The 115,343-nt window shown below is 32.5% G+C and carries 114 protein-coding genes, 9 pseudogenes, 2 riboswitches and 1 other annotated feature (2 of these 126 running past the window's edge); of the genes and pseudogenes, 39 read left to right on the plus strand and 84 right to left on the minus strand.

What is annotated here, in order from left to right; translation table 11 throughout:
- The 3 genes from AC1Q8N_RS02890 to AC1Q8N_RS02900 all read left to right on the plus strand — a co-directional run.
- Positions 1 to 497: the 3' portion of an arylamine N-acetyltransferase family protein gene (locus tag AC1Q8N_RS02890; protein WP_098642424.1), read on the plus strand. Its footprint begins 271 nt before the window's first position; only the last 497 of its 768 coding nucleotides appear in the window; its start codon lies beyond the left edge, outside the window; the stop codon is at positions 495 to 497.
- 152 nt (positions 498 to 649) lie between these two features.
- The gene (locus AC1Q8N_RS02895; RefSeq protein ID WP_098077432.1) at positions 650 to 1,303 is read left to right on the plus strand and encodes a YdeI/OmpD-associated family protein; all 654 of its coding nucleotides are present in this window, start codon (positions 650 to 652) and stop codon (positions 1,301 to 1,303) included.
- 125 nt (positions 1,304 to 1,428) lie between these two features.
- Positions 1,429 to 2,544: an NAD(P)/FAD-dependent oxidoreductase gene (locus AC1Q8N_RS02900; RefSeq protein WP_098642423.1), complete on the plus strand. Its 1,116-nt coding sequence runs from the start codon at positions 1,429 to 1,431 to the stop codon at positions 2,542 to 2,544.
- A gap of 42 nt (positions 2,545 to 2,586) precedes the next feature.
- Here AC1Q8N_RS02900 and AC1Q8N_RS02905 read toward each other — a convergent pair whose 3' ends face one another.
- Together AC1Q8N_RS02905 and AC1Q8N_RS02910 are read right to left on the minus strand one after the other, a co-directional pair.
- On the minus strand, positions 2,587 to 3,036 hold the full coding sequence (locus tag AC1Q8N_RS02905; protein WP_098077425.1) for an NUDIX hydrolase: 450 nt from the start codon (positions 3,034 to 3,036) through the stop codon (positions 2,587 to 2,589).
- A gap of 48 nt (positions 3,037 to 3,084) precedes the next feature.
- Positions 3,085 to 3,342, minus strand: coding sequence for a hypothetical protein (locus AC1Q8N_RS02910; RefSeq protein WP_087984460.1), 258 nt, complete (start codon positions 3,340 to 3,342; stop codon positions 3,085 to 3,087).
- A 201-nt stretch (positions 3,343 to 3,543) separates the two neighbouring features.
- Here AC1Q8N_RS02910 and AC1Q8N_RS02915 point away from each other — a divergent pair, with 201 nt between their 5' ends.
- The 4 genes from AC1Q8N_RS02915 (at position 3,544) to AC1Q8N_RS02930 (ending at position 6,682) form a co-directional block, all read left to right on the plus strand.
- Positions 3,544 to 4,974 carry a PQQ-dependent sugar dehydrogenase gene (locus AC1Q8N_RS02915; RefSeq protein WP_098077422.1) on the plus strand — a complete coding sequence of 477 codons (1,431 nt, stop codon included), beginning with the start codon at positions 3,544 to 3,546 and terminating at the stop codon, positions 4,972 to 4,974.
- A gap of 74 nt (positions 4,975 to 5,048) precedes the next feature.
- Positions 5,049 to 5,621, plus strand: coding sequence for a YybS family protein (locus AC1Q8N_RS02920; RefSeq protein WP_098077420.1), 573 nt, complete (start codon positions 5,049 to 5,051; stop codon positions 5,619 to 5,621).
- A gap of 39 nt (positions 5,622 to 5,660) precedes the next feature.
- Positions 5,661 to 6,224, plus strand: coding sequence for a GNAT family N-acetyltransferase (locus tag AC1Q8N_RS02925; protein WP_098077418.1), 564 nt, complete (start codon positions 5,661 to 5,663; stop codon positions 6,222 to 6,224).
- A gap of 77 nt (positions 6,225 to 6,301) precedes the next feature.
- Complete coding sequence (locus AC1Q8N_RS02930) at positions 6,302 to 6,682, plus strand: nucleotide excision repair endonuclease (RefSeq protein WP_001048941.1); 381 nt, start codon at positions 6,302 to 6,304, stop codon at positions 6,680 to 6,682.
- Between the two features lie 52 nt (positions 6,683 to 6,734).
- Here AC1Q8N_RS02930 and AC1Q8N_RS02935 read toward each other — a convergent pair whose 3' ends face one another.
- On the minus strand, positions 6,735 to 6,941 hold the full coding sequence (locus AC1Q8N_RS02935; RefSeq protein WP_000267713.1) for a hypothetical protein: 207 nt from the start codon (positions 6,939 to 6,941) through the stop codon (positions 6,735 to 6,737).
- 132 nt (positions 6,942 to 7,073) lie between these two features.
- On the opposite strand from AC1Q8N_RS02935, the gene AC1Q8N_RS02940 reads away from it, so the two are divergent.
- The 5 genes and pseudogenes from AC1Q8N_RS02940 to AC1Q8N_RS02960 form a co-directional block, all read left to right on the plus strand.
- Positions 7,074 to 7,853 carry an undecaprenyl-diphosphate phosphatase gene (locus AC1Q8N_RS02940; RefSeq protein ID WP_048547231.1) on the plus strand — a complete coding sequence of 260 codons (780 nt, stop codon included), beginning with the start codon at positions 7,074 to 7,076 and terminating at the stop codon, positions 7,851 to 7,853.
- Between the two features lie 82 nt (positions 7,854 to 7,935).
- Positions 7,936 to 9,258 (plus strand): FAD-dependent oxidoreductase, encoded by a 1,323-nt coding sequence (locus AC1Q8N_RS02945; RefSeq protein WP_098077415.1) that lies wholly within the window; start codon positions 7,936 to 7,938, stop codon positions 9,256 to 9,258.
- A 63-nt stretch (positions 9,259 to 9,321) separates the two neighbouring features.
- A complete protein-coding gene (locus AC1Q8N_RS02950; RefSeq protein ID WP_098642422.1) occupies positions 9,322 to 9,852 on the plus strand; it encodes a GNAT family N-acetyltransferase in 531 nt (176 codons plus the stop codon).
- A 14-nt stretch (positions 9,853 to 9,866) separates the two neighbouring features.
- A complete protein-coding gene (locus AC1Q8N_RS02955; protein WP_098077411.1) occupies positions 9,867 to 10,388 on the plus strand; it encodes a YfiT family bacillithiol transferase in 522 nt (173 codons plus the stop codon).
- A 1-nt stretch (position 10,389) separates the two neighbouring features.
- A pseudogene (locus tag AC1Q8N_RS02960) lies at positions 10,390 to 10,863 on the plus strand (GNAT family N-acetyltransferase); the annotation flags it as partial.
- 120 nt (positions 10,864 to 10,983) lie between these two features.
- On the opposite strand, the gene AC1Q8N_RS02965 reads toward AC1Q8N_RS02960, so the two are convergent.
- Entirely contained in the window at positions 10,984 to 11,361 is a 378-nt protein-coding gene (locus AC1Q8N_RS02965; protein WP_000522465.1) for a PH domain-containing protein, read from the minus strand.
- Positions 11,362 to 11,540: 179 nt separating this feature from the next.
- Here AC1Q8N_RS02965 and AC1Q8N_RS02970 point away from each other — a divergent pair, with 179 nt between their 5' ends.
- From AC1Q8N_RS02970 to AC1Q8N_RS02995, 6 genes and pseudogenes are all read left to right on the plus strand, one after another.
- Positions 11,541 to 12,392 carry a patatin-like phospholipase family protein gene (locus AC1Q8N_RS02970; protein WP_493521058.1) on the plus strand — a complete coding sequence of 284 codons (852 nt, stop codon included), beginning with the start codon at positions 11,541 to 11,543 and terminating at the stop codon, positions 12,390 to 12,392.
- A 12-nt stretch (positions 12,393 to 12,404) separates the two neighbouring features.
- Positions 12,405 to 12,776, plus strand: a complete 372-nt coding sequence (locus AC1Q8N_RS02975; RefSeq protein WP_098077408.1) for a YxiJ-like family protein — start codon at positions 12,405 to 12,407, stop codon at positions 12,774 to 12,776.
- A gap of 268 nt (positions 12,777 to 13,044) precedes the next feature.
- Positions 13,045 to 13,410, plus strand: coding sequence for a hypothetical protein (locus tag AC1Q8N_RS02980; RefSeq protein WP_493521059.1), 366 nt, complete (start codon positions 13,045 to 13,047; stop codon positions 13,408 to 13,410).
- Between the two features lie 79 nt (positions 13,411 to 13,489).
- Positions 13,490 to 14,685: pseudogene (locus AC1Q8N_RS02985) on the plus strand (alpha/beta hydrolase).
- Between the two features lie 21 nt (positions 14,686 to 14,706).
- The gene (locus AC1Q8N_RS02990; RefSeq protein ID WP_048547215.1) at positions 14,707 to 15,114 is read left to right on the plus strand and encodes a DnaJ family domain-containing protein; all 408 of its coding nucleotides are present in this window, start codon (positions 14,707 to 14,709) and stop codon (positions 15,112 to 15,114) included.
- Positions 15,115 to 15,192: 78 nt separating this feature from the next.
- Complete coding sequence (locus tag AC1Q8N_RS02995; RefSeq protein ID WP_493521060.1) at positions 15,193 to 16,008, plus strand: YwqG family protein; 816 nt, start codon at positions 15,193 to 15,195, stop codon at positions 16,006 to 16,008.
- 737 nt (positions 16,009 to 16,745) lie between these two features.
- Here AC1Q8N_RS02995 and AC1Q8N_RS03000 read toward each other — a convergent pair.
- Both AC1Q8N_RS03000 and AC1Q8N_RS03005 read right to left on the minus strand, forming a co-directional pair.
- Positions 16,746 to 17,141: a RidA family protein gene (locus AC1Q8N_RS03000; RefSeq protein ID WP_048547211.1), complete on the minus strand. Its 396-nt coding sequence runs from the start codon at positions 17,139 to 17,141 to the stop codon at positions 16,746 to 16,748.
- Between the two features lie 68 nt (positions 17,142 to 17,209).
- A pseudogene (locus tag AC1Q8N_RS03005) lies at positions 17,210 to 17,984 on the minus strand (LAGLIDADG family homing endonuclease); the annotation flags it as partial.
- 296 nt (positions 17,985 to 18,280) lie between these two features.
- Between AC1Q8N_RS03005 and AC1Q8N_RS03010 the strand changes: the two are divergent.
- Positions 18,281 to 19,243 (plus strand): MBL fold metallo-hydrolase, encoded by a 963-nt coding sequence (locus tag AC1Q8N_RS03010; RefSeq protein ID WP_098642418.1) that lies wholly within the window; start codon positions 18,281 to 18,283, stop codon positions 19,241 to 19,243.
- Between the two features lie 122 nt (positions 19,244 to 19,365).
- On the opposite strand, the gene AC1Q8N_RS03015 is transcribed toward AC1Q8N_RS03010, so the two are convergent.
- From AC1Q8N_RS03015 to AC1Q8N_RS03090, 16 genes and pseudogenes are all read right to left on the minus strand, one after another.
- Entirely contained in the window at positions 19,366 to 19,878 is a 513-nt protein-coding gene (locus AC1Q8N_RS03015; RefSeq protein ID WP_493521061.1) for an NUDIX hydrolase, read from the minus strand.
- A 22-nt stretch (positions 19,879 to 19,900) separates the two neighbouring features.
- Positions 19,901 to 21,031, minus strand: a complete 1,131-nt coding sequence (gene dnaN, locus AC1Q8N_RS03020) for a DNA polymerase III subunit beta (protein ID WP_098642417.1) — start codon at positions 21,029 to 21,031, stop codon at positions 19,901 to 19,903.
- Between the two features lie 30 nt (positions 21,032 to 21,061).
- The gene (locus AC1Q8N_RS03025; protein WP_000757634.1) at positions 21,062 to 21,505 is read right to left on the minus strand and encodes an NUDIX hydrolase; all 444 of its coding nucleotides are present in this window, start codon (positions 21,503 to 21,505) and stop codon (positions 21,062 to 21,064) included.
- A gap of 281 nt (positions 21,506 to 21,786) precedes the next feature.
- Complete coding sequence (locus AC1Q8N_RS03030; protein WP_493521062.1) at positions 21,787 to 22,302, minus strand: DinB family protein; 516 nt, start codon at positions 22,300 to 22,302, stop codon at positions 21,787 to 21,789.
- A gap of 214 nt (positions 22,303 to 22,516) precedes the next feature.
- Positions 22,517 to 22,933, minus strand: a complete 417-nt coding sequence (locus AC1Q8N_RS03035) for a GNAT family N-acetyltransferase (protein ID WP_098642415.1) — start codon at positions 22,931 to 22,933, stop codon at positions 22,517 to 22,519.
- A gap of 131 nt (positions 22,934 to 23,064) precedes the next feature.
- Positions 23,065 to 23,466 (minus strand): annotated as a pseudogene (locus AC1Q8N_RS03040) (cadmium resistance transporter); the annotation flags it as partial.
- 289 nt (positions 23,467 to 23,755) lie between these two features.
- On the minus strand, positions 23,756 to 24,964 hold the full coding sequence (locus AC1Q8N_RS03045) for an L-lactate MFS transporter (RefSeq protein ID WP_098047645.1): 1,209 nt from the start codon (positions 24,962 to 24,964) through the stop codon (positions 23,756 to 23,758).
- 283 nt (positions 24,965 to 25,247) lie between these two features.
- Positions 25,248 to 25,391, minus strand: coding sequence for a hypothetical protein (locus tag AC1Q8N_RS03050; protein ID WP_000653369.1), 144 nt, complete (start codon positions 25,389 to 25,391; stop codon positions 25,248 to 25,250).
- Between the two features lie 31 nt (positions 25,392 to 25,422).
- Positions 25,423 to 26,439 carry a serine hydrolase domain-containing protein gene (locus AC1Q8N_RS03055; protein ID WP_098642412.1) on the minus strand — a complete coding sequence of 339 codons (1,017 nt, stop codon included), beginning with the start codon at positions 26,437 to 26,439 and terminating at the stop codon, positions 25,423 to 25,425.
- Positions 26,440 to 26,540: 101 nt separating this feature from the next.
- Entirely contained in the window at positions 26,541 to 26,807 is a 267-nt protein-coding gene (locus AC1Q8N_RS03060; protein WP_048547194.1) for a heterocycloanthracin/sonorensin family bacteriocin, read from the minus strand.
- A gap of 199 nt (positions 26,808 to 27,006) precedes the next feature.
- Entirely contained in the window at positions 27,007 to 27,453 is a 447-nt protein-coding gene (locus tag AC1Q8N_RS03065; RefSeq protein WP_048547193.1) for an NUDIX domain-containing protein, read from the minus strand.
- Between the two features lie 25 nt (positions 27,454 to 27,478).
- Positions 27,479 to 27,817: a divalent cation tolerance protein CutA gene (gene cutA, locus AC1Q8N_RS03070; protein ID WP_048547191.1), complete on the minus strand. Its 339-nt coding sequence runs from the start codon at positions 27,815 to 27,817 to the stop codon at positions 27,479 to 27,481.
- 30 nt (positions 27,818 to 27,847) lie between these two features.
- Positions 27,848 to 28,306, minus strand: coding sequence for a GNAT family N-acetyltransferase (locus tag AC1Q8N_RS03075; protein ID WP_098047640.1), 459 nt, complete (start codon positions 28,304 to 28,306; stop codon positions 27,848 to 27,850).
- Positions 28,307 to 28,382: 76 nt separating this feature from the next.
- Positions 28,383 to 29,306, minus strand: a complete 924-nt coding sequence (locus AC1Q8N_RS03080) for a nucleoside hydrolase (RefSeq protein ID WP_098047639.1) — start codon at positions 29,304 to 29,306, stop codon at positions 28,383 to 28,385.
- Positions 29,307 to 29,467: 161 nt separating this feature from the next.
- Positions 29,468 to 30,829, minus strand: a complete 1,362-nt coding sequence (locus AC1Q8N_RS03085; RefSeq protein WP_098077391.1) for a family 8 glycosyl hydrolase — start codon at positions 30,827 to 30,829, stop codon at positions 29,468 to 29,470.
- Between the two features lie 122 nt (positions 30,830 to 30,951).
- Entirely contained in the window at positions 30,952 to 31,866 is a 915-nt protein-coding gene (locus tag AC1Q8N_RS03090) for a DMT family transporter (RefSeq protein ID WP_048547183.1), read from the minus strand.
- A gap of 148 nt (positions 31,867 to 32,014) precedes the next feature.
- Here AC1Q8N_RS03090 and pdxR (AC1Q8N_RS03095) point away from each other — a divergent pair, with 148 nt between their 5' ends.
- A complete protein-coding gene (gene pdxR, locus AC1Q8N_RS03095) occupies positions 32,015 to 33,448 on the plus strand; it encodes a MocR-like pyridoxine biosynthesis transcription factor PdxR (RefSeq protein ID WP_098077388.1) in 1,434 nt (477 codons plus the stop codon).
- A 45-nt stretch (positions 33,449 to 33,493) separates the two neighbouring features.
- On the opposite strand, the gene AC1Q8N_RS03100 is transcribed toward pdxR (AC1Q8N_RS03095), so the two are convergent.
- Entirely contained in the window at positions 33,494 to 34,024 is a 531-nt protein-coding gene (locus AC1Q8N_RS03100) for a DUF4269 domain-containing protein (protein WP_098077386.1), read from the minus strand.
- Positions 34,025 to 34,198: 174 nt separating this feature from the next.
- On the opposite strand from AC1Q8N_RS03100, the gene AC1Q8N_RS03105 reads away from it, so the two are divergent.
- The gene (locus tag AC1Q8N_RS03105) at positions 34,199 to 34,660 is read left to right on the plus strand and encodes a DUF2306 domain-containing protein (RefSeq protein ID WP_098077383.1); all 462 of its coding nucleotides are present in this window, start codon (positions 34,199 to 34,201) and stop codon (positions 34,658 to 34,660) included.
- A 265-nt stretch (positions 34,661 to 34,925) separates the two neighbouring features.
- Here the strand turns inward: AC1Q8N_RS03105 and AC1Q8N_RS03110 are convergent, their stop codons facing one another.
- Entirely contained in the window at positions 34,926 to 35,789 is an 864-nt protein-coding gene (locus tag AC1Q8N_RS03110) for a glycerophosphodiester phosphodiesterase (RefSeq protein WP_048547176.1), read from the minus strand.
- A gap of 45 nt (positions 35,790 to 35,834) precedes the next feature.
- Positions 35,835 to 36,635 (minus strand): GNAT family N-acetyltransferase, encoded by an 801-nt coding sequence (locus tag AC1Q8N_RS03115; protein ID WP_493521063.1) that lies wholly within the window; start codon positions 36,633 to 36,635, stop codon positions 35,835 to 35,837.
- Positions 36,636 to 37,131: 496 nt separating this feature from the next.
- On the opposite strand from AC1Q8N_RS03115, the gene AC1Q8N_RS03120 reads away from it, so the two are divergent.
- Complete coding sequence (locus AC1Q8N_RS03120; RefSeq protein WP_095205749.1) at positions 37,132 to 37,845, plus strand: hypothetical protein; 714 nt, start codon at positions 37,132 to 37,134, stop codon at positions 37,843 to 37,845.
- 52 nt (positions 37,846 to 37,897) lie between these two features.
- Here AC1Q8N_RS03120 and AC1Q8N_RS03125 read toward each other — a convergent pair.
- From AC1Q8N_RS03125 to AC1Q8N_RS03135, 3 genes and pseudogenes are all read right to left on the minus strand, one after another.
- Positions 37,898 to 38,029 (minus strand): annotated as a pseudogene (locus AC1Q8N_RS03125) (methyltransferase family protein); the annotation flags it as partial.
- Between the two features lie 81 nt (positions 38,030 to 38,110).
- Complete coding sequence (locus tag AC1Q8N_RS03130) at positions 38,111 to 39,406, minus strand: MFS transporter (RefSeq protein ID WP_098047633.1); 1,296 nt, start codon at positions 39,404 to 39,406, stop codon at positions 38,111 to 38,113.
- Between the two features lie 112 nt (positions 39,407 to 39,518).
- Entirely contained in the window at positions 39,519 to 40,742 is a 1,224-nt protein-coding gene (locus AC1Q8N_RS03135; RefSeq protein ID WP_493521064.1) for a methyltransferase domain-containing protein, read from the minus strand.
- 261 nt (positions 40,743 to 41,003) lie between these two features.
- On the opposite strand from AC1Q8N_RS03135, the gene AC1Q8N_RS03140 reads away from it, so the two are divergent.
- Positions 41,004 to 41,576: a DJ-1/PfpI family protein gene (locus AC1Q8N_RS03140; protein ID WP_098077377.1), complete on the plus strand. Its 573-nt coding sequence runs from the start codon at positions 41,004 to 41,006 to the stop codon at positions 41,574 to 41,576.
- Positions 41,577 to 41,711: 135 nt separating this feature from the next.
- On the opposite strand, the gene AC1Q8N_RS03145 is transcribed toward AC1Q8N_RS03140, so the two are convergent.
- The 13 genes from AC1Q8N_RS03145 to AC1Q8N_RS03205 all read right to left on the minus strand — a co-directional run bounded on the left by AC1Q8N_RS03145 (position 41,712) and on the right by AC1Q8N_RS03205 (position 55,347).
- Positions 41,712 to 42,518: a DegV family protein gene (locus tag AC1Q8N_RS03145; RefSeq protein ID WP_098077374.1), complete on the minus strand. Its 807-nt coding sequence runs from the start codon at positions 42,516 to 42,518 to the stop codon at positions 41,712 to 41,714.
- 198 nt (positions 42,519 to 42,716) lie between these two features.
- On the minus strand, positions 42,717 to 43,223 hold the full coding sequence (locus AC1Q8N_RS03150) for a DUF3189 family protein (RefSeq protein ID WP_098047630.1): 507 nt from the start codon (positions 43,221 to 43,223) through the stop codon (positions 42,717 to 42,719).
- 207 nt (positions 43,224 to 43,430) lie between these two features.
- Positions 43,431 to 44,084: a VanZ family protein gene (locus tag AC1Q8N_RS03155; protein WP_176519561.1), complete on the minus strand. Its 654-nt coding sequence runs from the start codon at positions 44,082 to 44,084 to the stop codon at positions 43,431 to 43,433.
- Between the two features lie 99 nt (positions 44,085 to 44,183).
- Positions 44,184 to 44,777, minus strand: a complete 594-nt coding sequence (locus AC1Q8N_RS03160) for a GNAT family N-acetyltransferase (RefSeq protein ID WP_493521065.1) — start codon at positions 44,775 to 44,777, stop codon at positions 44,184 to 44,186.
- Between the two features lie 4 nt (positions 44,778 to 44,781).
- Positions 44,782 to 45,804, minus strand: a complete 1,023-nt coding sequence (locus tag AC1Q8N_RS03165) for a serine hydrolase domain-containing protein (RefSeq protein WP_098077365.1) — start codon at positions 45,802 to 45,804, stop codon at positions 44,782 to 44,784.
- 104 nt (positions 45,805 to 45,908) lie between these two features.
- Positions 45,909 to 47,147 (minus strand): MFS transporter, encoded by a 1,239-nt coding sequence (locus AC1Q8N_RS03170; RefSeq protein ID WP_098077362.1) that lies wholly within the window; start codon positions 47,145 to 47,147, stop codon positions 45,909 to 45,911.
- Between the two features lie 65 nt (positions 47,148 to 47,212).
- Positions 47,213 to 47,471: a binding site (T-box leader), on the minus strand.
- Between the two features lie 177 nt (positions 47,472 to 47,648).
- A complete protein-coding gene (locus AC1Q8N_RS03175) occupies positions 47,649 to 49,787 on the minus strand; it encodes a penicillin-binding protein (protein WP_493521066.1) in 2,139 nt (712 codons plus the stop codon).
- A gap of 359 nt (positions 49,788 to 50,146) precedes the next feature.
- A complete protein-coding gene (locus tag AC1Q8N_RS03180; RefSeq protein WP_098077357.1) occupies positions 50,147 to 50,746 on the minus strand; it encodes an undecaprenyl-diphosphatase in 600 nt (199 codons plus the stop codon).
- Between the two features lie 249 nt (positions 50,747 to 50,995).
- Positions 50,996 to 51,982, minus strand: a complete 987-nt coding sequence (locus tag AC1Q8N_RS03185) for a zinc-binding dehydrogenase (protein WP_098077354.1) — start codon at positions 51,980 to 51,982, stop codon at positions 50,996 to 50,998.
- Positions 51,983 to 52,090: 108 nt separating this feature from the next.
- Positions 52,091 to 53,506 (minus strand): HAMP domain-containing sensor histidine kinase, encoded by a 1,416-nt coding sequence (locus AC1Q8N_RS03190; RefSeq protein WP_098077350.1) that lies wholly within the window; start codon positions 53,504 to 53,506, stop codon positions 52,091 to 52,093.
- The gene (locus AC1Q8N_RS03195) at positions 53,503 to 54,177 is read right to left on the minus strand and encodes a response regulator transcription factor (RefSeq protein WP_048547157.1); all 675 of its coding nucleotides are present in this window, start codon (positions 54,175 to 54,177) and stop codon (positions 53,503 to 53,505) included. The genes AC1Q8N_RS03190 and AC1Q8N_RS03195 overlap by 4 nt, the downstream gene beginning before the upstream one ends.
- Positions 54,178 to 54,189: 12 nt before the next feature.
- Positions 54,190 to 54,720, minus strand: coding sequence for a hypothetical protein (locus tag AC1Q8N_RS03200; RefSeq protein WP_048547155.1), 531 nt, complete (start codon positions 54,718 to 54,720; stop codon positions 54,190 to 54,192).
- 117 nt (positions 54,721 to 54,837) lie between these two features.
- Positions 54,838 to 55,347: a GrpB family protein gene (locus AC1Q8N_RS03205; protein WP_493521067.1), complete on the minus strand. Its 510-nt coding sequence runs from the start codon at positions 55,345 to 55,347 to the stop codon at positions 54,838 to 54,840.
- Between the two features lie 127 nt (positions 55,348 to 55,474).
- On the opposite strand from AC1Q8N_RS03205, the gene AC1Q8N_RS03210 reads away from it, so the two are divergent.
- Together AC1Q8N_RS03210 and AC1Q8N_RS03215 are read left to right on the plus strand one after the other, a co-directional pair.
- Positions 55,475 to 56,356 carry a protein kinase gene (locus AC1Q8N_RS03210; protein ID WP_098077346.1) on the plus strand — a complete coding sequence of 294 codons (882 nt, stop codon included), beginning with the start codon at positions 55,475 to 55,477 and terminating at the stop codon, positions 56,354 to 56,356.
- An 85-nt stretch (positions 56,357 to 56,441) separates the two neighbouring features.
- Complete coding sequence (locus AC1Q8N_RS03215) at positions 56,442 to 57,710, plus strand: sensor histidine kinase (protein ID WP_493521068.1); 1,269 nt, start codon at positions 56,442 to 56,444, stop codon at positions 57,708 to 57,710.
- Between the two features lie 92 nt (positions 57,711 to 57,802).
- Here AC1Q8N_RS03215 and AC1Q8N_RS03220 read toward each other — a convergent pair whose 3' ends face one another.
- From AC1Q8N_RS03220 to AC1Q8N_RS03235, 4 genes are all read right to left on the minus strand, one after another.
- Complete coding sequence (locus AC1Q8N_RS03220; protein ID WP_000120182.1) at positions 57,803 to 57,910, minus strand: YjcZ family sporulation protein; 108 nt, start codon at positions 57,908 to 57,910, stop codon at positions 57,803 to 57,805.
- A gap of 135 nt (positions 57,911 to 58,045) precedes the next feature.
- Complete coding sequence (locus AC1Q8N_RS03225; protein WP_098047619.1) at positions 58,046 to 58,846, minus strand: energy-coupling factor transporter transmembrane component T family protein; 801 nt, start codon at positions 58,844 to 58,846, stop codon at positions 58,046 to 58,048.
- A complete protein-coding gene (locus AC1Q8N_RS03230) occupies positions 58,839 to 60,542 on the minus strand; it encodes an ABC transporter ATP-binding protein (protein WP_098077341.1) in 1,704 nt (567 codons plus the stop codon). The genes AC1Q8N_RS03225 and AC1Q8N_RS03230 overlap by 8 nt, the downstream gene beginning before the upstream one ends.
- A 10-nt stretch (positions 60,543 to 60,552) precedes the next feature.
- A complete protein-coding gene (locus AC1Q8N_RS03235) occupies positions 60,553 to 61,101 on the minus strand; it encodes an ECF-type riboflavin transporter substrate-binding protein (RefSeq protein ID WP_001038206.1) in 549 nt (182 codons plus the stop codon).
- A gap of 138 nt (positions 61,102 to 61,239) precedes the next feature.
- Positions 61,240 to 61,355, minus strand: a riboswitch (SAM riboswitch).
- Positions 61,356 to 61,508: 153 nt separating this feature from the next.
- Here AC1Q8N_RS03235 and AC1Q8N_RS03240 point away from each other — a divergent pair.
- Positions 61,509 to 62,189: an aspartate/glutamate racemase family protein gene (locus tag AC1Q8N_RS03240; RefSeq protein WP_098077338.1), complete on the plus strand. Its 681-nt coding sequence runs from the start codon at positions 61,509 to 61,511 to the stop codon at positions 62,187 to 62,189.
- A 49-nt stretch (positions 62,190 to 62,238) separates the two neighbouring features.
- On the opposite strand, the gene AC1Q8N_RS03245 is transcribed toward AC1Q8N_RS03240, so the two are convergent.
- From AC1Q8N_RS03245 to AC1Q8N_RS03270, 6 genes are all read right to left on the minus strand, one after another.
- Complete coding sequence (locus AC1Q8N_RS03245; protein ID WP_098077335.1) at positions 62,239 to 63,417, minus strand: macrolide family glycosyltransferase; 1,179 nt, start codon at positions 63,415 to 63,417, stop codon at positions 62,239 to 62,241.
- A gap of 336 nt (positions 63,418 to 63,753) precedes the next feature.
- A complete protein-coding gene (locus tag AC1Q8N_RS03250) occupies positions 63,754 to 65,880 on the minus strand; it encodes a peptidoglycan D,D-transpeptidase FtsI family protein (protein WP_098077332.1) in 2,127 nt (708 codons plus the stop codon).
- 222 nt (positions 65,881 to 66,102) lie between these two features.
- A complete protein-coding gene (locus tag AC1Q8N_RS03255) occupies positions 66,103 to 67,890 on the minus strand; it encodes an ATP-binding protein (protein WP_098067889.1) in 1,788 nt (595 codons plus the stop codon).
- Between the two features lie 459 nt (positions 67,891 to 68,349).
- On the minus strand, positions 68,350 to 69,201 hold the full coding sequence (locus tag AC1Q8N_RS03260; protein ID WP_098077329.1) for a Cof-type HAD-IIB family hydrolase: 852 nt from the start codon (positions 69,199 to 69,201) through the stop codon (positions 68,350 to 68,352).
- A gap of 177 nt (positions 69,202 to 69,378) precedes the next feature.
- Positions 69,379 to 69,957, minus strand: a complete 579-nt coding sequence (locus AC1Q8N_RS03265; RefSeq protein ID WP_098047614.1) for a cysteine dioxygenase family protein — start codon at positions 69,955 to 69,957, stop codon at positions 69,379 to 69,381.
- A gap of 113 nt (positions 69,958 to 70,070) precedes the next feature.
- The gene (locus tag AC1Q8N_RS03270; RefSeq protein WP_493521069.1) at positions 70,071 to 71,285 is read right to left on the minus strand and encodes a cytochrome P450; all 1,215 of its coding nucleotides are present in this window, start codon (positions 71,283 to 71,285) and stop codon (positions 70,071 to 70,073) included.
- Between the two features lie 140 nt (positions 71,286 to 71,425).
- Between AC1Q8N_RS03270 and AC1Q8N_RS03275 the strand changes: the two genes are divergently transcribed.
- Positions 71,426 to 71,923 (plus strand): PadR family transcriptional regulator, encoded by a 498-nt coding sequence (locus AC1Q8N_RS03275; RefSeq protein ID WP_098077319.1) that lies wholly within the window; start codon positions 71,426 to 71,428, stop codon positions 71,921 to 71,923.
- Positions 71,924 to 72,025: 102 nt separating this feature from the next.
- On the opposite strand, the gene AC1Q8N_RS03280 is transcribed toward AC1Q8N_RS03275, so the two are convergent.
- The 6 genes from AC1Q8N_RS03280 to AC1Q8N_RS03305 all read right to left on the minus strand — a co-directional run bounded on the left by AC1Q8N_RS03280 (position 72,026) and on the right by AC1Q8N_RS03305 (position 77,373).
- Positions 72,026 to 72,181, minus strand: coding sequence for a DUF1540 domain-containing protein (locus tag AC1Q8N_RS03280; RefSeq protein ID WP_000046089.1), 156 nt, complete (start codon positions 72,179 to 72,181; stop codon positions 72,026 to 72,028).
- Between the two features lie 70 nt (positions 72,182 to 72,251).
- Complete coding sequence (locus AC1Q8N_RS03285; RefSeq protein WP_098642407.1) at positions 72,252 to 72,884, minus strand: Vat family streptogramin A O-acetyltransferase; 633 nt, start codon at positions 72,882 to 72,884, stop codon at positions 72,252 to 72,254.
- A complete protein-coding gene (locus AC1Q8N_RS03290) occupies positions 72,874 to 74,157 on the minus strand; it encodes an MFS transporter (protein ID WP_098642406.1) in 1,284 nt (427 codons plus the stop codon). The genes AC1Q8N_RS03285 and AC1Q8N_RS03290 overlap by 11 nt, the downstream gene beginning before the upstream one ends.
- Before the next feature lie 267 nt (positions 74,158 to 74,424).
- A complete protein-coding gene (cypA, locus tag AC1Q8N_RS03295) occupies positions 74,425 to 75,660 on the minus strand; it encodes a cytochrome P450 (protein ID WP_098077310.1) in 1,236 nt (411 codons plus the stop codon).
- A gap of 158 nt (positions 75,661 to 75,818) precedes the next feature.
- Entirely contained in the window at positions 75,819 to 76,223 is a 405-nt protein-coding gene (locus AC1Q8N_RS03300; RefSeq protein WP_000282702.1) for a hypothetical protein, read from the minus strand.
- A 145-nt stretch (positions 76,224 to 76,368) separates the two neighbouring features.
- Entirely contained in the window at positions 76,369 to 77,373 is a 1,005-nt protein-coding gene (locus tag AC1Q8N_RS03305; protein WP_493521070.1) for a DUF1835 domain-containing protein, read from the minus strand.
- A gap of 217 nt (positions 77,374 to 77,590) precedes the next feature.
- On the opposite strand from AC1Q8N_RS03305, the gene AC1Q8N_RS03310 reads away from it, so the two are divergent.
- Positions 77,591 to 77,803, plus strand: coding sequence for a hypothetical protein (locus tag AC1Q8N_RS03310; RefSeq protein WP_048547123.1), 213 nt, complete (start codon positions 77,591 to 77,593; stop codon positions 77,801 to 77,803).
- A 247-nt stretch (positions 77,804 to 78,050) separates the two neighbouring features.
- On the opposite strand, the gene AC1Q8N_RS03315 is transcribed toward AC1Q8N_RS03310, so the two are convergent.
- From AC1Q8N_RS03315 to AC1Q8N_RS03325, 3 genes are all read right to left on the minus strand, one after another.
- Positions 78,051 to 78,254 (minus strand): hypothetical protein, encoded by a 204-nt coding sequence (locus AC1Q8N_RS03315; protein WP_048547121.1) that lies wholly within the window; start codon positions 78,252 to 78,254, stop codon positions 78,051 to 78,053.
- A 139-nt stretch (positions 78,255 to 78,393) separates the two neighbouring features.
- Complete coding sequence (locus AC1Q8N_RS03320; protein ID WP_048547119.1) at positions 78,394 to 78,810, minus strand: DUF3995 domain-containing protein; 417 nt, start codon at positions 78,808 to 78,810, stop codon at positions 78,394 to 78,396.
- A 142-nt stretch (positions 78,811 to 78,952) separates the two neighbouring features.
- Positions 78,953 to 79,723 (minus strand): DUF3959 family protein, encoded by a 771-nt coding sequence (locus AC1Q8N_RS03325; protein ID WP_098076737.1) that lies wholly within the window; start codon positions 79,721 to 79,723, stop codon positions 78,953 to 78,955.
- A gap of 885 nt (positions 79,724 to 80,608) precedes the next feature.
- Here AC1Q8N_RS03325 and AC1Q8N_RS03330 point away from each other — a divergent pair.
- A complete protein-coding gene (locus tag AC1Q8N_RS03330; RefSeq protein WP_098077302.1) occupies positions 80,609 to 81,775 on the plus strand; it encodes an oxalate decarboxylase family bicupin in 1,167 nt (388 codons plus the stop codon).
- Between the two features lie 107 nt (positions 81,776 to 81,882).
- Positions 81,883 to 82,620, plus strand: coding sequence for an alpha/beta hydrolase (locus AC1Q8N_RS03335; RefSeq protein ID WP_098681632.1), 738 nt, complete (start codon positions 81,883 to 81,885; stop codon positions 82,618 to 82,620).
- Between the two features lie 256 nt (positions 82,621 to 82,876).
- On the opposite strand, the gene AC1Q8N_RS03340 is transcribed toward AC1Q8N_RS03335, so the two are convergent.
- From AC1Q8N_RS03340 to AC1Q8N_RS03355, 4 genes and pseudogenes are all read right to left on the minus strand, one after another.
- A complete protein-coding gene (locus AC1Q8N_RS03340) occupies positions 82,877 to 83,392 on the minus strand; it encodes a GNAT family N-acetyltransferase (protein ID WP_493521071.1) in 516 nt (171 codons plus the stop codon).
- 86 nt (positions 83,393 to 83,478) lie between these two features.
- Entirely contained in the window at positions 83,479 to 84,018 is a 540-nt protein-coding gene (locus AC1Q8N_RS03345; RefSeq protein ID WP_493521072.1) for a GNAT family N-acetyltransferase, read from the minus strand.
- A 323-nt stretch (positions 84,019 to 84,341) separates the two neighbouring features.
- A pseudogene (locus AC1Q8N_RS03350) lies at positions 84,342 to 84,794 on the minus strand (aspartate/glutamate racemase family protein); the annotation flags it as partial.
- 165 nt (positions 84,795 to 84,959) lie between these two features.
- Entirely contained in the window at positions 84,960 to 85,784 is an 825-nt protein-coding gene (locus AC1Q8N_RS03355; RefSeq protein ID WP_086390278.1) for an MBL fold metallo-hydrolase, read from the minus strand.
- A gap of 562 nt (positions 85,785 to 86,346) precedes the next feature.
- On the opposite strand from AC1Q8N_RS03355, the gene AC1Q8N_RS03360 reads away from it, so the two are divergent.
- The 5 genes and pseudogenes from AC1Q8N_RS03360 (at position 86,347) to AC1Q8N_RS03380 (ending at position 89,526) form a co-directional block, all read left to right on the plus strand.
- Positions 86,347 to 87,723 carry an alpha/beta hydrolase family protein gene (locus tag AC1Q8N_RS03360; RefSeq protein WP_098077293.1) on the plus strand — a complete coding sequence of 459 codons (1,377 nt, stop codon included), beginning with the start codon at positions 86,347 to 86,349 and terminating at the stop codon, positions 87,721 to 87,723.
- Between the two features lie 386 nt (positions 87,724 to 88,109).
- A pseudogene (locus tag AC1Q8N_RS03365) lies at positions 88,110 to 88,748 on the plus strand (CPBP family intramembrane glutamic endopeptidase); the annotation flags it as partial.
- Positions 88,730 to 88,879, plus strand: a pseudogene (locus tag AC1Q8N_RS03370) (WXG100 family type VII secretion target); the annotation flags it as partial. The pseudogenes AC1Q8N_RS03365 and AC1Q8N_RS03370, both read left to right, overlap by 19 nt.
- Positions 88,859 to 89,098: a hypothetical protein gene (locus AC1Q8N_RS03375; protein ID WP_404519211.1), complete on the plus strand. Its 240-nt coding sequence runs from the start codon at positions 88,859 to 88,861 to the stop codon at positions 89,096 to 89,098. The pseudogene AC1Q8N_RS03370 and the gene AC1Q8N_RS03375, both read left to right, overlap by 21 nt.
- Positions 89,098 to 89,526, plus strand: coding sequence for an SMI1/KNR4 family protein (locus AC1Q8N_RS03380; protein WP_098077287.1), 429 nt, complete (start codon positions 89,098 to 89,100; stop codon positions 89,524 to 89,526). Before AC1Q8N_RS03375 ends, AC1Q8N_RS03380 begins: the two co-directional genes overlap by 1 nt.
- Positions 89,527 to 89,595: 69 nt before the next feature.
- On the opposite strand, the pseudogene AC1Q8N_RS03385 reads toward AC1Q8N_RS03380, so the two are convergent.
- The 9 genes and pseudogenes from AC1Q8N_RS03385 to AC1Q8N_RS03425 form a co-directional block, all read right to left on the minus strand.
- Positions 89,596 to 90,048: pseudogene (locus tag AC1Q8N_RS03385) on the minus strand (N-acetylmuramoyl-L-alanine amidase C-terminal domain-containing protein); the annotation flags it as partial.
- A 9-nt stretch (positions 90,049 to 90,057) separates the two neighbouring features.
- Positions 90,058 to 92,445, minus strand: coding sequence for an RNaseH domain-containing protein (locus AC1Q8N_RS03390; RefSeq protein ID WP_493521073.1), 2,388 nt, complete (start codon positions 92,443 to 92,445; stop codon positions 90,058 to 90,060).
- A gap of 306 nt (positions 92,446 to 92,751) precedes the next feature.
- Complete coding sequence (locus tag AC1Q8N_RS03395) at positions 92,752 to 93,231, minus strand: homoserine dehydrogenase (protein WP_176519560.1); 480 nt, start codon at positions 93,229 to 93,231, stop codon at positions 92,752 to 92,754.
- Between the two features lie 368 nt (positions 93,232 to 93,599).
- Positions 93,600 to 93,941, minus strand: a complete 342-nt coding sequence (locus AC1Q8N_RS03400; protein WP_176519559.1) for a heterocycloanthracin/sonorensin family bacteriocin — start codon at positions 93,939 to 93,941, stop codon at positions 93,600 to 93,602.
- Between the two features lie 294 nt (positions 93,942 to 94,235).
- A complete protein-coding gene (gene tenA / locus AC1Q8N_RS03405) occupies positions 94,236 to 94,925 on the minus strand; it encodes a thiaminase II (protein WP_087985859.1) in 690 nt (229 codons plus the stop codon).
- A 122-nt stretch (positions 94,926 to 95,047) separates the two neighbouring features.
- Positions 95,048 to 95,153: riboswitch (TPP riboswitch) on the minus strand.
- 72 nt (positions 95,154 to 95,225) lie between these two features.
- On the minus strand, positions 95,226 to 96,140 hold the full coding sequence (gene ddlB, locus AC1Q8N_RS03410) for a D-alanine--D-alanine ligase (RefSeq protein ID WP_098077270.1): 915 nt from the start codon (positions 96,138 to 96,140) through the stop codon (positions 95,226 to 95,228).
- A gap of 4 nt (positions 96,141 to 96,144) precedes the next feature.
- Positions 96,145 to 97,593: a MocR-like pyridoxine biosynthesis transcription factor PdxR gene (gene pdxR / locus AC1Q8N_RS03415; RefSeq protein WP_098077267.1), complete on the minus strand. Its 1,449-nt coding sequence runs from the start codon at positions 97,591 to 97,593 to the stop codon at positions 96,145 to 96,147.
- 160 nt (positions 97,594 to 97,753) lie between these two features.
- Positions 97,754 to 98,797, minus strand: a complete 1,044-nt coding sequence (locus AC1Q8N_RS03420; RefSeq protein ID WP_217993442.1) for a homoserine dehydrogenase — start codon at positions 98,795 to 98,797, stop codon at positions 97,754 to 97,756.
- 87 nt (positions 98,798 to 98,884) lie between these two features.
- Positions 98,885 to 100,126: an esterase/lipase family protein gene (locus AC1Q8N_RS03425; RefSeq protein ID WP_098642398.1), complete on the minus strand. Its 1,242-nt coding sequence runs from the start codon at positions 100,124 to 100,126 to the stop codon at positions 98,885 to 98,887.
- A gap of 264 nt (positions 100,127 to 100,390) precedes the next feature.
- On the opposite strand from AC1Q8N_RS03425, the gene AC1Q8N_RS03430 reads away from it, so the two are divergent.
- Positions 100,391 to 100,732, plus strand: coding sequence for a DUF3914 domain-containing protein (locus tag AC1Q8N_RS03430; protein WP_048560973.1), 342 nt, complete (start codon positions 100,391 to 100,393; stop codon positions 100,730 to 100,732).
- Positions 100,733 to 100,806: 74 nt separating this feature from the next.
- Here the strand turns inward: AC1Q8N_RS03430 and AC1Q8N_RS03435 are convergent, their stop codons facing one another.
- The 6 genes from AC1Q8N_RS03435 to abc-f form a co-directional block, all read right to left on the minus strand.
- Positions 100,807 to 101,478, minus strand: coding sequence for a lipoprotein BA_5634 family protein (locus tag AC1Q8N_RS03435; RefSeq protein ID WP_142314855.1), 672 nt, complete (start codon positions 101,476 to 101,478; stop codon positions 100,807 to 100,809).
- Between the two features lie 68 nt (positions 101,479 to 101,546).
- Positions 101,547 to 103,481, minus strand: a complete 1,935-nt coding sequence (locus AC1Q8N_RS03440) for an ABC transporter permease (protein WP_098201567.1) — start codon at positions 103,479 to 103,481, stop codon at positions 101,547 to 101,549.
- Positions 103,456 to 104,226, minus strand: coding sequence for an ABC transporter ATP-binding protein (locus AC1Q8N_RS03445; protein ID WP_048547087.1), 771 nt, complete (start codon positions 104,224 to 104,226; stop codon positions 103,456 to 103,458). Before AC1Q8N_RS03445 ends, AC1Q8N_RS03440 begins: the two co-directional genes overlap by 26 nt.
- 304 nt (positions 104,227 to 104,530) lie before the next feature.
- Positions 104,531 to 105,031 carry a DUF3267 domain-containing protein gene (locus AC1Q8N_RS03450; protein ID WP_098573562.1) on the minus strand — a complete coding sequence of 167 codons (501 nt, stop codon included), beginning with the start codon at positions 105,029 to 105,031 and terminating at the stop codon, positions 104,531 to 104,533.
- A 371-nt stretch (positions 105,032 to 105,402) separates the two neighbouring features.
- Positions 105,403 to 105,996, minus strand: coding sequence for a GNAT family N-acetyltransferase (locus tag AC1Q8N_RS03455; RefSeq protein ID WP_098200127.1), 594 nt, complete (start codon positions 105,994 to 105,996; stop codon positions 105,403 to 105,405).
- Positions 105,997 to 106,015: 19 nt separating this feature from the next.
- On the minus strand, positions 106,016 to 107,644 hold the full coding sequence (gene abc-f, locus AC1Q8N_RS03460; RefSeq protein WP_098201599.1) for a ribosomal protection-like ABC-F family protein: 1,629 nt from the start codon (positions 107,642 to 107,644) through the stop codon (positions 106,016 to 106,018).
- Between the two features lie 500 nt (positions 107,645 to 108,144).
- On the opposite strand from abc-f, the gene AC1Q8N_RS03465 reads away from it, so the two are divergent.
- Complete coding sequence (locus AC1Q8N_RS03465) at positions 108,145 to 109,134, plus strand: aldo/keto reductase family protein (protein ID WP_048547080.1); 990 nt, start codon at positions 108,145 to 108,147, stop codon at positions 109,132 to 109,134.
- A gap of 72 nt (positions 109,135 to 109,206) precedes the next feature.
- On the opposite strand, the gene AC1Q8N_RS03470 is transcribed toward AC1Q8N_RS03465, so the two are convergent.
- Entirely contained in the window at positions 109,207 to 110,100 is an 894-nt protein-coding gene (locus AC1Q8N_RS03470) for a LysR family transcriptional regulator (protein WP_098200128.1), read from the minus strand.
- Positions 110,101 to 110,467: 367 nt separating this feature from the next.
- On the opposite strand from AC1Q8N_RS03470, the gene AC1Q8N_RS03475 reads away from it, so the two are divergent.
- Positions 110,468 to 111,094: a DUF6518 family protein gene (locus tag AC1Q8N_RS03475; protein ID WP_098642395.1), complete on the plus strand. Its 627-nt coding sequence runs from the start codon at positions 110,468 to 110,470 to the stop codon at positions 111,092 to 111,094.
- A gap of 403 nt (positions 111,095 to 111,497) precedes the next feature.
- Here AC1Q8N_RS03475 and AC1Q8N_RS03480 read toward each other — a convergent pair whose 3' ends face one another.
- The 3 genes from AC1Q8N_RS03480 to AC1Q8N_RS03490 form a co-directional block, all read right to left on the minus strand.
- On the minus strand, positions 111,498 to 112,481 hold the full coding sequence (locus tag AC1Q8N_RS03480) for a sensor histidine kinase (RefSeq protein ID WP_493521074.1): 984 nt from the start codon (positions 112,479 to 112,481) through the stop codon (positions 111,498 to 111,500).
- A complete protein-coding gene (locus AC1Q8N_RS03485) occupies positions 112,478 to 113,185 on the minus strand; it encodes a response regulator transcription factor (RefSeq protein ID WP_098200130.1) in 708 nt (235 codons plus the stop codon). The genes AC1Q8N_RS03480 and AC1Q8N_RS03485 overlap by 4 nt, the downstream gene beginning before the upstream one ends.
- 126 nt (positions 113,186 to 113,311) lie before the next feature.
- Positions 113,312 to 114,226, minus strand: coding sequence for an acetamidase/formamidase family protein (locus tag AC1Q8N_RS03490; protein WP_098200131.1), 915 nt, complete (start codon positions 114,224 to 114,226; stop codon positions 113,312 to 113,314).
- 156 nt (positions 114,227 to 114,382) lie between these two features.
- On the opposite strand from AC1Q8N_RS03490, the gene AC1Q8N_RS03495 reads away from it, so the two are divergent.
- Positions 114,383 to 114,811: a cell wall hydrolase gene (locus AC1Q8N_RS03495; protein WP_048547071.1), complete on the plus strand. Its 429-nt coding sequence runs from the start codon at positions 114,383 to 114,385 to the stop codon at positions 114,809 to 114,811.
- A gap of 60 nt (positions 114,812 to 114,871) precedes the next feature.
- Here the strand turns inward: AC1Q8N_RS03495 and lysS are convergent, their stop codons facing one another.
- On the minus strand, positions 114,872 to 115,343 hold the 3' portion of the coding sequence (gene lysS / locus AC1Q8N_RS03500; RefSeq protein ID WP_098642393.1) for a lysine--tRNA ligase. 1,082 nt of this gene lie beyond the right edge of the window; only the last 472 of its 1,554 coding nucleotides appear in the window; its start codon lies beyond the right edge, outside the window; the stop codon is at positions 114,872 to 114,874.

Consider the following 115,343-nt stretch of genomic DNA (forward strand, 5'->3'; position numbering starts at 1 on the left):
TAGGTACCGTATATAAAAATGATATAAACGCTTGGGCACTCGAGGATGGGCATATAACGATTATTCTAAATTATGATAACGTACGATACGTAATTGATGTAGGTATTGCTTCATTAGTACCTCTAGTCCCTGTACCTTTTACTGGTGAGTCTGTTTCTTCTAAAAATGGTACGTATCGAGTGAGACGAAAAGATACGAGTAAAGGGAATTACGTTCTAGAAAGAAAAGATACGAACGGTGAGTGGAAAGTATGTCATGCTTTTTATAATCGTATCATTGGTGAGGCAGTAGTGAATGATGTTCAAAAAAGAGTAGTAGAAGATGAGAAATCTATTTTCAATAAAGGACCAATTGCAGTCAAATTGACGGAATCTGGCCATGTCTCTTTAACCAATACTAGTTTCACTGAAATAGTTCATGGTGAAAAAACGAAACGTGAAATTACAGAAGATCAATATAGAGAGCTTTTATATACTTTATTTGCTATTGAGTTATGATAAAACAAATAGCCGGTTCTTGTTCAGAACCGGCTATTTTATTAATTTTAATTTAAAACAACTATTAAAGTTTGATTTTCTTAATAGATATAATACACTAGAACAGTATGAAAAAGTATAACAATGAATTTTGAATGTAAAGGAAGATCTTCATGTCAATTATCGATAAATTGAAACTTAATAAGTATACGAATATGGTTGTTATTAACGAGCCAAGTGATTACGAAGTTTTTACAGGAAAAGAAACTGTATTTTCAAAAGAACACGATGCCATTTTTATTTTTGTAGAAACATTGGATGAAATGGTGAAACAAACGAATTATATTATTAGTAATGAAGAATTATTAATTGAAAAAGGATACATATTCTTCGCATATCCGAAAAAAGGTAATTCTCGCTACAGTACGTTTATTCACCGTGATGAGATGTTTCCAGCATTAAACGTTGGAGAAGATGGATATGTGGGAGAAAGCGATATTAAATTTGCGCGAATGGTAAGTATGGATGACATCTTTACTGTTGTAGGTTTAAAGCGTGAGAAGAAAAAAGCGACGAAAACGCCTGCAATGAGCCAATGTGTAGCTGATTATGCAGATCGAATTCAAGATGTTGAAGCTTTATTGGCTAATTATCCAAATGAACTTAAGTTTTATCAAAGTTTAACACCTGGATACAAAAAAGATTGGGCACGTAATCTTTTTTCTGTAAAACAAGAAAAAACACGTGAAAAACGTCTTGAGAAAATGATTGAAATTCTTTCACAAGGATATAAAACAATTGATTTATTCCGCAAAAAGAAAAAATAAGATTAGGAAAGTCACAATGATGCAACAATTAATTGCGATGAGTACATTGAAAAAAGTATTCCTTCCATTATACTAAGGGATGTTCTTATATTTATATAATTAGTAAAAGAGAAAAGGTGTTTGAAATGAAATCGTATATTGTAGTTGGAGCGGGAATTTTAGGAGCGTCTACTGCTTACCATCTTGCTAAGGTTGGCGCGAACGTTACTATCGTGGATCGTCAACAAGTAGGTCAAGCAACGGATGCAGCAGCCGGTATTGTATGTCCATGGCTTTCACAGCGTCGTAATAAAGCGTGGTATAAAATCGCTAAATGCGGTGCACGTTACTATTCTTCGTTAATCCAACAATTAGAGGCAGACGGTGAAACGGATACAGGATACAAACGTGTAGGTGCAATTAGTTTACATACTGATGAGAAAAAGTTAGATAAAATGGAAGAGCGCGCTTATAAACGACGTGAAGATGCACCCGAGATTGGTGAAATTACGCGTTTATCAGCTGAAGAAACGAAAAAAATATTCCCAGCATTATCAGAAGAATATAGTTCTGTTCATATTAGTGGCGCTGCACGAGTAAACGGAAGATCATTACGTAACGCATTAATAAGTGCTGCAAAAAAACATGGCGCAACTTTTATAAAAGGAGACGCAGTATTAGTCCGTGAAGGTAATGATATTATTGGAGTTAAAGTAAATGACGAAACAATGGTAGCAGAAAAGGTAATTGTAACTGCAGGGGCATGGGCGAATGAAATCTTGAATCCATTAGGAATCAATTTCTTAGTTACGTTCCAAAAAGGACAAATTGTTCATTTGCAAACGGAAAATACAGCAACCGAAAATATGCCAGTTGTTATGCCGCCAAACGATCAATACATTTTAACGTTTGACAATGGTCATGTCGTAATTGGTGCTACTCATGAAAATGAAACTGGCTTCGATCATCGTGTTACGGCTGGTGGTTTACATGAAGTATTCCATAAAGCATTAGCAGTTGCACCTGGTTTAGAAGATGGTACTATGCTTGAAACGAGAGTTGGGTTTAGACCATTTACACCAGGATTCTTACCTGTTATCGGACCACTTCCTAACTTCGACGGTATTCTTGTTGCAAACGGATTAGGAGCTTCAGGTTTAACAGCTGGTCCATATTTAGGTTCAGAACTTGCTAAATTAGCACTCGGACAACCAATTGAATTAGATTTAAATGATTATGACGTTGCTGGTGCAATTGAATAATAAAAAAGATTAGGATTCGCTCCTAATCTTTTTTATTTATAGCTAATTCTTTAACTGCTTTGATAACCTTTTGTTTAATTCCCACAATGCTGTTTTGTTACTATCCCATTTCAAAAGCATTACTGCATCCTCAAAGCATAACCATTTATAATTGGAGTGTTCTTTAGATAATGAAATATTTTTTGTAGAAACTTTAACTCCAAAAGAAAATTCTTTTATTACATAAACATCTTCTCCCCAAAGAAATCCTCCGACTACATCCTCTACAGGTAGTGAAGAAACCGAATCTAATTTTATATAGGGACATTCTTTTATAATACCAGCCTCTTCAAACGCTTCTCGTTTTGCTGATTCAATAGGAGTTTCACCATCTTCTCCACCACCAGCTATTCCTTGCCAATAACCATAATCACTTCGGTTAAAAATAGCGTATTGAATAGAATCTCCAATTATTATATAAGGAAATATTAATACTTGATATGGTGCTCTCATTGCATAACCCCTTTCTGAAAATCAGCTTTAAATAAACATGAATAATTGTTAATTATTATATGGAGTAGGGGTTCTTTTGAATAAAAACACCACTGATAAAATAAAGATTACAGCCTTCAAACTCCCCCAATACGGATAAACAGTATGGTCTGTTAAACTAGCATATTGAAAAATATTTTCTAAACCGAAAATCCCAATAACGACTGCTAAGAGGAAAGCAGCTTTTCCAATAGTACTATTACGATAGAGGGTAAATAAGTATATTGCACATATAAGTGGTACGATGATTTGTAGTAAGATTGCCATGAATTATCCCCCTAATTTATATTTTATACTTATATTATATCAAAAATGTAATAAAAAGGAATGTAAGTTAATGGATGCTAAGTAGAAAACAGACTTGTACAAACAGGGATATCACAATTTTACGTCTATAGTTTTGATACTAATTTAACTACTCTCATCATATTCTTCTATTAAAAAGAATAACAAGGAGTGTAAAGTTAATTGACAAAAGTTAAGGTTCGTTTACGACCCATCGTTCATAAAGTAAATTTACCGACTGTATTGAAAACAGCTATACTTCCAGGTGAATCGATCGAAAGACTATTTATCGCAACTCAATTAGGAGAGGTTTTTTACATAGGAGACGGAGCTATAAAGACATTTTTAAATATTCGTCACCGAATTATTAAATTAGGTACATTTGAAGAAGGTGTTTCTAGTAGCGGTTATGATGAACGCGGTTTGCTGGGACTAGCGTTCCATCCACAATTTAATCATAACGGCTTATTTTACCTTCATTATTCAATGGCTGGAACTCAAGGACCAGGTTCGCTTTCAGAACAATTTAAACCGAATCCTTGTGACCCGAAAACTTTAAATTTAAAGTGGACAAATAGAGATACTCAATATGATCATATTGATACAGTTGAAGAATGGGTTTTACAATCAAATGGCCAACCTCAAAAGCGAAGAACATTACTTAATATAAAACGGCCATTTTTTAATCATAACGGCGTAAATAGCTTAAACTTTTCACCTGAGACTGGAAAACTTGTTTTTACTAATGGAGATGGTGGTTCTGGCTATGATCCGTTTAATTTGAGCCAGGATGATTTAGAAATAGCGGGTAAAATAATTGAAATCGATGTAAGTAGAGATACATTCATAACCAATCCTCCAGTAGTTACACGCTTTAATGAACTTCCTTTATCTATACAAGAAACACTTACAGTAATTGCAAAAGGCGTACGTAATATAACAGGTATTTCATTCCAAAGGTTGCATAATCAATATATCAAATATGCCGGTAACGTCGGACAAGATATTGTAGAGTCTATTTTTTCTTTTGTTCTATATAAATCAATACCAGTTACCGAAATCGTTCAAATCCATTTAATGAGAGATACTCCTGATCAATATGGATTTATTAATTTTGGGTGGAGAGGATGGGAAGGGGAATTACCTACTTCTTTTATAAGGCACTGTTCTGAGAATCCAACTTTAGATGAAAGGATAACGGCTTATTATAATGAAACAATAGTAACATCAGTAAATCGTATTCAACCTCTAATAAGTTATTATCATAAAGATTCCAGACCGGATAAATTTGACGGAACTTCACTTACTGGCGTTCAACCGTATATGGGAACTGCAATTCCTGGTCTGACTGGTAGTATTGTGTTTACTGATCTTGCTAAAAAAGAAAAATCGCAGTCTTCAGTAAAAGGTGCGTTAGCTTATTCTAGAGCTGGTACGCATGGTAAACATACTGACTTTCATGTTATTGAAACCCATTATGATTTCGGTGAGCAGGCAGCTTATTTTATGAGTTTAGGAACAAATTTGGATCAAACTAGATTATATTTAGGAGTTTACGGTTCTATGAAAGTAACTGATTTGAACAAAGGTACTATTTTTGAAATCGTTCCTTAATATGATAGACACTCTCGGAATTATTCATTATATAATCGTCCACTGTATAATTAGATATCTTTAGGGGGATTTTGATGAATCAATTTAGAAACTATTGGTATCAACCGATGATCGCGCATGATGCGAATTTTGTTCATAAAAGAAAGATGACGCCAGCAAAGAGGTTAGTCATTACAGCGTTACTCGGTTCACTTGCTGCTATTTTTCAATCTGCCGGGAACCTAATCCCTGGTATAGGCTTATTTATTAGTCCTTTTGCGACGCTGCCTATATTTTTCGCTATTTGTTATTCTACTCGCACGGGAATACTTTCTTACATTCTTACTATTCTCCTATTATTTATTATTGAGCCAAGCGAACTAATTGTCTTTCCTTTTACTACAGGTTTATTAGGTATAGCGTTAGGAGTATCCTTTATACAATTCAAGAGAAGGATTTGGATTGTTTCCTTTTCAGCAATATGTCTACTTCTAGGTATTATGATTGTACTTGATATCTTTCGATTTCCTGTATTAGGTCCTACTGTTCATACAACTTTGGATATAAAAATTATTCTATTAATATTTATTCTGAGCTTTCTATACTGCTGGATCTATGCAGGCATTTGTAAAATAATGTTGAATAGAGTATATAAAGCATGGTCTTAACAATTTCTCATATATTTTTAAAGATTGGAGATTCAAGTCGTGTATAACGTTAAAATTAGAAGACCAAATTCGGATGATGTAGATGAACTGAATATGTTTTTTCGTCTTGTTATTACTGATACATTTAAAAATGAAGGGTTATCACAATTATTAGATGACATAAAAAATGAAATTAACACGAAAAAACAATATTTGAAAAATGATTTGGAGAGTAATGGAGAAAGTCGTTACTTTTTATTAGCAATTGATATAAGTAACGATAAAATCATTGGAACAATTGAAATCGGCCCAGCGAGTACATTGATTAATAGTTGTACAGGTGGTGTGTTTAAAGATTTATATGAAATAGGAACTGTATTTGTACTACCTGAATATCAACGAAATGGCATAGGCAATTTATTGCTACATGCAATGTATATTACGTTACTTAGCAGAGGAATAACAGAATACTGTTTAGATAGTGGATACAAAAAAGCGCAAAGTATATGGACGAAGAAGTTTGGAGAACCTAGTTATGTACTGAAGGAGTATTGGGGAGAATCAAGCGATCATATGATTTGGAAGAAGAGTTTACATGATACTCCTATAATATTTGAATTATAAAATGAAATATGCCTCTGAACGTAGCTTTTCTTACATATGTATGCTATTATTTATCTTTATAATAAAAGAGGACGTGAATGAACTTGATTAAAATTAATATTCCTGAAGCTGATGTTTCAATTACTGAACGTAAACAAGTTATTAAAGGAGACGAGCCAATAATTACTCCAATTAATGGATTTATCGATTTCCACTTGTTTCCTAGAGATAAAGGCGGCATTTTTATGTTTTACAATATTAATGACGAACTTCTTTTCGTAGGTAAAGCTCGTAAAATTAGACAACGTATTAAGAAGCATTTTGAAGACAATGTTTCACCAATTAAAAATCACCGTGATGAAGTATACCGCATTGATGCATGTATCGTAGAAGATCCAACAGAAAGAGAAATTTACGAAACTTACATTATTAATGAATATAAAGCAAAATATAACGTTGATAAAGTATTCTATAAATAAGTAATAAAAAAACAATCCTAGCGCATATACTGGGATTGTTTTTTATTTAAATTTAGTCCTCATATTTTTCTCCTTTTTTTAAATGATTAGCAACAATAAAACAGCATACACCTATACATATAAGTACAATGCCAATTGATTTATGTTTTCCCTCAAAGAAAGGAATATCAGAAATAACATTTGTCATACATAACCCTATAAACACAAGGATAGGTCCTGCCCACAGTAATACATTACCGAATTTCGTATGTTGCCACATAGTAACCCTCCTTATCTCTTTTTACATATATATCTATAAAATAAAAGTAAATTCATAGAGAAATATAGTTTTTTTCATATCGAAAATTTAACCTTCATATATTGGTACAAGCAAACGAGAAAGGGGGCCATCATGAATTGGTTAGAAGCTTTTATATTAGGGATCATACAAGGTTTAACAGAGTTTTTACCGATAAGTAGTACAGGTCATCTTTATTTAGGGAGGCATTTGTTTCAACTAGATGAAGCGGGATTATTTTTAGATACGATGCTCCATATTGGAACTTTACTTGCAGTGTTTATTTATTACAAAAAAGAATTTATATATTTAATTAAAAATCCATTTTCGAAACTAATGCTACTACTTATTGTCGGGACGATACCCGCAGTTGTAATCGGATTGTTATTTAAAGACTTTTTTGAGGATATTTCAAAAACAGGTATTACGATTGGATGGGAGTTTTTAGTGACAGGATTCTTTCTATATATGGCCGATAAACAAAAGAATGGTCGTAAAAAAATGGACGACATTACATATAAAGATGCATTTATCATTGGTTCATTTCAAGCGGCTGCTATTTTCCCAGCAATTTCTCGTTCTGGTATGACAATTGTTGCTGCATTATGGAGGAAGTTAGACCGCGAAACTGCTGCTTACTTTTCTTTTTTATTATCAACGCCAGCCATTGTCGGAGCTATCATTTTGCAATTAGCAGATGTTTATCAAGGGAAAGCAGAATCTATTTCTAGTACATCTTTAATCGTCGGCACATTATCAGCAGCGTTTTTCGGTTATATAGCCGTTTCATGGATGATTCAATATTTAAAACGTCACTCCTTAAAAGTATTCGCGTATTACGTATGGGGATTAGGCATTTTAATTTTAACGTTGCAATATACTCATGTATTTTAATTATAATGGTAAAGAAGTTAATTAGTTTAAGATCCTGTTTCATTCATAAAAGACAGGATCTCTTTTTATTAAGGGGGAAAATATGTTTAATAAAGCTATCGTTATTGGCGGCAGTATCGCAGGAAAACTCGTAGCAAAAGCATTATCAACTGCTTTTAAAGAAGTAATCATTATAGAAGCCGGTGAAAGATGGGATGGAATATCTTCAAGAAAAAGAGTTCCACAAAGTAATCATCCTCATGTGTTATTAAAAGGTGGAGAAAGAGCTATTGAAGAATTGTTTCCTACTATCACTAATGAACTAATTGAAGCAGGTAGTATCGTAAATAACTTTACTCGTGATTTAAAATGGCATCAATTTGGTTTATGGAAACAACCATTCACAGGAGAAGTACATATGATTCAACAAAGTAGATTTTTGCTTGAATGGCATATTCAAAAACGAATAAATCAGGTTTCTAATATTACTATTAAATATGAGACATTGATTGAAGGGTTATTAATAGATGGAAAACTTAACAAAGTATGTGGAGTAAAAGCAAAATGTTTAGAGACTGACACACAAGAAGAAATTCAAGCAGATATTGTGGTTGATGCAAGTGGATTCGGTTCAAAAAGTATAGCGTGGTTACGTGAATACAATATTGAAGTGCAAGAAGAGAAAGTGCGCATTGATTTGTTTTACGCAACTAGAATGTTTAAACTCAATGAAAATGAGAAATTAGACTGTTGTAATATGCTAATGTCTCCAAGTTTCCCTGACAATCCGTATGGTGTTCTTATTCAAACGATTGAGGATAATCGCTATTTTGTTACTTTCAGCGGATATGCAAATGAGAAAGCACCACAAACAGATGATGAGTTTTATGATTTTGCTGAAAACCTATCAATTTCTAATGTGACAGATTTTCTAAATAAAGCTGAGGCAATTTCACATATCAAAACTTACAAAATTCCTTATCAAGTACGTCGGCGATTTGATTTAGTTAATCATTTACCAGAAGGGTTGTTAGTAGTTGGGGATGCACATTGTCGTTTTGATCCTGTTTTTGGGCAAGGTGTTTCAGTTGCAGCTATGGAAGCTCACCAATTGCAGTTACTTTTGCAAAAGAGACAAAAGCTTGATAAAACATTTACACAGCGATTTTATAAAAAGACCGCTCATATCATACAAACTCCTTGGGAAATGACTACAACGGAAATATCACGTCATCCTCAGCTAACAAGAAAATTATCGATAAAGCAAAAATTTCAGCTATGGTATACGAAACAAATATATGAACTATCTGCAACTGACTCTGACGTTTATATTCGATTAGTAAGAGTGATGAATTTAATTCGTAGTCCATTGCACCTATTTCATCCCAAAGTGCTATTTGCTGTATTACTGAAGCGAAAGAAATAGAAGGAAATTAATTGATTGAAAAAGAATATATAACAGTTAGTAAATATAGAAGGAGTAATCGAAATGAAAATATACATAGAACAATTAAAGAAACACGATGCTAAAGATTTATTTACGTTTGAACTTATGAATAAATCTTTTTTTGAAAGAATGGTACCAAATCGTGGCTCGCAATATTTCGATTTTGAATATTTCCAAAAACTACTAGACGATTTATTAATAGAACAGGCGGATGGAGATTCTTATTTTTATTTAATTCGTAATGAAGAAAAAGAAATTGTAGGACGAATAAATTTAGTAGCTATTGATACAGAAACTCGAAGCAGTTCGCTAGGATATCGAGTCGGAGAAAAGTTTACTAAAAAAGGAGTTGCAACAACAGCTGTAAAATTAGTTTTAGACGTAGCGAAAAGTAATAAAATTAATGAGATTCATGCTAAAACGACTACTAATAATCTCGCATCACAAATCGTATTAGAAAAAAGCGGGTTTTCTTCTTATCAAGACGAAGCAGATACAAATTCTGTAGAATTAAATGGAGAACATGTGAATTTTGTACATTATATATGGAGAAATACTTCGCGCTTATATTAAAGGGGGACTTATACATGAATGATTTACGTTATCCAATTGGGCAATTTACATACAAACGTCCTATAACTGAAGAAATGATTGATACATGGATTCAGGAAATTGAAGATTTACCTAATGAACTAGCAAAAGCAATTAAAGATTTAGATCAGAAGCAGTTAGACACACCATATCGAGTTGGTGGATGGACGGTTCGTCAAGTAGTTCATCACGTTGTTGATAGCCATATGAATAGCTACATACGCTTTAAATTAGCACTAACAGAAAAGAATCCTACTATTAAACCATATAAAGAAGAGAAGTGGGCAGAACTGCCTGATTCTAAATTACCAGTAGACGTTTCACTAGTAATGCTAGAATCGTTACATAAAAGATGGGTTAACCTTTTATATTCTCTAGAACTACAAGATCTAGAAAAGACATTTAACCATCCAGATACTGGTGAAACAAAACTTGCTGCTGCAATTGGACTATATGCATGGCATGGACGTCATCATACAGCGCATATAACTTCATTAAGAAATCGACTAAATTGGTAACATGGATATTACTTTAGAGAAGGCGACAGAAAATGATGCTGCAGCTGTATTTCAAATGCAAATAGACTCGTTTAACCCTTTATTAAATAAATATAAAGACTATGAAACAAATCCAGCAAATGAATCTATTGAAAAAACGATTTTAAGGATAAATAATCCCAGCAGTAACTATTATAAAATGATAATAGATTCTAACCTTGTTGGAGCGATATGCATTTCCAAAAAAGAAATACCATATAAATTTTGGATTAGTCCAATGTTCATTCATCCAAACTATCAAGGGAAAGGAATCGCTCAGAAGGTACTTAAATTAATTGAAGAGATGTTTTTAGAAGCACGGAGCTTTGAACTTGCTACAATTTTAGAAGAAGAAAGAAATTGTTTTCTATATGAAAAAATGGGGTATAAAAGAACAGAAGTAATAAAGAAATTAAATGATAAAACTACACTTATTTATTACAAAAAAGAAAGGTAAAGTATTTGAAATACGTTTTACCTTTTTCTGTTATTTGAGATTAAATATACAAAAATTATGCATGTTCTTCCAAAATACTCGGGTTAGTAATTTTATAACTGAATAAATATACAAAAAGAATTATTTCGTCGTATATGTTACTAACGCTTTTTGAATGCTTAAAACACTATCGTCACCTTTAAATTCTTTCGTAATTGGTGTACTCAAACTAGATACCCAAATTTTAAGCTCAGCGTCTAAATCAAAATGCCCAGCTGTTTCAATGCTAAATTGTGTAATGCTTTTATAAGGAATAGAATGATACTCTGTTTTTTTACCTGATATCCCTTGTTTATCTACTAAAATAAGACGACGATTTGTAAATACGATTAAATCACGAATTAATTTATAAGCATGTTCAACTTTCTCATCATCTAACATAATCTTCTCTAAATCACGTTCTACACTTTCTGTACTCGCATTTGATGCATTTCCTAAAATACCGCTAAATAAACCCATATGAAATTCCTCCTCGGTTAATTGTGGAATGTATTACTTATATTGTACCATGCTATTTACTAAGAAATTATGACATTACTTTAGTAGTTTCTGGTTATTATTGCAATTCGTTTATATAACCTCGTCTTAAAATCTTGTGTTAACATGTAAGTAAGAAAAAAGAAGCAGAGGGATATAGCATGAAAAATATAGGTTTAGTATTAGAGGGCGGAGGAATGAAAGGTCTATATACTGCAGGCGTACTCGAATATTTTATGGAAAAGAACTTATTCTTTCCGTATGTAGTTGGCGTATCCGCTGGTGCATGTATGGGCGCAACTTATTTATCACGTCAAAAAGGAAGGAATAAAAAAGTAAATACAGAGTTAGTATCAGATCACCGTTATATATCTTATCGAAATTTGATTCGAAAACGTGAGTTATTTGGAATGGATTTTCTATTTGATGAAGTACCGAATAAAATTGTACCATTTGATTTTCAAACTTTTTTAAACTCAAATGAACAGTTTGTTATAGGAACGACGGATTGTAATTCAGGAAAAGCAGTTCATTACAATAAAATAGAACATGGCAATGATATTTTAAAAATCATTCGTGCATCAAGCTCGGTCCCCTTTATAGCACCTGCTGTAGAATATGATAATCGAAAATTGCTAGATGGAGGGATTATAGATCCTATACCGGTTTTAAAAGCCCAAACTGATGGTTATCAAAAGAACGTCGTGATTATGACAAAGCCAGAAGGATATGAGAAACAGCGGAATAAATTTTCTGGTCTGGCTAAAATTTTATATAGTAAATATCCGAAAATCGCAGAACATTTAGTAGAACATTATCGTTATTATAATGAAACCGTAACTTATATGAATGGCAACGAACAGAAAGATAATTTTTATGTAATTCAGCCTAGCTCACAAATTCCTATAAGCGGAATAGAAAGAAATAAAGAAAAGCTAGTTAATTTATATAATCTTGGCTATAAAGATGCTCAATATCATTATGAAAAATTATTAAGTTGGATAGAGAAATAAAGGGGAGGAAAGTTGCTATTAGGTAAAATGGTTATTTTTAATGAATTGCAGAAAATGCATAGTCTGCTGTATAAACCGTTTCCGTATCGTGCTACAGGAAAATTGCAACGAGACTTAAAAAGTAAATTTACAGATGATGACTGTATAAACGCTGATTTTAATCATTATTGGATGCATACTGCAGGTACTTTAAGTTCTGTACTAAATGGCAACGAACAGAACATTACGTTTCAGCAAATAAAGTGGTTAAGGAAATCGTTTTTTGAACGGTTTACGCAATATCGTTCTATAGAAACAGAAATTGTGAAGTATCCCGTTTTGTATAGAGATTTCATTAATTATGAGAAAGCGCGAAAACTATTACTATATTATCTTACTGAATGAAAATTAAAACGGATAAGTTATGCTGCTTGTGCGTTTTTTGTTCATAAAAAAGACAATATTTATACCTTGCTTATATAGGAATTTTAATGTGCAGAAAGAAGTACTTATAGAATGAAGTAAGGGAGGAGAGGCATTTAGCGATTGTTTTCCTATAATGGATTGTCCAACTCGAATATCGTTTGTTATTTATGATAAAATATTTCGAGTGAAATCAAGTACTTATTATATCCAGTATTAAATAAGTTAAGCCAGGAGGAACAACAGTAAAATGGAAAACGGATCAAATATAGGTAAATCAGAATCAATAACATCTTTACAATCGACTATTCGTAAACTTGAAAATGCACTATTACAAATGACTCAAAAAGGTGCAAATACTACATTAGTGAAAAAACGACTTAAAGCCGTTTGTGTAGGGTTAGCAGTACTAGAAAACGTTTGGAATCAAGAAAGTTACCAGTATAGTCAAGAAGAGTTAGCAGAAGCTCGTAATGTCCTTGTTGGTTTACTTCCATCAATTGAGAGGGCTTATGATAAGTCTAAAGTTGGTAGTCCGCAAAGAACATTTTTAACAAGACGGATAAAAGCATTGGAACTTTCTATTCAGGCAATTGATAAACTTTCTAATAAATAACTCATCTAAATACATATCATCCTAATCCTAATTTTTATAAAAGCAATCTAGTGAAAAGAAATACAAAGGAGGAAGATGGGTGACTTCAGTAATTAGTCCTAAGTTAGAGGAGCTTAATAATCAATTAAAGAATGGAAATGAGACAGCTTTTTATACTTTTTTACATGAAATAAAGTCGAATAATACGCCACTAATAGAACAATGTCCTGTAGATAATAAGTATAAGCTTATAACGTATATATGGTTAGGAGACCAAAAAACTGAAAATGTTTATGTATTCGGTAGTTTTCCTGGTTGGGATCTGTCTGTAAATCAATTAAAAAGGTTGTACAGACAGATATATGGTATGAAACGTTTAGGACGGATAAGAGTTTTATTTCAACTTACTATTTTTCAGTAAACGATTTTTTCGAAAATGATTGGATAAAGCGTAGTGAACAGTACGAACTAGACCGATTTAATGGAAATACATTTGAAGAAGGTGCTAATAAAGCATCAGTGTTAAGTATAGGGATGGAAGTGCAGTATAGCAGTCGTTTTCCTTCAGATCATTATCCATCCGGAAAAATTGAAACATATTCTTTTCATAGTACGATTTTAAATAACACACGTAAAATTCATATTTATACGCCTCATGACTATTCGCACACTTCACATCTTCAAGATCTTCTCATTGTGTTTGATGGAAATTCATTCATTAATAACCTTTCAATCGCAAAAGCACTCAATTATTTAATTCACGCAAAAGAAATCTCATCTTGTATTGCTGTTGCTATAGATCCTGTTGATCGGCTAGAAGAGCTAACTTATAACGATAAAATGAATACATTTTTAACGGAGGAATTACTTTCGTGGATTCACGCTAAGTATCGTGTGCATCAAGAAGCGAAACATACAACAATTGCCGGTTTCAGTCTTGGTGGCTTAGCAGCTTTTTATGCAGCACTTCAAAATCCACATGTTTTCGGAAACGTGTTGTCAATGTCTGGATCTGTGCATTGGAAAAAGGATGGTTATGAAAATCAAATTTCTTGGATTGAAAATCAAATTTCATCTATAGATTCCGATACGAGTCAACCTCATTTTTACATAGCAGCAGGAGAACTTGAAAACAAACCTCTTTTAACGGCTAATAGACGCCTGTATAAAGCTTTAAAAGAAAAAGGGTGCCAAATTACTTATGAAGAGTTTCAAGGCGGACATGACGTTGTTTGGTGGCGAGAAAAGTTGTTCGATGGATTGAAAGCATTAAAACTTACAAAAACAACACTCTAAATTAAAAAGGAGAGAGAGTCTATGAATCAAGAAGAACTAGATAAAAAACTAAAAAAGCAAGAGATATTAGTAAAAGATGAGAAAGTTTGGTCTTATACGTATGAGGATCATATTAGTTCTATCGTGAAAGAAGCAGAAAAGAAAGGGTCTTTTGATAATTTACCCGGTAAAGGGAAGCCTCTTAATCTTGATAATGATCTTTCTTACAATCCTGAAAAGCAACTTTATAGAACGTTAAAGAATAATCATGTTTTACCTAGGTGGATTGAGCTTTCAAAGGAAATTGATGATTTAAAAGAAAAGCTAAAAGAAAATACAAATACTACAGAAGCAGCGGATTTAATTCGAACTATTAATAAAAAGGTTTTAGAACATAATCTACTTTGTCCACCAAGTGCGCAAAAAACGAGGGTGAAAACGGATTTTTAACAATTTTCAATGAAGCTATCTTTTGCTATATAATTAAGTACGGCATTTTCAATTCATTATTAAAGGGAGGCAAATGTAATGAAGAATACGTATCAGTTTCAAATTCCGAAAGAACTAGAGCAGTATCGTACTATTTTAGAAGAAAGTGTGAAGCCGTATATTAAAGTGTCTGGAGCGAAAGCAGAGACAACGCTTTTTGAGAGTAAGTTTGGTGGTTATCCGTATTTACCTATCGATCAAGAGCATCCTAAAGATTCAAATGGACAACCTATGATGTTACTTGCGCAGCTAAACTTTGAAGAAATGCCCCATGTTGAATATATGCCACAAAAAGGTATGCTACAGTTTTTCGTAAGTGCTGAAGATGAACTTTACGGAGCAGATTTTGATCATCCAACAATCCAAAAAGACTTTCGAATTATGTATCATTCGACAATTATAGAAGATTTAAATAAGGTAATTACTGATTTTAGTTATTTAAACACTTCAGAATTAGAGGACTTTATCATACCTGAAGCAGCGAAATTAAAGTTTGAATTAGGTTATCAACCCGTAACATCAAGGGATTATCGATTTGAAAAGATGTTTAGTGAGAAAATTGATTGGGAAGAAATTGTTGATGAAGAAAATCATACTGAATTAGGCGAACTGTATGATGATTTATGTAAAGATCAAGGACATAAAATTGGTGGTTATCCATTTTTCACACAGACAGATCCAAGGGAATGGGAAGAAAAATACCAGCAACATGACATGTTATTGTTGCAAATTGATACAGATGATTCATTAAATATTATGTGGGGAGATTCTGGTGTTGCTAATTTCTTTATAAAGAAAGACGATTTAATAAATCTAGATTTTTCCAATGTTATTTACAATTGGGATTGTTATTAAAAAATATATAAATGAAATACTAGCAAGCTAAAAAATCTTCCTAAAGGTGAGGGAGATTTTTTTATGTTAAAAATAAACGTTATGTTAACTAGAATAAAGAACGGTAAGTACAATAAAAGTCAAGCGTAACTGACAGAAATAACAACAAATAATCTAAAGTTATAAAACGTGTGTAAATAGCAATATAAATTTATTAAGTCAAACATAAAATGAATTTAATAATTTATATTTTGTATAGAAATAATTTTTCTGTATAAAAAATTTCTTGTCGATCAAAAACATTTTTGATTTGATAATTCTTAATGGATTATTGATTTGAATTTGCTGTGATGGATTTATAACAAAAAGAATGATAAAAACTGTAGAAATTCGTTTACATACGATTTTATGTAAATCTCATTAAAAATCTCCGTTTTGTCTCATTAAGTATAGTTTACTTGGTTTTTGATACCTGATATTGCTTTGTTTCTATAACTGCCTATAATATATATTATGTTAACTAGTAAAAAGTAATAAACTTATTATAAGTTAGTTTTGGTGGTTAGCCTCCCCTTTTTCTTTTAAATCATTCTGTGTGATGAATTGTTTAGTTATTTGTTTTTTTGTTGTTTTATAAGTTGTTGATGATAATGTCTCCAGATAAAAATTATATTTAAGACAATAAAAAACGCAATTCGTTTTAATTGAACACATTAAACGAATTGCATGGATAAATTATTAATAATAAGTTTTTAAAATTAGTTTGCTACAGCAATTGCTTCGATTTCAATTAATAAGTTATCGTTAATTAACTTTCTAACTTCTACAGCTGAACTTGCTGGTGGATTTTTAGTATCAATGTATTCATCTCGTATATCTCTAACAATGGCCATTTGAGAAATATCTGTTAGGAAAAATGTTAATTTTACTACATCATTAAATTGTAATTCCAAAGTTTCTAATGCACTTTTAATGTTTTCGAATACTTGTCGCGTTTGTGTAGCTAAATCACCAACGCCAACTATTTGACCATCAGTGTTAATCGCTACTTGTCCAGATATGTAAATTGTTCGTTTTGCGTTACTAATTTCGACTACATGCGAGTATCCAAAAGTTGGTGGCATCGTTTCTGGATTGATAAATTTCTTTTGCATGGTGTCTCTCTCCTTTTTTAGTAAATTAATTGTAAAATCTATGTATTTATTATGTTCCATAAATAAAACTAATAGACTTTCTTTCTGAAACACTTCATATTTTCTATGCAAATAAATATCTTTGTCTTTATAAATCCAATTTGAAAATAGTTGTATTGATTTTCTTCCGGATAAAATGACTCGATAATGTTTGTTTTGATTTAGTAAATCGGCTCGTAAATCGTGATTTTGAAGAATTTGATGTAAAGAGTTCATAAAGTTATATGATCCACCTACGAAACTAACTGTATAAGTTTTATAATTGACGTAACCATCCCCATCAAAATACCCACGAACAAAGTGATGTAAATATTCTTCTGGTACAAAAGGAAATACAATGTTAAAAGATTTACATGGCTTAATTCCGTGAATGTTCATTAAATCGTCTTTTATTGTTTTGCTATTTATGTTTAGCATATATACGCCTGTTTTTTTGTTTCGATATAGTGGCTGGTTGGTGTTTAGTTCTTGTTTTATATCTTCTAAAATGGAATTTTCTTTTTGAGATATACTGACACATTGATTTTCTTTCTGTATAACACCATCTGCTGCTATAAACCCTAATATATAAGCCATGTTATTTGACCACGTTTTAAAATAATCTTCTGTTATGTCATACTTTCTCTTCCAACTCCCTATAGCACGCCTTGGAACGTTATTGTCTGTTAAAACCATACGAATATACCTAGCAGACACATTGGCAAGCGTAGCTATTTCTGAGGTACTCTTTCCTTCTGCATATAGCTGCGTTATTTCAGATTTTGATAGTTTACATTTTGATTTCTTTTTTCTCTCTATTTGCACTTACATCCTCTCCTTCCTACACTTAAATAGAGACTTACTTTCTTCTATAACATACAATGAAACATATGTTCTTTGTTGCATATAAAAATGAATTTACTAAATTAAAACAATTTACATTTACTTCATATTAGTTTCATCTGCTGCTGTTTAATTTACATTTTTTATATAAGAATAATGAATTTGACGAATTTATGAAATGTAATGCATTTAAGATGAAAGGTAATATAATTTCGTTTAAACTACAATTAGCTACAATAACAACATACGTATATTGTTAAACGTAAAAAGGAGAACGAATGAAAAAGAAATATATGAATCAAATTCATACTGATGTAAGTTTTAAACCGAAAGATATTATCGGTTTAATGACTGATTACTTTAAAATGAAAACAAAGCTGCGTCCTGTAAAAAATTTACCTATTGTTTTATCGAATAAAAATAATGAGTCTTTAGAGGGTGTGACATGGTTTGGGCACTCTGCTTCTCTTTTGAAAATTGAAGGTAAAAAATTGTTATTAGACCCGATGTTTGGAGATGCCTCTTCCCCATTTCCTCTGTTTAATAGTAAACGTTATAGTGGTGCTTTTTCTTTAGAACGTGAAGATTTTCAAGAAATTGATGCAATTATCATTTCTCATAATCACTATGACCATTTGAATTACAAGAGTATTATGCTGTTAAAAGATCGTGCAAAGCACTTTTATGTTCCAACTGGAGTTGCGCAATATTTAATGAAATGGGGTGTTTCACCTAGTAAAATTAGTGAGCATAATTGGTGGGACGAAATTGCGTTTGATAATATAAAGTTAGTTTGTGCACCTGCAAGGCATTTCTCTGGACGGAGTATGACAGATAGAGATTGTTCGTTATGGTGTTCATGGCTTATTCTTGGTCGAGATACTAAAGTTTTCTTTAGTGGTGATAGCGGGTATGCTCCTCACTTTAAGGAAATTGGAAATAAATACGGTCCGTTCGATCTTACTTTAATGGAATGCGGGCAATACGATACAAGATGGTCTGCTATTCATATGTTACCTGAAGAAACGGTTCAAGCTCATATTGACGTGAAAGGAGATCTACTTCTTCCGATTCATTGGGGTGCTTTTACATTGGCATTACATGAATGGAGTGATCCAATTGAACGAGTTACGAAAGAAGCAAAGCGTTTAGGAGTTAATATTGCAACTCCACAAATTGGTGAATCTATTACGTTAAAATCTACAGACTATCCTTCATCAGCATGGTGGCGAGAAATTTAATTTTAAATAAAAAAGAGCGAACCTTCTTATAAGTGATTCGCTCTTTTTTCGTATTTAAGTTTATCTCACTATGTTTGCCTTTTTGCTATCTGAAACTCTACTTTGAGGTGAATTCCTTCTTTTTACAATTGAATTACGTTATCTATAGAACTATTCTGCTTAATCAATTCTGCATTCCTATAATCTATTAATTTATGATTAGATAAAACAAAATTGTGCTCTAATATTAATTCATTGTGGAGTAAATCCGGTAAAAATTTAGGTATCATCTCTCCTACGCCGTAATTATAGTCACTTAGAATCCAAGAAATCTCTTTCCAATCTAAAATTCCTTCTGATACTTTTTTGGGAGTATGATATGTAAATTCATTATGTAGCTCTACTAAATAAACATACATACCACCAGAGTAAGATGAGTCCTCCCACATAATAATGCCTTTAAACTGAATTTGTTCATGCGTAACTTCTATATTAGTCTCTTCTTTTATTTCACGAATCGCATTTTCTAAAGGTGTTTCTCCCTTTTCTATCTTTCCACCTACCCCGCTCCACAATCCTTTTACAGGGTCATATTCTCTATTTAACATAAGTATCTCTTCATTTCTCTTTATAAAACATAAAGTGTGCTTGTACATAATGTGATTCCTTCCCTTGTTATTAATAAGCTCTTACTGGAGATATAAGATGTACTGCAGCAGATGGTGTCCCTGCTTCAATTAATATCGGTCTCATAGAACCGCTGAAGCTTAACGTAACCGTTTCTTCTTTTATCGCCCTTAAAGCATCTATCATAAATCGTCCATCGAAAGATATATTTAATTGTTTTTCACCTTGAATCGCATCTATCTGTTGTGTCTCGGATATTTTTCCAATCTGAGAAGCGTTAGAAGAAATTTTAATTGTGGATTCGTTTATGATTTCTAAGTTGACATTGTTATTTGCCCATTCACTTGCTAATAAGTTTGATCGATCTACACCTTGTAAAATCTTTTTTCTATCTATGTTAATGACTGTTTGAAAATCATTTGGAATTAAACTAGAAATATTAGGATATTTCCCTTCAATTAGTCTTGAATATAATGTAGTAGTGCCGAATGTAAAAATAATGTGACTTTCTGAAAGATAGATATATACGAATTCCAAATTACTACTCATTAATTTTAGCAGTTCACTAATAGTTGCACTTGGTACAATACAACTTGCTTTCACATCTGTAGATATCATTGTTTCGCGTATAGCAAGTCTATGTGAATCAGTTGCTACGCAAATTAATTTATTATGATCTAACTCTAAATGAACACCGGTAAGAACAGGTCTAGATTCATTTTTAGCTACTGCAAAGGCTGTTTGTTTAAACACTTCAATCAATTGTTCTGTTTCTGCTTGTATTTTTGCATGATCGTCTATAAGTGGTACATTCGGAAACTCATATGTTGGAAGTCCATTTAAGTTTAATGTAATTTCTTCTGACTGTATCGCAATGATTTGCTCATCCTTACTTTTTATTGTTACATTGCTTGGCATTTTCTTTATAATTTCAATAAAATATTTTGCAGGTGCAACTATAGTTCCTGCTTTTACTATAGTTGTAATTTGGTCGTCTTCGTTGGAACTAGGGATGAATTTTTCGATGAAAATATTTGAATTACTTGCGATTAAAGTAATTCCAGATTGATCTGCAGTTATTTTTATGCCAGATAATATAGGGATTATAGCTTTCGTAGATATAGCTTTACTTACTTCTGAAAGTGCTTGAGTTAAACATTTATGATTTACGATAAATTCCATTCTTCCCCCGCCTTACATGAAATGATAATGTTATGAAGATTGATGAACGATTGTTCCGTTAAAAAAGTAAGGTACTGTTTCTTTCCTTTGTAATATATTTAATAAGTGTTCTGGTATACGTAAATGTGGTGCTGCTCTATGTAATTCCATCCAAGTAATCTCTTCAATTTCTTTTGGCCTTGTTATATTTGTCTCCCCGTCAATTATTTCACCTAAAAAATTAAAGAAAATTGCATGGTGTCCTCTCTCTTCGAAAAAAGCTTCGCTAATGTAACAAATACCGTTTACAGTTATATGTAGCCCGGTTTCTTCTTTCACCTCCCGAATTACTGCCTCTTCTAACGTTTCTCCCAGTTTAACTGCGCCACCTGGTAGCGTGTAATATGAACCATTCTTCCCTTTGTTTTTGACCATTAAGATCTTTTCATTTGTTTTATCGTATAAAAGTGCATATGTAACATTTACTTTTTTCATACGTACCTCCTCTGTTTTTACTAAAAGGAATTTTCTGTCTATTTATCATTCTATCATTAACTTGTTTTAATAGTAAGTTCCCGAAGTATTAGAATAAAAATTGATTAAATTAATACTAAATGAAAATGCCAGAGTAACTCCTCAATTAGTAAAAACCCCGCTCCTATTTTGAGACGAGGTTAAACTTATATAACAAACGGATTCCAAATTAACGTTTCTTTAGATCAATTTTAAAAGTATACATATGAGACCCGTATTTTTTGTTAATAGCCAAAGATTTTTTACTTCCCAATTTCACAAAGTAATTTTATCTCTTTGATTTGTTCTATATGACGCTGTTCATGCAAATAGATTAGTTCTATCCACTGATCAAGAAGTAATTCTCCAAGAGCTGGATGTATCACTGATTTTTTCGTTAATATAGATTCATCTTCTATTGTACTTAGGAAACGCATTAATTCTTTTCTCGATTCGTTTAACAAATTGACCATTTGCTGCACTTCAAATAGTTCTAAACTTGGTTCAATCATTTCTGGAGCTGCAAATTTTATCGCTCTATCTTGTAATATAGAGTGAATTTCTCGACGTTCTTTTAGGGTACTATCAATCTTTTTTAAGCCAGATGAAATAACCTTTATAACCACTTTATCCAATAAAACTAAGTGATGACATACTTGTGCTATACTCCATTTATTCTTATCTGGCTTATTGTTGAATTGCGCATCGTTCAACATCGTAATTTCCTCGAATAGATTTTTTCTTATTTCATAAAAATTGTCATTCACAAATGAATTCATAAGAATTTCCCCCTTTATTTGAATGTCCACATTTAGATTCCTATTTTAAATATATTCGCTATAAAAAATAGTTTCCCATCACTACTATTCTAATCCAATCTTTTTTGCTTTAGAAGTGCCTCTAAATATGAATTCACTCAAGATTCTCCTTTAAATGCATAATCCAAAAGGATAAATCTGTATTCCAAATACTAACGTTAATTCTATTTACACTTTATAAACGTTTTTCTAAATAGTAATGATTATGTCCTTTCGGATGATCTTCACTTACTCCAATCACTTTATATCCATGCTTTTTATAAAACGCAGGTGCCTGAAAGCTAAAAGTATCTAAATTGATTAGCCTGCACTCTTGTTTAATTGCAAATTCTTCAATAAGCTTTAATAACTTGCTTCCGTAGCCTTCGTGTCTATACTCTTCAGAAACCCAAAGGAAATCGACATGTACGTGGTGCCAAAATGTAATTGCAGTTATTCCGCCTACAATTTTTTCCTTTTCATTTCTCACTATAAAACTAATTTTTTCTGAAGGCTTTTTCTCTTCATCCGAAATATGTTTTTGGTTATATTCAATTACTTTTTCTCTTATGTAATCACTATCTTCTTGGACCCATTGTTTTACTATTTTCATTTTAAGTAGCACACTCCTTTTAAAGTATCTATTCAATTTAATAATCGTAATATCCTGTCTAACTTAATAGTCGTAGAGCACTGTTTCATTTCACTAAAATAAAGAAAAGCCGTACTACATTTTATCTGTAGTACGGCTTTATTGTCAGCTCCATTAGCTAATGTAATCGAAGCTACTTTAAATATTGAACCAGAAACATTATCAATGACTTCATTCCTTTTATAAGAACGAAGTGACAATATTCCTTTCACTCCCATATAAATTGGTACGAATCCTAATAATCCGATCCACGAAACAGGAATGAAAAAAGAGCTTAAAGAACCGATGATACTTAGAAAAATAATTACACTAAACCCCAAATATTGTCCAATAACAATATAAAGTTCTTGCACCTTAGTTTTTTCCCGGACAGCTCTACCTTCTTTTTTAATTACTCCTGTCCTTACTTGTGAAAATAATACAAGAAGTATAAAAATGTCATCCATATTTGTTGAAATGAATGCCATAAAAGAAGAAATTATGGTTGTAACCAATATAAGCCAACTACCTTTATAATAAAATACTGGTATATAAATGAATTTCATGTCTAATAAAAAAATTGGTTAATGTAGGTTTAAAATAACATTTCAGTTCCTTTATAAAACCATATGAATATTTTACTAATCTGCTACTTCGTTCGTTGAGAAATAAATCACTTTATTACTTTTCAAATCATTTCATTTTGAATTAAGTAACTCTTTTCTTCCTACACATTTATTAAAAAGGGGAAATCAAATATTTTGTAATATAAAAAGAGCCCTTTATTAGGACTCTTTTCCAGAATTAAGCTATTTTCCGATATAAATGTTTTGTTTCTTTTTTCTTTTCTGTTTTTGGTGGACGAATTAATATTGAAATAACGAAAGAGATAACAGATAGCACACCAATTATAATAAAGGTTGGTTGAAACCCACCAAGTAGTGCTCCGATGAATGCTCCTGCAAGCGCACCAAATCCGAAACCTTGGTAAACAATTCCGTAATTTGTACTATGATTTTTTAAGCCGAAGAAATCTCCGACAATGGCCGGGAATATTGTAATGTTACCACCAAAGCAGAAGGCAACACTGGCTACGCAAGCGAAATAAATGCCGTAATTTAGAGGAATGAAACTTAAAGTAAAGACTGACAATCCAATTATTATAAACGTTGCAGAAACAATTTTCATTCGTCCAATTTTATCTGATAACGTTCCAAGAACGATTCTACCTACCGTATTAAAAATTGCAATCATTGCAACGGCGTTAGCAGCAGTAGCTGCACTAAGTCCAACGAGCTGTACTCCGATATCTTTTACCATACCGATTAAATATAGACCGCCCATACACGATGTGAATAGCATAAAAAACAAAAAATATACTTGTTTCGTTCGCATCATTTCACGAGGCGTATAATCATTGTGTAATGTCTCAGTTACAGTATTACTCACTATTGCTTCACGTAAGAAGAACGATCCGGTTAATACTAAAAGTAAAACGATGATACCCCAATATAAAAATGCTTGTGAAACACCAAGACTATCGATAAGACTTCCGTTTATATATCTAAAGATTAAGCTGCCCATTCCATATGCCGAAACAGATATGCCAGAAATAAGTCCTTTTCGATTTGGAAACCATTTAATTAAATTAGATAGTGATGTAATATAAGCAGTTCCATCTGCATAACCAACAACGACACCAGCTAATAAATATAGTAATGGTAAGGAAGAAACTTGCGAACTAAGTATTAAACCAAGTCCCAGAACAATCCCTGCAGTAGCGATGAGTTTACGAAGTCCTAATTTTTGCTGCAACTTTCCTGCAAATAAGGTTGAGAATGATAATGAAAAACTTGTTATGGAGAAAGTTATCGCTACGGAATTGAGGTTCCATCCAAACTTACTAACAAGGGGTTGATTAAATAAACTCCATGTATAAATTGTTCCAAGGCCAATTTGAACAATGATTGTACCTAGAACAATTAGTAACGGATTTATAGAAGTTTGTTTCATACTAACTGTCCCCTTCTTTTATCTTGACATGAATTTTCACAGTTAGTATAACCATCATAAATTGCAAAATACTGTACGGAAAATGGTAATTCAGTTCATGTACACAAAAAGACACTCCATAATGAAGTGTCTTTTTGTAGGTTATATTAGATTTACTTAAAGAAAGCTTTGTTAAGATAAGACATTTTCAAATGCTTATGTATATATGATATCAAAAGACTTCTGTCATGTGATGGGACTTAAGATGTATTTTTCATTCGTCATATAGTCGGATGGATAAAAATTAATATTCGATTTCATCAAAATCCTTCGGCTGCGGTACCGTTTGCATATTAGCAGCATCTTTAGGATCGCTATAAATTGCATTTTGTTCTGTATTCACATCTTTTATATTTTGTTTTTTGTTTTTATTCATTTTATCTTTCATTTTTTTCACTCCTTTTTCATTATAGGAGTAATTATGCCCTATTACCGTTACGAAATGTATCAGCGACTAAATTGCTAAATTCACGTAAATAATATAAATAATTATCACCGCCGTAGTTATATCTTTTATTGTACATTTTCGCAACAACTACATTATATTCAGGTATTACTAATATAGTCGGTCCGGTAATTCCTAATATTTGATACGATCCTTTTGGAACGCGTTCACCAAGCTCGCTTAAAAGCGCAGGTTCATTTTGAACGAACCAAAATACCCCGTTTTGTGGTAGTTCATTGTTTGTAAATGTTGGACTCTGTAAACTTGTCGCAATTTCTATCACTTTTTTTGGAACAATTTGTTTCCCGTTTAATACACCTTGATTTAAATGAAGATTTCCCCAATAAGCAAATTCTCTAGCTGAAACAAACAGATTTTTTTCCGTACCGTCATCTACTGTACCAATTGCGCTAATTGCGTCTTCATTTGGATTATTAACAACGTCAACTAAATTTTCATCTTGCTGAATTCTCCAACCTGTTTCTTTAAAGTTAGCTAGATCAAATACACGCTCCTTTAACAATTCGGGAAAACTTTTGTTATATAGCTTATAAATCAGATGTGTCATCATTCTTACATTAATATCTCTATACGCCCAAGCTTGTCCCGGTTCAAATTCACGAAAAATTGTCCCGTCATTCGTTTCTTCTAATCCGTGCGAATGTGTTACTAAATGTCTTATCGTTGTTTTACCAAGCAATACAGGATCAAAGTCTCTAAAATATTTTATTGCTGCATCATCAATAGATTTTATTTTCCCTTCGTAAAGTGCATATGCTACCATTAAACCTAAATAACTTTTTCTCGCAGAAGCAACGTTGAATTGTGAAGATGCTGTTACTCTCTTGTTTGTAGATATATTTGAGTGATAACCACTATAATGCTCTAGTACGATTTTATTATCTTTTATAATACAAAGTGCTGCTGCAGAACTATGATTTTTTTCTTTTATATTCTCTACCCAAGAAATCAACTTATCATATGTATACAAATAACTCCCCCTTAATACACATCGAAATTACAGCATGAAAGAAAAGTGCAAAACAATTTTCACACCTTTCTTTCATGTAAAATAGTTTTGATTTTCTATACCTAAATAATCCACCAGTTCCAGCAATTAAAGCAACCGAAACATCCTGCACACCCTACACATCCGCCGCAACGACCTGCACAACCACCACATCTGCCGCCACATCCGCCACAGCGTCCACCACAACCTCCGCATCCACCGCAACGACGTGCATCGTCTTGAATGTAATAGTATGGATATTGATTTTGTAGTTGATCCCAATAAACAACATTACCAGTTTGATAATCATTAAGGTTTAATGATTGTAGTTCTTGTTGAAACTGATTCATTATAAAACCCTCCATTTATTAATGTAAATTCCGTCCAAATATTAAAGTTAATAAATTTTTGTAATTAAAGTAGAAACAAGACTATAGACTAAATGCGTACATCAACAAAATATGAACTTACACTAGGTGATGTACCTTGTTTTTTAGCCTATTTTCTTTATATTCATTCGATGGACGTATTTACTATAAATAAAGTGATTTAAAAATTACTAATCCAACAATTTAGTAGTTCATCACTTAACTTTCTTTTTAGTAATTCCTTCACTAAAGGCATTGGCATGATTTCATAATGATTTAAGGCTTCTTTATTATAATGTATCCAGTGAAATGCTAAATGGGACTCACTAGATTTCGGTGTTAAGTCTGTATGTAAATTTTGTGACTCTACTTCAAAAATGTGGTTAATTTCATGATGAAGCACTTCTTTATCTTGCCATTGATTTTCTATGACTCCTAAAAATTGTTGTATACTACAGTTTACTCCAAGTTCTTCTCTTAACTCTCTTATTAATGCATTCTCTGCTGATTCTCCGATTTCAATATGGCCCCCTGGCAAGAAATAATGATGGCCAATATATTCAGCAACTAATAATTTTTCATCTTTTATCATGACTGCTCGTACAATATGATGAAATTTACTTTTCAATCGATATTCCTCCTAATTATTCAATTTATAGTTGCTCAAAATATTCATTTAGTATAGGTATAATATAAATCATAGGTGTTTCATACGGATGAATTTCATTAATAACTTCAAGTGCATCTTTTACAAGTTCTCGTTTACACTTTATTTCAACTTTACATTCTTGTCCTTCGCATATTTGACCAATTTCTCCATTAAAAGGAGATGCCTCGTCTAACGCTCTCCAATATCCTTTCACTGAACTATAAGAAAGACAATGGTCATATTCGCCCGTTTTACATGCTCCAATTTTATTTAATTCACCCCTTAATGTTTCAATATATTCTTCAGGAATAAACACTTCAATTTTCACTTCATTAAATTGCATATTTCATTTCACGCCTTTACTTCATAATAGTTAAACGAATAAACGATATACTTGCTCACCATCATACTCCTGTTCTAATGATTGGAAACCATATCGTTCATATAATTTCTTTGCAGAGATATTATCTTTATGTACGGTTAATCTAATTTCTTTACACGATTTAAAAGTATTTTTTATTATATCAATACTTTCTTGTAATGCTGCTTTTCCATAACCATTTCCTTGCTGCGATTGATCAATAATAAATCCGTTAATCCAATACATATCCGATGTCTCTCTTACAACAGCATGCATAATAAAGCCAACTATAAGTTCACCATCATATATAGCAAATGGTATATATTCTACATTGTCACCATCCGGTTTTATATATACTTTAGCAAGTGAAACCGCTACAGATGGAACAAATTTCAATTGATTCCCTTTAACTTGTAGCTTTAATGCTTCTTCCCAATTTTCTCTCGTAACAACCTTTAACTGGACATTCAATATTGTAAGCTCCTTTATATAGAGGATGTATGTTTATATTCAACGTAGTGAAATAATTCCCTTTTTCGACAACAACTTATAACATAATTTTTATAAAATCTTGAATGAATTTTTGTTCATCTATTTCTAATGCTATACGGGCTCCTTCAGACATAGAGCTAAGGCGAAAATCAGCAAATGTTTGTCCTTTCGTTTCTCCGTATGTATCTACATGTACGGTACGATGCACAAATTCAAAAAAACTTGGATTTACTAATCCACTTATTGCAACCACATCATGTAGCAAAGGCCCTTCGATAGATGGATTAAGTTTTTGGTATGCAGATAAATAGTAATCATACATTGGTTTCATTATCATATGAAATGGATTCTTTGTATTAGCTTGAATATAGTTAAATACATTTGGTGTTAATACAGCTTTGTTTGTTACATTTAAAGGGAATATTAATAAATTCTTTGCTTGATGGAAAACAATTTTACTTGCTATTGGATCACCATACACGTTTGCCTCCGCTAATGGTGTTACATTTCCTACTTCTAAAAAGACGCCACCCATGAAATAGATACCTTTTATATTTAGCATCAGGTCACTCCATAAATTAAAAGCAATTGCTAACGAGGTAGATCTCCCTACATCGACAATCGTTAAATCTTTTCCGTACTTTATAAGAATCGAAGCGATACTACCAAAATTGTATATTGGAATAGATAATACGCTTTCTGGAACATGGATGGGCCCTAATCCTTCTGAACCATGAATTTCAGGGTAGTACGTAGTAATTTCTTCTGTAAGTGGTTTTGTTGCACCACTAATGACAGGAATGTCTTGTCTATTTGCTAACTGTAAAATATACGCTGCATTATGTGCAGCATGTATATGCTCAACATTTCCGTATCCAGTTACAATACCGACGATTTCAATTTCGGGATGCAGTAAACCATACATAATGGCAAATGAGTCATCAATACCTGGGTCTCCGAAAAATAATACTTTTTCCAAGAAATACTCTCCCCTCAAAAAAATAGATTCATCAATAACTATGTATATGAAAAAAGCAAGTATATCTATGCAAAGTTTAAAATGGATAGTGTTTTACAAGATATAAAAAAGGAACTAGCATATGCTAATTCCTTGTCCTAAGTAACTATTCTCAAATTTGATTATTTATCGTATCCTTCATACATTTCATCATTTATTATATTTTGTGTTTTTTTACCATCAGGTACAGGCTTCCACCAATTTCCTGTAATAAATAACATAGTTAATAAATTATAACTATCACTAAAATAGCTTTCTCTCTTATTCTTCATCCAATCCCAACCGCTATTTACCCACTTTTGATTATTACTACTTGTTATACTTGCTGCAATAAACGGTGAAACAAATACAGCAGTTGGATAACTACCAATATTGGATCCGTTTAATTGATAACCATCCACAATTTTAGAAGGATTTCCATTCGTTTTATTTTGAATCCATGAAGAGACTTTATCAGAAATGACTTTACTTCTTTTCTCGCCGTACATCGCATAGTCCATTACAATTCTCAATGGTACCCGACTAGCATTGTAATAATATGCATTTGTATATTCTGACTCATCTAAGAAGTCTTTAGGTGCGGGTTGTGGTGGGTTTTTTACAACAAAATCTGAAATAAGTCCTGTATTTTGAGAGTACTTATTACTAAATTGCGTATAAACATCGTACAAATTATTAATAACAGTAAGCCAAGTTTTATCACCTGTAAATTCATAAAATGCTCTAAGGTGTGACATCATCCAATCAGATGGTCTCGTATCAAGTGAACTTTTAGAGTCCCAATCTCCTAAATTTAGTCGATTATTATTTGTAACATTACTAGCTTTAATACCTTTTGTAATCATGTCTTGTGCTTCTTTCAAATAATTAACCGTTCCATTTGATCCCCACTGCTTATGAGCAAGAAGAAGAGAATACGCAATATCTAAATCCCCATCAGTAGCAGAATCAAAATGGCCTTGTGCTTTTTTACTATCTGCGACAACCCATCCCATTAAATTAGGATTTTGAGAGCTTTTAAAAGCCCTTGCTGTTTTAAATAAACCGTCATAGATTTTTTGGGCATTTGAATCATAACCAGCCATTAATACTGTAATTATCATCCCATACCCTTGACCTTCTGAAGTTCCAAGTGGCTTAAACCCATCAGCATCACCTGTAATCTCTCCTTTTACGTAATAACCACCAGGTAAAGAAGATAAATCATTTTTCAAATATTTCTTTTTCCAATTATCGTAGTAACTTCTTACAGAAGCATTTAAACTTTCCTGTGTAACATGATTCGGTTTTATAACACCTGCATAATTAACTTGCTGCGGAAATGGTTTCATTTCTTTTACAGCAGCTACTTGTTGATTAACTATGGGAATAGAAGTTTGTACTGAATTGTCCGTTCCATTTGCTGCGAAACTAGAATTAGAAAAACTAGCTAGTCCGATTCCTATAATAGAAATACATGTGAAAATTTTTCTTTTTCCATTCATTATGTTGTCATCTCCTTTTAAAATGCTTACTACATAAAATGTAACATACAATATTTAACTGAAATACAAAATATTATATTTATCAACAAAAGAAAGTATAATAAAGTGGTTATGGAATGAGTTTATATTGATTTATTATTTACTAGAGTTGTATATTTTTCTTTTTTTGATAGTGCTATATGAGTAATTAAAACTCCAAGTATAGTAATTCCCCCGCCAATTATTGAAACAAAAGTCGGTACTTCACCTAACCATAACCAAGCAATAAAACATGCAGTTACTGGAGTTAAATATAGAGAACTTGTTGCCTCAGCAGCACCAGAATGAGATATGATATACGCCAATGCGATATATGGGAGTACTGTTGGAAATAAACCTAAATATATAACACTCATATTCACTTCAAGAGGAGCTGCTAGTATTTCTGTATACACTCCCGGCGAGAAAATAAGCATACATACAGTGCTAGATAAAATTGTATATATAGTAAATGGCAAGAAGCCATACTTTTTCAAGTAAGAAGTTTGGAAAACAAAAAATAAGCTTTCTGAAATCGCTGCTAATAAAATAAATAATCCTCCACTATTCAATTGAATAGCATCTCCTTGACTAAATGATATGAAAGCAATTCCTATAAAACTAATTACACCACCGATCCAACCATTTAATTTCATTTTTTCATTCAAAAAAACAGATGCAAAAATAGCCGTTACTATAGGTGTGACTGAAACAATTAAACTTGCAGATCCAGCATTTACTGTTTTTTCGCCGTAGTTTAATGCAATGTGATAAACAGTAAATCCTAAAGCACCAAATATAAAAATTGCTGGGATATCCTTTAAGTCCGGCAGTCGTAACTTGTATATAAAAGAAAACAACAGAAGAATAAATGAAGCAATTAATAAACGTAGTAAAGTAAGGTGCTCAGGTGTATAAGATTCGAGCCCCATGCGAATTGCTGGAAAGGCAGTCCCCCATATTAAAATCGTAAAAGCATGAGCATAAATAATCCGAAAGTCCCATTTTTTATAATTCATGTTTTTTCTCCCCCTTCAAACCAACCACTTTATAATTACCAATTATTTCTTTTCATCATATTTAATAGTTGTTACAATGTCTTCAACCAGTTATTTATCGTAAAAACCAACCACTTGGCATTTGTAAAGTGAACGAGGGAGTTTTTTTATGACAACTAATAAAAAACTGCCTAAGTATCGGCAGATAGTAAACTTTATGAAAGAAAAAATTGAAAATGGAGAATGGCCTATTGGAAGTAAGATTCCTAGTCAACGGCAGTTAGCCAAATTATTTCATGTAAATCGAAGTACTGTAATAACTGCGCTAGATGAACTTATGGCAGATGGATTGATTCAAGGGAAAATTGGAGCAGGAACAATTGTAACAAATAATACATGGTCATTATTAGCGACGAATCCCCCGCCTGATTGGAGTGACTATGTAAAAGCTGGTATTCACAAACCTAGCAAGTTAATGGTACGAGAAATCAATGAAGCAGAAGCAAATAAAGAACTTATCCATCTTAGTAAAGGTGAACTTGCGCCTCAAATTTTCCCGCTAGAAACTATGCAGTCTATTATGAAAAGCGTAAGTGACGAAATAGATTATTTTGGATACGAAGAACAAAAAGGTTTTTTGCCGTTACGTGAAGCAATTAGTAAATACGTCAAATCATTCGGAATACATACTTCAGCCAGTTCTATATTAATTGTCTCTGGTGCATTACAAGCACTCCAATTAATATCAATTGGTCTTTTACATCGAGAATCAACCGTTTTACTTGAACAACCTTCTTACTTATATTCACTTCATGTATTTCAATCAGCAAATATAAATCTATCTGGTATATGTATGGATAATCACGGTATTTTACCTAACGAATTATTAAAACGTATTAAATACAGTCAAAAGAAAAACATTTTATACTCTATCCCTAGTTTTCAAAACCCAACAGGGGCATTAATGTCTCAAGAACGAAGAAAAGAAATAATAAAAATATGTGAAAAGGAACAGTTACCTATAATTGAAGATGATATTTACCGCGAGTTATGGATTGATGAACCACCTCCACCTCCTTTAAAGTCGATAGATAAACATGGACATGTATTATATGTTGGTAGTCTTTCTAAAACACTTAGCCCAGGACTTAGAATTGGATGGATCATTGGACCCGAACCAGTTATTGATAGATTGTCAGATATAAAAATGCAAACAGACTATGGATCGAGCTCTTTATCTCAAAGAGTTGCTGCTGAATGGATAAAAAAAGGTTTTTATGAAGAACATGTAGCAAACGTAAGAATTCAATTAAAAGAACGAAGACAAATCATGATACAAGCTTTAAATAAGTATTGTTCAGATGTTGCGGCGTGGGATATTCCTACTGGTGGATTTTTTATATGGCTAAAGGTTGTACCTAACATTCCGATGAAGAAATTATTTTCAGAGGCGCTATCAAAAGGAATTCTTTTAAACCCAGGACGTATTTATGAAGAAGAATCAAATCAATACATTCGTTTATCATATGGATATGCTTCTCCAGAGCAAATGACTAGCGGGATTAAATTACTAAGTGAATTAATTCGTAAGCTCATGGCATAACAAAAACTCCTCTTTTATCTATAGAGGAGTTTTTGTGTATCTTATTTACCACAATCTCATTTCCTGCCCTAACAAAATAAGTTCCTCATAAGGATCTCCGTCAATATTTAATATTTGAGCAAAAGCAGGTTCTGTTTTTAAACCGTTCTCTTTTAAGCGAAGAATTTCTTCCCTTATATGGGGATGCTGCATTAATAGCATATGCTCTACTATCATATGTCTATATGCATTTTGATTACGCACTGGCTTAGGCTGAGCAAATAATTCAAATTCAAAACCTTCAAATTTAAAATTTACCTTTATCGATTCAATATTTTTCATTTTTTTCTTTTTTATTTTGAACCCTTCATAAGAACCATATAAAGATCTCATTTCTTGTTCAAAAACATCAAAGTTATGTACTTCCATTACTATATCTAAGTCAGATTGAAGAGTATCAATTCTTATAGGGATTGTCCCACAAAGAACGGGACTATACAAAGCTAAATCCTCCATAATATTTAGTTTGTTCAAAACATCATATACCTTTTGTTGCTTGTCATTCCCTAATTGTAAATATGTAATAGATGTAAACATGAAAGTCTCTCCTTCATTTCACGTAATACGTGTCTCACTAAATTCAAGAAAAATTTGTCCGATTAAACTTGTTCTAGAAGCATCTTTATTTCACTATATTAAGGCGAATAAACAATATGTTTCAACTTTTCTCCTATACTGCAATACTATAAAAATAAAAAAGGAGGAATTATTATGAGCATTTTCAACGTTTTTTTAACCATCCACATATTATTTGGAACAATATGTTTAATCACCGGTATTGTAGCGATGGTGGCTAAGAAGAAGAAAGGAAAACATACGGAATGGGGTGAAATATATCATGCATCCTATGTTGTGATCACCGTTACCGCAATTATATTATCCATTATAAACTGGGATAAAATCGCATATTTATTTTATGTAGCAATTTTCTCTTATTCATTTGCGATATATGGATACCTCGCACGAAAAAAACGTTGGAAAAATTGGCTCCATCACCATATTAGAGGTATGTTAGGTTCTTATATTGGTGCCGTTACCGCACTTTTAGTAAACGTCGGTATTCATATTCCCATAATTAATTTATTACCGCCTATATGGTTTTGGTTTTTACCTACATTAATCGGTATTCCTCTCGTAGTCAGTGTATCAAAAAAATATAAAAAGCGTAGTTAAAATTCATTACAATTTCGTTACTTTCTAATGGTAATTACAAAAAATCATACTCAATGTAATATTTTATTAACAAATTCAAATTACTTTAAGTTCGTCACTTGGAGCTAAATAAAAAGAATCCAATAAAAATATTGGATTCTTTTTCGGATTTCATTTCAATATCGACTCTATGTATTCAATGATGTTACCATTTGGACCACAAACTATCTTTGTATACTTGTGGGTACTTGTTGTATTGATTCAGTGATAATTACACCATTATAATTCAAGATTGTAATAACGAATGTAAACGATCCGGGTAATTCGTAAACATCCCGTCAACTCCCCATAGAAGTAACTTTTTCATATCTTTTTCATTATCTACAGTAAATGGATGAACTTCTAATCCGTGTTTCTTTATTCTCTTTACATAAGCTGAATCAATATATTTATAGTTCATCCCAATACCGATACAGTATGTTTTATACTTTTTTATCTCTAATTCAGTTAATTGAACTGCCTTTTTGTAAGGTAGTAATTGTACTAGAGGTATATGAACATCTAAACTATGAATTTTTTGCAAACTTACTTTACTAAATGATTGAATAATAACTTTATCACTTATTTCGTAGTGCTGTATAATTTCTAATAACTTTTCTTCCATACCGGGATATTCATCTGGCGATTTTGTTTCAATGTAATAATTAGTACTATTCCTGAACGTTTCAATAATTTCCTCTAGTGTTGGAACTGTAGCATCCTCAAATTCTTTCTTTGCTAAAGCTGGATGCTTTTCATTGAAAAAAGAACCTACATTTAGTTGCTTTATTTCTTCTAATGTATGTTCCTTAACTAGCCCCTTACCATTTGTAGTGCGGTTTACTGTTTCATCATGCATAGCTACTAAATGTCCATCTTTTGTCATTTGAAGATCAATTTCTATATAATCTCCTTTTAATTGTTGTCCTAGTTTATAAGCTTGTATTGTATGTTCCGGCGCATACGCAGAAGCTCCTCTATGTGCAATGTTTTTTATACGATTTGATTGATTAATAGCTTTTGTGTACTTAAGTTCATTTACTTTATGAAAAGAAAAAGTGACTATTACTATAAAGGTGAAAATGATTGTAACGATATATATTTTTTTCATAATGATGTATTAACTCCTACATGAAAGCAATTTAGATTGAATAATTTATTCAATTAAACGTCTATTTTCAAATACAGTCATTTGTCCAACAGATTGAAAACCAGCCTTTTTATAAATATTAATCCCATCAGGTGAAGCTTGTAATACGCATTGAGAAACGTTTAATTCCTTTGCTTCTTGTAGCAAGTAATTAAACATAGTAGAGCCAAATCCTTGCCCTCTCATTTCTTCTTTCGTTGCTATATCATAAATACCAATACTATCTTTTGTATATACTAATGAACCAACAGATACGACTTCATTTTTAAAAATCCCTAAATATAGTTTCATATTCTCACTATTCCATAAATCGAAAGAAGTAGTTTTATTGTAGAATGCTTGTACATGTGTACCTTCCTCTGAAGTACCAAATAGATTAGCTAACGTTTCTCCAAACTTTTTGATGTGTCCTGAAGAAGATGCTTTTTGTATCGTAAAACCTTTTGTCATGTTTATTAATGGATGAATTGTTTTTAAGTCTGCTATCATCGCGATATTTTGTTCTGCTTCTTTTAAGCCAAGTTTTATTAATTCGCTTTTTATAGTCTGCTCATGCCTATCATCCCAAAACCAAACACTCATTGGAAATTTCTTTTGATTATAGTTGTTTACCACTTTATATAGTTTCTCAATACCTTCCGTTAAATTATTGTTTAGTATAGTAATGATATTAAATGTATCTGCCGGTAAACCACAGTCGACAGCAATGTAATCCTTCGTTTCTTTTACATTCATTCCATGTAACTGCCGCGCAATATATGAGGTTTTATATGTGAAGTTATCTATTAGTAACTGTTTATAATTCATTCATTTTGCTCCTTTCATAAAAATTCGTTTTCGAATTCTTCAGTATTAAATATAACACATAAGAAATGTATCTATTTCTATAAAAATATCTCTATACATCACTCTTTTTGCCCTAAAAGAATTAAAAATGATATAACGTTGTCGGAATGAAAAAAGTGGTATATAATAAATAGTAACATTACTAGTAATTATTTTAGGTATTCCTAGAATAAAGGAGCGATACATATGAAAATTACTATTTATTTCGGAAGTCATGAAGATCAAGATGTTCGTACTATGGACTGTCATTTAGATGTAGAAGATGCAGAAGAGATCGTTTCTGTATCATAATATAAATAGTTGGGATGAACCCTCTTCCCTACAGCGTTTAAGGCACCTTTTATAGGTGTCTTTTTTGTTGTTTTTTTCGTCAAAAACCCTTTACTTTAGAGCGTTTTAATAGTAAAATATAAATATACGAACAAATGTTCTTTTTATTTTAATTGTACATGAAGGGATGATTTTTACAATGGCTCAAGCAAAGCGCAGAGGAAGAAAAAAGCAAACACCTATCATTTCAAATACAGGCTTTATCGGCTCTGTCTTTATTGATACATTGGAGTTACAAAAGAAATCCTATTATTTCGCTCGTAAAAAACTTCAAATTGTTCATCACGTACTTGATGGCCTCTCTGGGGCAACAAGTTCTCTATTTAAAGAACATAACATTTCAGCATACATGTCATGTGTGTATTTACATAAACAAAAGAAAATCGGCTTTGTTCTTTCAACGAAACCATTTGAACAAAGTGACGGTGTTGCTTACTTTATAAATTATTTAATCGAAAAGAATTTTTACGGTAATGACGAAGATGTAGAATATCAAGAAGTATTTAATACAGGTTTTATCGGTGTAGTATTCGCTGATTTATGTAGCATAGATCGCTTTAATTTCGAGTTTGAAATGGGTATGTTAACGAAATTAATGAAAGATATGATTATTCCGGTTAAAGAACTCTTTTTACGCCATAATGTACCGGCCTACATCTCCACTTCTCATTTAGAGGAACAAAACAAATTAGGTTTCGTTCTATCTGTAAAACCATATGATGAACGTGCAGAAGCAGATTTATATTTTGAGGCGTATTTAAAAGAACGCGGGTTATTTAATGGTGATGAAGAAGATGATATTGATAAGATTGTTATTAGAAAAACAGCTGAATTACGATAGAAAAGCGCAGGATGATGATCCTGCGCTTTTTATAATTTATGAAACTGATTTACTAAATAAACGGTATTAGTTTTTTTGTTTTCTGTTTATACACTGTAAATTGTTCACCGTACTTATTCTGTAAGTAATCATCAGATTGCGGAATATAGTCAAAAACAAATACAAAGAATAGGCCTATAGGAATTCACAAACTATAAATTTCGTTTTATAGTATTTGCTTTTCTTAGCTTGAAAGAGGTAGCAGTATACATAATCTAAGAATCTACTAAGCACTATAATCTTTCGAATGAACCTCTAATATGAAACGATTTGATGAAACTTTAATTACTATTAAATATAAGAATCCCCCTACAATTGGAATGGTGTACGCTGGGATATAATTTAATAATAGACCAGATAGTGCCATTGCTATAGGGAGCATCATTTTACCTATACTTAATCCAATGCTGAGAACCCTTCCCCTGTATTCATCGGGAATCTCATTTTGCATGAAATAAATTAAAGGAATATCAATTAGCGCTATAATAAACCCTAAAAAGATCATAACAACACAATACGTAATAACGAATACTAAATCATTCACTTCAAAACTTTTGAATAAAACTGGAATTCCTAAAATAATCATAAAAACTGACAACATAGAACTTAGTTTTTTCAAAAGATAAGAGTAAGAAAAACGATCAGTTATCTTTTTTACTACAATTGCACCAATTATCATCCCTACTGGAAAAGTCCCTTGAATGATACCAAATTGCTTAGAACCAAGATTGAGTACTGTGTTAATAATGTATGGCAATGGAACAGTTACAGCAAAGCCTAAGAAGAAATTAAACGAAATTAAAATATGAAACGTATTCTTTAAGCTTTCCTTTTCAAGTAAGTAAGAAACCCCCTCTTTTATATCTTTAATAAAATTAACTCTTCTTTTTGCATTTTCCTCATTTATATTACACTCGAACAGTTTAAAGTGAATAAATAGTAATGCTATCCCGGAAAGAATAAATGAAATACCGTTTATAATGATAAAAGTTTTAATATCAAATACTGAAAAAACGATACCACCTAACATAGGGCCAAGAATTAAAGATACAGAATCGATAATTTTACTTATAGAATTAATACTCATAAGCCTCTCTTTAGAGACGATATTCGGTTTCGCAGCTTCTAACCCTATTCCAAAAAAGGTTGTAAATACCGTCATAAGAAATGTAGTAGTATAAATGATGAATAAATTTAATCCATAGTGGCTGCTTACTATATAAACAGCTATTAATAAGCAGCCACTAAGTAGATCCATACAAACGACGAGTTTCTTTTTATCAACTTTATCAGCAATTACACCAGCAAATGGATTCATAACAATCATTGGAATCGTTCCTAATATGAGCGTAATTGCGAAATTTAACGCAGATCCAGTTATTTGTAAAACATATAATCCTAATGCGAAACTATACATAGCGGTACCAAATATTGATACTGTTTTTGCAATTGAATATAAACAAATATTTCTTAGTTCTTGGTTTCTTTTTTTATTTTCTATATGTAATCGTAAACTTCCCATCACTTTTCCCCCTGCTTAATTTTGTGTTACGTACATTGTAAGTTCTTGGGTCAACCCAATAGCAATATGTACTATTTGAAAAGTTTTCAGGGAAAATAAATAAAAGATGGGGTTAACCCCATCTTTTTCCGAAAAATGAATATGTATAAATTTCTTCTCCTTGAACAAAGAAATCCTCGTACTTTCCTCCTCGTTTCAAATAATTTGAAGTACTTTCATCGATGGATTGAAAGTGTAGATTTTGGATTTCTTTCGTTACTTTTGAAAGTGTAAAATTTTCTTGAAAGTTATTTTTAATTTGGCTATTTGAGCTGAAATTTTTAAATAAAATAAATAAACTTACTAAATAACAATCCGTTTTAAAAAGTGGATTTAATTCGCGAAGTAAAAAATCCTCATGCTCAAAACTATAATTGCTCGTACCAGAATGATCAATTACAATATCAACTGACTGATTCTGAATAGGGATATTCAAAAAATCAGCACAGATAAAGAGAATGTTTCTTTTCGGATTTCTTCTCGCTAATACATCTTTTAAAAATAAAAGTTTATTTAAATCTCGATCCACTGCAATGTATAGGCAATCTTCGGGCAGTTCTTCATAAATGTTTCTCAAAAAGAATCCAAGTCCCGATCCTAAATCCAGTATTAATTTGTTATTTAAATTTAAATGTATTAGTTTCTTTTTCGCCCATTCCCCTTCCCTATGCATATTTTCCAAATAAGCATTATCAGTTTCATGAATATAATCCGAAATAGTATCTTCAAGTGACGTTTGCTCATTTAATTTAAATGATTTACCAGCAGTTATAATTCCTGAAGTAATAATGTATTCTTCACCACAATTACAAAGTAACCTCCCCTCAGTAATTTGATTGTTATTAATAATTCCATCTTGAAGAATTAGTTTTTTACTACACTTAGAACATGTAAGTAAATGCAGTACGCTTAAATCTATCCCTATAATTGAATTTGAAGTTTCATTTGTTAATAATAAATCATGTAACACTTTCTTTAATTTATCCCGCCTCTTCACCAAAATTTCTATTTCCTGTTCCATCTTGTCATATTTCAATTTAAATAAAGATTGGTAAAAAGTATCATTTTCGTAATTCATAGATTTCGCTAATTTTTTATAAAAAAATAGTTCTTTAATTTCATTCAAGCTAAATCCTAGATCTTTGTAATGTAATATAAGTTCTAAATCTGTTTGACAATACTCATCAAAAAAATAATGCGATCCCTTTCTTTCAGGAATAATGAGGCTGAGATCCATATAATGTCTAATTGTATCAATACTTATGTTATTTACTTCTCCAAACTTACCAATTTTCATAATATCCCTACCATTTGTATATATTTTTATATAGATTTCTACTTTTATATTTAAAAACCCTTTAAACTTTCGAAACAACATTATTTACATTATGTATGGGGTATTTGAATGCCACATATTTTATAAGGTGTATAATCCTTTTATTTAATTAAATTTCCATCGCATAGAATATACAGGAATTTATAACTTAATATAGAAAATAAAGAGGAGGAGTTTATATTCTAAATAAGGGGACATACATACGGAATGAGGGATTGAAAAATGAAAATTGCAATAGTCTGTTTCGATAACTTTACTGATATAGATGTTTTTCTACCATGGGATTTATTAAATCGTGTACGTTTAGTTGGCGGTATTTCTGATTGGAACGTTCAACTATTAGGAACGGGAAAAACTCATATATCCATGTCTGGCTTACGTATTCCCATGACAGGAAGCATCTCTGATATTCCGTCTGCTGACGCTGTAATATTTGCAAGTGGTAAGGGTGTACAAAATTTATATAAAAATCAAGAGTATCTTAATAGCATTCATGTAAATCCTCAAAGACAATTAATAGGATCTATGTGTTCTGGTTCATTACTACTAGGAGCTAAGAAATTGCTAACAGGTAAAAAAGCCACTACATATCCATCCGCAGTAGAACAGCTTAAGGAATTTGATGTGGACGTTATTGAACAAAGTTTCGTGAACGAAGGAAATATCTCGACTGCTGCAGGTTGTTTTGCTGCTCAAGATCTTTCAGCTTGGATTATAAGAACCTTAATCAATGAAAAAATGGTCGATACTGTGCTAGAAACTGTTCAGCCAGTAGGCAAAGGTCTATATTTTTAATTTCAAATCAAGTTGAGGGATTGATTGCTCCCAAAACCGATAAAATGAGCTTTTTTGCTTGATGGCGACGTAATATACCTCCGATTCCAATTTAATTAAATAAAAAAACCCGCGAATCATTCACGGGTTTTCTGCTTAATAACTAATTGCTATTGTACCTTCACCTGCATGAACCGCAAATGAAATTGGTAATGGGTATAATTTGAAATCCATTTCAGGGAATGCTTGTCTAATATCTGCAATCCATTCTTCAGCTCCATCTTTATCGTTAGCATGGAACATATGAAGTACTTTTGGTAATTCTTTTTCAAGTTCATTTTTAATATATTCTCGACATTTTTGGATTTTACGAACTTTCTTTTCAAGTAAAAGCTCTCCACCTTTTACTTCTAGTATTAAGTTGACACTTAATAAACTTCCAAGTAAAAATTGAACTCCCTTTACACGTCCACTTGCGTAAAGGCCTTTTAAACTTTTCGGGAATACGTGGAAAGGTCTTCTTTTTTCATCTACTAATGTTTTGTGTATATCTTGTAACGTCATACCATCATTGTATAACGATTTCGCTTTTCTAATTAGTTCATCCATTGGATAACTTGTTGTTTCACTATCCAATACCGTTAATGGGAAACCTGCCATGTCTGCAGCTAACTTCATGTTTTGATAAGTTCCACTTACTTTTCCGCTAATAGCAACTGCAAATCCCTCTTCATATTCTTCTTTGCATTTCGAAAATAAATCTACCATTTCCCCTATGTTAGGCTGTGATGTAGTGACAGTTTTACCTTCGTTCAAAGTATTATAAACGCGCTCACGCACACCTTCTTCACAATCTTTGTACGACACACCATCAATAATAACTTCAATTGGGATAACAAAGTTATCTCCTTCTGTTTTAAAACTCGCAGTTGTACTATCAGTAATCCAAGCAACACGCTTCATGTTGTTCCTCCCTTAATTCAATTCCTCTTTTCTGACTTTTCTATATATTTATGTTACGAAAAGAGAATATCCCTGTAATAGTAACAGGACTTTATTGTTTTGGCTATAGTAGATGAATATTAAATGTGAATATTTTTTGTCATTTTGGCCAAAAAAAGAAGAAAATCGGAGTTTTTCCCAATTTTCTCTTATCATACATTATTTAAAAGTTTCATTATCTAAAATTACTACATAATCATTGGTCAATCGACCAGCTTCCTTCGTATAACTAACAAGTCTTTGCACGTTATCACAGCAAAGTTTCGCTCCCCATACGAGTAACGGTACGCCGATGAAGTCGATGTGAAATCTTCTAGAAAACAGACCACCGAAAGTCATTGGTAAAGGCACTGTTGGTGATGTATTAGAAAAAATAATCTTTTCATGACTTTGATAATGTTTTTGCAAAATCTCTCCTAAATGTTTCATCGCAGGTACAACGACTTTTGATGCACCACATCCAATTGTATAAACCGGATTACCATTTTCGTCTATTCCATGAAAAATGATTTTGCCCATATCCTCTGTTTTCAATTTATTAAAGTAATCTACATTCAAAATTTCTTCTTTCGTTAACTTACGATCCGTTGGTAATTTATTTAAATGATAAGCTGCAGCAAGTGAAGTTGAATGTGTTCCGCCAAAATCTGTATAAACGAATATCATATTATCATCCCTTGTTGTAAAAGTTCAATGTTATTTAGTATTACCGTTCACAGCATTGATAAACAAAGGATGAATGTATTTACAATTTTTTTGTTAATTCATTATATATTTTTGGGCTATACTATCGTCTATTTATTACGGTACATAATGTAATAATCGTAAGCATTTTTAATAAAAATAAACATATCTATTAACCCGTATGAACTGTTAGTTATCAATAGATTCTACACTTTTATAATTAGTCTTATTTAATACTTGAATATTAAATTTACTAGCTAGCATTAAAGTGATTTTATAAATAAAATATCCTACAATAGAACCTATAACGTTAAAAACCACATCATCAATATCAGTAATACGTCCCCATCCACTAAATAAAGACTCTGTTAGTTGTAATAATTCAATACTAATTGATATAGCTAAACCTAATAAAATAGTGTTTTTAATTTTTTTGAATTTATCCCATATAATTGGTGCTAAAAATCCTAACGGCATTAATAATAAAATATTTCCACCTACATTTCTTACGATGAGACCGATCATAAATAGAACATCACCATCATAAGCAATTCCTATTTTACCAATATCTTTAATAATTGAAGCAAAGGGGATAATATTGATTGAAAGTCTTATATTCTCGATGTCCGTTGGAAAACCGATTGGGATAGGAAATAAAGTTATTGCAACAACCATACCAATATATATTACGAATAGAAAACTAATTAGTTCTTTCCACCAATTCACACCTTTTTTACTTTTCATTCCAATAAAAATACTTCGTACAATCAAATAACAGATAACTCCTACTATGATAAACACACTACCATTGATCATATACAAACTGTTAACACATCCCTTCATAGTAATATTTTATAAATATACAGATATAATGTTATTAAATTCACTTGTATAGAATTATATTTCATTCTAGAAAACATTTATTTATAAAATAACTGCTTTCTAGTTAAAATACTTTTCAAAACAAAAACAATCGTGAACTCGTTTAAATTGTTTTCTTATCTCTTCTTTATTTTCACCTGTATAATGAGCAAATGTTTGAACTGGATATAACTGATCAATATTACTTTTCATTACACCTTTTATCTTGTCTGTATGATCGGAGTATACATGTAAATATGAATCTACGTTTACAAATCTGTTCTTTTCATACCATCCATGAACCCATAGGTTGTCCCTCGTCCATGCTTCCAATCGATTGAGGTTAAGTTCTTTCGCTAACTTCTCGGCCTCATTTAATAGTTGATTACCAATTTTCATTCTACGGAAATCTGGATGAACAGCAATATGCCAAATCATGCCACCAAGACCAGTTCCTCTCGAACAAACCGTACGCTCTTCTAATTCATATTCAATATCTATTAATCCCACAATTTGATTTTCATATACAGCTACTAATTCAATAGCAGGATTTTCATATTTTTCTTTTTCTCTAAATACATTATCGTAAGATGCTGTATCTAGAAAAGATAACACACGGCAACGTACCCATCCTGTTTCATCCGATTTGTTATACGCTCTAATTTCTATATTCATATAATTAAAAAGTTCCTTCTATTTCTGTCATTAATTTTTCGGGTCCTGTTCCTTTATTTGATGGGATAACCAATGTAATTCCTAAGTCTGGATATACGGCCGAGCGAAAACTAACGCCTGGATCATAACCCATTACATGATATTTGAATATCTTGTTTTCTCTCGTTTCAATCCATATTCCATATCCGTAAGACTGATTTTTATTTACTTGAATGTGTGGGGTTAAAAGTATGTTTGTATATTCCCGGCTTACAATTTCATAGTTAAACAACGCTTCCCAAAACTTCAGCATGTCTGGCGCAGTAATAAAAGCTCCACCATCAGATCCTCCTATTATTGGTATAGAGTATGCGTTTGTTCTCCAATTTTGGTTAATTTCGTCTTTTATATATCCTAGAGCTGTGTGTCTTGGTAATCTATCTAAAGAAAAATAGCCAGAATCGTTCATACCAATTGGATTAAATATGTTTTTTTCTATATACTCCGTAAATTTAAGTCCTGTCTGTTCTTCGATTATTAATCCAAGTATGATAAACCCAGCATTGTTGTAGTGAAACTTACTTCCTGTTGCAAACATCATATTTCTGTTTTGGAATAATGGTATGAAGTCTTTTAAATTTTTTAATAGATACATAGGAGTTTGTTCCCAAAGATCTTCGAAGTTATCCATAATACTTTCATCAAAATAATCCGGAATACCCGAACTATGCGTCAAAAGGTGATGTATTGTAATATCTTCATTGAAGTTTGGAAAGTTTATACGTAAACACTCTTTTAACTTTGTATGAAAAGTGATTACACCTTTTTCAACAAGTTGACAGATACCGATAGCAGTGAATATTTTACAACCGGAGGCAATTCCAAACCTTGTTTGTAGCGTATTATTTATACATTCATTGCGATTTGCGTAACCAAACGCCTCTTCATAGACTAAGCCTTTTTCTTCTTTTACTAAAATTACCCCAGAGAAATCTATATGCTGATGCATTTCTTTTACAATACTGTCTATTTGATTTTTTGTTTTCATTACAAAAACCACCCTCGTTTATCAATATTGTTCACCCTTCTTATATTTCCATATATAGGAGGGTAAACCCTCCTATTGAATACCGTAAATCAAAACCAAGATTACTATTTTGAATTGATTGACTCAGAGGAATGCACTTTAGACTGTGATGGCAATAAAATAAACACACACAATATGATAGTTATAAGGAACATGATTGATGAACCTATAATAACTACAAGTTGTATAGAAATAAATTGGGTTACAACTCCGAATAGAATCGTAATCGAAATGGTCATGAACGCAATAACAAGCCCATATATACTCCCAATCCGTCCCATCATATAGACAGGGACATTATTTTGATAAAAGGTGTTAAATCCTGTATTTGCATATGCCATAGAGAAAGATAAAATAAAGAATCCGATAGTAGCTATTAAAAACTCATTTGAAAAAGCATAAATTAAATAACCGATTGCGATGAATAATGATCCTATTCCAATTAAAAATGAAGGTGTTAATTTTTTTGATAAAACTGTATTTGTTATAGCTCCTAAAATAAATCCAGCTCCGCCGGTACTAACTAAAAAGCCATACTCACTATCTGATAACAGTAAAATTTTTTTAGCAAATGACAATTCAAGTGAATCATTTGCGGCAGCTAAAACCATCATCCCTTGAAATAAGAAGTACATAAAAACGATATATAAAGATTTTTTACTAAATTTTAAAACGATGTTCCAATCTTTTTTTAGTACAGCTAGAGATAACTTGTCATTTGATGTATGAATATCGGATTTTTTATCAAGATTAGGTAACAGTAATGTAATTACTCCTGATATGAGAAATGCTATAGCATTTATATATATAGCAAACTCTGGTGTACTTGCTATTAACAATACTCCCGCTATCGCTGGCCCAATTAAAAATGCACCAGATCCTATTAAACTACGTAATGAGTTAAAACGTTGTCTTTGCTCAACTGGAATTAATTTCGTCATATACGTCATAGCAGTTGGCTCATAAATTGCACTAGCCATACTAATAAAGAATACGAACACATAAACAATCCAAAGTGATGGAAGTAAAGGTAAAATAGCGATAAATACCGCACGATATATATCGAGGTGAATCATTAACTTCCGTTTATTTAAACGATCAATCATACTTCCTGACCATGCGTTTGTAAATAAAGCGGCTAATGGTTTAATTACATATAAAGTAGCAACAGCTAAGGCTGAGCCTCCCATATTATAGACAAGTACATTCAGTGCTATTAAGTAAATCCATGCCCCTAAATTCGCAATACCAACTCCAGACAGTAATAATAAAGGATATTTCCAACCTTTAAGTAAGTTTTTCATTTTAGGCCCCCGCTTTCCAAATTGTATTTAAACAATAAAAAAATCCCACCCCCAAGACTTTTTGTCTTAGGGACGAGATTTATCATCGCGGTGCCACCCTAGTTTGTTAATATGTCGCCATATTAACCTTATTAGGTACTGCATTGTAAATCATGCTTATACCATAGCTCTATAACGGGAGCTCCCGTCACACCACCCCCTAATAAAAGGTTCCGATGTGCCGCTCAGAGGCTTGGTTCAATAAAGAATTTTTACTCCTTTTCAGCTAAATGGAGCTCTCTGTGAAAAATTCATTTTATTTACTCTTCTCTTCACTGCATTTGATTTTTTCCATATTATCACAGAAATATTTAACTGTAAATAAAAAATAATCAGATATTTAATAACGTGTTTCTGTTAATTCTTTTATTTATTATTTTTTCTAAAAATTACGGTGCGTGAAATTACTTAAATCTATAAAATAAAGAGCCTATTGTATATAGACCCTTCACTTTGTCCGAATTAGTTTGTATTCGCCTCTGCTAGCGGTTGTAACGGTGGTTCCAATTCTAGGATTAATGCATCTCCTTCTTGTATATCTTGTCCCTTTTCAATGCTCTGACTCGTTACATAGCCCGTACCTGTAGTTTTTAAATCTAATTTTAATAATTTAGAGAAATACATAACATCACGCATTGACCAACCTTGTAAATTTGGCATTATTGCGTTCTTCCCTAATAAAAATATACGATCCCCTTCACTCATTACTTCACCAGATTGCGGATATTGTTTTATTATTTTTCCTTCGCCTAAAATTATCGGTTGGAGCTTCTCTTTTTTCACACTATTCTCTACTGTATCCATTGCTTGATTGACATAGTTTTGTACTTTTAATTGGGATCGTTTCGTTGCATCTTCCATTTGTTTTTCTGTATATGGTTTCACTTTTAAATATTCAAGGCTATTTTTCATAACTGGTTTAAATATTTCAGCGAGCGGCTGAGCTCCATACTCATCTCCCTTTAACTTTGGTTGCTTAATAGCTAAGTATACAATTAACTCTGGGTCATCAATCGGAGCCATTCCTAAAAATGAAAAAATATAGTTTTCTTTTCCTTCCATATATCGTCCATTTTCAGGATTCGGAATTTGCGCTGTTCCTGTCTTACCTCCTATTGGATAACCATCCACTTTATACATTGTACCAGTACCTTTTGAAGACGTAATAACACGCTCCATTAAGTCTCTTACCTTGTCCGCTGTCTCTTTTTTTATTGGATTCCCAATTTCTTTCGGTTGATTTTCCATAATAACTTGTTTATTTATTGGATTTACAACTTTGTCAACGATATATGGTTGCATCATTTTCCCGTCATTTGCTATAGCAGTAGCTGCTTGGATTAATTGAATGGGAGTTACTGTAGAACCTTGTCCGAAAGAAGTTGTGACTTGTTGAATTTGTGTATTTAATAATAATGTGTTTTTACTTTCGCCAGGTAAATCTATTCCGGTTTTTTGGTTGAATCCAAATTTATTCATATATTGCTTAAATTTATCCGGTTTCAATAACTGATCTTCTAAAATAGAAAAAGCTACGTTGGATGATCTTTCAAAGCCTTCATCAAATGTAATAGATCCCCATCCAAACCCACCGTTATGATCTTTTATATCAGATGAACCAACTGAATATTTTCCAGATTGGAAATATTCTTTCCCGTTATATACCCCTTCATTTATTGCAGCAGCTAACGTAAATACTTTCATAGTTGAACCTGGTTCAAATGCATATGCGATTGGGTCATTTAAAAAGTATTCGATATCTCCTTTATTAGGATTAAAACTAGGTTTACTAGACATTGCTAAAACTTTCCCTGTCTTTGGATCCGCTATGATTCCTACTAGCATAGAAGGATCATAGTGCTCTTGCGCCTTATTCATCGCTTCTTCTAAAAAACTATTAATTTGTTTATCTAGCGTAAGGTATACGTTATTCCCATTTTTAGCGGGTTCTATTTTCCCTATATCATTTGTAAGTGGGATCCCTCTTGGTGCTCCCACATATTCTATATTTCCGTTTGTCGAGCGCAAATATTTATCCAGACTCTTTTCCAGTCCAAATTTCCCTTCTGTATTCCCTTTATCGTCAGGTCTCGCAAAACCAAGAATATAAGATGCAAAATCTTCATTTGGATATACTCTTGCTTTTTCTGACATAAAAGATACACCCGGGATTTTCAATTGCTTTATTTGTTCCTTTACTTCTCTAGATAAATTCCGGCCAACTTTTCCAATCTCAACTTGCGTGCGTCCCTCATGAAAATTTTTTAATACGTCCTCTTTATCAATTTCAAGTGCATCAGCTAATCGCTCTGCGGTTTCCTCTTTATTTTTCACTTTATTTGTTCCTTTCAAATTCACAACAACACGATACGTTGTGGAATCTTGGACTAGCACCTTTCCAGTTTGATCATATATTGTGCCACGATTTGCTTCCAAAACACCATTTTTATTATGTTGTTCAGTTGCAAGATCCTTGACGTTCACATTATGCACGACCCCTACTGCTTGAATATAGAAAAAACGCAAAAGCATAATAAGAAACAAAACAATAAAAGCAATCATAAAATACCGCGCGCCTTTATTCGTTTGAAGTTTATGCATATTGATCTCCTTTCTTTCACAATTAATTGCGGCAAAGGTGTGCTACAAATTATGTAGTTTTTGATTTCAATACTATATGTTTCGAACTTTTCTTTTTAATTCCTTTAAAACGTTCTGAAAGTAGCTGTTGTTTCTGCTTTTATTTTTCTATTTACAGTACGGTGCGTGAAATTTACGAATATTCCGTTATAAGATGGTTAACTTATACAAATTTAATAGGAACTTATGATGCTAATTCCGTTGTTCTTTCTCCACTCTTTTAATACGCATACCCTTATCTTGTGCATAATAAAAAAGTTCGCCTCTGGATTTCCAAAGGCGAACTCTTAAACAAACTTACAAATAGTTATTTATAAAAATTAAGCTATATGATTATATTTCGCTAAAAAAGGAATTCGTTTCGCTACCAATGCGTACATTTTAAATACAAATTTCGCTATCGGTTCAAACATACGTGTACTTTGTATTACTAAACTACTCGTAATAAATGTTAAGAACGCAGCACCTAGTATATCTAGAGGATAATGAACTCCTACGTACATACGTGATACACCAACTAATACTGCCCAAATAAGAGCGACATATTTAAGTTTTTCTCCTCTAAGTAAAAATACAAATGCGATGGAAAATACAAGTACAGAATGATCACTAACAAATGATGAGTCTGCTGCATGTGGTACTAATTGATGTACATCATGTGATACAAATGGACGTGGATGGTAATATACTGCATGTATCACCACATTTACTAGTAATGCGATAATGACTGAAAGTGTCGTATATAACACTGTGTATTGTTTTTTAATGGCATTGACTTTCTTTCCATTATTAAACCATAAGACAAACATAAACAAAATCGCTACATATACAGCACTATTTGTAATAGCAATCATTAGCGTATCTAATAGTTTGGACGATCCTGCAAAATTATTAAACCATTGAAATACTGTGTAATTCATAATACTCTCTCCTTACATAAAAGCGTTCGTGATTTACACAGTATACAACATCTATATGAAAATGGACTTAAACTTTTCTCATCTAATTCTCATTTTACTAGTAGTTATTTGACAATATTAAGACTATTTATAATGGCTAATTATGTATAAAGCTGAAAAACCTTTAAAACAATACGAATCATATGCTTTTTATATATAGAATACATAACATAGTCATTTGAATATACTAGTTGCAAAATCATATTTGTATTACATCCGAAGTGCAATGTTACCAAATTGTTCTCCCTGTTCCATACGTCTTAATGCTTGAATCGCTTCTTCCAACCAATAAACTTTATCCATAATTGGTTTAATCTTATATTTCTCTATAAAATTAATCATTTCATTAAATTCTTCACTACTACCCATAGATGTCCCCATAATATCGATTTGATTATAAAATAACGCTCGTAATGGTAATTCAATTTTATCTCCAGAGCTTGCACCAAAATTAACAATTCTCCCATTTGGTTTTAATACATCAAAGTATTTTAAGAATGTTGCTGGACCTATACTATCGATTATTAAATCTACCTTCTCTCCGCATAAACTCTCTTCCCAATTTCCAGAACTATTAAAAGAAAAGTCTGCGCCATAGGTTTCGGCAAACTTTCTTTTGTTCTCTACCCTTGAAGTAACACTTACTTTTGCGCCAATTGCTTTTGCAAATAACATGGCAAATGTCGCTACACCGCCGCCTATGCCCGGAATTAAAACATGTTCTCCACTCTTTAATCTACCCTTTGTAAAAAGCGCTCTATATGCAGTTAGTGCCGATAAAGATAAGACGCCAGACTCTTCCCAAGTAAGATATGACGGTTTTTTCACTACATTTTCAGCGGGCACAATCACATATTCAGCAAACGTTCCATCTTTCGGTCCACCTAACACCTCTGGTAACTCGGGTATTTCAGCAATATGATCCCATCCAATACTAGGATTAATAATGATCTCGGTTTGTAATAAATCACCTGAAACACCTTCTCCAATTTCCGTAACAATACCTGCACCATCTGATCCTAGAACTAATGGTAATTGCATTTCTTTTCTGTTATTCATTATAAATAAATCTCGGTGATTTAAACCGGCTGATTTTAATTTCACTTTCACTTCTCCAGCATTAGGTGTTATCTCTGGTAATACTTTATATTCTACCCCTTCAAATCCAGATTTATATTGTTGTACGATAGCTTTCATTATTATTCCCCCTTCATGATTCTAATGTACTAGAAAGTTCGAAATAAACAAAATAATTTGACCGTAAAAAAGAAGGAATGCACAAAAACATCCCTTCTTTCTAAATTATTAAAGTGAAACGGTAGGCAGTGTAATCGTAACGATTGTTCCTTCGCCTTCTTTACTCTCTATTTGAATTGTTCCGTTGTATTTCTCTATAAGTCGTTTTGCAATAGACAAACCTAGACCGTTTCCACCCTGTTTTCGACTTCTTGCTTTGTCCACTCGATAAAAGCGGTTAAGAACAAAAGGTAAATCAGCTTCGGGTATTCCCGCTCCACGATCTATGATACGAATTTTAACTTTCCTTGATTGCACACTAGATTCAATACAAATATATTTATTAACTTCTTTTGTATACTTCACAGCGTTATCCATTACGATAATAATAATTTGTTCTAAGTAAGATGAGGGTATTGAGACATATGCCGTATCTCCATCCAGTTTCATTTCAAATTGAAATTCAGTTTGAAGTACGCCAAAGTTTTGTGTAACTTGTTTTAATATACTATTTACATGGACTGGCTCAGCTGCGATTGGATGCATCTGTTCTGATTCGGCTCTTGATAGTTCTAACAATTCTAAAACTAACTTATTTAAACGATCGACTTCCTTTAAACTGGATTGAAGCGATTTATCTAAAACTGCTGGGTCATTTTTCCCCCACCGATTTAACATAGATAAGTGTCCTTGAATAATTGTTAGTGGTGTTCTCAGTTCATGGGATGCGTCTTCAACAAACTGTTTCTGTTGTGTAAAAGAAGTTTCTACCTCATCCATCATTTCGTTAAAAAGAAACGATAATTTTGCAAGTTCATCATTATTTTCACGTACTGGAACTCGTTCATTCAATCCATTTTTCTTAATGCGTTTCATCGTATCCGTTATATTTTGAACGCTTGATAATAGTTTTTTCGTGATTAGTAGCCCACCTAAAAAACTAAAGATTAGTCCACATATTCCAGCAATAACCATTACCACTAGAATAATTTTTAATAAATGATCGAAAGCCTCTAAGTTTTTCGTAAGCTCAATAGTACCAGTGAACTCTTTTGTTTGGATTGGTATACGCTTAACTAATATGCGATCTTCTACATGTCTTTTTATAAATAATTCCTCTTGTGTAACTTGTTTTGGCTTTATCCATGTTTCATTAAAATCTCGCGAAACAGTAACAATTGGTTTCCCGTCCATGCCGATAATACGAATCATTTGATGCTTATCAATCATATTGTTTAAGAAATCTTTACTGTTTTCAAACGTTTTACTCAAAAGGGTATCATTTTTATCTTGGAAATAGGCCGCTATTTCTGTCACTTGTCTATTTATTTGTTTCTGTTCATAGTCTATAGTCCACTTGTTAATTACAATAAACTGCAGAGTGCTATATAAAATGAATAAAATAAATACTAGAGTAGTGGACCAAAGTGTTAATTTCCACTTTATAGGTAGATTTCGAATTCGATGCACAATATTTTTAATCATTTCATTATATATCCAGCACCGCGGACCGTTTGGATATATTCCTCCTTATCTACACTATGTAACTTGTTACGTAAATAACGAACGTATACATCAACGATATTTGTCTCAACCATCGCGTCATATCCCCATACTTGATCCAATAAAACATCACGGGTAAGTACTCTATTAATATTTTTCATAAACATCAGTAATAGTTCAAATTCTTTATTTGTAAGTTCGATTTCTTCATTACCTTTTGTAATAGTTCGCGATTCAATCTGGAGCTGTAAATCTTTAAACGTAAGAGATGATACATGTTTGTTTTCTATATGTTTTTCTCGTCTAAATATAACTCTCATTCGCGCTAATAGCTCTTCAATTGCAAATGGTTTCGGAAGATAATCATCGGCACCGCTATCTAACCCTGTCACGCGGTCCATAATACTATCGCGTGCAGTCAGCATAATAATAGGTGTATTTTTAGTTGCCCTTAATCTACGACACACTTCTAGTCCATTTAACCCTGGTAGCATTAAGTCAAGTAAAATAAGATCATAATTTATTTCAAGTGCGGCCTCTAATCCCTTCCTTCCATCAAACTGTATGTCTACCTTATATCCTTCATACTTTAATTCTAATTCTAAAAAATCAGCTAAACTTTCCTCATCCTCAATAATTAATATATGTTGCAACCGTAATTCCTCCTATATAGTTAAATGAATGAGTAATCCTATCCCAAATATAATTGCAATGATTTGATGTGCTTTTCTATACAATATCAAGTTTGTTTTTTTATTATGTTTCTGTAAGAAAAATCCGACGACTCCTAGTATGATTAAAATGAAAAGAGAGAATATACCACTATAAAATATAAGTATATGCCGACTTCCTTTTAATAAAAAATAAACGCCATGAGTAAATGATACAGCTAATACAGTATATCCAATTAATACGTGAAATTTTTTTATAAAAAGATATATATCCTTTATCAATTTAAACCCAATTATATTTTTCTTTTTTAAAAATAACCATACATGACGTAAAATCCATAACGATGCAGCTAAAATTGCCCCGTATTCACCGAAAGAACCTAATTTCTTATTTAACCATTTCACATTTAATGCGTTGCCGTATATTACATTAATAACTAACAATGCTATACTACAAAAAATTATAGTAATGCCTGTAATTTTAACATACAAATGAAAATATTTATTTCTTAGTAGCTTCTCCAATTCATTCAAGCTCCTTCCTTATAAACCTTCTGTAACAAGCAGAATATCAAATTAAAAAGAAAGGAACATGAGAGAAAGATTAAAATAAAATGAGAATTTGAAGATCACTTGAATTTTCTAGTGATCTTTTTTAGCTAATTTTATTATATTTTGAATAAACGGTGCTTTTGCACTTGTATATGAAACACGATCAAAAGGATATGTAGTTGCAAGTTTCTCTTTTAATTCTCTATATTCTTTACGTGCCCATTCATGTTTTATTAGAAAGTCTCGAAATAAAAGATTGTTTTTCCATTCGTCACTATTATAAATATAAACATGCAAATGATGAGTACCAGCTCTCCATTTTCCCTTTCTAAAAAAACGTCGATTAGGCGTTTCTTTTGGAACATACTCATATCCAATATTTAATAAATCTTCAATCCACTTTTCAGTAATTTGTAAATCCGTTACGCCAATCATCATATCAATTAGAGGTTTCGCTCCTAATCCTTGTACAGATGTGCTCCCTATGTGCTCAATAACAATACATTCTCCTTCAAATAATGAAATAAATTTCTCTTTTTCTATTACATACTCTTCATACCAATCTTTTTGATATGGTTTAATAACGATTTGTTGTTCCATATTGTTCACCCTCTTATAAGTGTTTATTATTATATTTATAAAATTTTATGTGATTAACATAGGATTTTTACAAAATATGTCGAATACTGAAATATACAACTTAATTATAATAAATGTGAGGTATATTATGAAAGATATTCCAGTTGAAATTCAATTAAATCAAGTAACATTTAAATTAAAAGAACATCATAATTTTGATTGGCTATTGAAATTAGGAACCGTATTTGCGGTTTTTGACCAGCAAGATTCAGGCAATCTATCTTTTGGTGTAGAAAAAGATGGTCATAAGAAATTTATTAAATATGCAGGGGCACATACAATTGCATATAACGGAAGGACCAGCGATGCAATTGATAGATTAAAAAATTCAGTTTCCTTATATGAAGAATTAAAGCATGAGTCACTAATACAATTAATTGAACATTTTCCCGTTCAATCTGGATATGTCTTAATTTTTGATTGGTTTGATGGCGAATGTCTTCATTCACATTGGAGTTTCCCGCCTCCTGAGAAATATAAAAATCCAAACTCTCCTTATTATAAATATAAGCATTTATCTGTTTTGGAGCGAATTCAGTCCTTAAATTCTATGTTTTCTTTCCATACATATGTCGAAAAGGAAAACTATGTAGCAATAGATTTTTATGACGGTAGTATTTTATATAATTTCCATACAAATGAGACGAAGATTTGTGATATTGATTTATATTCTAAAAAACCATACGTGAATAAAATGGGAAGATTATGGGGTTCCTCGCGTTTTATGTCTCCTGAAGAATTTGAGCTAAACGCTATGATTGATGCAAGAACAAATGTATTTAATATGGGGGCGATGGCTTTCGAAATTTTAGGAGGTGGAAAAGATCGTTCCTTTACAAAATGGGAAGCAAGTAGGGATTTATATGAAATAGCGCATCGTGCTGTAAATGAAAGCCGAGCTGAACGATATGAATCAGTTAAAGTATTTTATGAAGAGTGGATAAACGTGGCAAATGCTGAAAAGATATAACCTATATTATTAAAAACATAAAGTTTCTACTATAATCATGTATAATACATATAAAATGGAAATTCAAAATAACGAGGAAAATATTATGAACTTTGTTTATATTAATCAAAACGTATTAAATAATCTTCTTTACATTTTAAGTAGTATATTTATTTTTTATTTTATATATGATAGCGGACGCTATTTAAAGAAATATAAAAAATTACTTATTATCCTTTGTACGAGTATCCCTCTTATTTTATGTATGCGCTATCCAATCTATATGGATGAAAATTGTATTCATGATTTAAGACAAATACCAGTTATAATAGGCACACTTTATGGTGGCTTCCCTGTTGGTATCATTTTGTTTGCTATTTTATTAATTACAAGATTTTTATTTTATGGATTTAGTATGTTAACAATACTAGTTTATGGAACAATGTTTATCGTTACAGCATTCGCATCCGCAAAATTTAATAAGTATAATAGAAAAATTAAAGTAGCTTATGGAATGTTTTTAACATTTTTTCTAGCAATATTTACAACTGTAATTGTATTAACTTTATCAGATTTTGAAGTAAATAATTTGTACATTATTTATTTCATAATATTACCAACCACTTTGATGTTGTTTGGCATTTATTTTAATGAAGTTTTAAAAGATGCAGTATGTATGCGATCGAAGATGATTAAAATGGAGAAAATGGAGATTGTTAGCCAACTTGCTGCTAGTATATCGCACGAAGTAAGAAACCCCTTAACTGTCGTAAAAGGATTTACTCAACTTTTAAAAACACCTAATTTAACTCCAGAATCAAGAGATGAGTATATTGAACATATACTTGAAGAGTTACATCGTGCACAAGGAATTATTGATGATTATTTAACGTTTGCCAAACCCGCTTCAGAAAAATTAGATCATATTTCAGTAGAACAAGAGTTGAACCGAGTTATTAATATGATCTTACCATTATGCAATATGAATACAATACATATTACAAAAGATTTTTCTACGGCAACAATTGTAGGCAATAAACAGCACTTTCAACAATGTTTTTTAAACTTAATAAAAAATGGGATTGAAGCAATGCCTAATGGTGGTACTTTACATATCTCCTCATCTATTAGTAATAATAAAGTTATTATTCGAATTGAGGATAGCGGAATTGGTATGTCACAAGAGCAAGTAAATCGATTTGGTGAACCATATTTTAGTACAAAAACAAAAGGTACAGGTTTAGGTACAATGGTTGCTGTTAAGATCATTGAAACGATGCAAGGTAGTTTGAAAATCCGAAGCGTTATTAATAAAGGTACAACTTTGACAATTACATTGCCGAGATGTAATATGAATTCATCTGAAAACAAATAAAAAAGGAGCATAATTGCTCCTTTTTTATTTGTTTCGATACATAAGTATCTTCTATGTTTTTTAAGTTTACATTTGTGGAGACTAATTAGAAATTAGTACCCTCCGCCCCAGCAGCTGCATCCAACGATAATTAATAAAATAAATAACACAACTAATAACGCGAAACCTCCACCAAAACCACAAGAACCACCGTAACTCATATTTTCTCCTCCTTTTGGTTTGAAAACTAATAGGTAGTTGATCATTTTAACTGGTTCGTATTATACATTATGTAAATATCCCTTTTTTGAGCATGTCCACATAAAAATAAGTAAAAGCACTCATTTGAGAGTGCTTTAAAATGGATACCAAAAGTTTTGAAATACATGTAACTTTAAATACACTGCAACAATTAAAATAAAAACACCTACAAATAAAGCAATGAAATCCCCGCTTTTCGCTTTATTTGTATAAAACCAAGTTCGTGTATTCTTCTTTCCAAATCCTCTTAAATCCATTGCATTTGAAACTGTATCGATTCTATCTAGTGAATGAATAATTAAAGGCCAAAAAATTAAGACACGGTTTTTCATACGAATCCATAAACTTGCTTCTCCTTTTTCAAAAGCTACTCCTCTCGCCTCTTGTGCATGTTTAATAACTTTATATTCTGACTGAATATCAGGTATATAACGTAATGCAATATTTATTGCATATGTAATCTTATAATGAATTCGAAATTTACTTAAGCTACTCACAAATTTGCTTGGATCAGTCGTATATATATAAATAAGTGTAAATGGTAATAACGTAAAATATTTTAATGAAAGTGTAGCTGCATAAAATAATGTTTCATATGTAATTGTTGCATATCCGATATGTAAAAACGAAGTATATGATTCGGTTAATTCGGATCCATGAGTTGGTGTAATAAATAAAATCATGACAGAATTTAATAAACTAAATGTAAATATAACAGTAAAAACAATGCAAATTTTACGAAATGGAATTTTAGCAATAAACAGTCCGATACATCCAATCATAAATACAAATAGCAATATACGAAAATCAAAAAACAAAAAAGTAAGTGTCATACAAAAGATAAATAACAACAATTTCACTGCTCCATCCATGCGATGAAAATATGTACTATACACCTTCCTCCCTCCTAATATCCTCAAAATAATATTCCATAAACCTTTCAGGATATGAAATTCCACTAAATTTAACTAGTTTGAATAAAGAACTTTCCCTTAGGTTCGCCCTTTGTAACGTTTCTGTATCTCCTAATACAACGCACGCGGAATTATTCGCAATAATTTCCCCTTCATCTAGAACAATCGCTCTGTCTGCATATTCTAAAGCGAGATTCATATCATGTGTGATAAAAATAAAAGATATTCCCTTTACAGCTAGTTTTCTAATAAACGACATAAACTGTTTATAATGATAATAATCTTGTCCCGCTGTCGGTTCATCTAATATGATAAGTTTCGGATTTGCTATTAGTACAGATGCAATCGTTACTCTCTTCTTTTGTCCATAACTTAATGCCTGAATTGGCCAATTTCGAAATGGATACAAACCACAAAGTTTTAATGTTTCTTCCGCTCTAAGCTTAATTTCTTCCTTTGAAAACTTTTTTAATTTTAATGAAAATGAAACCTCTTCTATAACAGTAGGTTGTGTAATCATATGATTTGGATTTTGCATCACATAACATATAACCTCACCACGTTTACGAATAGACCAAGAATTGATATTTACTTCATCAAATATAATCCTATCATTTTTTGTTTTGTTTATGCCTATAAGACTATGAGCTAATGTTGATTTCCCGGCTCCATTATGGCCCAAAAGTGCTACAATTTCACCTTCATATATGGAGAAATTTACATTGTCCAATACTTTTTGTTTATTAGGATAGGAGAATGATAAATTCTCTACTTTCAATAATTCTTTTTTTGTAGGAGTACCTTTACAAGAAACTTGCTTCTCCATCCACTCATTTATTACGCTACGAACACTTTCCCTTTGAAGATTTTCAAGTGGGTAGTATATTACGTCATTATTACCATCAAACTGCAATTTCTTTAATACTTCTACGTACATAGGCTCTCTTAAGCCGATAGATGGTAATATATTTGACGCTAAAATCTCTTCTGGTGTCCCTATCGCAACAATTTCCCCTTCATTCATTAAAATGATTTTATCTAAATCCAGGTTTAACATTTCTTCTATTCGATGTTCAATAATTACAATTGTTTTATTATATTGTTTATGTATGCCTTTAATAAGTTCTATTGTATGTAAACTACTTGCTGAATCTAAATTTGCTAACGGTTCATCGAACAATAATATATCAGCATTTGTTGTTAACAAACCTGCTAAAGAAACAGTTTGTTTTTGCCCTCCTGATAATTCATGTGGACTTTGTTTATGAAAAGCATGCATCTTTACCTTTTTTAATGAGTTCGAAACAATCTTTTTCATATCATCTTGATTTACACATTCATTTTCTAAATAAAAAGCTACATCCTCTTCTACTGTAAGACCAATAAATTGAGCATCTTGATCTTGCAAAATTGTGCCTACCTGTTTACTTAGTTCAAAAACACTCTCTTTCCTCGGGTCTTTTCCGGCAATTAAAATATTACCAGTATTAATCCCTTCATAAGAAAAGGGGATTAGCCCATTTATACAATGAGCTAACGTTGACTTCCCTGAACCACTTCGTCCAGCAATTAGTACTTTTTCTCCAGGGTATATATGAAATGTAATGTCTTTTACAGTAGGCTGCGCAGCATGTTCATATTGAAAACTGAATTGTTCAAAAGAAATGATTGGTTGCATGTTAACATCCCTACTTTTCAATTTTTAAATGTGTATGTTTCTTATTAGATTTAGCTAGACCTATTGTAATTGGCAATCCAAGAACTAAAAATACAATAACATCCGCAATTGTCGCTCCTAATACTTGTATAACAATTTTGTCAAATGGTTCTCCCATCACAATAACATCGAATGCCCCAGCAAATATAATAGCAATGACAATACCAATTAACCCAGTAATGGCTAAATAAGAAATATCCCGCTTATTATACGTCCCGTTTTTCACACTAAAGCTAACTCTTTTTTGAATGAGTCCCATTGCAAAGCCGATAATGCCTGAACTAATAACCCACCCCCACCAAATACCCCATCCAGCGATTGTATCTGTTACGGTATGACCGATAAGTCCTATTAACAGTCCTGCCACTGGACCAAATAACGCTCCAAAAACGGTTAAAATAGCTAATGCAGGTTTAATAAATGTATTTGGTGCAATAGAAAATCCCCAAAGTCCTAATATCCCGTATAATGCTGCTCCAATTCCGATTGCTACTACTAACTTTGTTGATAATTTGTTCATTACAATTCCCCTCCCGTATTAGTCAACTTTTATTACTCTATATTTATTTTGAAAATGAATTATGCATCGACACTCCCTTTCTATACAACAAAAAATGACCCCTTACATAAGAGGTCATTTTCTTCACGTTCAAGAATCCTCTTATCTTCCAAAAAACACGTCGTGTCCTCTGCGGAATTAGCACCTTCCTATAAAGTTATATAGGGGTTGCTGAGGTTTCATAGGGCCGTTCCCTCCACCTCTCTGGATAAGTATTAATTTGTAATTCGTATTATGGCATTAATAAGTGTAAATTTCAACACTTTTCTAATTATTTTTATTTTTCGTTTAACGGTACATTTAAATCATTGTATTCTTATCGGAATTATGAAATAATGAATTCAAAATAGTAACGGGAGGAATGTACGATGAAAGTAATCGGTTTAATTGGTGGACTAAGTTGGGAATCTACATCGTTATACTATAAACATATTAATACACTTACACTCTCTCAATACGATCAAAATGCGAAGCTTGTTTTATATAGCATGGACTTTGGTGAAGTAACTACTTTATTACAAAATCATCAATACGAAGAAGTGAAAAACGAATTAGTCACAGTTGCAAAAAAGGTTGAAAAGTCCGGGGCTGAATGTTTATTAATGTGTTCCAATACGGTCCATTTATTTGCTGAAGAAGTAGAACAGGCAATATCTATTCCACTTCTTCATATTGGTGATGTAAGTGCTAAAGAAATGGTAGAGCAGAATATAAAACGGATCGGACTATTAGGTACGAAACAAACGATGGAACAAGACTTCTATAAATCACGTCTAGCGAACTATAACATTGAGACAATTATTCCAAATAAAGAGGAAAGAAATTTTATTCATCATGTTATTTTAAATGAATTAAGTAAAGGAATTATTTCAGAAACATCAAAAGAAAAGCTATTACAAATTACAAACTCATTAATTCAAAATGGCGCAGAAGGTATATTGCTAGGCTGCACTGAAATACCATTGCTCATTTCCCAAAACGACCTTACTGTACCTGTTTTTGATACCGCTTTTTTACATGCAAATACTGCTGTGCAGTTTGCAGTATAATAATATAAAAGCATAAAGGTAGTGCCTCTATGCTTTTATATTGTCTAAACTATTTATTTAAAAGAGATGTAATCACTGCAATTGCTTCTTTAGTACCACCACATTCTAAAAAACTATCATTCAGTTTTCGTATACCATGTTTATATTTTTCATTTGAAAGAACGTCTGTTACCGCTTCATTTAAAGTTTGCACATTAACATTCTCTTTCAATAACCGATGTGCGGCTTCAAGTTCAGTTAATCTTTGCGCTATCATTGGCTGGTCTTTATCGTGTGGAATTATAACAAATGGGACATTAAAATAAATGGCATCGTGTACGCTATTCATACCACCATGTGTAATGAAAACATCTGCTTCACTTAATATTTCTGATTGGGGTACGTATGAAGCAATTATAAAATTGTCTGGCGCTTTCTTAATTTTTGAACGATCATTTCTATCACCAATTGCCATTACAACTATTCCATCAAAATCCGAGAAAGTATCAATGCAAGTATTAAAGAATGGTTCAAGTCCTTCAAGCAGTGTCCCCATTGAAATATAAATAACTTTCTTATCTTTAAGTAATTCAAATGGAAACTGTACATTTGTTTTACGCTTTGAAATACTCGGTCCAATAAAAATGTTATTTCTTCCAAATAAATCGCTATTAGGTTGAAAATAGCGACTTGTGTACACAAGAGTAATATCTCCCTTGTTATGCATAAATTGAAGATTATTTTTAGGTGTTACTCCAAATTCATGTTCCATTTGATATAGTAACTGTTCAGAAATTTTATCAGGTTGGTATGGTATTTCTGCATTTGGATGAAAAGGTAATGTTTCCAAAAAATTTGGAGGAATTAAAAATATAGGAGAAGAAACTATGCCTAGAATTTGTAAATACTCCTTTACTAACTCTCCAGCGCCAAATATATCATAAATTACGAAATCAAAATGTATGTTTTCACATAATTGTTTCGTAATTTCTAATATATATAAAGAAGTTTGAACATGTACACGAAAGAAAGAATTCAGCCCATCTGGAGTTTCAGAATCAATAGAAATCTCCTTTAATAAATCTGGATGTGTATATACAGTAGCTCCCAAATCTTCAATTCTGCCTTTAAATTGTTCTGTCGTAATATAATGTACGTGATCACCTCGTTCAGTATAGGCTTTGACTAAACTTAATGTAGGATTTACATGTCCCTCCGCTGGAAAATTAACCACTAAAATATTTAGCACTTATTTCTCACTCCTTACATTTCAATTCGCTTATTAAGCATACTGTAATTATTACCGTCAATCTTCACCTAATAGTCCTAATACGCTTGCTACTTTAGGTTGATAAATAATTGTTAGTGATTAAATTAAAAAAGGCATCTACATAAGTAGATGCCAAACCGTGATAAGGAGTGTTCTGTGAGGTTAGAATAAGCTTTTCAGCTTGTCCTATGCTATCAATATATGATTTATTTTATAAAATGTGAATAATTGATAGAATGATTTTACCTCTTTATCACCCATTTTGAACCTATTTCTAAATAAGTCGACTCTAGTTTCTGTACTATTTTATATGTTTTAACCTTCTTGAGAGCTATCTATTTTTATAGTTTCTCCAGTCAATCTCTTATTTTTCAGTTCAAAATAAGCATCTAAAACTTCTTTTCCAATATCAGAGTTAATACCAGATTTATCATTAATAACCCACGGCACAACTACAGAGAATGCTACTTCAGGATTATCATACGGGGCATATCCTGCTAACGTTAAATTATAACATTCTCTTCGCTCACCTTTTTCATTTCTTCCAATATCACTTTCTCCACCGTATACTGTCTGTGCTGTCCCTGTTTTACCTGCTGGCTTATAAGATGCTTTTTGGAACGCCCTTACTCCTGTTCCATCACCTTCTTGGAATACCTTTCTAAATCCTTCTTTTACTTGATTTATATATTCCTCTTTCATATCTATCTTATTTAAAACGATTGGTTCTACTGTATGCACCACTTTACCAATCTCATCTTTTTGCGACGTTTGCTCTCTTACCTCTTGAACAATTTGTGGCTTCATTCGATATCCACCGTTTGCGATTGTTGAAATATACTGTACAAGTTGAAGTGGCGTATAGGTGTCATACTGGCCAATTGAGTAGTCTAGTAAGAAACCAGGTTGATTATCTTTTTTACCAATTTGTCCAGCTGTTTCATTTGGTAAATCAATACCCGTTGGAACACCTAATCCAAATTGCCTGAAATAATACCTCATTTTATCAAAGTACTCCTGTTTAATATTTAATGAACTATTTTTCACATAATCTACACCTGCAATTTTTAATGCTGTATGAAACATATAAACGTTTGAAGAGACTTGTAACGCTCTTAAATCATCAATATTTCCAAACTCTTTCCAAGACTTTTTTTCCTTTGTTCCTTTAAACTTCATAGGTGCATCATAAAAATAAGTACCTGGTGTTATAGCTTTCGTTTCAAATCCAGTTAAAACTGTCGCACCTTTCACTGTTGATCCAAGCTCATAAGAACTAGTCATTGTGCCTAATGCATAGTCTTCAACTTCTGTTTTTCCGTCTTTTTCTACAAGTCTTTTCCCGGCCATGGATAATACTTGTCCGTTTTTCGGATTTATCATCACAACGAAAGCACGGTCCAACATGGATTCTGACCCTTTATATGTCTTTAATATTTTTTCAATACTTTCTTCTACTTTCTTCTGTAATTCCATATCTATTGTTAAAGTTAAATTCTTACCGCTCTTTCCCTCAGAAACGATTTCCGTTCTAATTGTATTACCTTGTTTATCTGCAACGCTTCTTACTTCTTTTTTTGTACCATGAAGTACATCTTCGTATTGCTGCTCGATATAACTTTTTCCAACCCTATCATTTCGGCTATAATCACGTACCAAGTAGTAATCTAATCGTTCACTTGGTAATCCTTCATCGGAATTAGAAACATTTCCAAGAACAGATCGGAATAATCCATCATTTACATACACTCTCTCCCAATCAACCGATACGTCTACACCTGGGAGATTCGCTAAACTTTCACTAGTTATAGTAAATTCCTTTTCACTAACATCTTTTTTTATAATTTGAGGAGCCATTTGATAACCAGAAGTCATCTTACTTTTAATAGCTAACACTTTTATATCTTTCTCTGTTAATTCCTGAAGATTTTTATCTGTAACCCGTTTTCTTTTTAACTCTTCTATTTTTTTATCTAGCTTCTTGCCGCTAATATCCTTTTCTCTAAATGTATCTATTTCTTTTTTCGATACTAGATTTTCAGCCAGTTTCGGATTTAATTGCATCCAAAAATCTTTCTTATCTGTCTCAGTTAACTTAGCTATATCTTCTTGCGGCATTTCAATTATGTCTGCAAGTTGTCTTGCAGTTTTTAATATATCTTCTGATTTTACACCTTTCATCTTTGTGTACGTGATCGTACGCAAAGATGTATTATCAACTACTGGATTCCCTTCTCTATCAAATATTTTTCCACGTGGGACAGATAGGCTCACAGTTGCATTTTCTCTCTTTTCTACTTCATTTTTATAAGTCTCTCCATCGAAAATTTGCACTTTACCTAACTGTATAATCATTGCAGAAAATAATAAAAATACACAAAGAAATAAAATATTTAACCGCGTCGGTATTGCTCTCCCACTTTTTTTCTCATGCTTTTTCACCTTGTCATAATCTCCTCCTTACCGAATTCCTACTAATAATTGAATCTATATATTAAAAGTAATGCACATTTTCTATACAGTACTTTGCACAAATATTAATATACTGATAAAAACTTAATAGAAATTAAAACAAAGGTTAAGAAAAGGTAAAGTTTACTAAATTAAATATAAAAATCCCCAATAACCAAAAGTTAAGCTTTTGGTTATTGGGGATTTAGTAATTTAAGAGTTAATAATTGGACGTATTGATTCGAATCTATCATCATAATTTGATAGAGATTTTTCGCTCTGAGCTTTCGGTAAGTAAATCGTTACTGTTGTCCCGACTCCAACTTCACTCATAATACTTATATTTCCTTGATGACTTTCAATGATTTTATAACTTAACATTAATCCGATACCGGTACCTTTTTCTTTCGTACTATAAAAAGGCTCACCTAATCTCTTAATTCTATCTTCAGGTATCCCTATTCCTTCATCAATTACATGAATAATGACACCTTCATCGTTTATCTCTTTAATATGAATTGTAATTTTCCCGCCATCTGGCATAGCTTCGATTGAATTTTGCAAAATATTAATAAACACTTGTTTCAATTGATTTTCTGAGCATTCAATGCTTATGTCTTTGTTGTCTGCATATAGTTCCACTTGAATATTCGTCATAATTGCTTTTGTATTCATTAACGATACGACATTATTATAAATTTGATAAATATTTTTTTGTTCTGTATTTATCTCATCTGTTTTAGCAATTGATAAAAACTCTTGAAGTATCGCTTCTATTCTTTCAATTTCAGAAAGCATTAAATCAAAATATTTTTCTTGATCTTCTTTATTAATTTGAAATAACTGTATAAACCCTTTAATGACAGTTAATGGGTTCCTTACTTCATGAGCCACACCAGCTGCTAATTGACCAATCGCTGCAAGTGTATCTGATTTATTTAGCAATTCTTCTGTCTTTTTCCGTTCTGTAATATCGCGTACAATGATCATAATTTTATCATGTAATAATGGTAAGCATCTAGCTTCAAAGAAATCGACACTCCCATTAATTGTAAGTGGATACTCAACAATTACATTCGTCCCTTTTTCCTTCACTTGATGAATTGCTTCCTGAAACTGCTGTGCTACTGGAGATGGTAATACTTCGAAAAACTTTTTTCCCATAAAAGCTTGTGCCGGTACGTAAAATTTCGAAGGGGATCCTGCTTTATAATCTATAATTGTGCCATCAGCTTCTGTTAAGAAACATAAATCTGGTAAAGCCTTAAAAATTAATTCCAATTCAGACGTTTGTTGTTTTAACTGGTCTTCTATCGCTTTTAAATGTGTAATATCTACTCCGACAGCCCAGTAGCTATATCCTGTTACAGGAAACTGTTCTGATATATTGGACCACATGATTGTTTTGATTTCACCATTTTTACATGTTAAGTGCATTTCCCAATCCCTGAAATTTTTTCCACAAGTTAAAAATTTCGTTTGTATTTGGTGACGATAATTATGATCTGGGTACAGTAATTGTAGGGCATTTGGATTCCCTATTATTTCTTCAGCTGTATAACCTGTTACAATTTCACACTCCCGATTCCACAAAACAAAATCTCCATTATAATCAAGCGCATCAACCATAACAGGCATGTTTTGTAAAATCGTATGCAGTTCCTCCTCTTTTCGAGAAAGCAACGTTGTATTTTTACTTTGAAATACCTTTGTTGCTCCATCTATAATTAGATTTGAAAGCATTTCAAAGTATTTTTGACAATTGAAAATGTCACTTTTGTTTGACCATACTACAAAAGATCCTAAATGTTGATTGTATAAAAAAATGGGGATTTCAATTTTGGGAAGTTTACATATTTTCATTTCATTTATTCCAAAAGAAAATATACATTCTTTTTCAGCATCAAGAAGTTGATGTGATATGTTGGTTAATTTATAAAACTGTTCTGCCATGGTTTCTATTGTACTCACATCAATAAGTTCCATTAGCCGCGCATTCATTCCTTTTTCACCTCAATATGTAAAATTAATACAAATTCAAATTTTATACTTCTCCATTATACGTAGAATGTGCCTTTAGGTATATAGCTGCAGAATAATTATTCGAATAAATTTTATTTTTCAATTAAAATAGAGAAGAATTTGCGTATAAAATGAATCCTTAATCAGTACGTATTTTGTTCATCACATATTAATTCTGAATGTACGACCAACCTAAAACGGGTACTCATGCAGAAACCGGATTTTAATATCAGAGTCATACACATCGATTTTAGTAGTATAAAAATACAAAAATATAAAGTTCATAAAATTTTCACAATTAGTATGAAAAATATAAACATTTATTCCAATATATTCTATATAATAAAAAGTAATAAGGCTTCTATGAATCTCATAGAATACCTTACCCCTAATAAAAAGAAAAAAAGAATCCATTTGGATTCTTTTTTTCTTTTTATATTACATTACATAATTATATAAAGCATGTGCAACACCGTGTTCTTCATTTGATAAAGTTTCGTATTTACACATTGCTTTTATTTCTTCGACTGCGTTCCCCATTGCAATTGATATGTTTGCTTTTTCCATCATGGATACATCGTTTAGCCCATCACCTATCGCTACAGTATTTTCAACTGGAATATTTAGATGTTCTGCTAAAGTATATAATCCATTTCCTTTTTGAGCATCTCGATGATTAATTTCTAAATTATGCCAATATGAAGATGTAATTGCTAAATCAGTATTATGCAGAAACGTTGCTTTTAACTTTTGTAATTTTTCTATGTTATAAGAAAATGGTAAAAGCTTATGCACATGTATATCAGTTTCTACAATCGGTTTACAACTTTCTGCACTATGAAACGCTGTATGCTCAAGGTATAAAGCTGCGATCGTTTCTAATTCTTTCAAGTCGAAATTTTCTTTTGAATTCTTCACATACTCAATTTCATTACGTACACTCTCTACTCCATAATCCGGTACATACACACCTTTATCAGTATAAAGCTGATAATATAAGCCATTCTCTTCAAGATATTCTACAATCTCAAGTGCTTGCATATTTTGAATTGGATATCTCTTCATCATTTTTTTATCTTTATATATAAGCGCACCGTTTTCCGCAATAATTGGACACTCTAAATTAACTTCTAACAACAATCTTTCAATGTCGACGATAGAACGTCCTGTACAAATTGCTACAACATGACCCGCTTCCTGACATTTTCGAATTGCTTCTGCATTCTCGTTACTAATCATTTTATTCCCTGAAAGAAGAGTTCCATCTAAATCAATTGCGATTAATTTCATTATTTCTTCACCACTTTCTATAAATACACGAGTTCATTATAAACACAAGGTATCGTTTTCATACTGATCTCGTGAAGTACCCCTTATTTATAATTTATGAAAAGCGTTTCAGGTCAAGAAATAATTAATAATAAAATCAAAAACTTTTCTTTTTAAAGAAAAGTTTTTGATTTTATACTATGAACTATAACTAATATATTTCGTCTCACACATGTACACATTCTTTTCTTCAGTTGGGACATATACTTTAAACTTTTCTAAACGTTTACCGTAAATATGAATAGTGATAACGCTTTCATTTTTAGCTATTTCAAGAATATGACAATCAGCTGGTGGAATGACTTTATCTGTTTCTCCTTCTCCCAAATAAAGATTTCCTGTATGTGTTAAATAAACAAGTGAATTTTCAAACTGCTTCGTTTGTATAAAGTTTTGCACCATTATCCTCCCTGTAAAAACGCCTTCTACTCCCCATGTACCATCATGATCATGTAAAGGTGTAGATTGTCCATCTTTCCATACAAGAGCTAATACTTCAAAACGATTAAAAGGATCTTCATATAACAAATGTCGTGCGTATTGAGCCGAATTCGCCTTCTGTTTTTCTAACGGAAGCCATGTTTTCTTTTCTAAAAGTTCTTCTAGTAATTTTTCAATCGCACAAACAATTTGATCTTCTAATAAATTACTATCCATTAAATCCGTTACAGCTTTAATGAACGTTTGAAACGTTTTACTTCCATTACACGTTAACATAAGCGTCCTCCTCCATTCTTTTTCACACATCTCCATACTAAATAATCAACTAAAAATTTACAATTGAGAAATAAAAAAACAAGGTACAGTAAATTTGTACCTTGCTGATCAATTTACCTATTATTCAAAAGAATAGGTAAATAATTTAACGTTTGTTCATTTTCCAATAGACATTTTTCTAAATTGAACAATGGAGATAACTCTATTTTTTCAAAAGCATTTATGAAAGTTCTTAATGCAATCTCAGCTTCTAAACGTGCAAGTGGTGCTCCTAAGCAAAAGTGAGCACCTTTACCAAATGTTAAATGCTTTTCATTTCCTATTCGGTGTATATTAAATTTAGAGGCTTGTGAAAACTTTTTCTCATCTAAATTTGCTGCACTTACCCACGCAACAATCATTTGATCCTTTTTCATAAAAGGCCCAAATAAATTTGTATCCTCTGTAATCCTCCTAGCTAATGTAACGGGAAATCGATAGCGCAATACTTCCTCAATTGCCTTTGAAATTAATTTAGGTTCTTCTCTTAATTCTTTATATGTTCCAGGTGAATCCACTAAAAAGCAATACAAGCTATTAATAATTAAATTAGTAGTTGTTTCATTGCCTGCCGCTAATAAACCTAAAGAAAAAGTAACAATTTCTTCATCTGTTAATCTTTCGCCTTCATATTCAGCTCGTATTAAATCCGAAATAATATCATCGGTTAAATGGTACCTCTTTCCCTGAACAATCGGTAGAAGATATGCTTTAAATTCATTTAGTGCTATACCCTTTTCCGCATCCAGATCACTAAACTTTTCTTTACTATACGGCATAAATAAAATATCAGACCATGCTTTAATTTTTTTACGGTCCGTTGTTGGCACTCCTAATAAATCGGATATGACGGTAACAGGTAAAGGTGCAGCAAACTCTTCAACAATATTAACCTCACTATATTTTTCGATATGTTCTATAAGTTCATTTGCGATTGCCTGTATTCGGGGTTTCCATTGTTCTAAACTTCTTGGAGTAAATGCTTTAGAAACGATAGAACGTACATTGCGATGTTCTGGTGGATCCGTAGAGTTTATATTTATCCTAGTTTCTAAAGGAGGGATTGCGAATTGTCTTCGCTCCCTTCTACTTGAAAATAAGCGATAATCCGATAAAACTCGATTTACATCATCGTATAAAAAAACATTCCATACATCTTGCTCTTCATCGTAATGTACAGGGTGATTATCCCTCATAAATTGATACCACTCATACGGATTCCACAATTCTTCTTTTGTTTTCAGCTTTGAAATTTCATGAACTAAAATCACATTTTCCGGCGAAGCCATAGTTCTTTCCTCCCTTTTCTTTTACAATAAAAGTGATAGGTCGGTAGTTCAAAGTTGTATAATCTAACATATGTTATTTTAACATATACTAAAGGAGATTTTTTATTGGAGAACTTGAGAAATATATAAGGGGGATTTTTATGTACGTTGACATTTTACTATTAGCAGAATTAACAACTGGACCAAAACATGGATATGAAATAAAGAAAAATGTTCAAAACCGGTTAGGTGAGAATTTCGAATTAAATCATAACACACTTTATCCCGCTCTTCGGCGCTTCGAAAATATGGGTGCTATAACGAAAAAAATACATAAACAAGTCGGAAAGCCAAACCGAAATATGTACGATATAACTGAAACAGGTGAAGAAATTTTTTCAGAGATGTTAAGAGAGTTTCCTGAAAAAATTGCGACAAATAACGCTGAGTTCCTTGTACGTATCGCTCTATTTGAAAAACTTAATTACGAAGGTAGAAAAGAAATTTTAACAATACGCCAAGACGTACTAAATAAACAGCTTACTGCTATTCAATCTTTAGATGTTAGCTCATCTTTTATTACAGAAGTTATTGAATTTAGTAAATCACGTATAGAACACGAATTACTCTGGATTACATCACTTATGAAGAAAATATAAAAATTAACAAGAAAAGTTAAAAATAATGAATGAAAATGAGATTTATTATCAATACTATAATTAATAAAAGGGCAACCACGATTTGGCTACCCTTCAAAAAATTTATACTTCTGGATCGAAAGTTTTGCAATCTGTTTCTTCCGTAGTTGATGCATGTTTCCCTTTATGACTTACTACATAAATTGCATCTGCACTACATTTATTGCCGTTAGCCCAAAATTTACAGTTGTTTACTTCACATAAAACGTCTTGTGCCATAGTATCACACCTCCTTGTTCTAATATCATTAACAAAATTCGGAGGTATGATACTCTTTGTCATGCATTTTTTATTCCCTTTTTAGTTTTCTTAATGGTTCAATGTTTCCTTGTACAATAGCATCTATATTTTCTGTTATTTTTTCAATGTCAAAATGCCACCATTGAATTTGCAATAATTCTTCTATTATTGCATTTGTAAATCTTTTCTTTATTTTATTTGCAGGGTTTCCGCCAACAATTGTATATGGTGCGACGTCTCTAGTCACAACAGATTTAGCTGCAATGATTGCACCATCCCCTATTTTTATTCCAGGCATAATCGTTGTATCCATACCAATCCATACGTCATTTCCTATAACTGTATCACCTTTGTAAGGTAAATCAGACAAATTAGGTGTATACTTCTCCCACCCATTTCCAAATATATTAAATGGATATGCCGAAAATCCATCCATCCGATGATTCGCTCCGTTCATAATAAAGGTAACTCCATTTGCAATACAACAAAACTTTCCAATAGTAAGATGATCTCCAAGAAATTCATAATGATGTAATACTCGATCTTCAAATGTTTCTCCATCTTTCGCATCATAATAAGAATAGTCACCAACAAGTATATTAGCTTTCGTTATTGTATTTTTTATAAAATGAACGTTTTGATTTCCTTCAATTGGGTATTTTACATTTGGATTAGGATTCATGTTGTACAGCACTTCCTTTACCATTTATTTCATTTTCTACCGCTATTACTGGCTTTAAATTGTATATAGGTAAAATAAATAATAATCCAATTATAAATAGTAAAGCTGTGCCCTCATACATCGTACTTAATGAGAACACCTCTTTTAATGAACCAGCAATACTCATTGTTACTACCATTGAACCGGTGAATAGTGGACTTAAAATGCCATTTACACGACCAATAAAATCTGTATCGCTGTTTTGAATAATGAGCGTATTAATACCTATTTGGATACATGGAAGAGCTAACCCACTAAAAAGTTGTGCTGTAAGTGTCACCCATAAATTCGTCGAATAACCAATAATACCAATGCCGATTGCCTGACCGAGCATCCCTACAATTAACATCTTTTGCGGAGCAACATTTTTCGCAAATACCATCGCTAAAGCGCCGCCAACAATCATACCCGCGCCATTTACTGTTAGTAACCATTGCAAACTCTCTTTTGATAACCCTAACTGCTCAGTCACAATAAATATACCTAATGGCTGAATCAATCCTATACCTAGTCCTGCTGCCATAAAACAAAGCCCAAGCAAAGTTAATGCTTTTTTCTTTTTTACGTATTTAATACCGTCTAGCATTTCCTGTAACAACGTGATTTCTTTTTTCTCATTTTTATTCTCAAGATCTTTCGGAAGAAATAACAACACAGCTGCTGCCAGTAAAAAAGCGATACCTGTTATGATAATTGAAATATAAATTCCAAAACTATGAAAGATAAATGTTCCAAGAATCGGTCCTAACACCATAAAAATCGCAAATATTGTTTGATATATAGACATCGCTAATTGGATTTGTTCCGTTGATAAATGCTGTTTAAACAATTTCATACCTGATGGTTGAGAAAACTGCGAAAGGATTGCAGAAATAAGCGTGACAAAAAACACGATTTTCCATGTTCCAAACATAAGTGTAATTAATACAGCGAATACTGAAATGGAACTTAACGTTTCACACCATATCATTGTCTTCTTTGGCTTCCACCTATCAGCAAAGGTTCCACCTATAAAGGAAAAGATGAAAATTGGAGCAAACTCAGCAACCGAAATCATTGAAATAGCAAAAGCATCACCTTTCGTCATTTCCATTACATATAGTAATACCGCAAAGTTCCGAACCCATATTCCAATTTGTAAAAACAATGCTGATGCAAGAATTCCTTGCACAAACCGATTTTTTAATACTTGTGATACCCCATTGTTTTGTTTCGTTACTACATTTGTCGACATAAAAAAGCCTCCTATTTCATGTTCTGAACAGGAGGCAGCACAAATCATATAAAAAGACTATATATTCGCAGAGCGAAATACATCCCTTTTCTATAAATGCACAGACTAATCCTATTCAGAAGAATATTTCGTTTTTTTAACGAAGATCTCTTACAAATAGAATTAGTTGATCATTGGGATGTTTTCACCCTTCCGTTTCGAATTTAAATAACACATACATACTCTATGTAAATCATTTTCTATGTATGCATGTCTACAATAAATATTCTAGAATGTTAATGGTAATTCCTCTAAAGAACGCATTAAATAATTACCCTGCCATTTCATTTCTTCACGGTTACCTTTTATTTTTAGTTCAGGCATTCGATTAAATAAAGTAGTAATAGCAATCTTGGCTTCTAACTTAGCAAGTGGAGCACCTAAGCAGAAATGGCTACCATGGCCAAATGCAATATGACGATTATTCTCCCGAGTAATATCGAATACTTCCGGATTTTCAAATACAGTTTCATCACGGTTTGCAGAAGCTAATGCAATGACAACCATATCTCCTCTTTCGATTGTTCGGTCGTGAATTTGAAAAGGTTCATCTGCCCATCTTGAAGTTGTAACCTCAACTGGAGAATAATATCGTAATCCTTCCTCAATAGCTGCATCAATTAATTTTGGATCTTCTTTTAATAACTGTAATTGATCCGGATTTTCGAGAAGTGCTAATACCGTATTTGTTATTAAATTTACCGTTGTCTCATGACCCGCCACAATTAGTAACATTATCATTGAATATAGTTCTCGGGCGCTAAGTTTATGCCCTTCACTTTCCACAAGTATTAATGCACTCACCAAGTCTTCTTTTGGCTCTTTTCGTTTATTATCAACTAAATATTGGAGATATGTAATAAACTCAGATAGTTGCTTTTCGGTTTCTTTTATTTCTTCTGGCGTTTCTGGGTAAGCAATGACAGCATGAGACCAAATTCTAAATTTCGCTTGATCTTCTTTTGGAATGCCGAGCATTTCACTTATTACAATAATCGGTAAAGGAAACGAGTAATCATCAACAAGATTTAATGAACTTTTTCGCTCGACTTCATTTAACAAATCATCTGCAATATCCTGTATTCTTCCTCCCAATTGTGTGATCATCTTCGGTGTAAAAGCTTTTTGTACGAGTGATCGTAAACGATTGTGGTTAGGTGGATCTGAATTTAGCATGTGCGTCGTTAAATAATCACTATTATCAACAGTAAGAAAGACATTCAATGTATCTTGAGAAAATACATTGGCCGGATCTTTTTTTAAGCGATTATCTTTTAATAGTGGCAAAGCATCTTCATATCTTGTAATAAGCCACTCTGCACCTAATTCAGTTTTATTCACAAATAAGATAGGTTGCACTTTTCTAGATTCTTTATAAATTTCATACGCATCTTCTTTAAACTGAGCTGAAGCTAAATTAATACCATCCTCTATTCTTAGCCCAACTTTGTTTTTCATTGACATTGTATTCCCTCACTCTCATTTGTTTTTGAAAACCAACCAACATATGCATTATACTCTAATAAAAACGCAAAAATTGTAAATTTTCATTCAAAACCTTACTTCGTATATTGAAAAATAAAAAGTGAGAGAGTAAAATCCTTCTACTCTCTCACTCTTCTTTACGCAAAACACATGAAATTACTAATTTGTTGATAGCGATAACTTACTTTACGACGGCGACCACCTTGCCAAGTGTAACCTGAAACCCCATTTCTCCTCACTTCAGTCGGGAAGAACCATAAGTCTCTTCCGAAAGGTCCAGGACGATGCAAACGTAAATATCCCCATCTTCCTAGACAGTTACACATCCATGATTTCATATTCCCTGCTTGAGCTGGAGAAGCAAATGTAGACGGTAACGACGGCGCTTGTGACGGTGGTGGTGACGTTGGAGCATCTTCCGCATCATCTGGTCTATAATCTTCTTGTTCCATATCTCTCACTTCATTTACAGATTCATACCCGTAGTTTTGTGGATTATAATACATCCCTTGATCATATGGATAATTTTGCTGGTTATACATATTAACAAATCACCTACTTTTCATTCAGTACCTTTAACATTCATATGTAATATGCGCTCTATAGGAAGCTTATGTTATAGCCCAAATTCAATTTAAAAACCTCGTATTATTTAAATACGAGGTTTTTAAAAATAAAATGTATTTATTATTTCCTTAACTTTACACTATAAAAACGCATTTCTTTTAGTGAACCTTCAAATTCAAATACGTCTTGTTTAATTAATTCCTTTAAGCGATATTCTAAAAACGTATCGCCAACTAACTGCTCTACAAGACCAAGCGCTTCACCAATTACTCTTGGAGCTTTTAGGAATTCTCGATCAGCACCTATACTTTTCGCACATTCAATAATAAATTGATCAAAATAATCTTCTTGTACAGAACGCACTTCATTGTCTGTCCAAACTCTTAAAAATTCCGTACTTTTCGATAGACTATCCCACTCATGTTCAAACTGCATACGTTTCTCTACAGTTAAATATGGAAATTCTACAAAACTTTTTTGAATTAGAGCTAAACTTTCAGGTGCTAACTCTCCAGTTCCACGAATAGCATACTCTTTTTTTAATATTTCTTTACTTGCTTCAGACGTATTAATAACGCGAATGTTTTTCTTATCTTTTAATTGCGCCATTACAAAACATAAGCCTACATGTTCATGTGCGTTATTAGCTTTCCAAATTGTAATAGGTGTTTCAATAGGAATAGTGTGTAGTTCTTCCATAGTTTCTAAAAACCTTGGTAAATACTCTTCTTCAAAATAATTATCATAAGCAGTTAAATTGTTTACTAACCATTTCTGTCTTGCAAGTTGTCCCTCATTCATATGTAGCTTGTTTATCGGCCCAATTGAAAAGAATTCAGAAAAAGCGACAATCCTCTCTTCCAATTGTTCTTCTTGACTAAGCATATATTTTAAACATCCAGCTGTTGAATCATCAAACCCAATATGTACGTGTGTGCTTTCTTTTACATTTCTTATATATGATGTATTACTCGTTAGTTGCTTAGGAATATCCATCAAATTTTTAATTGCATCTTCACTATAGTTTTCTTCTAATAAATTCAACTGAATAAGAATACTTTGAAGTAAATGTTTTGCTTCATCTTCGTACATATCCTCTACAATATTTTTGATATTATCTATCATACAAATCCCTCTATTCATTTCATAAATAACGTATATTATAGTGTATCATTCTTTTAAAGTTTTTTTAAGTAAAAGCATTTATTATTCAGATTGCTACAGCTATCCACATTTTCAACAAAATCTCTCCTACAATTCTTAATTACTAAATATTCTTTTGTAAATCCTTTTATTTAAATGTATAATTATATAGAAAATAAAAAATATAGGAGCTATATGTATGGAGAAAGCGATTACTACTTATAAACATTATTTGAAAAATTGGAGATTTATATTTATTTGTATATTACCTACTATCGCCTTATTATATGTTTTCGATGTCATCTTTGAATTACTATTTCATCAAGATTTCTATTTATCTAACTTAATTTTTGCTATTATTTTATTTTTAATATTTATGAGCATCAAAGATATGTTTAAAATTGAAAGTTAAAGAGCAGGATAAAAAAAGAGCACCCTGCAATCGGATGCTCTCATGTGATAGAGGTTTTTTCTGAGTATTAAGTAGGACACGAAGGTCTTGTCCTACAATATAATATATGCTTGTACTTATTTTATTGTGCATCTATTAAACATCAAATGTATACGTATTGCTAAAAATTCTGCTCATTTATTAATTGCATAATTATTATATTTACACATAAAAAACATCCCTATGGATGTTTTTTATGTACCGATTTTTAAGCTTCCATAAACTTAGCCGGTACACCAATTTTTTCAACTACAGAAGATATATTAGTAGGATTAATCATTACATTTTCAATACTAACTAATTTATTTTCTAATAGTCCATTCTCTGTAGTAATAAGTTCTTCAAACCGATCTAAAGTCATCGAGAATTTATATTCACTTCCGCCATTCATACAGACTTTAACATACTTCATAGTGTCACCGCCTTTCATAATAATCTATATTTCGACAAGAAGACGCTTACATCCTTTTTATTTACTACTAGATTTCTCACTTTTACTCCTTGCTAATTCACGTTTATTTATTTTAGAAAAAGCAGTTACTATTTTATGTTCACATTATAATTGCGAGTAAAAATGATAAAGATAGAAATGCACAAAGTGGTATAAATAAAACAGTATCCATTTTAGCAAAATGTGTATCTTTTTCGCGTTTAAAAATACCAAAATAACGAAACTCACCAATTACTCTTATGAAAAACACAATCATACAAACCCAAGATCCCATTCGAACAATAATATTATGAAATGCGAAATGAACAAGATTTGTTTGTTGTAATAAAATTATTGCGGCCGTACTTAATAATAAAGCAATAAACAATGTCATTCCTACACTTGGTATAAACGCCTTTTCTCCAGCTTTTGTTGGAATGACACTATTTGTCGCCCACTTACCTCCGAAAGCCCAGTAAACATGTAAAAAGCTAACTAAAAATAATATACAGACAGAAATATATGTAATAATAAGCATTTTGTCCTCCTATTATTTTATTTAAGTCTTCAACTTCAGAGTATGCTATAAATTCCACCTTAGCAATCTATATTTAATAACATAAAAACCCCTTAATGATTTTTCGTAAAATTGATTAATCATTAAGGGGCTTTTCACTTTACTACGCATTATACCTATTTCTACGACGTTCCATCCTCGTTTGTCCTTTAGCAGTACCTTCTTGATATTGATCTATTTGCTCTCTTATTTCATATGTTGCAGCTGGAGCTGGTTCTTCGTAATTATGCTCACGTATTTTTTCTGGTGTTTTTCGTTTTGATCCTTTTCCACCAAACTTATATAATTTCATCTTTAATTTCGGTAATTTTGGAAGTGGAATCTTAAATGATAGCTTTTTGCGTTTCTTTTTTTGTTGAAATAGATTTATATTTTCTTTATTATCTTCCTCTTTACGGTGTAATAACATGGCAATTAACCCGCCTAATATAAGCCCGCCAACTAAAAGCATAAGGTATTTGAAATTACTTATCATTAAACTCGACATACGTTCAAGTATGACTAACGACTGTACTTCTTTAATATCCCAAAGTAAAGCGGCCCATAATGAGAATAAACCGAAAGTAAGTCCATATGTACGAAAACGGAATAAACATGGAATTAAAGCGACACAAGCGGCGATTTTCGCATTCCCTATTATTGAACTTGTTGAAATATCTTGATGCCAAATTACTAACAGTAATGTTATAAATGGCGCATAAGCTATCCAGCTACATATACGTGAATATATTTTTTTCGCAAAATAGCTACCAAAACTAGTAAAAAATAAAAGGCCTCCAATATATAAAGATTGTTCTAGTGGGATTTGCTTCATAATTCCTGCAACTGGAAAGAGGCCGCTCAATAGCATTAATAGCACATCCAACTTCTTCACAATTCCTCATTCCTTTCAAATTTCTTTTGAATCAATTCATATTACTTTTCCAAATAAAATGTTTTTATTACTAAAAAACATCTTAATCCTGTATGCAAATAAAGTAAATACGTAAAATAGCAGATACATGACAAATGATATCCTTATTTACATGAAAAAATGACAAATCCTGATCGATATAAGGAGCAGGATTTGTCTGTTATTATTTACAGTAGAATAATTGAATCTTTCTTTTCTATCTTTATTATATCTACATCCAGTTCATCATCAAACTCTTTAAACTCTCTTGCATCTATATCCGTCATATCGCGAATATTTTTATAAGTAATTCGTATAAGTGTGATTTCGTTAATTAAAGCTGTTTTAAAGAAGACATATCAGCGATAATTTATGTCTATTCTGTATAAGTGTTAGCAAGTTCGTTTGCAAACTTGTTAGCACTTTTTTATTTTTCTTCTATTAAAAAACTTAATTGTATCTCTTCTATTACACATCACTTTTACTGCCACTATGATGAAAATCATCAATTAAAGAAAATAATTATAATAGTCACTTTCTTAACACACATATTTTTTAAATTATTCTCAGGCTGTAAAATTCGTATTTTTGTTGGTGCTACCCCATGCCCATCAACCTAAGATTTTTAATTCCCCCCATAACGAAAATTTTATACATCGTTGACTATTGATAATGATGCGTTATGTAAACCTTGCATGAATAAGTTAAATATCGTCATTTCCTCGCTTCTCCCTATATTTTGTATATTGGCATACCAAACATGCTTATATCATATATTGGTACAAGCAATCATATATACATTATGGTACATAAAACAATAATCAAGGTAGTACAGTACCAGATTGTAAGGAGAGAGGAGCATGTTTTATGGAATCACGACCTACGAAGAAAACTGGGCATAGGAATATACCGCAGCCTATAAGAGATGATGGTGCTGGTGCGACCGATCTTGGCCCCCGGGACGTCATGCGGGATATTGAAAATCCTGATATGCTAGTTCCGCCAGCCACTGATGCGGGATTGATCCCTAACTTAAAGTTCTCTTTCTCCGACACACATATGCAATTAAATCATGGCGGCTGGTCTCGGGAAGTGACAATAAGAGAACTACCAATTGCGACAACTCTTGCAGGCGTTAATATGCGTCTGACACCAGGTGGTGTGCGAGAGTTACACTGGCATCAACAAGTAGAGTGGGCTTATATGATTTTAGGTCGGGCACGTATTACCGTGGTTGATCAGAATGGGCAGAACTTTATAGCAGATGTCGAGGCAGGTGATTTATGGTATTTCCCCCCGGGAATTCCACATTCAATTCAAGGACTAGAGGAAGGCTGTGAGTTTCTTCTTGTTTTCGATGATGGCAATTTCTCGGATCTTAACACCCTATCTATCTCAGATTGGTTCGCGCGCACACCAAAAGATGTATTGGCGAAGAATTTTGGTGTATTGGAAAACGCCTTTGCCCATATCCCAACACATCAACGATATATTTTCCAAGAACAGGTACCCGGACCCCTGGAAACCCAGAAAGTACCGGATCCTTACGGTACTGTGCCAGAGAGCTTTACATATAAACTACTTTCACAAAAGCCGATAGTAACCCCAGGTGGAACTGTACGAATAGTTGATTCTTCTAACTTCCCTATTTCAACTAATATCGCAGCAGCACTGGTTGAAATTAAACCCGGCGGAATGAGGGAAATGCATTGGCACCCGAATAACGATGAGTGGCAATATTACCTCACAGGTATGGGTCGTATGACTGTGATGGGAAGTAATGGTAATGCTCGCACATTCAATTACCGTGCTGGTGATGTAGGATACGTACCGTTTGCTTTCGGACACTATATTGAAAACACCGGTGACGAAAGCCTTTGGTTTCTAGAGATGTTCAAGAGTGACCGCTTCGCTGATGTGTCGTTGAATCAGTGGATGGCATTAACTCCGCATGAGTTGGTTCAGGACAATTTGCATGTAGGAAGCGAGCTGATGGACGTGCTGCGAAAACAAAAATGGCCTGTCGTCAAATAGAAGATTGTGTTTTCCGTTGTTAACTATTCATTCATCTGGATTCTAAATCAGATATTCCCCCCTAGCTTCGCTTCAAAAAGTATTGATAAAAGAAAGGACGATGAAATATGTATCGTAAATTGACCTTCGTCATTATTCATGGTTCCTGGGCTGACGTCAGCCAATTTGATGGAGTCGCTGCCGAGCTTCACAAGCTTGGCCATTCGGTTTATGTGCCTGAATATCCAGGTCACGGTGTCCTGACAGACAATAACGTAACTCACGAGCAAATCACGAATGCAGTCATCGAATATATCGAGAAAAGAGGTTTGAAACATATCGTTTTGCTCGGACATAGCTTCGGCGGAACGATTGTCGCAACAGTAGCCCAGCAAATCCCGCATCGAATTGACCGTCTCGTATTTTCTAACGCATTTGTTCCTCTAGACGGACAAAGCTTGTACGATCAACTTCCGCCGCCTCTTCAAGAAACATTCAAACAACTGACCGATGCTTCAGGTAACAATACGATCATGCTTCCATTTCTACTGTTCCGCGATGCCTTCACAAACACAGCCACCTTAGAAGAAGCGACATCGATGTACCACAAAATTATACCGGAACCTGCAGGGCCTTTATTTCAAAAGCTAAATTTGAAAAAGTTCTACAATCTACAAATTCCGAAAAGCTATCTCAATCTGACGGAAGATATCGCTCTTCCGCCCGGATCATTTGCTTGGCATACGAATCAATCCAGTCATCTCGGTTTTTACCGATACATTGAAGGCAACGGAGACCACTTTACGACCTTCTTCAGGGAACCGAAAATGATCGCCAAGAAATTCGTGGAAGCCGGCAGACCATAAATAACAACACCGAGGGTTTGAAGCCCTCCAGACTGAACGATCACAAAAAAATCTACGTTTAATGTGGGGTTCAATCGAGATACGTGCAAATTTCGATTGAGCCCCTTTTTTAGCTTGATGACGGTATCCCATCGCTATCAAGCTAAGAAAAAGAAATGCGCCCTCAAATGAAAAAACGCGCTATTCTTTCTGTAGAATCATAGGAAAGGATAACGTTTTTTTCGTTTTATAGATAGTGCAAAACCTTAGTGTTGCTTTAAAATAAAGTTTGATTATTACTATATTTCCAATAAATTAATTCTGTATCTCTGTGATCCATTTGGAACCCTAATTTCACCAAAACATTTTCTGAATTGATATTATTAAGTTCACATCTGGCTGTGATATATTTGACCTCATCATGATTTGAGGCCCAGTTTAATAATTTTTGGGCAGCTTCAAAACAATAACCTTTGCGTCGTTGACTTTCATTAATAGCAAAGCCAATCTCAATCATACCGTCTAAATCGGGATTACCAAAAAATCCAATGCCGCCAACTATTTCTTTGGTATCTTTCGCCACAATGATCCAAGAGTCAAATCCTTTAGTTCCATTATTTTTAATCAGAAGTTCCCGAAAGTAGGGTAAAGCTTCAAAAAAATCTGCACCTGGCCACTCACCGTTGGTTTTGTATCCCATTGCTTTGATTGCCTGTATATCACGCTGGGCCGCAGCCTCAATTAGATTAAGATCAAGGGTTTTTAAAATCAGTCTATTAGTTTCAAGCTTCATATTAAGTTCACCTTTCTTTTAGATACTAGTTTCATGAAAAATCCTATAGAGGGGAGATAACGTGCCAACTGTTTCTCATATAGCTGTCAATGTTGCAATGAATTATAAATCGAATAATCTACTTCACCTGAAATATTCTCCAGACCATTTTCATACAACTCAATAGCCATTAAGTTTTCCACAGAAGGCGGAAGATTTTTCTTGGACGCATAGATACCGAATTCAGTTGATGTACTAAATCCAAAGCGTTGATAATATTGATAATCTCCCTCAACAATAATTCCCTTATATCCCATTTTAGTTGCAAATTTAATACCTTCCTGCAACATATACTTACCAATACCCTGGCGTTGTTTATTAATTGCCACTGAAACAGGTGATAACATTAGTATTTTATTTTCAAATCTATTACTAATTGGAAGTTTTGAAAGCATAAAGTGTCCTATAATAATCCCTTCTTCCTCAACAACTAAATCAAGTTCAGGAATATAAAATGGTTTTTCTCTGATTTCCCTCACCAAAGCTTTTTCAGCTATTCCATTTGAATAGTTAGTATTTTTGAATATCTCGTATACAAAGTCATCAATAAAACTATATTCTTCTTTTTTAACGACTCTTAACTTCATTAATTCACCTCTCTTGATGCCTTTTTAAGGTTATTATTAATAATTCTTTAAAAGTTGGAGAACCCCTGTTTCAACCGCCCTATATTTAAATAAAAAGGGCGTATACCGTATATTTTTTTGTTTTAGGGGCGTTATAAAATTCTTAAGTTGATGAATATAGTGTAGCGTCAGAAAAGTGCGGCTCTACAACGTTAAGGAAATTTCAATATTAAAAAGCCTAATTTCTCAATTTAATGCGAAGAAATTAGGCTTTTTACATTGCTCCATTAAAGCGCCAGCTAGGAAAAAATAACGAACAAAAAACTATCATCTAATAGGAAAGACTAACCTCTGTCCATTAATGATAAATATTTATGTACAATAGCTTGAGAGAGGCATGTTGATGAGTCAATAATGGAAATATCATTGGATTTTTTATCTGTAATAACATTTAAATCTGTACATGCAATGATAGCGGTATCAATCGTTTCAGCTAATTCTGAATAGAGTTCATCCCATAATTGAAGGGACTCATCAATTTGGCCTTGTTTAATCTTTGCTATTATTTGATTCACACAGGTTTGCCAACGATCTTGATGTAAGAAATCATAACCTTCTCTCACTAAAACATCTTGAAATATTCCAGACTGAACCGTTGGATTGGTGGCTAAAAGAGCTACCTTTTTTGAGTTTTTTGGTATTTCCTTTATTGTTTCATCAATCATGTTTAATACGGGAACTGATACTGAGTTTTTAATTTGGTTAAAATAGATATGTGCCGTATTACATGGGATAGCATCACATTACTATCAATCTAAGAGGAATTTATACCCATAATTCATAGAAAGCGTTATTCTTTTTGTAGAAATATACAGAAAGGATAACGTCTTTTTTGCTTTATGGATAGTAAAAAACCGTAATTACTTTTATATAATCGGTGTCGTCAGAAGTGACTTACTTTTTTAAGTATGAAAAAGTTTTCCCTGTAAAGCTTTTATATACCGATCAGCAGATTTTTGAACAGACTTATTTGCATCCTCGACTATTACTCTATGAAATGCATTATACAAGCGATTAAAAGGTAAGTCTTTAATCTTATCTACCATTTCTTTTACTTTATTAGCTGGCAACGGAATTAAATTTGGATAACTATACATAAAACTTACCCACTGACGATCTGCAACAACTTGGATGATATCACCTGTCAGAAGAAGACCCTTTTTGTCACTGCCATCTTTCCAATGTAAAATAGCTCCACCTTTAAAATGTCCTCCCAAACGATAAATTGTAATCGCATCAGTTAATACCAAAGATTCTCCAGACCAGAAAATAATTTGTTTACTTGAACGATTTACCCACTCTTTATCATCTTCATGAATATAAATTGGAATATTAAATGTTTCTGCCCATTCTACTTGTGTAGAATAATAGTGAGGATGGGAAAGTACAATTGCTTGTATACCTCCCAGTTTATGTATCTCTTGTATTGTATTTTCATCTAAGTAAGTAATACAATCCCACAAAACATTAAAATTTTGACTTTGTATTAAATAAGCTGTCTGCCCAATTGCAAATTCAGGTTTTGTAGTAATACTATATAAACCAGTTTCTTCTTTTAAGATTTCATTTTTATATAATTTACTTTTTTGCATTTTTTCAAGAGTAGTCCATGATTGTCCAGATGGATTAATATACTGCCTTTCTTCATTACAAATTATACAATCAGAAGGAACTTCTTGACTTTTAGAATATTGAACGCCGCATGTAGTGCAGATGTAATTTAACATATGTATGCCCCTTTGTTATAAACTTTCCCACAAACTAATTATAAACTTTAAACTGTAATTAATCTATTTGTATATTGAGAATCTTTGAAAATGTTTATATATACTCGCCTTTTAGTTAACAAAACACCATTTATCAACAGTAAATCTCATTATCAGGCATCAAATTATATACTTGCCCTCCTTTTCTAATAAACATTTTATATCATTTCTAAAGAATTTAAATTCATTTTTTGTTTTGGGGGTGACTTAATTTCCTAGCTTGATAGCGATGTGGTGCTACCCCATATCCATCAAGCTAAGTTTGTTAACACTTAAGGAATTTGTAAGTATTAAGTAAGAAAAACGAGAGCTTTGTTTCTTATAATTAAAATATAAAGTGAAGGAAGAAAGGTTGTTTCTGGGGTTAATATGCATGTAAAAAAAAGAGAAATCTACGGTTTTTTAGAGTAATAATATCAGTATGTCAAAGTTTTGGAGATTACTTGCAAATATTTTGAAGTTTTTGTACCAGAACCCTAATTACCATACCTGTTTTTTACCATCACATATTGGAGGTTAAAACATGAATAAAAAAAAGAAAATACAAAAATCAGTACTTACCTTTACCCTACTCTTTTCTTTAGGCGTTTCATCTTTCCCGCTTACAACAGCTATTCACGCAGATACACGTGAGGAGAAATCTGCAGAAAAGAAACAAATCTCTTTAACGGAGCGTACATCATTATTTTTTGAATATCTCCAGCAAGGTAAGTGTGCAGAGGCACTTCAGTTGACGTCTGCTGCTTTTCAATCCAAGTTTACAGCAAACACATTACAAAACTGGTGGACACAAAGTGGGATAAAAATCATGGGAACACCTGTAATAAAAGAACGAAACTTGGTCCATCAGACGGTGGAAATTCCAGGAGCTATTGAAGGAACTACCATACCGCTACTCATTAAATTCACACCTGGCGGGAAAGTAGATGAAGTTGGAGAAAGGCCGCCCCAGGAATCTTACATTCCGCATCCTAGATATGACCAACCTGCTTCTTATCAAGAACGTGAAATCGTCATTGGAAATTCTACTTATCCATTACCAGCCACATTAACAGTTCCAAAACATAAGCCTGGTGAAAAGGTACCCGTTGTTGTTCTTGTTCATGGTGCTGGCATTCATGATCGCGATGCTACCTATTTGGGAACAAAAATCTTACGAGACCTTGCGGTGGGCCTTTCATCCAACGGAATTGCAGTGTTACGCTATGAAAAACGTACCTTAGAACATGCATTAAAGATGAGTGCAGAACCTGTTACGTTAGACCGTGACACTACAGATGATGCCATATATGCAGCAAAGTCAGCAGCGCAGCAGGAAGGCATTGATCCAAATAATATTTTCATTCTCGGACATAGCCAAGGAGCTGGCACAATGCCGCGAATACTGAGCAAAGCGCCTTCCTCACTTGTGCGAGGAAGTATCTTACTCGCACCACCTGCACGCCCTTTGACTGACACTGCCATTGATGTGAGTCAATACCTTGGGGCGCCAAAGGAAGTAATCGATGAACTAAAAAGACAGTTTGCTTTTATCCTGGATCCTACTTTCGATCCTGACCATCCGCCAGCTGGCTACAATTTTCCGTTTCCGTCTCCTCATTTTATGTATGATGTTACTAGGTGGCGTCCAGTTGAGGAGGCAAAATCACGAAAAGAGCCTTTGCTGATTCTGCAAGGGGCACGCGATTATCAAGTAACAGTAAAAGAAGATTATACAAAATGGCAGGAAGGACTTTCAAACCGCGGGAATGTTCAGTTCAAAGAATATCCGAAATTAAATCATTTCTTCACGGAGGGTGACGGGGAATTGAGTCTTCCAAGTGAGTACGAAATCCCTGCAAATGTTCCCGAGTACGTCATCCAGGACATTATTACATGGGTCAATGAGACAAAAAAATAAGAAAACATCAAAAGCCTTCATGCAATCATCATTGCGTCAAGGCTTTTTTGAAACTAGTGATTCAAACATATCTATTATTTTCAACATCATTTAATATAATGTTTGCCCCAAAACGAAAAATTAGAGTCTTTTATAGCAATGAAGTTTATTTTTATCGTTTTGGTGAACAACAGATTTTTTAACTTGATAGCAATGTGGTGCTATCCCCAGATGAACTCAAGATAGATACAGAAATAAAGAAAACTGTTATAAAAATTTCTACATTTCGTTGGTAACGTATCGCTTCTTTCTTACAAAAACCTTAACTTTATCACATCAAAAAGGTTCTTTATGAAAACTTATAGAATTAGAATATATCGCAGTACTTTATAATTGAAGGGATGATTATGTTGGAGTATTTAACAAAATCAAAAAACTCATCATCAGGTCTGAGAAAGTATTTGGAATCCTATCCGTTAACTTCATTCTTTGTAATGACATATTTATTTTCGTGGGTTGTATTAATTCCATTTATCTTATCCCAATGGGGGATTTTACCTAAAACAAAAGCGTTTGGTATTTTCTTTGTTGCCAATGCATTTGTAGGCCCTATGTTAGCAGCATATATCATGATTCGAACTCTTGAAGGAAAAGATTCATGGAAAAAAGTTAGAAAAAGCATCATATCTACTAAAGTCGGTTTGAAGTGGTACTTATTTACTCTCATTGTTATCCCTGCTGCAATGTTTCTGGGTATGGTGATTTTAAATAGAGGGATACCTACTTTCGATGACCTTACTTCTAGGTTTTTTATAACCTATCTCATCTCTTTTGTAGTTACTTTCTTTTTCGGTGGACCTTTACCTGAGGAAATCGGATGGCGTGGTTTCGCTCTCCCTCGGTTACAATTGAAGTTTGGAGCGTTAAAAGCAACATTACTACTTGCCGTCCTATGGGCTTTTTGGCATCTTCCGCATTTCTTAACTGTTGCACAAAGGGGCGGACCAGGTTCTAACCTTTCTATCCTATATATTCATTTACCAATCGTGCAAATAATACCAGAATCGCATTAGAATCTATACATAATAATTTATGTAACGAAATAGATCGATTGTGTTTTCAATGGATGGGTGCCTCTAATCAGCAGTTCATTCAAATGTTCAATGATGCGAGACCACCTCTCACCATTATTTCTAATGCACAGAATCTAAGGCGTGATGAGCGTTTAAGTTCAGGCAATGGAAAATGGAGCTCTACTTTACAAGATGAATTAAAAAATCTAGTATCTGGTTTTGAACGCGCCGGATTCTCTAAAGAAAACATTTCAGAAACTTTAGAACAGCAATATAAAATGCTTGATAAATTAAAGGTAAAGTCTGAAAGGATTGATTATTAATGAATATTCTAGAAAAATTAAACGAGGCCTTCACATTAGAAGCTCAGGAATCACCAACGAGTAAAGAGGCCATTCAAGAATTACAAAAGTTCTCATCAATAGATGTACCATTAGATTATTTAGAAGTAATCCAAAATTGTACAAACGCAGAGATTAATGTACAAAATGAACTTTACATACGTATTTGGGGCCCTACTGATTGCATAGAGATGAATGAAGCACATGATATTCAAAAATATATACCAAATTCACTGGCAATCGGTGATGATGAAGGCGGAAAAGCATTATTATATGTAGATGGAAAAGAAGGATTCGGATTATATACAGTGGATTTTGGAGATTTAGATATTGAAGAAGCAATTAAAATAGCTCCTTCATTAAAAGCATTGTTAATAGATGGTGTCGGAGTAGAGGAATTGTTGTCATAGTTAAAAAAATAACAGCCGACTCATTTATATCGAGTCGGCTGTTATTTTTGATTAAGCTATCCTTTTGTTTTACTTCAAATGCTCATACCACCAATCTCTACGATCAAGGTACTCCTTCATCGCATTTAATTGAGCATCTGAAGTTGGATCAGAAATAAAATCTGCTAATCCATCAGGTTGTAAAATGAATTTAACTGACATTTTTAACGATGTCAATGCTCCCATAACCTCTTCAATATACTCTCTTGAAAATGCTCCTGATTGGATGATATTTAGTTTAGTTGCTTGAACTTGCTCTTGCTCTTGCACTGCTCCAGTAAACCAAGAAAGCAGCTTGCCTCCTATCAATTGATTTAAATCACAATTACCGATACCAGGTACATTTCCTGTTTCCGTGTACTGCCAAAAATCGCAAGGATATGCTGGCTTATTACCGACATATAAACCAACTTTCTTAGCACCTAAACAGTATAACTCATCGATAAAGGCTTATATGCCGGCTCTCATATCCTCCATCGATTTGTCTATTATTTAAAGTAGAATAATTGAATCTTTCTTTTCTATCTTTATTATATCTACATCCAGTTCATCATCAAACTCTTTAAACTCTCTTGCATCTATATCCGTCATATAGCCTTTTATTACTTTCTCCATATGCATGGAATACGGCATGTGTACATCCTTTTCCAAAAGCATACTTGTATTACAGCACATGTAATGTATCATTTTGGCAATATAATTCCTTTCTACTGCTTTTACACCTAGCGGTAAAATTTCAAGTATGTATCGCTGCAATGTTTCACTACCATTAAGCGAATATTCACCAGTGCTATAATACATTCCTTTTTCATCTACATATAAACTCGTACCATCCAGTATATCTTCACATTCTATTGCACCGTATTTTGGTACATCAAAAGATGTATTTATCCTAATAATATTTAAGTTTGGGACTTTTAACACATCTGGAACAAAGTAAGGGACAGTATCTATATCGATTTTTTTATTTTGTAACTCTTTTATCCAATGTTTTCTTAAATTTGCATCAATAATAAAATATACTTGTTCATTTTTTTCTTTTGCATGTTGTAAAATTCCTGTTAATGTTTCAGAAACAAATTGTTTAAACTGAATTCCCATATCATTTCTTTTTGAAGGCTGTGGTAAAAAGGTATTATGTTTATTTACATGTAATAATAAACGATCAATCGTTTGCCAATCTGTATTCCCATATAATTTATATAAAATTTCTTTTCCTTTTATTTGTGAAAAAATAGGTAAGAAATCAAATTTCGAGATTCGTTCAATTGATAAATTAACATATGTACAAGGTAAATTTATCTTATTCCAACTACGTTTCAAAAATCCTTTTTGTTCTAATAAACTAAGAACGCAATTAATAATTGTCTTACGTGATACACTTTGTCCTATAAATAAATTAATAAATGCAGAAATACGGTTTGTTCGTGCAAACCCTTCTCTAACAATTTGCTTTGGATCAATTTTTTCACGTCCATCACAATTTTCCATTGCGATTAACGCTAATGTCGCATCATTACGCTCACCTGCAGTAGCATAAATCGCTTTCATAACATCTTCTACTAAATTCGCTTTGTATTTCTGGCAATATTGCATTTTATATGGGTTTTGCAATACTTTTTCAATATTACATCTTACTATCTTTAATAATACTGGTGAATCTGCATTTAATACGTAAGATGACTCACCGATTTGAGCTAACACAATTTCACTTTCAAATAACGCTTGTTCAACTTCCAACGATATTTTTTCAGACCATATTTCTAACGTTATAGTCTCTAATCCTTTTGGTGCAATTAAAGGGAATAATTCATTTTCATTATTTGTTGCTATCTTTTTACATTCTGGTAGTAATGTGAAATAAGTGAATTTTTGCTGAAACCCTTTAAATAGATACTCTCTTTCCTTTACTTTTATACCAGGTTTTATTTTAGTACCTTGAACTTTATATATTCTCTCATTGTATGGAAGTAACACCCTAATATTTATTCCTAGCATATAATCTTTCGGATATTGAAGAATATGCTCTAATTCAACTTCTCCACCTATACGAAAATCATCTTTTAAATTTCTAAATATCTTAATCCATTTTATGCCGTTTGTAGCTTGTTGTACTTTTAGTTTTACAAACCGTAATTTCTTATTATTCGATGCAAATTCTGGCGTAGAAACCAATATCATGCCCCGTTTACGTCTTAATAGCAAAGGAATATCTGGATGATTATATTCTTGATAAAACCTCCGAATTCCTATCGAAACATTTAATAACGGAATATTCTCGCCACCGCGCGTTATACATTCGAACCGATATACATAGGCGAAATAATCTTGTGTTTTTTCATCTTTAATTGGCTTTGACATTGCCTCACAAATATTTTGTGATCTAAGAGGAGAAAAATATATATCTTCTTCGTTGATATTCTCTAATCGTACAGGTTGTTCACAAAAAACATGTGAAATTAAAGCGGGCACCCACTTAGAATATATTTCATTATCATGTAGTACTGTTAAATTAGAAATTAAATCGTAATGCCATTCATATTTTGGCAATTCTATTAATTTATTAGGTTTCCAATCATGAATCACCTCATACCAACTTTGGAAAATATAATCAAGTTGTTCTTTTCTAATAGGTTCTTTGGATACAATCCATGGTGTATTTTCATTTAATACATATGGATTATGCTGAATAAACAATATATCAGAAAACATATCATATAATCTTTCATTCAATCGTTTCAACTTACTCGTTAATAAAAACGTCTTATAATGTATCTCTACAATATCGAGCCATTCAATAGGAAAATATATAAATGATACGCTTTCGTTTAAAAGAGGTTCTACTATATTTTTAAATGTTAACAACTTTAATTTTTCCATAAAATGATTACTTCCTTTCTTCGTTTGTCTTGATCACAAAAAGCTAGAAAAATTAACTCTTAATCTAATCGATTTATACCAAGTATTTAAAAGAAAAGTAAAAACATTCCTCCGAATAATAAATTATTAAATAGACTGATTTAATAATTAAAAGTAATTATCATATACGACACCTCTGATATTATTATTTTAATACATTAGAATTATACAATGTTATTAATGTAAGTATTTATTTTTTACAATAATTTTACAATAAAACTAAAAAAGAACACCTTAAGTCGGTGCCCTTCTTGCAAATATCAACCTTTATGTAATTGAACATACAGATAAAACTAATCCCCCAAATGTAATTGCACCTAGTAATCCTAATACAAATCCAGTTATGCAAATACAATCAGCAAGACAAATGGAAGACTGCGATAATGGAACAAATGACCTACTTGTACTCGATCCATATTGTTTTATTTTCTCATAATTCATATCTAACATTAATTGTAGACATGCTATACCTTCCTCAATAGAATAAAGAGATTCTTTTTCTAATCGATCCAATAATTTACAATTAAAAGTAATTGGAAGAGGATACCGTTTATCTAATTTCATATGTTGATAAATTAATTGTAAACGAGATAATATATTATTTTTCTTTTTTTCACATGTTACTGTGTGTTTCATTTTATTAAATTCATTCAATAACAGTGTCAATTCATCTCTGTTTCCGTATAAATCCCTTGCTATTTTTCTCTTTAGTTTGTACGAATGGATAATAGATTTAAGTTCAATCATTTTAATACACTTCCTAATAGAATTTTACTTACCTCAATATTTTAAAAATAAACAGTTCTTTTAAATCTTATTTAAAATACACTCAAGTATCTTCATTTACTATCGATTAACATTACATTAACCTTACATAGCTGTAATAATTTCTTTCGCTACCCACTAACTAGAAGCAACAGATTCCTTATTTGATGGTAAAAATATAAAAAAGCAATGATTAGGTTTTAAGTCTAGTCATTGCTTTATATATCTTATCTTGATTTACAACTAAAAATCTAAATATCATTCTTTCACTTGAATGCTACATGTGTTTTTATTAAATTCTTTAATAAAAATTATATAATACTTCACTATTGGATTCCTTTTTTCTCTTATCAATATTCATATGTTACAATAGTACCAGTTGTATCAGTAGTACCATTAAAACCACTAAAACAATTTGAACAACTACCACAGCCACCACAACCTCCGCAGCCGCCACAACCAAAACAACCGAAGCAACCAATACACCGGAATCCACCACAGCGACCTGCACAACCTCCACAACGACCACCACAACCTCCACAACGACCACCACAACCTCCACAGCGACGAACAGCATCTTCAATATAATAATATGGATATTGGTTTTGCTGGTCCCAATACACAATATTTCCAGACTGGTAATCATTAAGGCTTAACGCTTGTAGTTCTTGTTGAAACTTATTCATTTTCATGACCTCCGTTTATAAACTTCAACCTTTTCAATGCTTTCCTATATTTCTGCTCGTTAAATCTAAGTAGAAATAGCGCTATCAACTAAGTTCAATACGTACACCTACAAAGTATGACCTATCACTAGATAATGCACCTTGTTCATATACCTATTTTTAGGTTATTCTTCCCATAGGCTCATTTTTATAAATTGAAAAAAGACACACTTAGATCGATGCGTCTTTTTGCGATACTTCTTTTGTGAAATCATATACATAAGTATTATTCATACCTGTGAATAGCAATACCTCTACTCATTATCCAATTACATCTTTTACATCTGTATCCACTGGCCACTTTTCTAATGTATAAGCCATATCCCAAAATGAATATTCATATTGACTGCTAATAATAAAGTGCTGTTTCATTCGATTTCGATCTGCCTCTGTCACTTTTTCAGCTATTGTATCTAACCGTGTAATTTGTTCTTCAACTAATGTTCTGAACCAATCAGATCCATAAGCAGAAATCCATTCGTTATAAATTTGCTCTTCTGGCTGACACTCTTTTAAACGCTCACCAATTTCATAATACAACCAATAGCAAGGTAAAATTGCTGCAATGATATCGCCTAAATGTCCTTCATACGCAGCACGATACATATGTGAAGTATAAGCGTATGCAGTTGGAGCAGGGATAAAATTATCTTTCTCTTCTTGTGTTATCCCTAGTTTCTTCGCAAAGTTCTCATGTAAAGATAATTCCGCCTCGTATGTATTTTGAGCATGATGTGCCATACGAGCTGTCGTTTCTAATTCTAGAGCCTTTGCAGCTCCTAAAGTTTGTACTCTAGCGAAGTGACTCAAATAATATGAATCTTGAAGTACGTAATAGCGAAAACTAGCTAAATCTAACGTTCCTTCACCAAGTTGTTTTACAAAAGGGTGATGAAAACTAGCTTCCCAAATTGAATCTACTTCTTGACGTAATGATTGTGAAAATGTCATTTAAATCCCTCCAATAAAGTATAAAATTTAAGTATTTACCCACAGTTATTAAATCTGTAAAATAAAAAAACTTTCTTTACAAACGTAAAGAAAGTGAAATTGACAGTATTTATTCATAAAATAGTAATGTCTTCCCACTTCCCTACGCTAGTATTAACCAGATCAGGTACTAAGAGTCTCAAATTCTCATTTGATCTCAGCCTATAATAGGCCCCCCTAGTGGATAAATATTTAATTTTCGTATTGTATTCATCATAACATACTTCACGTTACTGTCAAAAGTATTCATGATAGCGCTTCTTAAAACCCTTCTTCTTTTCTTACTTTTAATGAAGTTTCAATAATCATATCTAATAGTTTACTATAATGAATACCAGCTGCATCTGCACTTTTCGGTAGTAAACTTGCTTGTGTCATCCCTGGTAATGTATTAACCTCCATTACATATGGAATTCCGTCCTTTACCATCATATCTACCCTTGCATAAACGCTGCATTTCAATGCTTTATAACAAGCCAGTGACGCTTTGTTTACACGTTCCTTCAATTCAGCTGGAAGTTCAATAACTTCTTCAATTGTACTAACATCATCATATTTTGCATTGTAATCAAAGAACTCAGCTGCATGTCGGATTGAAATAATAGGTAACTGTTTTCCATCAAAAATTGAACATGTAATCTCATCACCTTTTATATACTTCTCTATTACTACTTCAGAATCCCATTCAAATACAGTTTCCAGCATTGAAATTAATTCATCTTTATCATATACAATCTTTACCCCAACACTTGATCCACCAGAGTTTGGTTTTACCACTAACGGAAATCCTAACTTATCTAATTCATCAAGATTTAGATCCGCCATTTTTGTAAGTTCAATCCAATCGGGTGTTTCTATACCTTCAAAGCGTAAAATCTTTTTCGAAATATTTTTGTCCATACATATACCGCTAGATAACATATTGCTCCCGCTATAAGGAATACCTAAACTTTCAAGCGTGCCTTGAACCGTCCCATCTTCTCCATATTTTCCGTGTAATGCAAGCAGCGCAAAATCAATGTCTTTCGCTTTTTCGATTAAATCCATTTTTTCATTTAACGTAATTGGTACGATTTCATATTTATTTTTATCTAAATTTGCAATCATTTCATTTCCAGTCATAATTGATACTTGTTTTTCAGAGGATACTCCCCCCATAATAACGCCAATTCTCATTTCCTCAACTCCAAATTTCAGTTTTTATTGTATCACCGATTATTTTTATTCCACGAACTATTTCTTCTTCTTTCAGACGTGAAAATCCTAATCGAAAAGTAGTCGCTCCTCCTCCATCAGAATAAAAAACATCTCCAGGAGAAAATGTAACCCCTTGCTCATAACACTTTTGTAAAAGTGTGCGGGCATGAATTTTTCCTTCTAACTCTATAAATAAATGAAGTCCACCATCACCGGTCATTCTTTGAAACGGAATGTACTCGTTACACGCCCCAACAGCTAACTCATATTTTTTCTTATAAACTGATCTTGCCTTTTTTAAATATTTTTCAAAATATCCTTCATGTAAATATTGAAATAGAACAGCTTGATCTAACGTAGATGTGTGAATCGTTCTTGCTCTTTTTACACTTTCTAAATGATGAATCAGTTCTTTATCTGCGATGATCCAGCCTACACGTAAACCAGGGAAAAGTACCTTTGAAAAGCTACTAATATAAATTACATTATTACCAGCGCCAGCAAAAGTTAATAATGGTGCTAAATGTGAACCTGAATAACGTAGCTCTTCATTAAATCCATCTTCTATAATAGGAACTTTATATTTGGAGAATAATCTCATCAGTTCCGTTCTTTTCTCCGAACTCGTAACAATACCGGTTGGATTATGATAGGAAGGAATTAAATATGCGAAATCAAACTCTTTTTCACACAAACTTTTTTCTACTTCGTTCGTATCGATGCCATCTTCATTCATATTAATCCCGTGAACTTCAAGTCCATGTAAACGGAAAAGCTTCAATGCAGCATGGTGAGTTGGATTCTCACAAATAACCCGCCCTGATTTCTTCGATAACGAGGATAGCACGATGTCTAATCCTTCTGTAAATCCATTTGTAATTAAAATATCTTTGTTCGAAATATCTACACCTTTCATTTCCATATAATGAAGTAGATAATTCATTAACGGTCTATAACCTTTTGCGTATCCGTAGTTTAATACGACATCCCCTTCAATGGACATACGAGTAAGAAAAGCTCTTTTGAAATTTTCCACATCAAATAGCTTTTCGTCCGGAGCAATGCTATTAAAAACAATCATTCCTTTTTCCCAGCGAACACCATGTTTCATTAAATCTAATTCATCCGCTAATAAGGTAACGGTATTAAGTTTATTTTTCCAATCTATTTCAACAGAAGAAGTGTTCGATATATCAACCTTCGCTACAAAATTCCCTTTACCTTTAACTGCATAAATGAGTCCTTCTTGCTCTAAATCCGCATAAGCAGCGAGTACAGTATTTCTGCTCACACTTAGTAATTCACTTAGTTCCCTAGTTGAAGGGATTTTTTGATCCCCGAGCAAATGACCTTTCATAATCATCTTTTTCAAATAATCTTTCAATTGAATATAAACGGGACGATCTTTCACAACTTTAAAATCTTTAAACAATTCCTTACCCCCTGCAATCATTTTTGCATATTTATTTCATTCTCAAAAGGTCCACTACATATGTATTTTTTATAAAGGGCGGTACGGTCTTATAAAGTGGAACTTTAATCAATGGGGCTGATTATCACCCACTGATTATTATCCCTTAGTAACAGGTATTTTACTGCCTATTACTAAGGGATAAATCTTTGCGGTATAAGTTAATTACATCTTTTAAAGCTGCTGCTGCGGCTCCGCGTGGATTGGAAGCACCACCAATTGTAGTAACTTGCCCCATCGTATCTGTAAAGAATGTAATTCCTTTTTCTGTCCCATTTACTTTTGCTAGCGGATGATCTTTATCTATTTCGTACGGTTCCACATGAAGAACCACTTTACCGTCCTTATCCTTATATGCTGAAGCTATTAATTTAATATATTTATTTTGTTCTTTAGCATTTCGAATTTGTTGTTTTGTAACATGTTCGATTCCTTTTATATGTATATCAGTAAGCGTATTTTCTGTTCCCATTAAACTATTTGTCAAAAGTAACAATTTACACGCACTATCAGAACCACTTACATCTAATATTGGGTTCGTTTCAGCAATCCCTTTACTTTGCGCTTCTTTCAGTGCTTCTTCAAACGTAATATCTTCCTCATTCATTTTCGTAAGAATATAATTTGTTGTCCCATTTAATATTCCTTCTATTTTTTCAATATGGCAACCAGCTAAACTAAATTGTCCGATATCTAGTGTCGGTAGTGCAGCGGCTGTTGCACCGCTATATCGAATTCGTACATTTGCGCTTCTTGCTGCTTCATTTATTTCTCTCCAGTTTGTAACGAGCGCACCTTTAGAAATTGCTACTATATCCATCTGTTTCTCAATCGCTTGTTTCATATATTGTTTCCCTGGATTTCCATCTTTAAGATTTGTAACTGTTGATTCTACCAATACAGTACCACTTATGCTAGTTGTTGCACGTTCCTTCGGATGATACTCTAAATATTTTTCAATTGCAGCGGTACCGCCACCATACATCAATAAATGATGAAGAGATAAGCCGTCTTCATTATGTATTGCAATATTTCTCCCTAATACGCCACTTACAACTAATTGAATCCCATATGTTTCATATATATATGAATACTTTTCATTTAATAATTTTATAAACTCTCTGCCTACTGTTCCGTATCCTGATAATACAACTTGAATTTTCATAATATCCCCCCATATTTTTCTACCAAATCCCTCTTTCAATATAATATAAAGCGCTCTCGAATTCCATCGAGAGCGCTTTATTATTACCTATTTCGGTAAACGTGATAGCTTTTCAGCAATTGTTCTATAAAATTCTTGAATGCTAGAAAAACCTAACGTATCTGAAACACTTAATCCTACCATGTCGAGATGGTCCCAATTCGCTTTCGTTTCGATATGATTCCATTTTCCAACCTGTAATGGCTCATTATTATTTACAGCAACATTAGAAGATGGTGCAATCATAGAATTTGTATTTACTACACCATCATTTTGCCACCAAGAAGTATCAACTAACGGACGGTTTTCTTCATATCTCGCATAAGAACCTAAGAAAAATGCATTCCCCATCAACACTTTATTCATCGTTATATGAGGTAAATGTAAACCTGTTATAGGTGCTGCTTCTGATGCATGTCCACTATAAGATAAGTAATACACATCCGGTTGCGTCTTTACCCAATTATTTAACTCCTTTGCACCATCAGTACTTAAATCCCATTGACTAATGTCTTTTGTATTTTTCCAAATTGAACTATTTAGAATACGATTACTATATTGGAAAAAGGACTCTCCAGCATTCTTCTTTATACCCCATTGATCCAATTTAAAATCATATAACGATAAATTATTGTTTCCTCCAAAGCTTGCAGCTGTAATGAGTAACTCTTTAACGAACGGCAGCAGAAGACTACCATCCGCAAGTGTTGTACCGTTGTGAGGGGTTGCTAATGTTGTCACACTATGAACATATGATTTTCCGCCTTCAAATAGTGGTGATATTTTAGTGTCTGGGTGATCTTTCACATAATTCTTTTCTTCAAAACTACCTTCTTTTAATAGCTGTACTAATGTTCTAATCGTTTGTCCACCCATACTATGCCCAACTAAATGAACTTTATTTGTTTCACTCCAATTCGGTGCAAAACCACTATAAGTTCTACCAAAACGATTATGTCCATGTTTCTCAGCATGTGCGGCACCGTAGTCTACTGTACCACCGTTAATTTGCGCATATAATTCACATGCACGATCCCAGTTACTAGAAACAGGTCCAACAGCTGCGGTATGTACCATATAACCACTTTGTTTCAAATCTTCCTGTATATCATGAACACCACCCCAATATTTTACGCCAAGCATTTCTTCTCTACCCCATCCAGCAAATCCATTCACCAATATGACAGGATAATTATTTTGTTGTCTCTCTTCAGCGTAAGTTATTTTTGCTGCGAATAAAAACACAGTCCCTATTGCGAATAAACATATTTTTAAAAATAATTTCCCCATGCTTCCTCCCCCTAATAAAACGTTTACATTTCCCTATTAAAAATGAGTTCTTAACTTAAACATAATGTAAAGTATTTTATATACATTGTATATAGAGAAAACATACACAAATGTTGATAAATATTAATTCAAGTGAGGAATTACTTTTTACAATATAACTTGTAAATCTGATTATTTGAATTTATAATTAAAATTAGTTTCCTCATGTTAAATAGCTTTAATAATTATAAGAAAACTAATTTTATTACTTAAGGAGGAAAAGGCATGCAAATCGGATTAAATATTCATACGTTATCTCAACCTACTAAAATAACTCCATCTAATCTTGAGCATAATACTATCTCTTCTACTAAACTTGAAGATAAAAAATCAAATGATCCCATCAAATTTGATATTCGTTCATCTGAAAAAGAAATGAAACAACCTGAGCATAAATTTAACGAATTAGATTTATGGAAGATGTTAAAAGATAAAGGTGTTCCTTTATGGATCATACTTGAAATGCTACAAAGGTCTCGTAAGGAAAAAGAATCTCAAAATAATTCAGTTCAAAATTCAAATGCGATTGAAGAACCGAGCGAGACGCGATTAAATGAAGTAATGTAAACTATGTTATCTAAATGGTCTAAATTAAAAAGAGTTCAAGGCTGATAAAATTCCTATCAACCTTGAACTCTTTTTTATGATTTTTCTCCAATCGTGACAAATTGAACTGATACTTCTTTCTCAAAATCTTTAATTAACTTTCTTACTTTTACATATTCATTAGTCAATGTATTATCTGTCGACATTTTAGGTTTTTCGTCACCTAAAGATTTTTTCAGATGAAGAAGTTGCATTTTTGTTTCATTTACTTTTATTTCTTTATACACATTATTTTTCGCCACAATTACATACCATAGTGTTCCATAGTTTCGATTATTACCAAGCCAAGCATCACTTTCATATGTAACTGGTATCGCTTTACCTTCTATTTCAATACTTTTTATATTCTTTTCTTCTTCATTTATAAATAATAGTGAACTTTCTTTTGGAAAATTCGGTAACGTATCTAAAGGTTTAGAATGAGATGTATGATCTCTTTTACGAAAAATTTTTGCTGTAATCATCGCTTTTGCAGTAGATTCATTTAATATCAGAACCCTTTTTTGATCAAATCTACCTGATTTCACCGAAAAAACTTCATGTTCTTTCGTATTTTCCTTATAACGCTTCATAACTGTTGAAGTATGATTCTCATCTCCAATGATTAATACGCCGTTAGCTGGAAATCTGTTTTCATTTTTAGAGCATGCACTTAAACTTATTAAAATTAATATACTTAATATGAAAATAGAGAGTGTTTTTTTCATCACAGTTCCTTTCATAACTCAAATTGTTTTTTTACATGCTTTTCTGCAATCTTACTTGCTGATATTCTCTACTGTTCCATAGTTTTATAAAGCTTTTGTAAGTAACGCCAACGAGTTATAAAGAAATATAAAACTTGTATACATATAAATGAAATTAAAATTATGATAGAGCTATCCATAATAGAAAAATCGACTAATTGTTGTAATGCCATATAAGCCACCACAGTATGAATCACTGCAACGATAATCGGTAAGAAGAACATTAATACTAATTGTCTTGTTACAACTTTTTTCAACTCTCGTTTACTTAATCCCATTTTCGAAATCATCTTATATTGCTGCTGATCGCGGTCCAAATCAGTATATAACCGGAAATAAATAAAACTAGCAGCGAAAGTAAAGAAGACGATTCCAACTAAAACACTTGCCATAAGTAATAACCCATTCGTTTGTTTTGCACTTAACAACTCTATAGTTAGTGCTCTAAATTCAAAATGTATGTCTCTAGGATCTTGATCGAATATTTCACTTAATTGGTTTGAAATCTCTTTCGTTTTTATCCAATCATCTACAACAAATCCATAAGTTCGATATTGAATAATATTTTCAAAATCTAGATTACTATTAAGCGGAATTTCATCATACACATGATCTTGAATCGCAATATTAATCCCTTCCGTATCGTGTGGCAAAACTAAATTATCTACAGTTTTTTTCACATGAAATGTCTTTGTCCAATCGCCTTGAATGACTTCAATATTCTTTTTATAATCACCATTTTTAAACTCTTGTTTTTGCGATACGACTCCAGGGATTAATAACATTTCATCTTCTTTTTCAATCGTTTCTTGTTGGTACCCGAGTGCTCTCGCAAGTTCGTTATACTCACTTAACTTCATTACATTTACATTACTTTCTGTATAAATATCTGAAGTGGAAGCCATTCGATATGGAATATTAGAATCAGCAAGATGTTTTTTTATAATCGAGAGATGTTTATCCATTATGTTATTTTTATCAGGAGCTGTATACAGAAATGTATACGGGTTTGTCATCCTTACCAAATCTTTGTTTCCAAGAGCTGCTGTCGTGCCAATTGCTGTAAAAGCAACTGCTGAAATAATAGATACTATAAAAAACATTGTTGCATTATCTTTCATACGGTATATTAATTCTGAAAATGTTAATATGTTGGTTCTCTTTAAAAAGAAAGATTCACTCCTTTTCACAAGATGCAATATATAAACGCTACACTGTGTATATAAAAAGTACGTTCCTATAATTACTAGGAGAACACCCATTCCGAGCGTAATAAAACTATAACTTGGGATAAAGCGAAATACTAAAATATAGCCATATCCTATACTAAATAAAGAAAAAATTGATAATAAAATTGACGATTTCGGTTCAGGCTTTGGCTTTTCCCCTGCTTGAATAAGTTCCACAAGTTCTGTTACTTTTATCATTTTAAAAGTAACTAGCGAAACAATTAAAAATAAGAATAGAAACGTGATGCCAGTTAATAATACCGCCTTTACTGGCATATAAAAAGGTAAGCCGTTACTAATCATTAATACACTGGCACTTATTAATAAAACTAGTTTAGAAAATATAAGTCCAATAAGAACCCCTATACAAATTGAACCAAGTCCAATTAACATATTTTCAATTAACAATAACTTCTTAAGCTGTCTCATTGACATACCTTGCATCATTAAAATGCCAAATTCTTTCTTACGCGTTTTTAAAAACGAACTCACTGAATATAGAATGAAGAAGAATGAAAAGACAAAAATCAAACCTTGAGAAACTTCAAATCCTAATGTACCAAATGTACTTATTGTTTTACTTGTCGATTTCAACTCCCCCTGTAAATCAGGATGGAATAATAAAAGAGCATACGTAAAGAAAATCATTATAGAAAATGCACTACTTAAAAAATGGGCAGCATATGTACGCTTATTACGAAAAATATTATTAAATGCGAATTGACGAAAAGTCATGCCTTTTCCCTCCTAACAAAGAAAGGACATCCATAATCTTTTGATAAAATGCTTGCCTGCTTTCACCACGATAAATTTCGTTATATAGTTGACCATCTTTAATAAAAATTACTCGGCTGCAAAAACTCGCTGCATACGGATCATGAGTCACTAACATCATCGTAGCTTTTTCTTCCTTATTTAGAGTATCTAACATCTCCATTACATCATTTGAAGATTTAGAATCTAAATTCCCTGTTGGTTCGTCTGCAAGTAATAATTGCGGCTTATGAACAATTGCACGAGCAATTGCTGTTCTTTGAGCTTGGCCCCCTGATATTTCAAACGTTCTTTTATTCAATATATCTGTTATATTTAATTTCGCTGCAATTTCTTGTACTCGTTTGTTCATTTCTTGCACAGCAACACCATCTAAAGTCATCGGCAGTACGATATTTTCCTTTATTGTAAGTGTGCTAAGTAAATTAAATGATTGAAAAACAAATCCTAATTGTTTCCTACGAAATAAAGCTAAATCTTCTGATGATAACTGGAAAGGATTTGTACCATTTATTAAAATTTCTCCTGAAGACGGAGAATCGATAGTAGATACCATATTTAATAGCGTAGTTTTCCCGCTACCGGATGGACCCATGATCCCTATAAATTCACCTTCTTGAATTGACAAATCAATATCTACTAATGCTTTAAAAGGTATTTTCCCTTTATATACTTTACTAATATTTTTCGCATGTAAAATTTCCATTTCTATTCTCCCTTCATTTGCACTTCTCACAATAGAGTGTAAATGAATTCTCTTATAGCTCATATTGATTCATCTTTCATTTATCTTACACGCTTGTAAGATTTCTAAAAAAACTGATAATAACACTATTTACAAATTAAAATTAACGCATAACTATCTTATAATAATTGTATAGTGGTAGGAAATACAATATCCTATCTTTATTATACGAAAAAGAAAAGACCGATTACTTTATCGGTCTTTTCCTTCCCAAAGTTATATTTTTAACTTACGCCTTTAATTGAAATGTATTTGACTCACCATTTTAATTCTCTTTCACTTTATAATACCCTCTACAAAAAATTGAGTGCTTCGGTTTAATCGCAATTAACAAAGAATTGTATATATCTGAAGCAGAAATTATTGCATTTATCCAACATACAAATAATAAGATTGATTTAATATTGCCTGATACAAAAGATGATATAATGGCTGGAATGACCGATAGTACAATAATAGGTAAACTCATAAAGATCCAAAATCTCGCTTTGGATAGAATTGCATTCGTATTTAGCCAAAAAAATATTCCACTACGGGTTAAGCTAATATCACCTTTATTATTTATGACAATAATATGTAGACATTCATGAATGATGAAGACCAAAATGCCTATGATGATGAGATAAAATATATTAAGATCAGTGAAACTTGCTCCAAAATAATTCGGAATTAGAAAAATAATGATTTGAAGTACATATACAAACTTCATATAATGTTTCCTATGCCAATTATTCTGTATAAAAGGATTCCATTCTGATAAATCCATACTTATTTGTGGTAAGTTACGAAACCAAATTATAATACGCTTTCTCCCCCCCTCTTTTAAACTATTTCATACTTTAAAAAATGTAGTCCACTAAAACTTTACCGTTAATTTTAGTTACAAACTCTTTTTTCCCTTTATGCTTTTATTAAAGCTTAAAGTAATTCATTTACAGAATAATTCGAGTGAAAATTTAGTGTTTTCACAGATGAATACATTCGACAAAATTTCCCAAATTCCTTTTCGAATATGTTTTTTATAACATGGTTCTTGCTTGTACAACTTGATACATCTGTTTTTGGTGAAAAGCACAAAATGTAAAAAAGCTTAGAGTTTTAGCTCTAAGCTTTTTTATGATTTCATTTTCGCTCCCTTTAAAGAGCACTATTTTTTATCCATCCGGATTTACTCAATACATAATGATTATAAATTTGATTTTCTATCATCTGTTGACCCAAATAAGTAAACCCGCATTTTTCAATAACTTTATTTGATGGCACATTTTTAATTAAAGCAATTGCGTTAAGGACATCCACATTTGTATTTTCAAATAAATAACCGATCAAGCCTTTTGTCGCTTTCGTTGCATAGCCATTATTATGACATTCACTTGAAACAGCATACATAATTTCTCTGTTAGGTGCAGGGAGTTCATCTTTCATGCCTGTGCAGCACCATCCAATAAATTCATTTGTGGTTTTCTTAAATATTCCTAGTCTTAATATGTGATCATCTATGTTAGTCCTAGTTCTAACAGCATGAAGAAACGCTTTGTTTTCTGGTATTTCATCATTTGTAACCCAATTAACTCTTTGTTCTTTCGTTGATTTCCAGTCTGGTAAAAACTTTTCTATTTCTGGTTGATTTGATATTTTATAAATACTCTCTGCATCTTTGACCGTAAACTCTTGTAGGTATATATCACCACAATCTATTCTAAATAACTTAGTCAAACTCTCTTCTCCCATCTTAATCCCCTTCCTTACGTTAAAGCGCCTTAATCTGCTTCGTAAGTTCCATAAACCGTTCATCTAGTTCTTTATATTCTTTGTCTTTAGAAGTTAAAAAGCTTAATTTCCCTAATACTTCTTGTCTTTCTGTTTCTAACGTTAAACGTAGCTCTTCAATTTCATCTCTTGTTTTCGTAGGTTCTTCTAGCTGTTTTTGTATCGTATTGCTTAAAAACAAGAGCTTTGCGTTAGTTGTTTTCTCCAGAAAATATCGATCGTGAGAAACGATAACGAGTGTCCCATTATACTCAGCTAATGTATTTTCAAGCTGTTCACGTGAAGGTAGATCAAGGTGATTCGTCGGTTCATCTAAAATAAGTACATCTTTTTCATCTAAAATATAAGCCATGAGCTTACATTTCACTCGTTCCCCCATACTCATATACTCAATCGGCTCTTTCCATTGAGAAGCTTGGAACCCTAAATGTTTCATTAAATTTTGGACTTTTCCTCTTTCTTCAAATGTCTCTTTATAGAATAAATCTTCTGGTGTTTTATCAAGTGGCAAATCAAATACTTCTTGTGTTAAATAACCGATGTTTGCTGATGGTGAAATCCATACTTCTCCTTCGGTAGTTTCTGTTCCCATAATCATCTTCAGTAAAGTTGTTTTCCCGCTACCGTTTGGTCCAATCATCGCAACCTTCTCACCGTGCTGAATTGTAAAATTAACGTTTTCAAATAATGTCCGTTTATTAAATTCTTTCCGCAATTGTTTTACTTCTAAGAAACGTTTTCCTACTTTTTTACTCGCTTGAATGGAAAATTCAACTGAATACTCTTCTTTCACACGTTCTACCTTCGTTTTCTCCAGCTCTTTTTCGAGACGTTTTCGTTTCGACTTAACTTGCGCGTCCATTCGCTTTGCCTTTACACGATAAAATTCTTTCACTCCTTCTTGTTTTGTAGACTGTGCATGTGCCTTTTGTGACCATGAAGTTAATTCTTTTATATGAGTTTCTACTTGTTCTATCTTTTTTTGTTGTTTTTCATATTCACGCTGCTGCGTCATTCGTTTATGCTCCCGTGCTTTCATATAACTCGTATAATTCCCGCTATGGTCAATTAATTTCTTATCCTCAATTGACCATATTCTTGTTGCAACAACATCTAAAAAGTATCGATCATGCGATACGACGATTACTGTACCTTTCATATTTTTGATTTGTTTAATGAGAAATTCAGTACTCATCTCATCTAAATGATTTGTCGGTTCGTCTAATATTAAGACATTAGGATTTTCGGCAAATCCTTTTGCTAATCGAACTTTTAGCTTTTCACCACCACTTAAAGTTAGAAAATCGTTCGTTGGCACGCCCCATTTTGCAAGAAGTTCGGCTTCTTTTGCAATCATATCCTTACTAACAAAAGATTCTTTTTCTTGTTCAACATATGCTGTTGTCATATTCATTTGCATCCATTCAACAGTACCTTTTGATGGTTCAATCTTCCCATTTATTAATTGAAGTAACGTTGATTTACCAGCCCCGTTTTTACCAATTAATCCGATAACATCCCCTTGTCTTACTGTCACATTCATTTTCTCTAACAAAGTGTTTTCCTTTATTTCAACATAAACATCATTTAATTTTAAAAGTTCTTTCATACTACCGATCCCTTTCATTAAGGGAGAATAAAAAAATCCTCCCAAATAAATTTGGCAGGATTAGTCGTAAAAATATTTATACCCAAATAAGCTATTGCGCAACAAAAGTAGCAATACCGTTGTATGGAAATTGGGCAGACTAATCCTATTTTTTAGAAATTGAAATTTATTTCATTTCAACATTTAAAAATAAGATTAGTTAATCATCGTCCACCCATCATTCCTTTCCGTCGTTAGTAACCATATTGTACCATGATAGTACTGTATGAGTAAATGCAATTATATGTGCTATTAAAAATATTGCTTTCTTCTAGGTCTATTTATCATTTCTTAACTTCAAATTGAACAAGCATACCTTTATTTTAAGATTCCCCTAATAATTCCCTTCTAAGCACGCCCTCTTATATAATTTTTATATAACTGTATGATTAATTTTATATTATACAGACTACATTTCAGTTCTTATAATAAAGTTATCATTTTTAAGGAGGGATTCTCCAATGGAATTTAGCAAACTAGGAAACAGTGGATTAACAGTAAGCAAGATTGCATACGGGAACTGGATAAACCATGGCGGAAAAGTAAATGAAGATACCGCAAATGAATGTGTGAAAGCCGCATTAGATGTTGGTATTACAACGTTCGATACTGCAGATGTTTATTCGGACACTATTGCCGAGGAAGTACTTGGTCGCTCTTTGAAAGGAACACGCCGAGAAAGTATAGAACTTTGTACAAAAGTATGTCATCCGACCGGACCTGGAAAAAATGATCGAGGTTTATCACGAAAACATATCATAGAAAATTGTAATGCATCGTTACAACGGCTACATACAGACTACATTGATGTCTATTATGCACATCGATTCGATACAACAACACCTCTTGAAGAAACAATGTTAGCTTTCTCAGATCTTGTAAGACAAGGAAAAGTCCTTTATTTAGGCGTAAGTGAATGGAAATCGGAACAAATCACACGCGGTGCAGCACTTGCACGAGAATTGAAAATCCCTCTTATCGCTAGCCAACCTCAATATTCGATGTTGTGGCGAGTTATAGAAACTGATGTGATTCCAACATGTCAACGTGAAGGACTTGGCCAAATTGTTTGGTCTCCCCTCGCACAAGGTATTCTCACTGGAAAATATCAACCAGGTAAACCAATCCCTGCCCACTCACGTGCTAATTCAGATGCAGGAAAACCATTTTTCAATAAACTCGTACAACGTTGGATGAGTGATAATGTACTTACTGCTATACAGAAACTTAATCCTATTGCAATTGAAAATAATCTTACCTTATCTCAACTCGCAGTTGCTTGGGTACTACAAAATCCAGCTGTTTCCTCTGCAATTATTGGCGCTTCAGATCCGGAGCAAATAAGAGAAAATGTAATTGCTTCTAGCGTTACATTGTCACCTGAAATTATGGGTCAAATTGATAGTGTACTAAAAGGTTTCATTGAGTATGACCCAAGTAAAACAGGTTAAATCGTCAGTGACTTAACAATAAATATAGTACCTTTCCCAAATCACTACTGCCCATCCAATCAAGATGGGCCTTTACTTTTCAAATTGTGAAGTCGTATAAATCTCTCTAACAACTGATAAGAAGTTCTCGAGCACGACAGACTTTTCATCCTGCCTCCATCCAGCGTATAAGTTTATTTCCGGTGTATGTTCCTGAATATCTTTATATATGACTCCCGATTTTTTATAACTCTCCACCGATGATGGAACGACAGAAATCCCCATTCCTGCTGCAACTAAATTAACAATCGTCTGCATTTGAATTGCTTCTTGAACAATATTTAAACTTACTCCATGTTCCCAAAAGTAACTAATAATTAAATCATAAAAGTTAGTACCGAAATGACGAGGAAATAAAACAAATGGTTCATCTACTAGTTCTTTAATAGAAATATTAGGTAACGAAACTAATGCGTGATTTTCATGTAAAACCAATTTTAAACGTTCTTTAGAACAAACTTCGGAAGACAATATTTCATTATTCTGCTTAGAACGAATAAATCCAATGTGAATTTGTTTTTCATAGAGTGCTTTTATTTGCTGGTCTGTTGTCATCTCGCGTAATATAAGCTGAATTTTAGGAAAGCGTTCTCGAAATGTTTTTAATATGTTTATAACCGTTTCTGTAGAATCGACAAAACCGATGATTAAATGTCCAATCTTTCCTTCATCCGCAAGCTGTGTTTCTTTAATAGTTCTTTCTACTTGAAGTAACGTTTGCCGAGACCCTTCTAAAAATATTTTCCCAGCATCGGTAAGCTCAACCACTCTTTTTGTTCGATGAAAAAGTTGGACCCCTAATTCATCTTCTAATTTACGAATTTCTTGGCTTAAAGGAGGTTGTGCCATCATTAGACGTTCTGCTGCACGGCTAAAGTTTAATTCTTCTGCCACCGTTATGAAATATTTTATTTTTCGAATATCCATTACAATCCCCCTATCATTCACAACTAGTAAAAAATCCCTCCTTCTAATAAATTGTAAATAAAAACAGGAGGAAACTATATCAATCCCTTTTCGTTTCCTTTTTATCATAAATCATTTCATGAAAATACGAGAGATTTATACTAAGTTGAATTACATGTTTTGGGCAATTTCATTACTTGCATATATTATTTGATTTACCATTTGGTTGAGTAACGAGTTCTTGATATTTTATTCACCTAATTATAAAAACAAAATGTTATTCGTTATCCAATAACCACTTATTGTTTTTCGATAATTTTTTATTGATTATCCCCCTTTAATAAGCTATTATATGTTTACAGAAAATACTAATGTAAGGATTGAATTTATGGACAGGACATTAAAAATCACAAAGTTAAATATGTTTTTAAGGATTTTTCTCATCCCGATTATAGTAGGGATAATTGTTGGTATACTAACTAAATTGGGGCAAGGTATACTTCCAGGACATTGGAATTCATTAGCTAATCTAGGAAGCGTTTGGTTAGTCCCATCCTTTTTTGTGGCTAGCTTTAGCTATTCTAAGCGTACAGCTATACTTTCTGGTATCCTTGCACTACTCGGTATGGTATTAGGCTATTATGGTTATGCAATAGTTATTGAAAATGTAGCTCACTCTATTTATTTTATATCTGTATGGATTGTATGTGCATTTATAGGAGGAACTATCTTTGGAACTGCAGGTTATCTATGGAAAGATACTACAAATCCACTTCATAAATTCGGAAGCGCGCTTATTAGTGGAGTTTTTGTAACGGATGGACTTCACATTCTTTTAAATTTTGAAGACTATAGTCACATGTTACCTGTTGGATATACCGAATTGATAGTCGGCATTATCTTGATTCTTGTATTAGAACGCTCTAATGCTAATCGAATTTCTTCTTTCTTAATGATGGTTCCTATCACTATTTTAGGATTAATTGGATATAAACTATTAAGTTTGTTTACTTAATTACAATACTGTATCATGAAAAAACAAAAGACCAATTCTATTATAATCTACAAAACATATCACGAATTCGAACATTATACTTATTAATGTTGATACACTTATTCATAGGATGTATTCATGAAGCTATCTCTTTCAAAGGGGTGGCTTTTTTCTTACAAAAACTATTTATCAGCTTTTTATTAAATACTTCTAATTTAACAATCGTATTTAATAGCGTGTCATTATACATACTAAGATGACCTTTTACCATTTCATATAATCGCTATAAGGTGAAACTTTAATCAATGGAAGTTTTCTTCATCCCCCACTAATTATTAGCTGAACCAATCGGACTGCCCATTAAAGCGGGATAAAATAAGGCTAAAAAACTTATCTCCAAAGTTCTTTAGCCTAGATCACTTATTTACACATTAAAAAATATAATACGTACAACGGTACCTTTACCAACTTCTGAATGGATTTCTACACTATGTCCTAATTGTTTCGTAATTTCATATACAAGATATAGCCCCATTCCAGTTGATTCTTTAAAATCTCTACCATTTTCTCCTGTAAAGAAAGGTTTAAACACTCTTGGTAAATCTTGCTTCGGAATTCCTACACCACTATCGATAATTTCAAGTTTAACGTTATTACCTTCCTTACAAGCATTTACTTTAATCTTCTCTCTACTACCTGACGAATATTTAATCGCATTCGATAGTATTTGTCCAATTAAAAATTGTAACCATTTTGCATCACTTTCCACAGTAATATCCTTATCAATTTTAAGCTCTGGATATACAAAATTCCGGATAAAGAAGCGTTTATGTTCATGCACGGAATCATTCACTATTTTATGTAGCTGTACTTTTTCCACATAAAAATCTTGGGTAAATGCTTCTAAACGTGCGACATACAAAGCCATCTCTAACCCCTTTTTCAATCTATCTGTTTCCTCATTTATACTTTCAAAACGTGGGTCTACTTCATCTTGTGTAATTAATTCTATTACAGATAAAGGTGTTTTCATTTGATGAATCCACTGGTTCATAAAGGTTAAATGATCACTATTTTTTCTCTCTTGTATTTGCAGCTGATTTTGATAATAGCGATATTGCACCTCAAGTAGGTCTTGAAGCGCAGTAGATACAGCTGAAAAATCAGATTTTTGAACAGATTCATCCAAAGATTCAAGCGGATTTGCTAATCGTTCATAAAAAGAGCGATGTGTAAAGTAACGAAATACTAAATAGACTACCATAAAAAAGACACCTAAAAACATTGCATATAATGCCGTTGCAATATGGTTATGCCCATCAAACCAATATACAAGAAATATGGCTAGTAATTGGATTGCTGTAAAACAGATAAGTGGTATATGATCACGAATAAATAATTTTATCATTTCTCCATACCAGTATCCCAAGTAATATGTAATCTATAACCGACACTACGAATCGTTTCAATCGCATCTTCAATCTGTAACGTTTTTAACTTTTTTCGCACACGAGTTGTATTTACGCTTAAAGTATTATCATCAACATAAGATTCGCTATCCCATAATTTATTCAACAACACTTCTCTACCCACAACACGCGGATAATTTTTCATTAACATTTCTAATAAAATGGCTTCGTTTCTCGTTATATCAATCTCTTGATTACGCAATTTCAATACAAGCCTTTCAGGATATAAACAAAGACCTTGTTGCTCAACCATCCGTTCTTCTACTTTCGGTGCATAATCTCCATAAGCACGTCTTAAATGACTACGAATTTTAGCCATTACCACTTCGTAATGGAATGGCTTTGAAATGAAATCATCACCACCGTTTTCTAATGCCATAACTTGATCCATCGTACCTTCACGGGCTGAAATAAATAGTATCGGACATGTAGAAACTCCGCGAATTTGACGACACCAATAGTACCCATCAAAACTTGGTAAATTAATATCTAATAAAACTAACTCTGGTTGTTCTTCTAAAAAAATGTCTAATACATTTTGAAAATCCGATACAATAATTCCTTCATACCCGTATTTCGCAACATGTGTTGATAATAGTTCTGCAATTTTCATATCGTCTTCTACAATCATAATTTTAACCATTTGTTAACTCCTTTTTCGATCCACAATCTTATTTACAATAATATAAAATAAATACTACCTTTTTTTATTAAATCCGTAAATTAAAAAAGGATACTTTTATACAACAGCATCCTTCTTCTATCATTCTTATTTAATATGAAATTCACTCAAATTAAAACCTAGCTTCTCCACATAATTCATACCTAGTTCCACTCGAGCAGTCTTCAGCGGGTCCACAACTTGGCATACTTTTAAATCGCCTGCAGCTGATAATAAAAGCGTTGCGTCTGCTTTAGACATTTCTAATTCCTTATGTAAAAATGTCACCATATTACGTACAGCGCGATTCGCTGCATCATCTAACAATTTCTCTGAAGCAATCGTCATAAGTTTTTCTTTTTGGATCGCCATTGGTAGTGGCCATTTCTTTCCTTTTATAATCTGAACAGTTACCGTCACCTCACCAGCAACCTCTACTCCACTAACACCAATTTCACCATCACCCATCGCTGCGTGTAAATCACCTAATGCTAATAAAGCACCAGGAACATTTACAGGTAATAATAATGTTGTCCCTTCTCTTATCTCTTTACAATCCATATTCCCGCCGTGATCATGAGGTGTGCCACATGAAATGCTCTCTTCTTTCGGCGCAGTACCAATTACACCGATCATTGGATTAATCGGGATTTGTAGTTCATTTGAAAACAAAACATGTTCATTATGTATTGGGACGATCTTCACTGTATTTTCATGTAGCTCTTCACCCATTACGCCTAGATTTGCCCCTGTAGTTAAAACACCTTGCTCTGCAATTTTTATCTTTTCAATTGTTACAACTAATATATCACCAGGTTCTGCATCATTAATATATACTGGGCCAGTCGCTGGATTAATCCGGTTCCAATCTAATTCTTGAAACACAACATCTTCAGAATCAATTTGATTTTCAAAGCAATCATATGTTTCAAATACAAGGCGACTCCCAATTTCTACTTCCATACATGGTTTATTTTCTGGTGACATTGCGTAAATAATATGGCCTTTATGAATTCGATACATTTTATCTCTCCCCATTTATATTAGTCTACAATTACTAATTAGCTTTTTTCACAAAAGCTCCTCTGAAAAATTAATAAATTTACATATAGAAAAGCACCTAGCTTATTTTCATACATACACTCTTTACTATAACAGGTAAAGAAAGGTGGTAGCACTATGCCCCTTATTCCATATAACGAAAGCGATGTTGATTTGCTAGCTCGTTTAATTCGTGCTGAAGCTGAAGGAGAAGGTCGACAAGGTGAACAACTTGTTGGCTGCGTAGTAGTAAATCGTGTATTTTGTGATTGCTTAGATTTTAAACAACTTCGATCTGTACGTGATGCAGTATATCAAAGCCCTGGCGGATTTGAAGCAGTGCAATACGGATATTTTTATCAACGCGCTCGTGAATCAGAAAAAGATATCGCTAGAAAAGTTTTACAAGGTGAATGGCGCTGGCCAGCACGTTGGGCTCTTTGGTATTTCCGTCCAGTTGGTGCTTGTCCACCTGAATGGTATAATCAGCCGTTTGTAGGACAGTTTAAAAGTCATTGTTTTTATGAACCACGTGGTGATGAATGTCCGAAAATGTATTCACGGTAGCAAAATATGAAACGCAAGTACTTAGCTTAGATCTCTGAGTACTTGCGTTTCCTTTATTTTTTAGAAATCTAATAATGTGATGAATTTTTCAATGCCTACTACATGTATTAATAACGGTATACGTGGGCCGCTAGACTGATTTATTATGAGCCTATATATAATAATAAATAATTGTTTTTGATTTTCTTTCATTATTTTTTTATTTTCATGATGACAAATCGAATACAATTGTTCCATTAAGTTAGAGTAATCTTTGTTAGAACGAAGTATGTTGCAAACTTCTACTAGCCATTCTTTCTGTCTTTCATCTAATGTGTTGTAAAACTCTGTATTTCTCTCTAGATTTACCGCAATTAATTTTTCAGATTGAAAGTTTCTTATCCAATACTCTGCACGGTTACATATCGCTATAATAGCATCTAATGCATAACTCCTATCTGTATTTTCTAACATACCTTGTAAAATAGATGAATCAAAATTTAATAGCGGTAACGTTCCAGCAACCTGATTAAACTTTGGATACTCTTTAAAC

This window comes from Bacillus sp. GW823-FHT06B01 (assembly GCF_058952315.1).

What these genes read in the sequence shown, in the direction of transcription:
- AC1Q8N_RS02895 (WP_098077432.1), top strand. Translation starts at nt 650, where the DNA reads ATGTCAATTATCGATAAATTGAAACTTAATAAGTATACGAATATGGTT.
- AC1Q8N_RS02900 (WP_098642423.1), top strand. Translation starts at nt 1,429, where the DNA reads ATGAAATCGTATATTGTAGTTGGAGCGGGAATTTTAGGAGCGTCTACT.
- AC1Q8N_RS02905 (WP_098077425.1), bottom strand. Translation starts at nt 3,036, where the DNA reads ATGAGAGCACCATATCAAGTATTAATATTTCCTTATATAATAATTGGA.
- AC1Q8N_RS02910 (WP_087984460.1), bottom strand. Translation starts at nt 3,342, where the DNA reads ATGGCAATCTTACTACAAATCATCGTACCACTTATATGTGCAATATAC.
- AC1Q8N_RS02920 (WP_098077420.1), top strand. Translation starts at nt 5,049, where the DNA reads ATGAATCAATTTAGAAACTATTGGTATCAACCGATGATCGCGCATGAT.
- AC1Q8N_RS02930 (WP_001048941.1), top strand. Translation starts at nt 6,302, where the DNA reads ATGAACTTGATTAAAATTAATATTCCTGAAGCTGATGTTTCAATTACT.
- AC1Q8N_RS02935 (WP_000267713.1), bottom strand. Translation starts at nt 6,941, where the DNA reads ATGTGGCAACATACGAAATTCGGTAATGTATTACTGTGGGCAGGACCT.
- AC1Q8N_RS02940 (WP_048547231.1), top strand. Translation starts at nt 7,074, where the DNA reads ATGAATTGGTTAGAAGCTTTTATATTAGGGATCATACAAGGTTTAACA.
- AC1Q8N_RS02945 (WP_098077415.1), top strand. Translation starts at nt 7,936, where the DNA reads ATGTTTAATAAAGCTATCGTTATTGGCGGCAGTATCGCAGGAAAACTC.
- AC1Q8N_RS02950 (WP_098642422.1), top strand. Translation starts at nt 9,322, where the DNA reads ATGAAAATATACATAGAACAATTAAAGAAACACGATGCTAAAGATTTA.
- AC1Q8N_RS02955 (WP_098077411.1), top strand. Translation starts at nt 9,867, where the DNA reads ATGAATGATTTACGTTATCCAATTGGGCAATTTACATACAAACGTCCT.
- AC1Q8N_RS02965 (WP_000522465.1), bottom strand. Translation starts at nt 11,361, where the DNA reads ATGGGTTTATTTAGCGGTATTTTAGGAAATGCATCAAATGCGAGTACA.
- AC1Q8N_RS02970 (WP_493521058.1), top strand. Translation starts at nt 11,541, where the DNA reads ATGAAAAATATAGGTTTAGTATTAGAGGGCGGAGGAATGAAAGGTCTA.
- AC1Q8N_RS02980 (WP_493521059.1), top strand. Translation starts at nt 13,045, where the DNA reads ATGGAAAACGGATCAAATATAGGTAAATCAGAATCAATAACATCTTTA.
- AC1Q8N_RS02990 (WP_048547215.1), top strand. Translation starts at nt 14,707, where the DNA reads ATGAATCAAGAAGAACTAGATAAAAAACTAAAAAAGCAAGAGATATTA.
- AC1Q8N_RS02995 (WP_493521060.1), top strand. Translation starts at nt 15,193, where the DNA reads ATGAAGAATACGTATCAGTTTCAAATTCCGAAAGAACTAGAGCAGTAT.
- AC1Q8N_RS03000 (WP_048547211.1), bottom strand. Translation starts at nt 17,141, where the DNA reads ATGCAAAAGAAATTTATCAATCCAGAAACGATGCCACCAACTTTTGGA.
- AC1Q8N_RS03010 (WP_098642418.1), top strand. Translation starts at nt 18,281, where the DNA reads ATGAAAAAGAAATATATGAATCAAATTCATACTGATGTAAGTTTTAAA.
- AC1Q8N_RS03015 (WP_493521061.1), bottom strand. Translation starts at nt 19,878, where the DNA reads ATGTACAAGCACACTTTATGTTTTATAAAGAGAAATGAAGAGATACTT.
- dnaN (WP_098642417.1), bottom strand. Translation starts at nt 21,031, where the DNA reads ATGGAATTTATCGTAAATCATAAATGTTTAACTCAAGCACTTTCAGAA.
- AC1Q8N_RS03025 (WP_000757634.1), bottom strand. Translation starts at nt 21,505, where the DNA reads ATGAAAAAAGTAAATGTTACATATGCACTTTTATACGATAAAACAAAT.
- AC1Q8N_RS03030 (WP_493521062.1), bottom strand. Translation starts at nt 22,302, where the DNA reads ATGAATTCATTTGTGAATGACAATTTTTATGAAATAAGAAAAAATCTA.
- AC1Q8N_RS03035 (WP_098642415.1), bottom strand. Translation starts at nt 22,933, where the DNA reads ATGAAAATAGTAAAACAATGGGTCCAAGAAGATAGTGATTACATAAGA.
- AC1Q8N_RS03045 (WP_098047645.1), bottom strand. Translation starts at nt 24,964, where the DNA reads ATGAAACAAACTTCTATAAATCCGTTACTAATTGTTCTAGGTACAATC.
- AC1Q8N_RS03050 (WP_000653369.1), bottom strand. Translation starts at nt 25,391, where the DNA reads ATGAAAGATAAAATGAATAAAAACAAAAAACAAAATATAAAAGATGTG.
- AC1Q8N_RS03060 (WP_048547194.1), bottom strand. Translation starts at nt 26,807, where the DNA reads ATGAATCAGTTTCAACAAGAACTACAATCATTAAACCTTAATGATTAT.
- cutA (WP_048547191.1), bottom strand. Translation starts at nt 27,817, where the DNA reads ATGCAATTTAATGAAGTGAAAATTGAAGTGTTTATTCCTGAAGAATAT.
- AC1Q8N_RS03085 (WP_098077391.1), bottom strand. Translation starts at nt 30,829, where the DNA reads ATGAATGGAAAAAGAAAAATTTTCACATGTATTTCTATTATAGGAATC.
- AC1Q8N_RS03090 (WP_048547183.1), bottom strand. Translation starts at nt 31,866, where the DNA reads ATGAATTATAAAAAATGGGACTTTCGGATTATTTATGCTCATGCTTTT.
- pdxR (WP_098077388.1), top strand. Translation starts at nt 32,015, where the DNA reads ATGACAACTAATAAAAAACTGCCTAAGTATCGGCAGATAGTAAACTTT.
- AC1Q8N_RS03100 (WP_098077386.1), bottom strand. Translation starts at nt 34,024, where the DNA reads ATGTTTACATCTATTACATATTTACAATTAGGGAATGACAAGCAACAA.
- AC1Q8N_RS03105 (WP_098077383.1), top strand. Translation starts at nt 34,199, where the DNA reads ATGAGCATTTTCAACGTTTTTTTAACCATCCACATATTATTTGGAACA.
- AC1Q8N_RS03110 (WP_048547176.1), bottom strand. Translation starts at nt 35,789, where the DNA reads ATGAAAAAAATATATATCGTTACAATCATTTTCACCTTTATAGTAATA.
- AC1Q8N_RS03115 (WP_493521063.1), bottom strand. Translation starts at nt 36,635, where the DNA reads ATGAATTATAAACAGTTACTAATAGATAACTTCACATATAAAACCTCA.
- AC1Q8N_RS03120 (WP_095205749.1), top strand. Translation starts at nt 37,132, where the DNA reads ATGATTTTTACAATGGCTCAAGCAAAGCGCAGAGGAAGAAAAAAGCAA.
- AC1Q8N_RS03130 (WP_098047633.1), bottom strand. Translation starts at nt 39,406, where the DNA reads ATGGGAAGTTTACGATTACATATAGAAAATAAAAAAAGAAACCAAGAA.
- AC1Q8N_RS03135 (WP_493521064.1), bottom strand. Translation starts at nt 40,742, where the DNA reads ATGAAAATTGGTAAGTTTGGAGAAGTAAATAACATAAGTATTGATACA.
- AC1Q8N_RS03140 (WP_098077377.1), top strand. Translation starts at nt 41,004, where the DNA reads ATGAAAATTGCAATAGTCTGTTTCGATAACTTTACTGATATAGATGTT.
- AC1Q8N_RS03145 (WP_098077374.1), bottom strand. Translation starts at nt 42,518, where the DNA reads ATGAAGCGTGTTGCTTGGATTACTGATAGTACAACTGCGAGTTTTAAA.
- AC1Q8N_RS03150 (WP_098047630.1), bottom strand. Translation starts at nt 43,223, where the DNA reads ATGATATTCGTTTATACAGATTTTGGCGGAACACATTCAACTTCACTT.
- AC1Q8N_RS03155 (WP_176519561.1), bottom strand. Translation starts at nt 44,084, where the DNA reads ATGAAGGGATGTGTTAACAGTTTGTATATGATCAATGGTAGTGTGTTT.
- AC1Q8N_RS03160 (WP_493521065.1), bottom strand. Translation starts at nt 44,777, where the DNA reads ATGAATATAGAAATTAGAGCGTATAACAAATCGGATGAAACAGGATGG.
- AC1Q8N_RS03165 (WP_098077365.1), bottom strand. Translation starts at nt 45,804, where the DNA reads ATGAAAACAAAAAATCAAATAGACAGTATTGTAAAAGAAATGCATCAG.
- AC1Q8N_RS03170 (WP_098077362.1), bottom strand. Translation starts at nt 47,147, where the DNA reads ATGAAAAACTTACTTAAAGGTTGGAAATATCCTTTATTATTACTGTCT.
- AC1Q8N_RS03175 (WP_493521066.1), bottom strand. Translation starts at nt 49,787, where the DNA reads ATGCATAAACTTCAAACGAATAAAGGCGCGCGGTATTTTATGATTGCT.
- AC1Q8N_RS03180 (WP_098077357.1), bottom strand. Translation starts at nt 50,746, where the DNA reads ATGAATTACACAGTATTTCAATGGTTTAATAATTTTGCAGGATCGTCC.
- AC1Q8N_RS03185 (WP_098077354.1), bottom strand. Translation starts at nt 51,982, where the DNA reads ATGAAAGCTATCGTACAACAATATAAATCTGGATTTGAAGGGGTAGAA.
- AC1Q8N_RS03190 (WP_098077350.1), bottom strand. Translation starts at nt 53,506, where the DNA reads ATGATTAAAAATATTGTGCATCGAATTCGAAATCTACCTATAAAGTGG.
- AC1Q8N_RS03205 (WP_493521067.1), bottom strand. Translation starts at nt 55,347, where the DNA reads ATGGAACAACAAATCGTTATTAAACCATATCAAAAAGATTGGTATGAA.
- AC1Q8N_RS03210 (WP_098077346.1), top strand. Translation starts at nt 55,475, where the DNA reads ATGAAAGATATTCCAGTTGAAATTCAATTAAATCAAGTAACATTTAAA.
- AC1Q8N_RS03215 (WP_493521068.1), top strand. Translation starts at nt 56,442, where the DNA reads ATGAACTTTGTTTATATTAATCAAAACGTATTAAATAATCTTCTTTAC.
- AC1Q8N_RS03220 (WP_000120182.1), bottom strand. Translation starts at nt 57,910, where the DNA reads ATGAGTTACGGTGGTTCTTGTGGTTTTGGTGGAGGTTTCGCGTTATTA.
- AC1Q8N_RS03230 (WP_098077341.1), bottom strand. Translation starts at nt 60,542, where the DNA reads ATGCAACCAATCATTTCTTTTGAACAATTCAGTTTTCAATATGAACAT.
- AC1Q8N_RS03235 (WP_001038206.1), bottom strand. Translation starts at nt 61,101, where the DNA reads ATGAACAAATTATCAACAAAGTTAGTAGTAGCAATCGGAATTGGAGCA.
- AC1Q8N_RS03240 (WP_098077338.1), top strand. Translation starts at nt 61,509, where the DNA reads ATGAAAGTAATCGGTTTAATTGGTGGACTAAGTTGGGAATCTACATCG.
- AC1Q8N_RS03255 (WP_098067889.1), bottom strand. Translation starts at nt 67,890, where the DNA reads ATGAATGCGCGGCTAATGGAACTTATTGATGTGAGTACAATAGAAACC.
- AC1Q8N_RS03260 (WP_098077329.1), bottom strand. Translation starts at nt 69,201, where the DNA reads ATGAAATTAATCGCAATTGATTTAGATGGAACTCTTCTTTCAGGGAAT.
- AC1Q8N_RS03265 (WP_098047614.1), bottom strand. Translation starts at nt 69,957, where the DNA reads ATGTTAACGTGTAATGGAAGTAAAACGTTTCAAACGTTCATTAAAGCT.
- AC1Q8N_RS03270 (WP_493521069.1), bottom strand. Translation starts at nt 71,285, where the DNA reads ATGGCTTCGCCGGAAAATGTGATTTTAGTTCATGAAATTTCAAAGCTG.
- AC1Q8N_RS03275 (WP_098077319.1), top strand. Translation starts at nt 71,426, where the DNA reads ATGTACGTTGACATTTTACTATTAGCAGAATTAACAACTGGACCAAAA.
- AC1Q8N_RS03280 (WP_000046089.1), bottom strand. Translation starts at nt 72,181, where the DNA reads ATGGCACAAGACGTTTTATGTGAAGTAAACAACTGTAAATTTTGGGCT.
- AC1Q8N_RS03285 (WP_098642407.1), bottom strand. Translation starts at nt 72,884, where the DNA reads ATGAATCCTAATCCAAATGTAAAATACCCAATTGAAGGAAATCAAAAC.
- AC1Q8N_RS03290 (WP_098642406.1), bottom strand. Translation starts at nt 74,157, where the DNA reads ATGTCGACAAATGTAGTAACGAAACAAAACAATGGGGTATCACAAGTA.
- cypA (WP_098077310.1), bottom strand. Translation starts at nt 75,660, where the DNA reads ATGTCAATGAAAAACAAAGTTGGGCTAAGAATAGAGGATGGTATTAAT.
- AC1Q8N_RS03300 (WP_000282702.1), bottom strand. Translation starts at nt 76,223, where the DNA reads ATGTATAACCAGCAAAATTATCCATATGATCAAGGGATGTATTATAAT.
- AC1Q8N_RS03305 (WP_493521070.1), bottom strand. Translation starts at nt 77,373, where the DNA reads ATGATAGATAATATCAAAAATATTGTAGAGGATATGTACGAAGATGAA.
- AC1Q8N_RS03310 (WP_048547123.1), top strand. Translation starts at nt 77,591, where the DNA reads ATGGAGAAAGCGATTACTACTTATAAACATTATTTGAAAAATTGGAGA.
- AC1Q8N_RS03315 (WP_048547121.1), bottom strand. Translation starts at nt 78,254, where the DNA reads ATGAAGTATGTTAAAGTCTGTATGAATGGCGGAAGTGAATATAAATTC.
- AC1Q8N_RS03320 (WP_048547119.1), bottom strand. Translation starts at nt 78,810, where the DNA reads ATGCTTATTATTACATATATTTCTGTCTGTATATTATTTTTAGTTAGC.
- AC1Q8N_RS03330 (WP_098077302.1), top strand. Translation starts at nt 80,609, where the DNA reads ATGGAATCACGACCTACGAAGAAAACTGGGCATAGGAATATACCGCAG.
- AC1Q8N_RS03335 (WP_098681632.1), top strand. Translation starts at nt 81,883, where the DNA reads ATGTATCGTAAATTGACCTTCGTCATTATTCATGGTTCCTGGGCTGAC.
- AC1Q8N_RS03340 (WP_493521071.1), bottom strand. Translation starts at nt 83,392, where the DNA reads ATGAAGCTTGAAACTAATAGACTGATTTTAAAAACCCTTGATCTTAAT.
- AC1Q8N_RS03345 (WP_493521072.1), bottom strand. Translation starts at nt 84,018, where the DNA reads ATGAAGTTAAGAGTCGTTAAAAAAGAAGAATATAGTTTTATTGATGAC.
- AC1Q8N_RS03355 (WP_086390278.1), bottom strand. Translation starts at nt 85,784, where the DNA reads ATGTTAAATTACATCTGCACTACATGCGGCGTTCAATATTCTAAAAGT.
- AC1Q8N_RS03360 (WP_098077293.1), top strand. Translation starts at nt 86,347, where the DNA reads ATGAATAAAAAAAAGAAAATACAAAAATCAGTACTTACCTTTACCCTA.
- AC1Q8N_RS03375 (WP_404519211.1), top strand. Translation starts at nt 88,859, where the DNA reads ATGTTCAATGATGCGAGACCACCTCTCACCATTATTTCTAATGCACAG.
- AC1Q8N_RS03380 (WP_098077287.1), top strand. Translation starts at nt 89,098, where the DNA reads ATGAATATTCTAGAAAAATTAAACGAGGCCTTCACATTAGAAGCTCAG.
- AC1Q8N_RS03390 (WP_493521073.1), bottom strand. Translation starts at nt 92,445, where the DNA reads ATGGAAAAATTAAAGTTGTTAACATTTAAAAATATAGTAGAACCTCTT.
- AC1Q8N_RS03395 (WP_176519560.1), bottom strand. Translation starts at nt 93,231, where the DNA reads ATGATTGAACTTAAATCTATTATCCATTCGTACAAACTAAAGAGAAAA.
- AC1Q8N_RS03400 (WP_176519559.1), bottom strand. Translation starts at nt 93,941, where the DNA reads ATGAAAATGAATAAGTTTCAACAAGAACTACAAGCGTTAAGCCTTAAT.
- tenA (WP_087985859.1), bottom strand. Translation starts at nt 94,925, where the DNA reads ATGACATTTTCACAATCATTACGTCAAGAAGTAGATTCAATTTGGGAA.
- ddlB (WP_098077270.1), bottom strand. Translation starts at nt 96,140, where the DNA reads ATGAGAATTGGCGTTATTATGGGGGGAGTATCCTCTGAAAAACAAGTA.
- AC1Q8N_RS03420 (WP_217993442.1), bottom strand. Translation starts at nt 98,797, where the DNA reads ATGAAAATTCAAGTTGTATTATCAGGATACGGAACAGTAGGCAGAGAG.
- AC1Q8N_RS03425 (WP_098642398.1), bottom strand. Translation starts at nt 100,126, where the DNA reads ATGGGGAAATTATTTTTAAAAATATGTTTATTCGCAATAGGGACTGTG.
- AC1Q8N_RS03430 (WP_048560973.1), top strand. Translation starts at nt 100,391, where the DNA reads ATGCAAATCGGATTAAATATTCATACGTTATCTCAACCTACTAAAATA.
- AC1Q8N_RS03435 (WP_142314855.1), bottom strand. Translation starts at nt 101,478, where the DNA reads ATGAAAAAAACACTCTCTATTTTCATATTAAGTATATTAATTTTAATA.
- AC1Q8N_RS03440 (WP_098201567.1), bottom strand. Translation starts at nt 103,481, where the DNA reads ATGACTTTTCGTCAATTCGCATTTAATAATATTTTTCGTAATAAGCGT.
- AC1Q8N_RS03445 (WP_048547087.1), bottom strand. Translation starts at nt 104,226, where the DNA reads ATGGAAATTTTACATGCGAAAAATATTAGTAAAGTATATAAAGGGAAA.
- AC1Q8N_RS03450 (WP_098573562.1), bottom strand. Translation starts at nt 105,031, where the DNA reads ATGGATTTATCAGAATGGAATCCTTTTATACAGAATAATTGGCATAGG.
- AC1Q8N_RS03455 (WP_098200127.1), bottom strand. Translation starts at nt 105,996, where the DNA reads ATGGGAGAAGAGAGTTTGACTAAGTTATTTAGAATAGATTGTGGTGAT.
- abc-f (WP_098201599.1), bottom strand. Translation starts at nt 107,644, where the DNA reads ATGAAAGAACTTTTAAAATTAAATGATGTTTATGTTGAAATAAAGGAA.
- AC1Q8N_RS03465 (WP_048547080.1), top strand. Translation starts at nt 108,145, where the DNA reads ATGGAATTTAGCAAACTAGGAAACAGTGGATTAACAGTAAGCAAGATT.
- AC1Q8N_RS03470 (WP_098200128.1), bottom strand. Translation starts at nt 110,100, where the DNA reads ATGGATATTCGAAAAATAAAATATTTCATAACGGTGGCAGAAGAATTA.
- AC1Q8N_RS03475 (WP_098642395.1), top strand. Translation starts at nt 110,468, where the DNA reads ATGGACAGGACATTAAAAATCACAAAGTTAAATATGTTTTTAAGGATT.
- AC1Q8N_RS03480 (WP_493521074.1), bottom strand. Translation starts at nt 112,481, where the DNA reads ATGATAAAATTATTTATTCGTGATCATATACCACTTATCTGTTTTACA.
- AC1Q8N_RS03485 (WP_098200130.1), bottom strand. Translation starts at nt 113,185, where the DNA reads ATGGTTAAAATTATGATTGTAGAAGACGATATGAAAATTGCAGAACTA.
- AC1Q8N_RS03490 (WP_098200131.1), bottom strand. Translation starts at nt 114,226, where the DNA reads ATGTATCGAATTCATAAAGGCCATATTATTTACGCAATGTCACCAGAA.
- AC1Q8N_RS03495 (WP_048547071.1), top strand. Translation starts at nt 114,383, where the DNA reads ATGCCCCTTATTCCATATAACGAAAGCGATGTTGATTTGCTAGCTCGT.